Source organism: Mesorhizobium sp. AR07, from assembly GCF_024746815.1.
Lineage (GTDB): Bacteria > Pseudomonadota > Alphaproteobacteria > Rhizobiales > Rhizobiaceae > Mesorhizobium.
Map to the genome: position 1 here is coordinate 441,151 of NZ_CP080525.1, position 109,595 is coordinate 550,745.

Sequence of the window (109,595 nt, forward strand, 5' to 3'; positions counted from 1 at the left end):
ATGTTGCCGGGCTCGACGCCGTTGACGGTGATGCCGTAGCCGGAGAATTCGAGTGCCGCGGCACGGATGAAGCCGTTGATGCCGGCCTTGCTGGCCGAATAGTGGCCGTGGCCGGGGCTGGTGACATGCGGGCCGGTGATGGAGGAGGTGTAGAGCATGCGGCCAAAGCGCTGCGCCTTCATCGGCACCAGGGCCGCGCGGCTGGCATTGAACGTGCCGCGCAGATTGACGGCCATGACACGGTCCCAGTCGTCCGCGCTGGTGTTCTCGATCAGCTGCCAGGGATAGATGCCGGCATTCTGCACTATGATGTCCAAGTGCCCATGCCGGTCCAGTGCCAGCGCCACCGCGGCCTCAGCTTCGGTCATTTGCGAGATGTCGGTGCGGATGAAGGCAGCGCCAAGCTCGTTGGCGGTGACTTGCCCGGCCGCAACCTCCGTGTCGGCGAGCACAAGCCTTGCCCCTTCTTCAGCGAAGCGCAGCGCGATGCCCTTGCCGATGCCGCGGGCGCTACCGACGATCAGCGCCACCTTGCCTTGCAGTCGTCCGGTCATGCGAGCCCTCCTGTCATGCGAGTCTTTGGCGAATGGTTTGCTTGAAGGCGTCGAGCAGCACGGCGGCCAGCACCAGCAGGCCGTGGATCACCTGGGTGAAGTTGGCCGGCAGGCCCATCAGGTTGATCGCTGTGTTGATCGCCGAGAGCAGCAGCACGCCGGCATAGACGCCCGGCAGGGTGCCGACACCGCCCTTCAGGCTGACGCCGCCGATGACGACGGCGGCGAAGGCGTTGAACAGCAGGCCGACTCCGAGATTGGCGGTGGCGCCCGACGTGCGGATCGCCAGCAGCCATCCGGCGAGGCCGGCGATGGCGCCGGCCAGCACGAAGGCGATGATCAGATTGCGGTTGACGCGGATGCCGGCGCGGAAGGTCGCCGTCTCGTTGCCGCCGATCATCACGAGATGCCGGCCGAACGGCGTCTTGGCCATGATCAGCGAGAAGACCACGAAACAGGCGACCGCGATCCAGGCGGTGAGCGGCAGGCCGACGAGGCGCTGGATGCCGAACCAGCGGATGGCCGGCGCCAGGTCCTGCGCCGAGCGGCCGCCCGAGATTACCAGCACCAGGCCGCGCACCCAGATGTAGGAGGCCAGCGTGATGATGAAGGCGCTCATCTTCACCCGCACCACCAGATAGCCGTTGAAGGCGCCGATCAGGCCGCCGACGGCGATTGCCAGCAGCAGCGACACCGGCACCATCAGCCATTCCGGGTGCAACTGGACGCGAAGGCCGATACCCGACGAGCAGAACAGGATGCCGACCCCCATGGCGCTCAGCGCCGCCACGGATTCGACCGACAGGTCCATGTGGCCGGCGATGATGACCAGCGCCAGTCCGATCGACATGACGCCGAGCACGCTCGACGCCTCGATGATGTTGGCGAAAATGCCGAGCTGGAAATAATTCGGGATGAAGATGGAAAAGACTATCAGCACGAACAGCAGCATGAACCAGACGAGGTTGTCGAGGACGAACTCCAGGGCGTGACGCGTGCGGGGGTTCATGGGCTGATCCGGCTGGCGCATGCCTCCGAAATCAACTCGATTTCGGGAAGAGATCATGCGCGATTGGAATTGCGGAGGATTGGCTCCGGACCGTGACGGTCCGGAGCGTTTTGCGCGACGTGCCTATTCGGCTGACTTGACGGTGTCCGTCGGCGGCTTCTGGTTGCCCCAGAAGGCCGGGTTGTCGACATTTTCCTTGGTGATGGCGGCACCTGGGATCTTGATGTTCGGCCCCCAGGCTTCCTTGGTCACGGTCGACTTCAGGCCGAGCACGTCGTATTCGCCGGGCTTGATCTCCTCCTTCTTGACGACCTTGTCCATGAACATGGCGACAGCCGCGGCCTGCGCGTAGAGCGGTTGCTCGACTTCGACATTGAGCCAGCCCTTGCGGATCAGGTCGAGGCCGACCGGAGCACCGTTCGAGCTCATCAGCATGACGTCGCCCGGTTTTTTGCCGGCGGCCTCGAGCGAGGCGACGGCGGCGACCGAGAGGTGCGCGGCATGGCTGAAGATCAGGTCGATATCGGGGTTGGCCAGCATCTGGTCGGCAACGATGGTGCCGGCATTGCTGGCCTCCCACTGCATGGCCGGCAGCGAGATGATCTTGACGTCCGGGAACGCCTTCATCTTCTCCGCAAAACCCTTCTGGATATCGAGCGTGTAGGGGTCGCCGGGATCGCCCAGCACCTGCAGCACCTTGCCCTTCACAGAACCGTTCTTGGCCTTGAGCAGCTTCTCGGCCTGGTCCGCGGCGACGTAGCCGATCTCGATCGTTCCCGCGACCGAGGTGAAGTCGGACGGCGTCGACGTGATCTGGCGGTCGAACTCGACCACCGGGATGCCGGCGGCGCGTGCGGCCTCGATCGACGGTTTCAGGGCGTTGAAATCGACGGCGGCGAGGATGATGGCCGCCGGCTTCAGCGCGATGACGTCGTTCATCTGCGATTGCTGCGCGTCGGTCTTGTTGTCGGCGTTCAGCGTCTTCACCTCATAGCCGACCTGCTTCAGGAACAGCTCCAGCGCGCTCACCGAGCCGGTCTGGAACTCGTCGAGCAGTGTCGGCACCATGTAGTAGACGGTCCCCTTGGACTGGGCGAATGCCGGCGTGAGCGTGGCAAAGGCCAGTGCCAGGATACCGAATAGAGCAAGAAGTATTCGCTTCATGTCGTTCGCTCCTGTTGAGCCGGACCCCTCTTTTGTCCCTCAGCCCGCCGGTCCGGCACCGGCAAGCGTCTCACCGGTGATCATGTTGATCACCGCGTCGGGACTTGTTTTGTTGCGTGCGACGTCGCCCGCCACGACGCCTTGCCGGATCACCACGATCCGGTCGGCGACCTGGAAGGCCTGCTGCATGATGTGGGTGATGATGACGACGCCGATGCCCTGGCTCGCCACCTGGCGGATCATGTCGAGACCGCGCCGTGTCTGCTCGACGCCGAGGGCGGCGAACGGTTCGTCGAGCAGAACCAGCTTGCCGCCCCAATGCACGAACCGGTTGAGTTCGATCGCTTGCCGCTGGCCGCCCGAAAGATGCTCGACATTGGCGCGCAGCGAGGGGATGCGGGTACCGGCGCTGGCCAGCGCCTTTTCGACGACGGCCTCCATGGCGCGCTCGTCGAGCACGGGTATGCCAAGAACCTTCCTGGTGATCTCGCGGCCCATGAAGAAATTGGCGACCACGTCGACATTGGTGCACAGCGACAGGTCCTGGTAGACGGTTTCGATGCCCGCCGCCTTGGCTTCCGCTGGCGACCGGGCGAGGAACTCCTTGCCCTCGAACAGCATGCGGCCCGAAGTCGGCTCCAGCCCGCCGGCGATGATCTTGACCAGCGTCGATTTGCCGGCGCCATTGTCGCCCAGCAGCGCCACGACTTCGCCGCGGCCGATCGAGAAGCTGATGCCTTTCAGCGCTTCGATCGCGCCATAATTCTTGGTGACATTGTCGAGCACCAAAAGGGGTTCGCTCATGCCGCAATCCCTCCGCTTTTCAAGAGATCGCGCCCGCGTTCGCGTTCGGCGGTGAATATCTGCCCGAAGCGCGGCGACAGCACGCCGGAAACCGCAAGGGCGGCGGCGCCCCGCAACACCGAATGCTGTCCACCGTGCGCGACCATGATTCGTGGCGTCGTGCGGTCCTTGCGTGCGGAGACGGAGTTGTGCAGGCCTTCGGTTGAACCAGCCAGCCGTTCGAGCAGATCGGTGGACGCCAGTCCGCCGAGGATGATCGTCTCGGGGTCGAACAGGTTCTCGATGACGGCGACGGCATTGCGAAAGACCGGCGCGACTTGCGCCACCCAATCGGCCTCGCTGCCATTCCAGCGCCGGAGCGCTTCGAGCGAGAGGTACCTTTCGAGACAGCCCCGGTTGCCGCACGGGCAAATCTCGCCGCCGGGAACGACGGGAATGTGCCCGACTTCGCCGGCATTTCCCCAGGCGCCGCGCAACACGCTGCCGTCATGGACCATGACGCCGCCAAGGCCGACGCCGAAATAGAGATAATAATATTCGGAAAATTGAGCGCCGAGGCCGTAGAGACGCTCGCCCATGGCGGCCGCCGCCATGTCGGTTTCGAAGAAGGCCGGCAATCCGGTGGAAGTCGCCAGTCGCTCCCGCAACGCCACGTCCTTCCAGCCGGTCATGGTGGTCGGGCCGACAAAACTCATGGATTCGACCCCGAACGGGCCGGGCAGGGCAAGGCCGACGCCCAGAACCCGTCCTCCGGCCCGCAATCTGGTCAATTCAACCACCATCGCTCCGATCAGATCGAAGGCATGGTCGGGCGTCGCGTTCGGTGCCTCGCGATAGGTGCTTTCGATCACATCGCCGCTCAGATTGATCAAAGCGGCATTGATGCCGAGCGGGGTGATGTGAATGCCGACGGCATAGCCGCCTTCGGGATTGATGCGCAGGGTCGCCGGAGGCAGGCCGCGACCCTTCGGCTCTTCGCGCAGCGACAGGATGTAACCCTGTTCCTCCAACTCGCGGACGATGGTCGATACCGTCTGCACCGTGAGCCCGACGCGGCTGGCGATCTCGCCGCGGGCAATTGGTCCGTGCAGGCGGATGGACTCAAGCACGATGCGCCGGTTGTACGGCCGCCCGAACTCCTGATTGGTCCCCCGCAATGCCATGACATGCGCCCCTTAGGAGAGGGCAGCTTCGCACCGCTTATTTATTCAGTCAAATGGAATTCAAAAATAAGTCGAGGCAAAACCAAAATCGGACAAGCGCGTGAATCATGTCCGGTTTTAGGACCTGCCCACATGTTGTCCTTGGCCGATTGCCCAGCTGTCAAAACCTCTTCAATGGTGAGCGAACCCCGACTGTCGAGATAGCAAGCTTGGAGTAGAGATGATCGAATTGCCGTTTGCCCGCGACGAGTACCAGCAGCGGCTTCGCAAGATCCGCGCCGAAATGGCCAAGCGCGGTCTCGAACTCCTTGTCGTCAACGACGTTGCCAACCAGCATTACATCACCGGCTATGATGGCTGGTCATTCTACACGCCCCAGGTCGTGCTCGTTCCAATCGAAGAGGTCGAGCCGATCTGGATCGGGCGCGCCATGGATGCGGCCGGTGGGCTTCTGACAGCCTGGATGAAGCCCGAGAACGTGGTCGGCTTCCCGGAGGATCACGTTCAGCGTGCCGATCGCCACCCGATGGACTGGATCGCGAGTTGGATCGTCGCGAAAGGCTGGGGTATCAGGCACATCGGCATCGAGCTCGAAGCCTATTATTTCTCGGCGAAAGCCCATGCCCGGCTTGTCGCCGGACTCCCCAATGCCAAGTGGCATGACGCCGATCTCCTGGTGAACTGGATTCGCGCGGTCAAATCGGCGCCCGAGATCGCCTATTTGCGCAAGGCGTCGACCTTGGCCGAGGCGGCGGTCACGCGGGCCTTCGAGGTGATCGCGCCTGGCGTTCGCGAGTGTGACGCCCTTGCCTCCATCCAGGCGGCGCAGATTGCCGGCAGTCCGGACTTCGCTGGTGACATCACCGCTTTGCCGCCGACGATTCTCGGCGGCGAGAATGCGTCCGCGCCGCACATCATGTGGAGCGACAGGCGGTTCGGAGACAACGAGACGATTGCCCTGGAACTCGCCGGTGTCTGCCGCCGCTATGCTGCCGGCCTCGCAAGAACCCTGCAACTCGGCAAAACGCCGACAAACGTCTCGGATACAGCAAAAGCGGTGATCGAGGGCATGGACGCGGTGCTTGATGCGGTCAGACCAGGAACGACCGCCGAAGCTGTCGAAGCTGCCTGGCGCAAGGTCATTCACCGCTACGGACTGAAGAAGGAATCGCGCATCGGCTATTCGATCGGCGTCGCCTATCCGCCGGACTGGGGCGAGCACACGATCAGCCTCAGGCCGGGCGACAAGACAGTGCTTGTATCAGGCAACGTCGTTCATTCCATTCTTGGTATGTGGATGGACGGCTGGGGCATCGAGATCAGCGAGACCATCCTGATCACCGAAACCGGCAATGAGACCCTGACGAAGTTTCCGCGAGAGATCCATGTCAAATCCTGAGGGCGCTGCCATGGCAGGCGGGTTTGCAACTCCCGGCACAGTCGATATCGATGCCGGAATTCTCGATCGGATGATCGAGATCCGCCGCCACCTGCATCGCAATCCGGAGCTTTCGAACCGCGAAGCCAACACGCAGCGTTATCTGCGGCAGATGCTGGCCGGCGAGGGCATTGCCGACATTCGCGACGTCGCCGGCTTCGGCCTGGCTGTCGACATTGTCGGCACGGGCAAGCCGTCCAATCGCAAGGTGGCGATACGCGCCGACATCGATGCCTTGCCGATCGAGGAGGAGTCCGGTGTCGACTATGCGTCGCTAAATCCAGGTGTGATGCATGCGTGCGGTCACGACGCTCACGCGTCGATGGCCTTCGCGGTTGCCGCGCATCTTCACCAGTCGCGGAATGATTTTGGCGGAACCGTCCGTCTCATCTTCCAGCCGGCCGAGGAAGACGAGCCGTCGGGCGGCAGACGCGTGGTGGAGGAGGGGCTTCTCGACGACGTCGACGCCGCCATCTGCGTTCACGTCGATCCGTACACACAGTCCGGCAAGATCGCTGTGAATTCCGGTCCGTACACCCTGGCATGCGATACGTTCGATGCTGTTGTCACAGGCTCGGCCGCGCATGCGGCAAAGCCGTATGAGGGCATCGATGCGATTACTGTGGCCTGCTCCATGGTGAGCGAACTGCAGAAGATCGTCTCGCGCGAGATCGACCCCTATGATCCCCTGGTCATATCCGTGACCGGGATCAACGGCGGCAGCGCCTACAACGTGATCGCCGGCAAGGTCGCGTTGAAGGGGACCATCCGCAGCGGCAGCGACGCAACCCGTGAACGGGCCTGGCGCCGCGTTCGTGCCATACTGGAGGGAATTGCGACGAGCCACGGCGCCAGTGTGCGGCTCGATATCCACAAGGGCGAACCGGGGGTCGTCAACGATGTCGAGATGACGGAGCTGATCGTCGCCAGCGCTGGGGCCTGTGTCGGTGCCGACAATGTGCTCAGCACGCCTGGATGGACCATTGCGGACGACTTTGGCTACTACAGCGAGAAGCGTCCGTCGGTCTATTTCCGGCTCGGAATCCGCAATGAAGACGTCGGATCGGTGTTTCCGCTTCATCATCCCCGGTTTCGCGTCGATGAGGCCGCCTTGAAAGTCGGCGCGGCCACCCTGGTTTCGGCGGCGACGACGTTCCTGTCGATGTAAAGGGAAAATCCTGGCTGAAGCGGGACAAAGCTGATCCCGGAAGGCCCCGATCAGTTCAACGCCTGCGAAGCTCAGAGATACTGGGCGACTTTCTTGCCGACCGTGAGGAAGCGCAACGGATCGATCGCTTCGCCATTGTGGCGCACTTCGTAGTGCAGATGCGGGCCGGTCGAGCGGCCGCTGCTGCCGGTCTTGCCGATGACGGCGCCGGCGTCCAGTTTCTCGCCCACGGTCACGTCGATTTCGCTGAGATGCCCATAGCGCGTCGCAAAACCATTGCCGTGATCGACCTCCACCATGCGGCCATAGCCGCCGTTCCAGCCTGCCTTGGTGACGATGCCGGGCGCCGTGACCTTGGCCGGCATGCCGATGGGGGCCCTGAAATCCATGCCGGAATGGAGTGCTGCGGTGCCGAGGATGGGGTCGGTGCGCACGCCGAACGGGCTGGTGACGGAATGACCCGGAGCCGGATTGGTCAGCGGCAGCTGGCGCGCTTCCTTCTTGAGCTGGTCGAGCGTGTCCAGCGCCTCGTCCAGTTCCTTGACTTTGCTGTCGAAGATCATCGAACTGTTGAGCGGGATCAGCGGACCGCCGACATCGCTCTCGTTCTTGCCGAAATCGCTGTCGACCGGCAATCCGGCCGCCGCGAGCGCCTGCGTGATGGCATCGGCATTCTTGTAGGCATTGGTGGCAAGCGTGCTGATGCGGGTGAGTTGATCGCTTTCGATGGACTTCAGCGACTGGTTGATCGACACGAACAGTCTGTCGGCACGATCGGCGGCTGAATCGTTGGGCAGCGGGTCGGAGCGGGTCGACCACAACGAGAACGGCCTGGTGTCGCCGGCGCCGAGGTCGGCACCCAGGCTGGCGACCGCGTAGTTCCTCTGCGCGGGCAGGGTGATGCTGCCGGTCACCTCGGCGCGCTTGTCCGGTTTGCCGGCCGCCGCCGGATCTTCGGGCGCGGCACCGACGTCGTTTTCGGCGCGTTCGAGCAGCGGGCCGAGGCGGCCATGACGCTGGCTCAGCTGGCTCTGGCGTTCAAGCAGTTCGCTGACCTTGGTCTCCATCAGCTGCTGGTCGAGCAACTGGCGGCTGGTGATGCGGTCGACCTGGGCGCGAAGCGCCGAAATGCGATCTTCATAGGCCTGCTGCATACGCGCCTGCCGCGCCGTGGTGGCGCCGATCAGGTCGTCGCGCAGCACGAGGTAGGAGGTGGCCAGCAGGTAGCCGATGGCGATGGCGGCCAGCGCCGAACCGATAAAGGCCGCCAGCCAGGGGCGGATCGTGAAGTGCCTGATCTCGTTGCCCCGGGCGATGATGACCGTATGGGGCTCTTTACGCCTGCCGAAGACTGGTGACTGACCGGTTGCGTTCACGGGACCAAGCTTTCGTTTACGACACCACGACAGCTTGATTACACATCATTAAGGTTAACCGTCCGTTGATTTGGCACAACCCCTTGCATTCCATGGGTTGCAGCCTTGCCGCAATAAGAACATGAGGCGAACGTGAGGCGCGGAAAAGCGCGCCTCACGCCCCACGTGGGGCTTTTACGCCGCAGCCTTCAGTTCGCCCGCGCCTACAGCGCCTCGCAGCAGCTCCTCGTGGGTGACGGACTTGCGAGCTTCCGATCGGGCTTCACGGCTTGGCCGACGCCATGGTTCACGCTGGGGCTCGCACCAGCGTTGCGTTCACCGCGCTCAACGCCAAGGTCACACTTAATGACGCCAATGCCGTAAAAACCGGTCGCTCGGGGTTGATCGAGGGCATGTTCAACATTGCAGCAGGATCATTCGCGCGGTTAGACGTGTTCGCTCGGCTGCCCACCAACTACGCGCCCCGCAAATCAACGATGGCGGTTCTTTCAACGGGCGAGTTCGGTTCGGTCCCGGTGCGAATTACGACAGCGGGCGACATCATCCTGGAGGGAGCGCTGACCATCGGTGCGGCCACCTATGGCAACATCGTTTGCGTATGGATCATCGACACATAGAAAGGGACTGGAAGCATGTCGTTCGACAAGGAAGCCATTGACGCGACCACGGTTGCGGCGGAATTGTTGGGTATCGAGGCCGCCGCTCTTCTTGCTGTTGCCGAGGTCGAGTCTGCCTTGTGGGAGCTTGATCCCCCAAAGGCCTCACCGCGCATTGGAAAAATCTCGGGTATCCCAATGCTGCCGCGCTGGTGGCAGAGGCACTGTCGGCGCCAGGCGAACCCGCCCGCATCATCGCGTCATTCATCGACAGGGTTGGCCTGACCTTGAATGCGCACAGATGGGCCTCATCGCGCGCGGGTATTACGGCGCGTCCTATGCGCGTGACGGCTATCATGCGCTACTGGCGGCGGCTTACGAGAAACACAGGCCCGCCGGTAGCAGCCATCCCCCACATTCCATTCCTCGAATGCAGGAACGCCTTGTACAACACGGCTTTACGCTCGTAATTGATGGCGACCGCGGGCTGAAAACGCAGATGGCGCTGCGAAGCTTTCAGGAGTCGAAGGGCCGCGATGTGGACGGCGTCTGCGGCCCGTCACATGGGCGGCTCTTGAAGCGGGATAGTCGATCAATAGCAGGCATCAAGTAGGAGCGCTTCCACTACTGGGGAGTCGCCTTTACGGACCTTTTCGTAAAAGTCCTCCTTCAGGTCATCGCAGAAGTCGGCGGCATCCTCCTGAATGGTATTTCTGGATAGCCACGTCCACCCCACAAGCATGGCTAGAGTAAAAGCCACCCACCCCAAGCGCCCCACAGCGAAAACCCTCCCCAGTCGAAGACGTTGAATAGCTCGACTGCTTTGGGAACACAATACAACCTTTCTGCCTTATGCCTTTTAACATCGCTGGCGTATGGGCGGCGACCATAGCCACAATCCAAAACCGGAGCAATCCGCTACCGCCGTCCTAAAACGCAACACGTGCCGCTTAAGTCTACCTTTCCACGCGACCCAATCTCGCGGAGGTTTTGGCATGACAAAGGGCAAGGCGCAGGATCTGTTTCGTTCGAAGGCACCGTGGATCACGGCGCTGTTGATCCGCGATTTCAAACTCGACCTCGACAGCGCCGGCGCCATTCTCGGCAATCTCGGGCATAAATGCGACGGCTTCACCGCCATGCAGGAAATCAAGCCGACCGTGCCCAGCTCGCGCGGCGGCTATGGCTGGCCGATCTGGACCGGCCCGCGCCGGCGCAGCTTCGAAGCCTATTGCACGCGCTCGAGGCTTTCGGCCGCCAGCGACCAGGCCAATTACGGCTTCCTGTTTTCCGAGCTGAAGGGCGCCTATCGCGGCGCGATCGCCAAGCTGCAGGCGGCCAAAGGGCTGGCGAACAAGGTCAAGGCATTCGAACTGGCCTATAAACAGGCCGGCAAGAAGAACTACGCCAGCCGCAACCGGTGGGCATCGATCGCGCTCGACGCATGGCATACCAATAATGACTTGCCGACGCTGCCCGCATGGGCGCGGCCGGCCGCCGCGGAGCCCGCTGGCCCGGCGGTGAAGCCCGCTCCCGCGCCCCCGCCGGTGGTGTGGAAAAGCCTGTCGTGGCCGATCCCGGCGAGATGCACAAGCCGGTGACCAGGACCAAGACGTTTTGGACATGGTTGCTCACGGCGATCGGCGCGCCCTTCGCGGCGTTCGGCGGCATCGACTGGCGCGTGCAGCTTGCGATCGTCGTGGTGATCGTCGGCTTTGCCGTCTACGGCATCACGCGCCGCGCCCAGCTCGCCCAGGCAGTGCGGGAACTCCGCGCGGATATCGAAGGATGATCGCGGCGCTGCTCAAAATGGCGCTATCGCCGGCAGGGAAGGCGCTCGGCGCGCTTCTCCTTGCCGGCAGTCTATTGGGCGGCCGTACGCCTAGGCTTATTCCAGTGGCCGCGCAGCCGGCCGCATGGAGCAATTGCAGGACACCGTGGCAGCCTATGAAAAACGGACGGGGATCGACAGGGGAAGGCTCGTCGGTCTCGCCGGCAAAAAACCTCAAAGCGCGCGGACGGCTTCCAGCACCTCTTCGGCATGGCCCTTGACCCGGACCTTGCGCCAGATCCTGGCGATCCGGCCGTCAGCGCCGATCAGGAACGTCGCCCGCTCGACCCCCATGTACTTGCGGCCATACATCGATTTCTCGACCCACAGATGATAAGCCTCGATCACCTTGCGCTCCTCGTCGGCGGCGAGGTCGATTGTGAGATTGTATTTCGATTTGAACTTGTCGTGCTTTTTGACGTTATCAGGCGACAGGCCGATCACAACGGCGCCCGCCTTCTCGAATTCCGGCTTCAGTTGCGAAAAGCTGATCGCCTCTTGCGTGCAGCTTGTTGTGTCGTCCTGCGGATAGAAATAGAGGACAACGGGCTTGCCGGAGGATGCGGTCAGGCTGAGTGATCCGCCGCCGTCCCGCGGCAGGTCGAATTGCGGCGCAAGATCGCCTACGTCGAGGTCAGCCATATCGATGCCCTTGTTTGAGGTTACGCGCGAAGCCACTCCGATATAGTGTCGAGCGGGGATTCGTCCACGATCGAGTTCGTACAACGGAAAATTGCGTGGATCAGGAGCAACCGCAGCACGAGAAGATCCGGTTCAGGCGTGATGAGATCACCGACCTGGGGACCTTTCCGTCCGCGTGTCGTGTGCCGCCGCTCGGTCAGGCCCGGATCGGACGCGGCTTTCGCATCCTGGCAAGGGTGTTCGCCGGTTTCGCCAGCTTCGCCTTGTTGGCGGCGGTCGTTGTCTATCTGATCGGTGTCTCCGGCGTTGGCTCCGAGCGGCTGCGGACGGAAGCGGAAACCGCCCTGGCGAAACTCGCCGGCGTCGATGTCGGTGTTTCGGTCGGACCGGCGCGCATCACCCTCGATGGATCGAGCTTCATTGCGTTGCAGGTCAGCGACGTCAGCCTGAAGACCGCCGACGGCAAGCCGATGGCGGATGCGGGCCGCGTGCGCTTCGGCGTGCGCCTGATGCCGCTGCTGTGGGGGGATGTGCGGCTGACCAGCGCCAGGATCTCCGATGCGCGCATCGTCGTGGCGGCGCTGCCGTCCGGCGGCGACTGGGCAGCAAGCCTGCGCAACGAGGACGGCCTCATCGATCCGGAGAAACTATCCACCGCGGTGTTCGGCAACGTCAACCGCGCGCTCGACGCGGTGCGGGAAGATTCGCTGCGTCGGATCGATCTTCGTAATGTCGAATTCGTGCTGCCCGAAGCCGGAACGATCAAATTGGTCAAGATCGCCGACGCCAGTGTCGTACAGTCTGGGCCGGGCGGCATGCAGTTTTCGTCGCAGGCCGATGTCGATGGCAGGGGGGTTACCGTTGCTGCCTCCGCCACCCGCGATGTCGCGGCACACCGCGTGACGGCGCTGGACGCGAGCATCGATCTCGCGGATGCCAGTGTTCTCGCGGCCGCTGCTGACACCACGGCCACTGCCGGGAAGCTGGGCGCGGTCGCGCTGAAGCTGACGGGATCGGAAGGGTCCGGCACGAATGCATCACGGCTGACGGCCGCTCTGTCGTCGACGGGTTCCGTCCTCGATCTCGGCACACGTGGGCTGCTGCCCGCGGACGTCGACGTCAACGCCACGTTGGTTGCCGGCAGCAACAAGGTCCAGGTGGACAGACTGCTGCTGAAGACCGGCCGGTCGACATTCGATTTCGCCGGTTCGATCGGGCCGAAGCCGGCGACCGGAGCGGCGGGTGAGCAACCCTCCTATCGCTACGACCTGACCAGCGATGGTTCGTCGCTTGCGCCTTCGGAGTCGCCTGAGCCCGCACTCGGGTTCCTTGCTCGAATTGCCGGCGTCTACAATACAGTGAGCCACAAACTGGTGGCCGAGCAGATCGCTGTTCGTTCCGCCGCCGGCGGCGAGGTTCTGGGAACCGCCGCCGTGGAGTTCGTCGACGGCCAGGCGCCGGGGATCAATCTGGCGTTCAACGTCCATGACATGCCGGTCTCCCACGTCAAACAGCTTTGGCCGTGGTTTTCGGCGCGCAACGCCCGGCTCTGGGTGCTGGACAATTTGTTCGGCGGTCGCGTCGTCGATGCCAATCTTCAGTTCCAGGTCGTGCCTGGCCGCCTCGGCAATGGCGTGCCGCTGTCCGCCGAGGAGGTGTTCGGCCGCTTCCAGATCGAAGGATCGCGTTTCGATACCGCCGGCCGCATTCCGCCGATACGCGACGCTGTCGGCGTTGTTGGTTTCCATGGCAATGATGTCGACATCTCCCTGTCCTCGGGCACCGTCTTCATGCCCAGCGGCCGCACCGTGGCGGCCAGCAACGGCACGCTGACAGTCAAGGCCGCCAATCATCCGCCGGTCATCGGCGCGCTCGACATCGACGTCGCTGGCGATGCGGCCGCCGTCGCCGAACTCGCCTCCTACGAACCGATCAACGCCATGCGCCATGTAGGCTTCCTGCCGGAAGACCTGTCGGGCAGCGTCACCGGCCATGTCAGGGCCGACATTCCGTTGCAGTCCGGCGTCGACAGTTCGAAGCTCGATTGGCTGGTGTCGCTCGACTATAGCGGCATGTCATTGGCCAAGCCGTTCGAGGGCCAGACCGTGACGGGCGCCGACGGTTCGATCACCGTCGGCCCTGAAAAAGCGGTGATCTCCGCCAAGGCATCGCTGAACGGCATTCCGGCTGAACTCAACCTGATCGAGCCGCTCGGGGATGACGGACCGCCGCCCAGCCGCAAGGTGGCCTTGGTGCTCGACGACAAGATCCGCGCCGCCGCAATGCCCGGCTTGACGCCGCTGCTTGGCGGAACGGTGAAGGTCGCGATCGACAAGAGCGGCAGCGGCGACCAGAGCGTCTCTGCCGATCTGACCAGCGCCAGGCTGGACATTCCCTGGGCTGGCTGGAGCAAGGGTGCGGGGGTCCCCGCCAAGGTCACCTTCGTCATGACCAAGTCCGGCGACACCACGACGCTGTCCGACTTCAATCTCGACGGAAAGACCTTCTCCATCGACGGCAGCATCGTGCTGGTCAATGGCGCCTTGTCTTCCGCAAAGTTCAGCAAGGTCACCTTGAACAGGGGCGACGATGTCGCCGTGTCGGTGAAGCGGTCCGGTAAGGGCTATGCGGTCGACATATCAGGCAACGCGCTGGATGCCCGCTCGCTCATCAAGCAGTTCACCTCGGACGTCGACACCGCGACCAAGACCACCGGTTCCGATGCCATTTCCGTCAGCGCCGATGTCGCTCAACTGACCGGTTTCCATGACGAGCAATTGTCCAACCTGAAGCTCGACTATAGCGCGGCCGGGTCGAGGGTGAACGGGCTGAAGGTCAGCGCCACGGCCAGTTCGGGCGCCGCCATAACCATCAGCAACACGACCGGCGCCGGCCGGCGCGCGCTCAACATGCAGTCCGCGGACGCCGGCGCCATCCTTCGGTTCCTCAACATCTATGAGCACATGGAAGGCGGGGCGATCACGCTGGCGCTGGCGGGAGCAAGCGACGGGCCTATGACGGGCAAGGTGGATACGACGAATTTCGTCATCGTCAACGAGCCGAAACTGGCCTCCATCGTCTCGACCACGCCGGCCGGCGACAGCCGCAGCCTCAATCAGGCGGTCAAGGGCAAACTCGACACGTCACGGGTGAATTTCGAACGCGGTTACGCCGAGATAGACAAGGGCAGCGGCTATCTGAAGCTGGCCAATGGCGTGCTGCGCGGCCCGCGCATCGGCACGACGTTCCAGGGCACGCTCTATGATCAGAACAACAACATGGACATGACCGGCACGTTCATGCCGGTCTATGGCCTCAATCGCATCTTTGGTGAATTGCCGCTGGTCGGCGCGCTGCTCGGCAATGGCCGCGACCGCGGCCTGATCGGTGTCACCTACCGGCTCAAGGGCAATGCCAACAAGCCATTGCTCGACGTCAATCCGCTGTCGGTCATCGCGCCTGGGATATTCAGGTCGATCTTCGAATATCGGTGATCGACCTCAGACCGGCCGCACCAGAATGTGTTTTTTCCTGCCCAGAGACAGCTTTACGACGTTTTCCGGACTCAAATCCTGAAGGGTCACCAGCCGGCGCTCGTCGCTGACAGGCTGATCGTTCAGCCGCACCGCACCGCCCTGCACATGCCGCCGTGCCTCGCCGTTCGACGCCGCCAGTCCGGCGGTTACGAGCAGCGTTAGGACGCCAACTCCAGACTCAAGTGCTGCCTTGTCCACCTCGACGGTCGGCAGCGATTCGGCGAGCGCCCCTTCCTCGAATGTCTTGCGCGCCGTATCGCCGGCTTGTTCGGCGGCCGCGCGACCGTGCAGCAAGGCTGTGATCTCGGTGGCGAGGATCTTTTTGGCCTCATTGATCTCGGATCCGCCGAGCTGATCGAGTCGCGCGACCTCGTCCAAGGGCAGCGTCGTGTAGAGTTTCAGGAAGCGGCCGACATCCGCATCCTCGGTGTTGCGCCAGTACTGCCAGAAATCGTAGGCGCTCAGCATGTCCGCATCGAGCCAGACCGCACCCGAGGCTGATTTGCCCATCTTGGCGCCCGATGACGTCGTGAGCAGCGGCGTCGTCAGCGCATAGAGCTGCGCGTCCTCCATGCGGCGGCCGAGATCGATGCCGTTGATGATGTTGCCCCACTGGTCGGAACCGCCCATCTGCAAGCGGCAGCCGAGACGCTTGTGGAGCTCGACGAAATCATAGGCCTGCAGGATCATGTAGTTGAATTCGAGGAACGACAGCGATTGCTCGCGATCGAGCCGCAGTTTGACGGAATCGAAGGCGAGCATGCGGTTGACGGAAAAGTGACGGCCGACGTCGCGCAGGAAATTGACGTAGTTGATCTTCATCAGCCAGTCGGCGTTGTTGATCATGATCGCGTCATTCGGCCCGCTGCCGAATTTGAGGTACGGCATGAAGTTGCGGCGGATGCCGGCCAGGTTGTCGTCGATGTCCTGCGGCGTCAGCAGCTTGCGCGCCTCGTCCTTGAAGGACGGATCGCCGATCATCGAGGTGCCGCCGCCCATCAGCGCGATCGGCCGATGACCGGTCTGCTGCAGCCAGTGCAGCATCATGATCTGGATCAGCGATCCGGCATGCAGGCTCTTGGCGGTTGCGTCGAAGCCGATATAGGCCGTCACCGTCTCCGTAGCGAAGAGATTGTCGAGGCCGGCATCATCCGAAGTCTGGTGGATGAAACCGCGCTCGCTCATCGTGCGCAGGAAGTCGGATTTGAAGGCAGGCATTTTTTCTTTCCCGAAAGCGTCCGGCCAGTCTGGCCCGGCATGGCACGCATGAACGCGCGCGTTTAGCACCCAAGCGCGATCAGCAAAAGTGGAATCCGGTTTTGCGGCGCGCGCGGATGACGTCCGCCGCTATGCTTGCTTCATCGTTTCGGCTGGCGTAATGAGGCGCCGCGCCAAAAGGTTCTTGCAGCCCACGACCTCAAGGGGCACCGCACGGCATCCATAAATGCCATATCCGACGACAGAGCCCCGACGCGACATGCCGGACGCATTGATATCCATTGTCATTCCTTGCAGGAACGAGGCGGCAAATCTGCCATTGCTGATTGACGAGATCGAGGCCGCCATGGCCGGGCGCGACTTCGAACTGATCATCGTCAACGATGGTTCGACCGACGACACCGTTGCCGTGCTCGCGGCGCAGGCAGCGCTTCGCCCGTTTCCCGTGCGGGAATTGCGGCACCGGAAATCCGCCGGCCAGAGCCTTTCGGTGCGCTCGGGCGCCTGGGCGGCGCGTGGCAGCATCATCGCCACGATCGACGGGGATGGCCAGAACGACCCTCAATACATTCCGGTGCTGGTCGACGCCTTGCGGCAGGCCGGTCCCGATTTCGGCGCCGCACAAGGGCAACGCCTCAAGCGTCGCGACAGCAAGGTCAAGCAACTGGCGTCGCGTTTTGCCAACTGGCTGAGAGGCGCGATCCTGCATGATGACACGCGCGATACCGGCTGCGGCCTCAAGGCGGTCCATACCGAAATCCTGCGCAAATTGCCGTTCTTCGACGGCACCCATCGCTTTGTTCCGGCCCTGGTCATCCAGGAGGGCTATCGCGTCGTGCATTGCGATGTCGTCGATCGCTCGCGCCGCCACGGCAAGTCGAATTACGGGATTTTCGACCGCGGCCTGCAGGGCGCGGTCGATCTCGGCGGCGTCTGGTGGCTGCGCCGTCGGCGCCGCCGGATGCCCAAAGTAGAGGAAATCAGCCGTGGTTAACGTGCTTCAGGAATTGGGAACCTGGCTTCACCAGGTTTTCATCAAGCAGTTCGATGCGTGGATTCTGCTCGGCTTCATAGCCCAGTTCTTCTTCACCATGCGTTTCGTCGTGCAGTGGCTCGCGTCCGAAAAGGCCAAGCGCAGCGTGGTGCCGGTCGCCTTCTGGTTCTTTTCCCTGTTCGGCGGCGGCCTGCTGCTGATCTATGCGATCGTGCGCCAGGATCCGGTGTTCATAGCCGGCCAGGCCATGGGCATGTTCATCTATATCAGAAATCTCTGGCTGATCGCCAATGAGCGCAAGGCGGCTGCGATGACCAAGGTCGATTGAGCAGCTCTGCACATCAAGGGAACGGTTGGAGAGGCTGAGACATGGCGGTGAACAGGAATTATATCCTTCTTTTCCTGTTCAGCCTGGTGATGACGGTTTCGGGGCTGGCGTCGATGCCGCCGATCGACCGCGATGAGTCGCGCTTCGTCCAGGCCACCAAGCAGATGGTCGAGAGCGGCGATTATGTCGACATCCGCTTTCAGGAGGCCTCGCGCTACCAGAAGCCGATCGGCATCTACTGGCTGCAATCGGCGGCAGTGGCGCTGAGCGGCGAGGGCGCCGAGGCGCCGATCTGGGTTTATCGCACGGTCTCGGCGCTTGGCATTGCCATTGCCGTGCTGGCGATCGCCTGGACCGGCACCAATCTGTTCGGAGCCAATGCCGGCATCGCCGCCGGCCTGGTCATGGCGGCGATTTTCGCCACCGCTTTCGAAGGCCGCGACGCCAAGACCGATGCGATGCTGCTGGCCTGTTGCGTGGCGGCGCAAGGCGCGCTGGCGCAAATCTATCTGGCGTCGCGCCGCAACCAAGCTGTCGCCGGCCATCTCTGGTGGATTTTCTGGATCGCTCAAGGCGCGGCGATCCTCATCAAGGGGCCTATCGCGCCGCTGCTGTCGGCACTCACCATCGCCGTGCTGTTCGCCTTCGAGCGTGACGGGCGCTGGCTGTCGAAGCTCAAGGTGGGGCGCGGCCTGGCGCTCGTCGTGCTGATCGTGCTGCCCTGGATCGCGCTGATCACCTGGAAGAGCGGCGGCGCCTTCTTGCAGCAAGCCGTCGGCAAGGACATGCTCGGCAAGGTCGCGTCGGGCGAGGAATCGCATGGCCTGCCGCCCGGCTTCTACGTCCTGACCTATTCGCTGTTCATGTGGCCCTTCGGCCTGATCGCGGTCGGCGCTGGGCTCCAGGCCCTCAACCGGCTGCGCGACGACCCCCGGCTGCGCTTCTGCCTCGCCTGGTACATCCCGTTCTGGCTGCTGTTCGAGCTGATCCCGACCAAGCTGCCGCACTATGTCCTGCCGGCCTATCCCGGCATGGCGCTGCTGATTGGCTGGCTTTTGACTCTGTCGCCGCAGGACGCGAACGCGCCGCTCAGGCGCTGGCAGGACTGGTTGTGGTGGTCGACCGCCTTTGGCCTGGCCGTGGTCAGCCTCGGCTTGGCGGCGGTCTGCGTCGGCGCGCCGATCTACCTCACAGGCACCTTCTCCTGGTGGAGCATTCCGGCCGCCGCCGCAGCGCTCGGTGCGGGCTACTTTGCCTTTTCGCGGCAATTGCAGGTGCCGCTCAGCCGCATCGGCGCCGTCGCGGTCTGTGCCGGCGTCACCTATGCACTGCTGTTCGGCGTCATCGCGCCGTCGCTGAAGCCGATCTGGCTGAGCCCGGCGATCGAGGCGGCGGTGCGCGCCAACAAGCCTTGCGACACCACGGTGCTGGCTTCGTCGCAATATCAGGAACCGAGCCTGGTGTTCCTGGTGGGCACGAAAACGGTGCTGACCGACATCAACGGCGTCGCCAATCATCTGCTTGCCGAACCTGCCTGCGCGCTGGCACTGGCACCGATTGAGGACGAGCAGAAACTGAATGGATTGCTGGCGGCACAAGGCAAGTCTGCGAACCGGGTTGCCCGGATCGACGGGCTCAACTATTCGTCGGGAGACAAAATGTCGCTCGGCCTCTATCATGTGGTCCAATGACGGGTCGTCGATGACAGGGTCGAATTTCCTATGCTCGTGAAATCGCGCCCTTCCATTTCCAGCATGCTCCTTGGGGTTGGGCGCCGATCCCTCGACAATTCTCGCGACACGTTCCAGATCGTGAGAACGCGCTTTGCCGTCCGCCCCGCCTTCTATCCGCAAACGCTCTGGCCGGTCTGGACCCTGGCGTGGGTCTTGCTGACGGCGGCGGCCTTTGTTCGCCTCGACATCCCTGCTGGAATGCTTCACGGCCAATGGTCGCCAAGGTTCGTCAATTGGGCCGATTTTTTCACGCAGTTCGCCCTGGGCGGCTGGTATCTCGTTCCATCGGCGCTGTTGCTCGTCGCCGCCAACCTGACGGACTGGCGAAGCCTTTCAAGGCGCTCGCTGATGCTCGTCTACAACTGGACCTGCCTGGCTTTTCTGGTGCTTTGTGCTGTCGGCCTGTCGGGCCTCACCGTCAACCTGCTGAAATATGCCATCGGCCGGGCCCGCCCGCTCTATTTCGATGATTTTGGCGTGCTGGCCTTGCATCCTTTTGCCTTTGATGCGCGCTTCGCAGGCTTTCCCTCAGGCCATGCCACGACCATGGGTGCCGTGTTCGGGGTTGCCTTGCTGTTATTTCCGCGGCGCTGGTATATCGCCTTGGCGATCACCGCCTGCATCGCCTCGACGCGGGTCTTCGTCGGCGCGCACTATCCCAGCGACACCGTCGCCGGCTTCGGCCTCGGCTGCGCCTTCGCGCTGGTGTGCGGGCTTGTCTTCGCCCGGCTCGGCTTCATCTTTCGTCCGACACCGTCGGGGTTGCCGGTCCGCAAGAGGACGTTTCGGCTGATTGCGTCCTAGCGCAGCACCTCAAGTCCATGCTTCTCAATCACGGTCAGCAGCTTCATCGCCAAGCCGCTTGGTTTCTTGGCGCCACTCTCCCACTTCTGCACCGTCGATTCCGACGTGTTCAGATGACGTGCAAACACCGGCTGGCTAACGTGGTTGCGCTCACGCAGCGCCTTGATTTGCTTAGCGTTGAATAGTGACGGGGCGGACAGACAGGCGTCATCAAATGACCGAAGCGTCTGCTTATCGATCGTCCCGGCGCGAACCATACCGTCCACCGCGCTGTGAATTGCCTCAAAGGCGTCGCTCTTGAATTTCCGTTTAGTCGTCATGACCAATCTCCATCAATGCCCCTACACTCAACTCGACTTGCAGATCTTGCTCGGACTTACGGCGATAAATCGCTGCGAGTTCGCGAAAGGCTCGCAATTCATCATCCTCGATATTCGCCCTATCTTGCTTGGCAAATAAATAGACATAGACCCAGAACGCGCCCGTGTTCGCCAAAATGATCGAGCGAAAGCGATTGTCATCGAGGCGCTTTTTGAAAACACCGCCGCCGAGATCGTCGGCTCTTCCTTGAGCAGCTTCTCTCGCCGCTCTCAAAAGCACTGCATCGGTCAATCGCGCTTTACGCGCCGCTCTGGCGAACCATGCCGTTTTGAATATTCGCTCAGGCATTAGAAAAGGTAGCACTGAGTGCGCCTCTTTTCAAGGGCGCCAGCCCGATAGCGATATTGGATAATGATTGGAGCTACGGAGAATTGCACTTACGCTGCGTATGGATTGACCACATGACCGGCCTTGCAATGTCGTACCGGTTTGACGCAGCGCCGCAACGGACGCGCAAACTGTGTTTACATGTGTGACGACTATGCTCTCTACAAGCTAGAGTCCGCCACTCGTCTAATTGCCGTCCAGGCCACCGTAGGATCTCACCAGGCTGGCCATGTCGGGCGACCGGTGGTCCTCGCTTTCCAGCCCTTGCGCAACGCCGGCGCGGTCGGCGACCGGCCGGTTCTGGCTGACCTTCCACTTGCCGTGGATTTCGCTGATGTCGATTTCCAGTCCGATGATGCCCTTGATCTGCGACTGGATGAAGGGCGCCGGCGCGTCGGTCACCGCCCAGGGCGCGGCGCGAGCGCCTTCCTGGGACGCGGTCAGATCGGCGATCTGCCGCGCCAGCCAATCCTGGTCATCCATCACCGTGACGGTGCCGCGCACCTGCACGATGGCGTAGTTCCAGGTCGGCACCACCTTGCCGGTCTCGCGCTTGGTCTCGTACCAGGATGGCGTCACATAGGCATCGGTGCCCTGGAAGACGATCAGCACCGGCGATGCCGGATTGTCGGCCAGCAGGCGCCATTGCGGATTGGCCCGCGCCAGATGGGCGCGCAGCCTGCCATTCGGCGGCAGGTCTTCATTAAGCCCAGAGGGCGCATCGAGCAGGAACGGGATGGCGTTGGCGACCGGCCCCTCGGATCCGTTGCAAATCAACAGACCCAGCGGATGCGCCCGGATCAGCCCGTGCAGGATTTCCGGCCGTGTTTCCCTGAAATGAGGAGGCTCGTACATCGCTGCCCGCTTCCTTTGTCTATCTCAGCCGCTTCGGCCGTGGATCCGACAATTCGCCGGCCAGCCGGCGGTCGAGATAATCGGCGCATTCCTCAAGCAGCAGGTCGGCGTCGTTGGAGAAGAAATGGTTGGCACCGGGCAAGGTCTTCTGGGTGATGGTGATGCCCTTTTGCGTGTGCAGCTTGTCGACCAGACCTTGTACATCCTTTGGCGGCGCCACCTTGTCGGCATCGCCATGGATGATCAGGCCCGATGACGGGCAGGGCGCCAGGAACGAGAAATCATAGGTGTTGGGCTGCGGCGCAATCGAGATGAAGCCTTCGATCTCCGGCCGCCGCATCAGCAACTGCATGCCGATCCACGAGCCGAAGGAATAACCGGCGACCCAGCAGCTCTTGGAATCCGGATGTAGCGATTGCACCCAATCCAAAGCAGCGGCGGCGTCCGACAACTCGCCGGTGCCATGGTCGAACTCGCCCTGGCTGCGGCCGATGCCGCGGAAATTGAAGCGAAGCGTGGTGAAATCCCGCTTCTGGAACATGTAGAAGAGGTCGTAGACGATCTTGTTGTTCATCGTCCCTCCGAATTGCGGATGCGGGTGCAGGACGATGGCAATCGGCGCGCTCTTTTCCTTGGAAGGCTGGTAGCGTCCCTCCAGGCGGCCGGCAGGACCGGTGAAAATGACCTCAGGCATGAAATACTCCACTTGGGTATGCGAATGCGCGGCGTCCGGAACGAACCTTCCTCTGGCCTTGACGCAGGGCGAGCGTCTTCTTAGAAGCTAGTTTAGAATTGTTCAAAACTGAGTGGCCAGACATCGAGCCCGGCCACCCGCGCCGCAAGCCGCGTAAATAGGACGGCTCGCCTTGGAATTTCAAGGAAATAACGCGATACGTCTGCGGAATGGCTTCTAACGGGACTTGACGGACGAAAATGGCCGGAACACGCGCCTATCTCGACTACAATGCCAGTGCGCCGCTGCTTGCCGCGGCGCGCGAGGCTGTGGTCGCGGCACTTGATGTCGCCGCCAACCCGTCTTCGGTCCACGCCGAGGGGCGCGCCGCGCGGCGTCTGATCGAGACCGCAAGGCGTGATGTGGCAGCGCTGGTCAACGCCAGGCCCGAGCATGTCGTGTTCACCTCCGGCGCGACGGAAGCCGCCTCGACGCTGCTGACATCAGACTGGCGGATGGGGCGCGGCAGCGTGCGCATGAGCCGGCTTTATGTGTCCGAGGCAGATCATCCCTGCCTGTTGAATGGCGGGCGTTTTCCCGCAGCGCAGGTAACGCGGATCGGCGTCGATGCCGACGGCATTGCCGATCTCGATACGTTGACAGCTGCACTCGCCCAGCATGACAAGGCCGAGGGCCTGCCGCTGGTCGCCATCCATGCCGCCAACAACGAGACCGGCGTCATCCAGCCGATCGATCGTATCGCCGGGATCGTCAAGGCGGCGGGCGGCGTCCTTGTCGTCGACGCGGTGCAGGCGGCAGGCCGCGTTTCGATCGACCTGTCAGCGGGTTACGCCGATTACCTGATTCTGTCCTCGCACAAGATCGGCGGTCCCAAGGGCGTCGGCGCCATCGTTGCCGCCTCCGATCTGATGATGCCGAAGCCGCTGATCAACGGCGGCGGCCAGGAGAAGGGCCATCGCGGCGGCACGGAAAACCTCGCTGCCATTGCCGGCTTTGGCGCGGCCGCCCGTGTGGCTCTCGACGGATTGCAGACGATGGATGCGGTGCGGCATCGCCGCGACGAGATCGAGGCCATCGTGAAAATGCTGGTGCCGGACGCGGAAATCTTCGGAACCGGCGCGCCAAGGCTTGCCAACACGACATTCTTCGCTATTGCGGGCATCAAGGCCGAAACGGCGCAGATCGCCTTCGATCTGGCCGGCGTGGCGCTGTCGGCCGGATCCGCCTGTTCATCGGGTAAGGTGGGACCGAGCCATGTGCTGAAAGCCATGGGGTACGGTGACAGCCTTGGCGCTTTGCGTGTGTCGATCGGTGCAGCGACTAGCGGCGAGGATGTTGAACTGTTTCGAACCACACTCGCAGGGATTGCCGAACGGCAAGCCGCCAGGGAAAAGGCGGATACAGAAAAGGCCGCTTAGCGGTTGGACGAATTTGGGCCTTTCGGCCTGGTAGAGCTGTGCGTTTCAAGCTGGCCGGGTGAATTTCCGGTCGAAGCGCACTATATGGAACTTACGCTGCCGCGAGCGCTTCTTCGGCGTTCATTTCGGCGGTGCCATAGTTTGAAAACTGTCGGGCCTTGACCCCGGCGTGGATGGAGAACGCTGATGCCTGCTGTGCAGGACACGATCGATCGGGTCCGAAAGATCGACGTCGACCAATACAAATACGGATTCCAGACCGAAATCGCGATGGACAAGGCCCCCAAAGGCCTCAGCGAAGACATCATCCGTTTCATTTCGGCCAAGAAGGACGAACCGTCCTGGATGCTGGAATGGCGTCTGGAAGCGTATCGCCGCTGGTTGACGCTGGACGAGCCGACCTGGGCGCGCGTCCACTATCCGAAGATCGATTTCCAAGACATTTACTTCTACGCGGCGCCGAAGAGCACGCCTGGCCCGACGTCGCTCAGCGATGTCGATCCCGAACTGCTGAAGGTCTATGAAAAGCTCGGCATTCCGCTGCGGGAGCAGGAAATTCTCGCCGGCGTGCAGAAGACCGATGTCTCGGAGTTCGAGGAAGCCAGCGACAACGTCTACAAGTCCGGCCGTGTCGCTGTCGACGCGGTGTTCGATTCTGTCTCGGTCGTCACCACCTTCAAGAAGGAGCTGGCGCAGGCCGGCGTCATCTTCTGCTCGATCTCGGAAGCCATCCGCGAGCATCCGGAACTGGTGAAGAAATATCTCGGCTCGGTCGTGCCGACCTCCGACAACTACTATGCCACGCTGAATTCGGCTGTGTTCACCGACGGCTCCTTCGTCTTCGTGCCCAAGGGCGTGCGCTGCCCGATGGAACTGTCGACCTATTTCCGCATGAACGAGAAGAACACCGGGCAGTTCGAGCGCACGCTGATCATCGCCGAGGAGGGGGCTTACGTCTCCTATCTCGAGGGCTGCACGGCGCCGCAGCGCGACGAGAACCAGCTTCACGCCGCGGTTGTCGAACTGGTGGCGCTCGACGACGCCGAGATCAAATATTCGACAGTGCAGAACTGGTACCCCGGCGACGCCGAGGGAAAGGGCGGCATCTACAATTTCGTCACCAAGCGCGGCGACTGCCGTGGCGACCGCTCGAAGATTTCGTGGACGCAGGTCGAGACCGGCTCGGCGATCACCTGGAAGTACCCGAGCTGCATCCTGCGCGGCGACGATTCCTCTGGCGAGTTCTATTCGATCGCCGTGTCGAACGGCTATCAGCAGGTCGACAGCGGCACCAAGATGATCCATCTCGGCAAGAACACCTCGAGCCGCATCATCTCCAAGGGCATTGCCGCCGGCTTCTCGCAGAACACCTATCGCGGCCAGGTATCGGCGCACCGCAAGGCGACCAACGCCCGCAACTTCACCAATTGCGACAGTCTGCTGATCGGCGACCAGTGCGGCGCGCACACCGTGCCCTACATGGAAGCCAAGAACTCGACGGCGCAGTTCGAGCATGAAGCCACGACCTCGAAGATTTCCGAGGACCAGAAATTCTACGTCATGCAGCGCGGCATTCCCGAAGAGGAAGCGATCGCGCTGATCGTCAACGGCTTCGTCAAGGATGTCATCCAGCAACTGCCGATGGAGTTCGCCGTCGAAGCGCAGAAGCTGATCGGTATCTCGCTGGAAGGCTCGGTCGGCTGACCGGACAAATATTCAGGAAACAAAAGAATGCTTGAGATCAAGAATCTGCATGCCCGCATCGTCGATGATGGCACCGAAATCATCCGCGGCCTGAGCCTGACGGTGAAAGCCGGCGAGGTCGCCGCGATCATGGGACCGAACGGCTCGGGCAAATCGACGCTGTCCTATATCCTCGCGGGCCGCGAGGACTATGAGGTGACCGAGGGTGACATCCTCTACAACGGCCAGTCGATCCTCGAAATGGATCCGGCCGAACGCGCCACGTCAGGCATCTTCCTAGCCTTCCAGTATCCGATGGAGATACCGGGCGTGGCGACCATGGAATTCCTGAAGGTGGCGATGAACGAGCAGCGCAAGGCGCGCGGCGAGGAGCCTTTGAAGATACCGGAGTTCCTGAAGCGGGTGAAGGAAGCCGCCGCATCGCTCAGCATGGACATGGCGATGCTGAAGCGGCCGCTCAATGTCGGCTTCTCCGGCGGCGAGAAGAAGCGCGCCGAGATCCTGCAGATGAAGCTGCTGGAGCCAAAGCTCTGCGTGCTCGACGAGACCGATTCCGGCCTCGACATCGACGCGCTGAAGATCGTTTCCGACGGCGTCAACGCGCTACGCGCGCCAGACCGTGCGTTCCTGGTCATCACCCACTACCAGCGCCTGCTCGAACACATCGTGCCCGATACCGTGCACGTGCTCTACAAGGGCCAGGTCATCAAGTCCGGCGACAAGTCGCTGGCGCTCGACCTCGAGGCCAATGGCTATGCCGGCGTGATCGGCGAAGCCGCGTGAGATGCCAGAGGCGACACTGATGAACATGCACGCACAACCCCAGCGGACACCGGCCGAAACAGCGTTGATCGACGCGTTCGGCGACCGGCTGTCGCTGCTGCCGGGCGACGGCGCGGTGATGCTGAAGCGCGACGACGCCATCGAGGCCATCAAGCACGGCCTGCCGACGCGGCGCATCGAATCCTGGCACTACACCGATCTGCGTCGGCTGTTGAACACGGTGCCGGACTTCGATCCGGCCGCGGCGGTCAAAGCCATCGCACCAATTGTCGAAGGCTCCACGGTCCTGGCCGTGCTGAACGGCAAGTCCGGCACGAAGCTGCCAGCCGTCGAAGGCGTCACCGCGCAGCGCCTGTCGGAAAAGCTGACCGACGGCAGCATCGCGCCGGGGCTCGATCCCTATGGCAGCGATGACGCCATCGGCGCGCTGAACACGGCTTTCGTCGCCGACGGTTACTTCATCGACATCGCCGATGGCACTGAGCTGGCAAAGCCGATCGAACTGCAGAACCTGCAGGCCGGTGGCCAGGCCCATGTGCGCCTGCCGGTGCGTGTCGGCGCTGGCGTCAAGGCGACCATTGTCGAGCGTCAGGCAGGCGAGGGTGCTGCCCTGGTCAGCTCGGTCAGCCAGCTCGTGCTCGGCGAGGGCGCCGAGGTGACGTGGCTGATCGTCCAGGAGCAGCCGGAAACGGCAACGCATCTGGCGCAGTTCAAGGCGCATCTTGGCAAGAATTCGAAGCTGACATTGTTCGTCATGAACGCCGGCGGCAGGCTGGTGCGCCAGGAGATCATGGTCAGGACGACGGGTGAAGGCGCCGACTTCAAGCTACGCGGCATCAATCTCCTGGCCGGCGACACCCACACCGACGTGACGATGGTGCTCGACCACGCGGTGCCGCACACGACATCGACGGAGGTGATCCGCAACGTGGTGACGGGCAAGGCGCGCGGCGTCTTCCAGGGCCGCATCAACGTCCATCAATATGCGCAGAAGACCAACGCCAAGATGGCCTGCAACACGCTGCTGTTGTCGGACGATGGCGAGTTCTCGACCAAGCCCGAACTCGAAATCTTCGCCGACGACGTCGTCTGCGGCCATGGCGCGACGGTCACCGAAATCGACCATGACCATCTGTTCTACCTGATGGCGCGCGGCGTCGACGAGAAGACCGCGCGCGGCCTTCTGGTCAAGGCGTTCGTCGCCGAGGTGATCGAGGAACTGGACGACCAGACGATCGTCGAGGCGCTGGAAGCGAAGCTCGACGACTGGTTCGTGGCGCACGGGTAGCGCCAGACCTTCTCCCCTTGTGGGAGAAGGTGGATTGGCGCGAAGCGCCAAGACGGATGAGGGGTGCTGGAAGGAATGAGGCTTTGCCTCGAAAGAGCTTGTGATGGACCAGAAAGTCGAAAACATCCCCTACGACGTCGAGGCGATCCGCCGCGACTTCCCGATCCTGTCGCGCGAGGTCTATGGCAAGCCGCTGGTCTATCTCGACAACGGCGCCTCGGCGCAGAAGCCGCAGGTGGTGCTGGATACAATCCAGCACGCCTATTCCCAGGAATATGCCAACGTTCATCGCGGCCTGCATTTCCTCTCCAATGCCGCGACGGACGCCTATGAGAAGGCGCGCGAGGCGGTGCGCCGCTTCCTCAACGCGCCAAGCACCGACAATATCGTTTTCACCTCGAACACGACCTCGGCCATCAACACCGTCGCCTATGGCTATGGCATGCCCAACATCGGCGAAGGCGACGAGATCGTGCTGTCGATCATGGAGCACCACTCCAACATCGTGCCGTGGCATTTCATCCGCGAACGGCAGGGCGCCAAGCTGGTCTGGGTGCCGGTTGACGATCTCGGCGTCTTCCACATCGAGGAGTTCGAGAAGCGGCTGACCGACCGCACCAGGCTGGTTGCCATCACCCAGATGTCAAACGCGCTGGGCACGGTGACGCCGATCAAGGAGATCGTCCGCATTGCGCATTCGCGTGGAATTCCTGTCCTCGTCGACGGCAGCCAGAGCGCCGTGCATATGCCGATCGACGTGCAGGATCTCGACTGCGACTTCTTCGTCTTCACCGGCCACAAGGTCTACGGTCCGTCCGGCATCGGTGTGCTCTACGGCAAGAAGGACATTCTCTCGGACATGAGGCCCTTCATGGGCGGCGGCGAGATGATCGAGGAGGTGACGGAGGATATCGTCACCTACAACGAACCGCCGCATCGCTTCGAGGCCGGCACGCCGCCGATCGTGCAGGCGATCGGACTTGGCGCGGCACTCGATTATATGGAAAAGGTCGGGCGCGAGCGCATCGCGGCGCATGAGGCCGATCTGAAGGATTATGCGCATGAGCGGCTGCGCGCCATCAACTCGCTGCGCATCTTTGGCGACGCACCGGGCAAGGGCGCCATCATCTCCTTCGAGCTGCAAGGCATTCATGCCCATGACGTGTCGATGGTGATAGACAGGCAAGGCGTCGCGGTGCGCGCCGGCACCCATTGCGCCCAGCCGCTGTTGAAACGCTTTGGCGTAACCTCCACATGCAGGGCATCGTTCGGCATGTATAATACCAGGGCCGAAGTCGACGTTTTGGCCGATGCGCTTGAAAAAGCGCGCAAGTTTTTTGGATGACGACCATGGATGATGTGAGCATCGCTGCCGAAACCACTCCGGAAACCGCCAACAGCGTGGTTTCCGCCTCGACTATCCCCGCCGACGAACTGGCGCGGCTGACCGACGACATCGTCTCGGCGCTGAAGACGGTCTACGATCCGGAGATCCCAGCTGATATCTACGAGCTTGGCCTCATCTACAAGATAGACATCGAGGACAACCGCTCGGTCAAGATCGACATGACGCTGACCGCTCCCGGCTGCCCCGTCGCCGGCGAAATGCCCGGCTGGGTCGAAAATGCAGTCGGCGCCGTCGAAGGCGTCTCCGGCGTCGAGGTCAACATGACCTTCGATCCGCCCTGGTCGCCCGACCGCATGTCGGAAGAGGCGCAGGTGGCCGTTGGCTGGTACTAGCCCGACAAGGGTTGGCGCACTTGCGCCAGTCACAAAACTTCACCATTTTAGGTGAGGAATCGTTCGGCAGGCCTTGAACCTGCACGGAATGGAGAGAGAAAAGATGGGACGCTTCGCCGTCATCACGATGACCGAAAAGGCCGCGGACCGGGTGCGCGAGATCGTCGCCACCCGCGACAACGCGCATGGCATTCGCCTTGGCATCAAGAAGGGCGGCTGCGCCGGTATGGAATACACGGTCGATCTGGTGACCGAGCCCAACACCAAGGATGATCATATCGAACGCGACGGCGCCCATGTCTATGTGGCGCCGGAAGCCGCGTTGTTCCTGTTCGGCACCGAGATGGATTTCGAGCAGACGACGCTGCGCACCGGGTTCACCTTCCACAATCCGAACCAGAGTTCGGCCTGCGGCTGCGGCGAATCCGTCGAATTGAAGCCGGCCGATTTGAAGGCGCTGGCTGAGGCCCGCGCGTCGGCCTGATCGTTCCTTCGCCCCGTTTACGGGGAGAAGGTGGCCCAAAGGGCCGGATGAGGGGCAGCGCCAGCCTCTCAGAAGTCCGCGCCGCCCCTCATCTGCCTGCCGGCATCTTCTCCCCGTAAACGGGGCGAAGACAGTCACTCCACCCACATTCCCGTCCGCTTATGCCAGTCGGCGATTGATTCCTCCGGATAGACATCGAACGTCTTGTCGCCCTTGCCGATCTCAGGCTCGACCCAGTTGGCCTTGTATTTCAGCATCAGATGCACCCGGCTCGGCGGAATGGGCAGGTCGCTGTCGATCGCCGAGGCGAAGGGATGTACCAGTTCCGGCCAGGTCGGATCGTAGAGCCACAGTGCCGACCCGCATTTGCGCTCGCCGGACGATATCTCGCACTGCGGATGCTCATCGTCCTCGATCTCGGCCCGGTAGACGCCGAGGTTCCTTTTGCCCCTGATGTTCAGTGTCCGGCTGTCGGCGCCGAGATTGATGGCGAAGCCGCCACCGCCTTGCTGTTTCCGGCAGATCGAGCAGTAGCACAGCATGAACGGCGCCGGCGTGTGGCTCTCCACCTCGAAACGGGCGGCATTGCAGCGGCAGGACCCTTTCAGGAGAAGTGGCATGATGGGAAAACTCCGATGGACGAGTCTTTCAACCTGTCAGCATGATTTTGGTTGCGGCGCCAAATGCTGATGACATGATCGCGGCATGGACAATGAACGCATCGCCGAACTGTTCGAGGGCCTCGGCCCGGTCAGCATCCGCAAACTGTTCGGCGGCAAGGGTATCTATTTCGACGGTGTCATCGTCGCCATCGTGCTGCGCGGCGAATTGATGCTGAAGGCCGACGAGCAAAGCGCGCCCGACTTCGAAGCCGCCGGCTGCCGGCAGTGGACCTACACCGGCACGCGGCACGGCAAGCTGGTCTCCATGCCTTACTGGAGCACGCCCGACAGCGCTTTCGATGATCCCGACGAGATGACGGTCTGGGCACGGCGAGCTTATGAGGCAGGGCGGCGGGCGGGGAAGTGAGACGAGAACTTTCGAGGTTCTTCCCTGTCCCGCCGACGTTGGCGGCTACAGCGCCTTCGCTATCTTCGCTGCCAGCCGCGCATTGTTCTCGACCAGCGCGATATTGGTCTTCAGGCTCCGGCCACCCGTGAGCTCCAGGATTTTTCCCAGCAGGAACGGCGTCACCGCCTTGCCGGTCACGTTGAGCGCCTCGGCGGCCTTCTGCGCGGCTTCGATGTAACCCGCCATCTCTTCGGCCGGGATTTCGTGGTTTTCCGGCACCGGGTTGGCGATCAGCATGCCGCCGCCCAATCCCAGCGCCTGTCGCGTCTGGTAGAAATGCGCGATCTCTTCCGGTCTATGCAGGGTCAGCGGCGCGCGGAACGGCGAGTGCCGCGACCAGAAGGCTGGCATCGTTTCGCAGCCATAGCCGACCACGGGCACGCCGCGCGTCTCCAGCACTTCCAGCGTCTTTTCGATGTCGAGGATGGCCTTGGCGCCGGCCGAGACGACGATGACCGGGGTGCGCGCCAGCTCGTCGAGATCGGCCGAGATGTCGAAACTCTTTTCCGCGCCCTTGTGGACGCCGCCAATGCCGCCGGTGGCGAACACCTTGATGCCGACCATATGCGCCGCGATCATGGTGGCGGCGACGGTGGTGCCGCCGGTGCGCCCTTGCGCCACGGCAAAGCCGATATCGGCGCGCGACAGCTTCATGGCGTCGCCGGTCATGGCCAGCGACTCGCGCTCGCCGTCCGACAGGCCGATCTTGATGCGGCCGCCGACCACGGCGATCGTCGCCGGCACGGCGCCGCCGTCGGTGATGATCTTTTCGACATCGGCGGCCATGGTGCCGTTGTCGGGGTAGGGCATGCCATGGGTGATGATGGTGCTTTCCAGCGCCACCACCGGCCGGCCTTCGGCCAGGGCCTTGGCTACGGGCGGATGGATATCGACGAAGGGGCGGGCGGTTTCTGGGGTCATCTTGATCTCCAACGGAGTGCGGCGCATCCACTTGGGCACGCGAAAACACTCCGGCACTATGAACTGGCCGGTCTCATGCCACTACCTGCGCATCCGGCACAAGAGCCAGCGCCTCGGTGAAATCAGCCGCAGTGAAATCGGGAACGGCGTCGGCGCTTTCGATGGCCAGAGTCGCCGCGGCAATGCCTTCGCGCAGGGCCGCGCGCAAAGCCATGCCGCGCAGCAAGGCCGCTACCGTGGCGCCCGCCAGCGCATCGCCGGCGCCGGTGACGTCAGCGACCTTTCTCGGCGTCGGCGGCAGGATCGAGAAGGTGCCGGCTTCATCGAAGCCCAGCATGGGACTGCCGCCCGCCGTCACCACGCCGCTCTTGAGCCCTGCGCGTTTCAGTCCGTCGACGATGTCCTGCTGAGAAGCCGCATTGTCCAGGCCGGCAAGCGCCACCGCCTCGCGCTGGTTCATGAAGACGACGGCCAGGTGGCTGAGCACCGGCTTCAGGCGCACGATCTTGGCCGGCGAAATGGCAATGGCGAAGACCGGCTTGCCGGCGGCGAGCGCCACCAGCCGCTCCAGCGCCGCCGTCGGCAGATTGGCGTCGCAGAATACGGCATCGGCTGCAGCAATCACCTCGCGCACCTTGGAGCGCCTGACCTGCTTGGGAAATGCCAGCTCATAGAGCGCCATGTCGGCAAAGCCGACGATCAGCTCACCCTCGCGGTCGATCAGCGCCGTGTAGCTCGGCGTCGTGCGATCTAGGAACACGGCGGACAGGTCGGCAATGCCTGCCTCGGCGATGGCCCTTGAAACCGTGTCGGCGGCAGCGTCGCCGCCGCGCACCGACAGCAGCGAGGCCGAGACGCCGCGCCGCACCGCACTGCGCAGCGCGTTGAAGACGCCGCCGCCGACATCCTCGCGCATCGTGCCGGGATTGGACGCGGCCGGCACGTAGGGGCCGGACACCTGGCCTCGCCGGTCGATATGGGCGCCACCTATGGCCAGTATTGTTGCGGATTTCTGCATGCAGGCGATATGACCTTTGTTATTCCAGCCGCACAAGCGCTAGGCTGCGTGACGAAGCTTCGCATGCAAGGCAGCGATTCGGCAGATCGAAACAATCGAGCCGTCTGGCCCAATGCGAGGTACGTTCCTGATCGAATCCTTTGGACAAAAAAAGAACAAATCCGGATATTGATTGTTTTTCAGATATTTGACCCCTCTTGCCAAACGAGAACAAAAAAGGTACAAATTGGCAGGGATTACGGATTGTCCGGCCTTCATTGACGACCAAGGGGTGATGTATCATGGCTCAGAATTCTTTGCGGCTGGTAGAGGACAAAGCGGTGGACAAATCAAAGGCTCTGGATGCGGCGCTGTCGCAAATCGAGAGGGCTTTCGGCAAGGGCTCGATCATGCGGCTCGGCGCCAACGAGCAGGTCGTCGAGATCGAAACGGTGCCGACCGGCTCGCTTGGCCTTGACATCGCGCTTGGCGTCGGTGGCCTGCCGCGCGGCCGCATCGTCGAGATCTACGGGCCGGAAAGCTCGGGCAAGACGACGCTGGCGCTGCACACCGTGGCCGAAGCCCAGAAGAAGGGTGGCATCTGCGCCTTCGTCGATGCTGAGCATGCGCTTGATCCGGTCTATGCCCGCAAGCTTGGCGTCGATCTGGAAAACCTTCTGATCTCGCAGCCCGACACCGGTGAGCAGGCGCTGGAAATCTGCGACACGCTGGTGCGCTCCGGCGCCATCGACGTGCTGGTGGTTGATTCGGTCGCAGCGTTGACGCCGCGTGCCGAAATCGAAGGCGAGATGGGCGATTCGCTGCCCGGCCTGCAGGCCCGCCTGATGAGCCAGGCGCTGCGCAAGCTGACCGCTTCGATCTCGCGTTCCAACACCATGGTCATCTTCATCAACCAGATCCGCATGAAGATCGGCGTCATGTTCGGTTCGCCCGAGACCACGACCGGCGGCAACGCGCTGAAATTCTACGCCTCGGTTCGCCTCGATATCCGCCGCATCGGCTCGGTCAAGGACCGCGACGAGGTCGTCGGCAACCAGACCCGCGTCAAGGTGGTCAAGAACAAGTTGGCGCCGCCCTTCAAGGTGGTCGAGTTCGACATCATGTACGGCGAGGGCGTCTCCAAGACCGGCGAGCTGGTCGACCTCGGCGTCAAGGCCGGCGTGGTCGAGAAGTCGGGCGCATGGTTCTCCTACAATTCGCAGCGTCTCGGCCAGGGCCGCGAGAACGCCAAACTGTTCCTGCGCGACAATCCCGACACCGCGCGCGAGATCGAACTGGCGCTCAGGCAGAATGCCGGGCTGATCGCCGAGAAATTCCTCGAAAATGGTGGCGCCGAGAGCGGCGACGACGGTTTCGAGGAAGAATCCGGCGCGATGTAACGGCCTCGTGCGCATGATGCCGGCCGGAGTTCGGCCATAATCTTATTTCATTGCCTCAGGCTTATGTAATTGAGTTCTGTATTGTCGCGTTTCGAACCGCCGGCCTCGTGCCGGCGGTTTGCGTTTTGGCGGCAAAGCAGCCCTGTCCGAACGGCCGGCAAAGGCCGCGATTTGGACCAATTCCGTGTTTCTGGACAGGGTGCGGTGCGACCGCTAAAAGGCCAAGTCTATCTTCTAAAAACGTAAAGCCCATTTTCCGCCGGCTGGCCGGCGGCTCTCTCGAAAAGGCAGCATTCATGAGTGGCGTGAACGAGATCCGGTCGACATTTCTCGACTACTTCCGCAAGGAGGGTCACGAGATCGTCGCGTCGAGCCCGCTGGTGCCGCGCAACGATCCGACGCTGATGTTCACCAATGCCGGCATGGTGCAGTTCAAGAACGTCTTCACCGGTCTTGAGAAGCGGCCCTATTCGCGGGCCTCGACCGCCCAGAAGAGCGTTCGCGCCGGTGGCAAGCACAACGATCTCGACAATGTCGGCTACACCGCGCGCCATCTGACCTTCTTCGAGATGCTCGGCAATTTCTCCTTTGGCGACTATTTCAAGGAGCGCGCCATCGAGCTTGCCTGGAACCTGATCACCAAGGAATTCGGGCTGAACAAGGACAAGCTGCTGGTCACCGTCTATCACACGGACGATGAGGCGGCCGGCTTCTGGAAGAAGATCGCCGGGTTTTCCGACGACCGGATCATTCGCATCGCGACATCGGACAATTTCTGGGCGATGGGCGACACCGGCCCTTGCGGGCCGTGCTCCGAGATTTTCATCGACCGCGGCGAACACATCTGGGGCGGCCCTCCCGGCAGCCCTGAGGAGGACGGCGATCGCTTCCTCGAATTCTGGAACCTGGTGTTCATGCAATATGAGCAGGTGACGAAGGAGGAACGCATCGACCTGCCGCGCCCGTCGATCGACACCGGCATGGGCCTGGAACGCATGGCGTCGATCCTGCAAGGGGTGGAGAGCGTCTTCGAGACCGATCTGTTCCGTCATCTCATCGAGGCGGCGTCGTCCGCACTCGGACACGGCCCCGACAAGGAGACGGTCGCGTCCTTCCGCGTCATTGCCGATCATCTGCGCTCGTCCTCGTTCCTGGTCGCCGATGGCGTGCTGCCGTCGAACGAAGGCCGTGGCTATGTCCTGCGCCGCATCATGCGCCGCGCCATGCGGCATGCGCAGTTGCTTGGCGCGCGCGATCCGCTGATGTGGCGCCTGGTGCCGGCGCTGGTGCGTGAGATGGGCCAGGCCTATCCGGAACTGGTGCGCGGCGAACAGCTGATCACCGAGACGCTGAGGCTCGAGGAGACTAGGTTTCGCAAGACTTTGGTGCGCGGCCTTGGCCTGCTTTCGGAGGCGACGGAAACGCTCGGTGCCGGCGACATGCTGGATGGCGAGACCGCCTTCAAGCTCTACGACACTTACGGCTTCCCGCTCGATCTGACGCAGGACGCGCTGCGCCAGCGCAGCATCTCGGTAGATCTTGCCGGCTTCACCAATGCCATGGAGCGGCAGAAGACCGAGGCGCGCGCTCATTGGGCAGGCTCCGGTGACGCGGCCACCGAAACTATCTGGTTCCCGGTGCGCGAGAAGGCCGGCGCCACCGAGTTCCTCGGCTACGAGACCGAGCAGGCGGAAGGTCTCATCCAGGCGCTTGTCCGGGACGGCAAGACCGTCGACAGCGCAAGCAAGGGCGAGGCGGTTTCCGTGGTCGTCAACCAGACGCCGTTCTATGCCGAGTCCGGCGGGCAGATGGGCGACACCGGCATCATTTCAGGCGAGGGCTTCTCGATCGAGATTTCCGACACGCAGAAGAAGGCCGACGGGCTGTTCGTCCATATCGGCAAGGTGGCCAGCGGCACGGTCAAGACCGGCGCTGCCGTCGAACTGAAGGTGGACCATGCGCGCCGCTCCAGGCTGCGCGCGAACCATTCCGCCACGCATCTGATCCACGAGGCGCTGCGCGAGGTGCTGGGCAGCCATGTCGCGCAGAAGGGTTCGCTGGTCGCGCCGGAGCGTCTGCGCTTCGACATCTCGCACAACAAGCCGATTTCATCGGAGGATCTCGAAGAGGTCGAGCGCATGGCCAACGAGATCGTCGTCCAGAACGGCCCGGTGACCACGCGCCTGATGTCGGTCGACGACGCCATTGCCGAAGGCGCCATGGCGCTGTTTGGCGAGAAATATGGCGACGAAGTGCGCGTCGTGTCGATGGGCACCGGCCTGCATGGCGCCAAGGCCAACCGGCCCTATTCGGTCGAGCTCTGCGGTGGCACGCATGTCAGGGCGACCGGCGATATCGGTCTGGTGCGTGTCGTGTCGGACAGCGCGGTCGCCGCCGGCGTGCGCCGCATCGAGGCGTTGACCGGCGAGGCCGCGCGCAAATATCTCGACGAGCAGGATCGGCGTCTGAAGACGGTCGCCGCCACGCTGAAGATCTCGCCGGCCGATGTGCCGGCGCGCGTCGAGGCGCTGCTCGACGAGCGCAAGAAGCTCGAGAAGGAACTGACCGAGGCGCGCAAGAAACTGGCGCTGGGCGGCGGTGCCGCGGCCGGCGCACCGGCTGAAAACGAGACGGTCGCTGGCGTCGGCTTCCTCGGCAAGGCGGTTTCCGGCGTGTCGCCGAAGGACCTGAAGCCGCTGGCGGATGCCGGCAAGAGTTCGCTCGGTTCCGGCGTCGTCGTCTTCGTCGGCACGGCTGAGGACAACAAGGCGAGCGTCGTGGTCGCCGTCACCGACGACCTCGTCGGCCGCTTCAGCGCCGTCGATCTGGTCCGCCTGGCCTCCGCGGCACTCGGCGGGCAGGGCGGCGGCGGCCGCCCCGACATGGCCCAGGCCGGCGGCCCGGATGCCTCGAAGGCCAACGATGCGATCGCCGCGGTCAGGGCTGCGATCAGCAAGGCGGCGTAAACCAGCGCCGGTGAGACGAAGCCGGCCTGACGGCCGGCCCGGCGGACATCTTGGGGGATGATGTGCCCACGCTGACCATGTATCAGGTCGACGCTTTTGCCGAGTGCGCCTTTCAGGGCAATCCCGCTGCCGTTCTCATTTTGCAGGACTGGCTGGCGGACGATGTGATGCAGGCCATCGCCAACGAGAACAATCTTGCCGAAACCGCGTTCGCGCGGCCAAATGGCAAGGGGTGGGATTTGCGCTGGTTCACACCCGTTTATGAAGTCGACTTCTGTGGCCACGCCACCCTGGCGACCGCCCATGTGCTCGCCTCGCAACACGACGTGGCCGATGAGATGGCCTTTGCCACGCGCGTGGGCGAGTTGCGGGTCTCCCCGCGGCAAGGCGCCTATCAGCTCGATCTGCCCTGTTTTCCGCCGCAGCCTGTCGACGGCGAAACCATGTCGGCGCTAGAAGACATGTTCTCGCAGCGTCTGGTTGCGGGCTTCCGCAATTTCGAGAACCTCTTCGTGGAGCTTGGCGACGAGCATTCCGTGCGCTCGTTCGTTCCCGACCTGCTCAGGATCGGGGCTTTCCATCCGCTCGGCGTGGTCATTACCGCGCGCGGGCAAACCCATGATTTCGTCTCCCGCTATTTCGTTCCTGGAGCCGGCATCCCAGAGGATCCAGTGACCGGCTCCATTCACGCGACGCTGGTGCCGTACTGGTCTGAAAAACTCGGCAAGACCAATCTGTCGGCGTTCCAGTGTTCTCAGCGCGGCGGACATCTGCTGTGCGATCTGGCCGGTGGTCGCGTGCTGATCCTCGGCCGCGCCAAGACCTTCATGAAGGCGGAAATCTATCTTCCGGAATGATTTGAAGGCTCGGTTCCTCGCCCCCACGGAAGTGGGGGAGAGGTGGCCGCGAAGCGGCCGGAGAGGGGGCCTCGCGGTCAGGCGAAAGAAAGAACCCAGCCGATTCTGTCGAACCTATGAAAAGATGATCGAGGACGGGCTGGCGATTTCCCCTCTCCGTCTCGGCTTCGCCGAGCCACTTCTCCCTGCGAGCGGGGCGAGGAACCGAAGTCCTGCCAGGTTGCCGTGCTCATCCAGCCTTTTCGGTCTTGGCAAAGCTTGGACGGGCCGCGATCCGATCCCACCACGCCTGGATCCCGGGAAACTCCGCCAACAGCTTTTGCCCCTCGGTGACCTTGACGAAATAGCCGATGATCGGCGCCGCATGAAGATCGGCCAGCGTCAGCTGGTCGCCCAAAAACCACGGTCCCGACGCTTTCAGGGAGGCGAGCGTCTGAAGCGTTTTGCTCGCCTGCGAAAGCCCGCTGGCGATCAGCGTCTCGTCGGGCGCCTCCTTCTCCAGCCGCTCGACGGCGACGTCCCAGACCATCGACCTGTAGGCGTAGGCGTCGAGCATGCCGATGATCTGGTTCATCCGCGCGCGATCGCGCGGATCCTTCGGCTGCAGCGCCGGCCCGTCGAAGGCTTCGTCGACATAGCGCGCAATGGCGCTCGCCTCGAAAAGGCGGAACCCGTCATGCTCGAAGGCTGGGATGCTGCCGAACGGGTGATGTTCAAGATACCAGGCGGGAATACCTTCGGCGGCAAAGACATCGACCGGCACGAGTTCGTAATCGATGCCTTTTTCCGCGAGCGCGAGGCGGACGATGCGCACATAGACGCTGTAGTCCGCGCCGTAGACGACCGGCTTGCCCATCGCAGCTCTCCCAAGCGCGGCCGGTTACGCCATCGCCTTCTGCAGGTTCTCGTCGATCTTGTCGAGGAAGCCAGTGGTCGAGAGCCAGGGCTGGTCTGGGCCGATCAGCAGCGACAGGTCCTTGGTCATGAAGCCAGACTCGACCGTCTGGATGCAGACCTTTTCCAGCGTCTCGGCAAAGCGTTTCAGCTCGGCATTGTCGTCAAGCTTGGCGCGGTGGGCGAGGCCACGCGTCCAGGCGAAGATCGAGGCGATCGAATTGGTCGAGGTTTCCTCGCCCTTCTGGTGCTGGCGGTAGTGGCGGGTGACGGTGCCGTGCGCGGCTTCAGCCTCCACCGTCTTGCCGTCCGGCGTCATCAGTACCGAGGTCATCAGGCCGAGCGATCCAAATCCCTGCGCCACCGTGTCGGACTGGACGTCGCCGTCATAGTTCTTGCAGGCCCAGACGTAGCCGCCCGACCATTTCAGGCTGGACGCCACCATGTCGTCGATCAGCCGGTGCTCGTACCACAGCTTCTTCGACTTGAACTCGGCCTCGAATTCCGCCTCGTAGACTTCCTGGAAGATATCCTTGAAGCGGCCGTCATAGGCCTTGAGGATGGTGTTCTTGGTCGACAGATAAACCGGATAGTTGCGCAGCAGGCCGTAGTTCAGCGAAGCGCGGGCGAACTCGCGGATCGAATCGTCGAGATTGTACATGGCCATGGCGACGCCGGCGCCGGGCGTATCGTAGACATCGTGCTCGATCACGGTGCCGTCCTCGCCGACGAACTTGATCGTCAGCTTGCCCTTGCCGGGAAAGCGGAAATCGGTAGCGCGGTACTGGTCGCCGAAGGCGTGACGGCCGACGATGATCGGCTTGGTCCAGCCGGGCACCAGGCGCGGCACGTTCTTCATGATGATTGGCTCGCGGAAGATGGTGCCGCCAAGGATGTTGCGGATGGTGCCGTTCGGCGACTTCCACATCTTCTTCAGCTTGAATTCCTCGACGCGCTGCTCGTCGGGCGTAATCGTCGCGCATTTCACGCCGACGCCGTATTTCTTGATGGCGTTGGCCGAATCTATGGTCACCTGGTCGTTGGTGGCGTCACGGTGCTCGATGCCGAGGTCGTAATATTCGAGCTTGAGGTCGAGATAAGGGTGGATCAGCTTGTCCTTGATGAACTGCCAGATGATGCGGGTCATCTCGTCGCCGTCGAGTTCGACGACCGGGTTCGCCACCTTGATCTTCGCCATGGAAAGAATGCCTCGTTCAACAGTTGGGTGATGGCGGGACCGGCCTCGCCAGGGTAGGAACTTCGCCTATAGCAAAGCGATCCGGGTGGTGCAAACCGGCGGCAGCGGAAGACGCGGCCTTCTTCTGCAGCAATTGGCAAAAAAGGCGATGCCCACCACCCCTTGAGAGGCAGCCGGCATCGCCTTTGTTTGATGCTGCCGCGAAGGCGCGGCAGGCGCTTATTGCAATGGCGTACCATGTTGTCCTTGAACGACTGGACGGCGCCGCTAGCGCGAGGCTCGTCTGCTTGTACACGCGTGGCGGCCTGCGCGAGCCGCCGGTGAAGCGCCATCTGGGTTTTTCGCGCGAACCAGGGGCGCGGCATAAGGGTATTTGTCGGTCAAGTGGCCGATAACTCTTCAAAAAGCCGTATCGATATGTCAGGACGCGCAGACTTCGTAGCGCAATCACCTGGATCACATGGCAGGAACGGACTTTCAGCGCGGCGTCATGACCGCTGGCCCGGCGATCATCCTGGTCGAGCCGCAACTTGGCGAGAACATCGGCATGGTCGCTCGTGCCATGGCCAATTTCGGCCTGTCGGAATTGCGCCTGGTCAACCCTCGCGATGGCTGGCCAAGTGAGAAAGCGCGCGCTGCCGCCAGCCGCGCCGACCATGTCATCGATGCCGTGAAGGTGTTCGACGATCTTGCCTCGGCGCTCGCCGACCTGAACTTTGTTTTCGCCACCACCGCCAGGCAGCGTGACGGTTTCAAATCCGTGCGCGGCCCGGTGGAGGCGGGCAGGGTGCTCCGGGCCCGTCACGCATTGGATCAGCGCACCGGGATCCTGTTCGGCCGCGAACGTTTTGGCCTCTACAATGACGAGGTGGGCCTTGCCGACGAGATCGTCACCTTTCCGGTCGATCCTGATTTCTCCTCGCTCAACATCGCCCAGGCAGCGCTGCTGATGTCCTACGAGTGGATGAAGTCCGGCCTGGAAGACGAGACGAAGACCAATTTTTCCGGTCCGGACATGAAGCCGGCAAGCAAGGAAGAGCTGCACGGCCTGTTCGCCTATCTCGAAGGCGCATTGGAAGCGCGCGGCTATTTCCGGCCGGCGCCGAAGAAGCCGAAGATGGTCGACAATCTGCGCGCCGTGCTGACGCGCGCTGGCTTCGCCGAGCCGGAGCTCAAGGTGCTGCGCGGCATCATTTCGTCGCTGGACAGGTTTTCGCCGGCGATGCCGCGTGGCGATGGTTCTCCCGGCGACGATCCGAGACGATTGCCCGCGGCAGCCGCGCGCGCCCGCAAGGCGGAAGGCAATCGTCTGCCCGACACTGCTACCGGCAAAGAGACGGCCGCCGGCAAGGACGATGACACACCACCGCTCGGCGGCAAGGGAACAGACAATGACTGAGCGGCCGATCCTGATGTTCGATTCCGGCATCGGCGGGCTCACCGTGCTGCGTGAGGCACGTGTGCTGATGCCCGATCGTCGCTTCGTCTATGTCGCCGATGATGCCGCCTTTCCCTATGGCGCCTGGGAGGAACCGGCCCTCAACGCTCATATCCTCGGCCTGTTCGGCGCGCTGCTGGAAAAATTCCAGCCCGAGATATCGGTCATTCCCTGCAACACCGCCTCGACGCTGGTGATCGACGCGTTGCGCGAGAGATTCCCCGGCCATCCCTTTGTCGGCACGGTGCCGGCGATCAAGCCGGCGGCGGAGCGCACGCGCTCCGGGCTGGTTTCGGTGCTGGCGACTCCGGGCACGGTCAAGCGCCAATACACGCGCGATCTGATCAGCAAATGGGCGCAGAAATGCCACGTGCGGCTGGTCGGTTCGGACCGGCTGGCGCCGCTGGCCGAAATCTACATGCGCGAGGGATTCGTCGACGAGGAGATCGTCCGCCAGGAGATCGCGCCCTGTTTTGTCGAGAAGGACGGCGCCCGCACCGATATTGTCGTGCTCGGCTGCACGCATTATCCGTTCCTGGCCAATCGCATGCGCAAGACCGCGCCCTGGCCGGTCGACTGGATCGACCCCGCCGAGGCAATTGCCCGCCGCGCCATGTCGCTGCTGGCGCCGGTCGACGGGCCAGTGCCGGTGGGCGAGCCTGACATTGCGGTCTTTACCTCCGGCAAGGCGGACTTCGCCACCAGCCGGCTGATGCAAGGGTTCGGACTGGTCGTGAGCTAATGCATGTCGCCCAAAAGTGGCCCCGGTTTTTGGGGGAGCGACATGCAAAAAAAAAGACCTAAAGCGCGTCGCATGAATCCGTTCAATCGCGACGCGCTTTAGACGGCAGCGGAAACGTCTGCCACTCAAACAGGCTCGAAGACGATGCTGCGTTGATCCGGATCGGCCAAGACCAGCCTTAGCGTCAGATCGTCGCCCTGTCTGAGCCCAGAGGCCTTAACGTTGGCAACGACAGGCATGTCGGCAAGCTGGACGCGCACGCCATGATCGACCAAGTCGGTCACAACGGCCTTGAACGTCTCACCCTGGCGTCCCTTCAGCATTACCGCCTCGGCAAGGTCGATAGCCGCGTGGTTGATCTGCGAAGCGCGACTATCCGCACGTCCCATCACCTTCGGCAATCTGGCGAACGCATCGGTGACAGCCTGGGGCACGGGCTGGCCATTGGCGATAGCCAGTGCGCAGCGCACGACGTAGCGGTCTGCCAGCCGCCTCAGCGGCGCGGTGGCGTGGGCATAAGTCGCAGCCATCGCCTCGTGCCACGGGACAACGCCTTCCTCATAGGGCTGGTAGGACGCACCGGAGCCGGCATGGCGGATTTCCAGCATCAGCGCTGCCTGTTGCTTATTGGCCGGATCGAGGGTTCGCTGATAGTCGCGCAAGCTGGTCGACGCCGGCCAAGACAGTCCTAGAGCCTGTGCCGCGTTGCGCAGTCTTTGCACCTTGAAGGCATCTGGCTCCGACATCACACGGAACAACCCGGTATGGTGCTCAAGCATGGCGTCGGCAATCGCCATGTTGGCAGCCAGCGAAAGCGCGGCGTTGTCTTGCTCGGATTGCAACAATGGTCTGAACGAAAGCCGGAATGTGCCATCGGCGAGCCTTTCAACCTCCTGCTCGGGTGGGTCGACGCGGGAAGCGCCACGACGCTTTTCGTTCATTGCCATGCGTCGCGCCATTTCGGCGAAGCCGGCCGGAACGTCTGAGGCCTTCACACTGTCATAAGCGAGCTTCGCGCGGCTTTGAATGATCGCCCGCTCCGCGCCATCCAATTTCGTTGCACCGTCCTGTGCAACCCGAACCGTGAAGACAACCGCTGGACGTGGTCCATCGGGCAACAGGCTCGCTGCAGCCTCGGCAAGTACCGGTGGGTAGAGCCCAGCCTTGCCATCCGGCAAGTAAAGCGTCTCGCCCCGCGTCCAGGCTTCGAGATCAACCGGGTCGCCGTCCGCGACGAACCAGGCCACGTCGGCAATGGCATAATGCAGCAGAAGATCGCCGCCGCTCGCCTCGATCGAGAACGCCTGATCAAGATCGGTGGAGCTCGCCGGGTCGAGCGTGACGAAGGGCATAGTCGTTCGATCGGCATGCTGGTCGGGCGCACGTTTGGCCGCAGCCTCCGACGCGGCCATCACGTCAGCCGGGAATGCATCCGGCACGTGGAATTCGGTGCGGATTTTCGCCAGACCGGTGGAGAGAGCTTGTGAGGGATCGGTCAGAGATTTCATTCAGCCGTCCTACACTGGCACTCCGGACACGGGAAGGTCGCCAACGAAAATCGCCGAAGCCGGCCGCCTGATGGGCTGGCACCAAGCGGCCTTGGAACTGAGCTGCTGGCGACGGAACTGCCGCCGAAGCGCGGCGTTTCTACTGACAGCAAAGGAGAAACAGCCATGCCAGCCACCTCGAAAGCCCAGCAGAAAGCAGCCGGCGCCGCTCTGTCGGCGAAGCGCGGCGACACCAAGAAGAGCGAGCTCAAAGGCGCTTCGAAGGGAATGTATGAATCGATGAGCGAAAAGCAGCTCGAGGAATTCGCCGAAACGAAGCGCAAGGGGCTGCCGGAAAAGAAATCGTAGCACCAGGCTTCATAATACAAGCCGGAATCAAAAGCCCGCGGCCGAAAACCGCGGGCTTTGTCGACCTCACGAGGCCGAAATAGACCTTACCAGCAGCGCCGCACCTTGTGGCGAATGACGTGTCTGTGGCCGTTCCGCCAGACCACCTTCTTCTTCACCACGATACGGCAATGTTGATGATGCCTGTGTCCCTGCCAATGCCTGGCCTCGGCGGGAGCAGGTGCGACCGCTACCGAGCCGGCCAACACCGCGACACCTGCCAATGTAAGGAAAAATTTCTTCACGTAATCGTGCTCCTCTGGCTCCAATCCCTTCACGGTGCCGTTGGCGCAAAAAACATCCCGCCAAAATCCGGCACCGCTCAACGTTGAAAATGCTATATGGTTGCCTTCCGCCGCGCCATTCAAAAGCTTGACAGCGGTTAAATCTCGGTTTAACCAGCCGCCACCACCGGGCAGCGATGTCCGGTGTTTGTTTTGTATGCGCAAGATCAGTGAGCCTAGTCGTTTCTGATCTTGTTTGAAATGACGTGTCCCGTGGGTTTTCCGCCGCGTTGCGTGGGAAAACCCTGTCAGGTCTCGAAAACGGAGGCCAGAGGAGGGCGCGTTTCCTTCACCCGGACCATGAGGTTCCGGGTGTGTTGTTTTGAAAAGGGAATGCGATGAGCAAGCGCGAATCCGCGAAGTACAAGATCGACCGCCGTCTTGGCGAGAATATCTGGGGCCGCCCGAAGTCCCCGGTCAACAAGCGTGAATACGGCCCCGGCCAGCACGGCCAGCGCCGCAAGGGCAAGCTTTCCGACTTCGGCCTGCAGCTGCGCGCCAAGCAGAAGCTGAAGGGTCACTACGGCGACGTTTCGGAAAAGCAGTTCCGCAAGGTCTATGAAGAGGCTGACCGCCGCAAGGGCGACACCTCGGAGAACCTGATCGGCCTGCTCGAATCGCGTCTCGACGCGGTCGTCTACCGCGCCAAGTTCGTACCGACCATTTTCGCCGCCCGCCAGTTCGTCAACCACGGCCACGTCAACGTCAACGGCAAGCGCGTCAACATCGGCTCGTACCGCTGCAAGCCGGGCGATGTCGTCGAAGTGCGCGAAAAGTCGAAGCAGCTGGTCATCGTGCTGGAATCGGTCGGTCTCGCCGAACGTGACGTGCCGGACTATATCGAAGCCGATCACAACAAGATGGTCGCCACCTTCTCGCGCATCCCCGGCCTGGCGGACGTTCCGTTCGCCGTGCAGATGGAACCGAACCTGGTCGTCGAATTCTATTCGCGCTGATCGGCTTCGCTGATCGGCTTCATTGTCCGAAAGACATCGTCGAAGGCCGCCCATCGAGGCGGCCTTTTTCTTTGCCCAGCTTTTCTTTGCCGCCCATGTCCGCTAATCCGGGCGCTCTTCCGTGCATGTCGTTGTCCCAAACCGGGGCCACTTTTGGGCGACATGCATCAGCACCGAAAGCGACATGCCATGAACATGCTGCCAGACATCGAAACGCTTGAACCGATTGCCGACAGCGAAGGCGGCTTCCATCCGCTGTTTGCCGATGTGCCGTCCTCGGTCGAGTTCAACAAATTGCGCAAGCGGCTGCTGCGGCTGACCCGCCAGGCGATCGAGGATTTCTCGATGGTCAAGTCCGGCCAGCGCTGGCTGGTTGCGCTGTCGGGCGGCAAGGATTCCTACGGGCTGCTCGCCGTGCTGCTGGACCTCAAATGGCGCGGGCTGTTGCCTGTCGATTTGCTGGCCTGCAATCTTGACCAAGGCCAGCCAAATTTCCCCAAACACATCCTGCCCGACTATCTCGATCGATACGCCATACCGCATCGCATCGAATATCAGGACACCTATTCGGTCGTCACCGACAAGCTGCCTCAGGGCAGCACCTATTGCTCGCTGTGTTCGCGGCTCAGGCGTGGTCATCTCTACCGCATCGCGCGGGAGGAGGGGTGCTCGGCGCTGGTGCTCGGCCACCATCGCGAGGACATTCTCGAAACCTTCTTCATGAACCTGTTTCATGGCGGCCGTCTCGCCGCCATGCCGCCAAAACTGCTCAACGACGAGGGCGACGTCATGGTGCTGCGGCCGCTGAGCTACTGCGCCGAGACCGACCTGGAGAAATTTGCCGCGGCGATGCGGTTCCCGATCATTCCCTGCGATCTCTGCGGCAGCCAGGAGGGTCTCCAGCGCAACGCCATGAAGGCCATGCTCGAGGACATCGAAAAGCGTATGCCCGGCCGCAAAGACACCATGCTGCGTGCGCTGTCCAACAGCAGGCCATCGCACCTGCTTGATCGGAACCTGTTCGACTTCGCCGCCCTCAACGAGACCCTCACCACCAGGCAAGCCGATGACATTTGACGACACCGCGATCGACTGGCTGGCCGGCATTCTTGCCGAGGCAGCCCAGGCCGAGATCATGCCGCGCTTTCGCCGGCTGGGCGAGGGCGACATCCGGCAGAAGACCTCGGTCGCCGATCTGGTGACCGAGGCCGACGTCAATGCAGAGCGGCTGATCACCGCCAGGCTGCTTGAGCGTTATCCCCGAGCAATGGTCGTCGGCGAGGAAGCCTGTTCCGACAATCCCGCGCTGCTCGATGGCTTGGGCGATGCAGATCTGGCTTTCGTCATCGACCCGGTGGACGGCACCTTCAACTTCGCGTCCGGCGTGCCCTTGTTCGGCGTCATGCTGGCTGTGGTGGTCAAGGGCGAGACGGTTGCCGGCATCATCCACGATCCAGTCGGCAAGGACTGGTTGATCGGCGCCAAGGGCGCCGGCAGCCACATCAGGCATGCGCATGGCAGCCTGGAGAAAGTGCATGTCGCGGCATCCGCACCGATCGCGGAAATGACCGGGTCGGTCTCCTGGCAATATATGCCGGAGCCGGAGCGGTCGCGGCTGGCGCGCAACCAGACGAAGATCCTGTCGCAATTCGCCTATCGCTGCGCGGCCCATGAATATCGCCTGCTGGCCAGCGGCCATGCCCACTTCGTCGTCTACAACAAGCTGATGCCATGGGATCATCTGGCCGGTGCGCTGATCCATGCCGAGGCCGGCGGCCACGCCGCGCGTTTCGATGGCAGCGCCTATCTGCCATTGCATCTGGACGGTGGCTTGCTTGTCGCGCCCGACCGGGAAAGCTGGCACGAGTTGCGCTGCGAACTCTGGGCGCAATAGGATCAATTCCCGCGGCCTGCGTTTGAACCGGCCGGCTGAAAGATCGATGCAATCTCGCGCAAATCCGGAGGCACTCGAATGAAACCTCGGTCCGTCTTTGTCGCAGCGGCTCTTGCCGTCGCCTTGTTTGCAAGCCCCAACGAAGCAAGCGCGCAGGAACGCACCTGTCGCAGTCCCGATCCCGTCGACACAATAAAGGAAATGTCCGACGCGATCTTTGCTTGCTGGAAGCCGCCAGCGGGAACCGCGGGCATGTCCCTGACACTGCAGTTCTCGCTTCGCCGCAACGGCACACTGATAGGCAAGCCTCGCGCCACCTATTCCGATCTGGGGACCGATACCCAACTCAGCCGCGCCTTCGTGGCTTCCATCCTCAAGGCTCTCGATGACGCTCTGCCCCTGCCTTTTTCGGACAGCATGGGTGGAGCAATCGCGGGGCGTATGCTTGTCCCTCGCTTCACGGCCGCCCTTGAGGGTGCATCCTAAGGTGTATTGATATTCAGGTGATGCCGGCCTGACCTGAATCTCAACACACCTTTGAGCATGCAGCAGCTTTGGGACAAACGACACGAGCAAAAACAACGATTTAATGCAAGTCGGCAATGTGTCCTGAGACGGGTGCGTTGTGCGGCTGGAACATCTTGCCGCGCTCGGCGATGAAAATCATCAGCAGCGCTGCGACCGAGACGCTGCAGAAGCCGGCGGCCAATGGCGTTACCGTGCCGTTGAAGGCTTGGCCGATCAGCGTGCCGAGAATGCCACCGAGAAAGGTCTGCATGAAGCCCAGGATGGACGACGCCGTGCCGGCCAGTTGACCGAGCGGCTCCATGGCCAACGCGTTGAAATTGGCGCCGAGCGCACCGAATGGAAGCATGGCGCTGGCAAAGAAGGTGATGAACAGCCAGAGTGGCATCTTCATTTCCAGCGACACGACCAGCCAGGCCAGGCTGATGACCAGAAACAACAGCAGCGCGCTCTGCGACAGGCGGCGCATGCCGATACGGCCGACTAGGCGCGAGTTCAGATAGTTGGAGAAAGCAAGCACGCCGGCGACACCGGCGAAGATGACCGGGAACATCTCGCCGACGTTGAATATGTCGACATAAATCTGCTGCGCCGAGGCGATGAAGCCGAACATGGCGCCGAAAATGAAGGTGCTGGCGAAGGCGTAGCAGATCGCAATGCGGTTGGTGAGCACGATGCGGAAACCGCCGACGATGGAGTTGACTGTCAGCGGCCGGCGATATTCGGGATGCAGCGTTTCAGGCAGGCGCAGCAGCGACCATGCCGACACGATCAGAGCCCCGATAGCCATGGTGACGAAGATCCAATGCCAGGTTGCAAACAGCATGATGAACTGGCCGATCCCCGGCGCGATGACCGGAATGGCCATGAACACCATGAAGATCAGCGACATCACCTCGGCCATGCGCCGGCCGTCGAACGTGTCACGCACGATCGAGACGGCGATGACGCGTGTGGCCGCCGCACCAATGCCTTGCACGGCTCGGCACAAGAGAAGCGTTTCAAAACTTGGCGCGACAGCGGCCGCCGCGGCCGCGGCGACATAGATCACCAGCCCGGCAACCAGTGGCGCGCGACGTCCGAAACGATCCGAGATCGGACCGAAGAAAAGCTGGCCGCCGCCGAAACCCAGAATGTAGGCGGTGACAACATACTGCCGATGGTTTTCGTTCTCGACGCCGAGCGACGCGCCGATCTGCTGCAGGGCCGGCAGCATGATGTCGATGGCCAGCGAGTTCAGCGCCATCAGTGCGGCGCATAGCGCAATGAACTCCCAGCGCGGAATGGGCAGTTTGCTTGCCGATTGCGGCGCTGCTGTTGGCTGGTCCACGGCAAGTCCAATCTCTCAAACGAAAATGCGCCGGCGGGCCGGCGCATTGGCTCGTCCTGGTCCCCGAAATCAGGGACATGAAAATTGCCGAGGTGGGGTGGCCCCGACGCCTTGGTGCATGTCATCCGGAAACGCGCTGCGGTTCCGGGATGGCGACATACGCCAATCAGAAATCAGGCGGCGCCTTTGACGCTGACGCCCTTCTCGACGAGGAACGTCTGCAACTCGCCTGCCTGGAACATCTCGCGGATGATGTCGCAGCCGCCGACGAATTCACCCTTGACGTAGAGCTGCGGGATCGTTGGCCAGTTGGAATATTCCTTGATGCCCTGGCGCAGCTCAGCCGAGTCCAGCACGTTCACGCCCTTGTAGTCGGCGCCGATATAATCGAGGATCTGGACGACCTGACCGGAAAATCCGCACTGCGGAAAACCGGGCGTGCCCTTCATGAAAAGCACGACGTCGTTGCCCTTCACCTCGTTGTCGATGTAGTCGTTGATACCGCTCATGGAATATCCTTTCCCGCCTGTGGGAGTCAGGCTCGAAACATATCTCATCAAATAAACCCAACGATTGCCCGAAACAAGACTTTAGCCGTGCCGCGGCCGAAATGGCGCAAGGGATGAGTCGAGCTGGGCCAAGCGGGTGGAAATGTCTCAGTCAGGAACGCTGGTCTGCAGGGCCAGAGCGTGCAGCACGCCGCCCATATTGCCCTTCAGCGCGTCATAGACCATCTGGTGCTGCTGAACGCGGCTCTTGCCGCGAAAGCTCTCGGCCACCACCTCGGCCGCATAGTGGTCGCCGTCACCCGCCAGGTCGCGGATCGTCACCTTGGCGTCCGGGATGCCGTCCTTGATCAGTTTTTCGATGTCGTGGGCATCCATTGCCATGGCAAAATCCTGTTTCGAGCGGCCGGTAGCCGGCCATATGTGAGAGTCGGACGACCCTAAAGCGTTTCCGGTCCAGATTGAAGCCGTTCTGTCCCGGCAGGATCTAAGGTGGTGGGATCGCCCCGTCCTCCGTGACATCCTCGCGCGTCGAAAAAGCGCGGCCAAGGCTGATGGCCAGGACATAGAGCGGAACGTTGATCACCAGGCTCACGATGGGGAGATAGCTCGTCATCCGCCAGAACGGCGAGAAGAAGGCTCGGCCGTAGCCATCGCAGACAAGCGAGGAGCCGTATTCCCACAACGCTCCAACGACCACCGCAGCCGCGAAAAGCTTGACGCAGGTGATGACATGCCTTGCCCGCGCCGGTTCGGGCAAAAGTCGATCCCACAGCACCAGGCACAGGATCGGAACGGCATAGATCAGGTTCTGCACGGCAAGCATCGGCAGGGTGCCGTTGGCCGCGGCAAGAAACTCCGCGCGCGTTTCCAGCCGGGCACAAACCTCGCTCGAGGTCGTCGACAGCAGGAAAAAGACGAACGGCCCGAGAAACCAGAAGAAGAACAGCGACGGCCAGAAGACGACTGCAAGCAGCGCCCGGGCAGCCAGTTTGCTCAACTGGACTGATCCATGAAGCGCGGGAACCAGCCTTCATGCGCGGCGGTCAGTTCGCTGACCGGGATCGCCCGCGCTTCGCCGAGCTTCAGCGTGCTGCCGCCGGTCGAGCCGATCCACGGCGCGAAAACGCCGAGTTCGCTCTGCTGCTTGCGGATGGTATCCCATTCATCACTATCCGGATCGATCGACAGCGTCAGGAGATAGCGGCCCTGATCCTCGCCGAACCAGACCGGGATCGGATCGGTGCCGACAAGCCCTGGAATGGTGGCGCCGATACCGTACGCCATCGCCATCTCGGCCAGAGCCACCGCGATGCCCCCGTCGGAAACGTCATGCGCCGCGGTGACGATACCGGACGCGATCAAGGCGCGCACATGGTCGCCGACGCGCTTTTCGTGATCGAGATCGACCGGCGGCGGCGGGCCATCGGTTCGGCCATGGATATCGCGCATATAGACCGACTGGCCAAGATGTGTTCCCCAGGAGGCAGGCGCGCCGACCAGCAGGATCATCTGGCCCTCCGCCGCAAAACCGGTGCGCACCATCTTCGACCAGTCGGCGATCAGCCCGACACCGCCGATTGTCGGCGTCGGCAGGATGCCCTGGCCGTTGGTCTCGTTGTAGAGCGAGACATTACCGGAGACGATCGGGAAGCCGAGCGCGCGGCAGGCATCGCCGATGCCCTTCACCGCGCCGACCAGCTGACCCATGATCTCCGGCCGTTCGGGATTGCCGAAATTGAGGTTGTCGGTGGCGGCCAGCGGCAAGGCACCGGTGGCGGTCAGGTTGCGCCAGCATTCGGCCACCGCCTGCTTGCCCCCCTCATAGGGATCGGCCTCGCAATAGCGCGGCGTCACGTCGGAGGAGAAGGCGAGCGCCTTGGTCGCATGACCGTCGACGCGCACCACGCCGGCATCGCCGCCCGGAAGCTGCAGTGAATTGCCCTGGATCAGCGTGTCGTACTGTTCCCAGACCCAGCGCCGCGACGAAAGATCCGGTCCGCCGAGCAGCTTCAGCAGCGCCTCGGCGACATCGGCCTGCGGAACGTCATTGGCAGCAAGCGGTGCCGGCTTTTTGGCTTCGATCCAGGGCCGGTCGTATTCGGGTGCCTTGTCGCCAAGATCCTTGATCGGCAGATTGGCGACCTCGTCGCCCTGGTGCAGCACGCGAAAACGCAGATCGTCGGTGGTCTTGCCGACGATGGCGAAGTCGAGCCCCCATTTGTGGAAGATCGCCTCGGCTTCCTTTTCCTTTTCGGGGCGCAGCACCATCAGCATGCGCTCCTGGCTCTCCGACAGCATCATCTCGTAGGCGCTCATGCGCTCTTCGCGCACCGGCACCTTGTCGAGATCGAGCTCGATGCCGAGGTCGCCCTTGGCGCCCATCTCGACCGCCGAACAGGTGAGGCCCGCCGCACCCATGTCCTGGATGGCGATGACGGCGCCCGACGCCATCAGTTCGAGGCAGGCTTCCAGCAGGCACTTTTCGGTGAAGGGATCGCCGACCTGCACGGTCGGGCGCTTCTCGTCGATCTTGTCGTCGAATTCGGCCGAGGCCATGGTGGCGCCGCCGACGCCGTCGCGGCCGGTCTTGGCGCCGAGATAGACGACCGGCAGGCCAACGCCCTTGGCTTCCGACAGGAAGATGGCGTCGGTCTTGGCTATGCCGGCCGCAAAAGCGTTGACCAGGATGTTGCCGTTGTAGCGGGCGTCGAAATTGACCTCGCCTCCCACCGTCGGCACGCCGAAGGCGTTGCCATAGCCGCCGACGCCGGAAACCACGCCCGAGACGAGGTGCCTGGTCTTGGGATGATCCGGCGCGCCGAAGCGCAGCGCGTTCATCGCCGCGATCGGCCGCGCGCCCATGGTGAAGACATCGCGCAGGATGCCGCCGACGCCGGTCGCGGCACCCTGGTAGGGCTCGATGAAGGAGGGGTGGTTGTGGCTCTCCATCTTGAAGACGACGCAGTCGCCATCACCAATGTCGACCACGCCGGCATTTTCGCCCGGCCCCTGGATGACCTGCGGGCCGGTGGTGGGCAGCGTGCGCAGCCATTTCTTCGAGGATTTGTACGAACAATGTTCGTTCCACATCGCCGAGAAGATGCCCAGTTCGGTGAAGCTCGGCTCGCGGCCGACGAGGTCGAGGATGCGCTGGTACTCGTCGGGCTTCAGCCCATGCGCGGCGATGAGCTCGGGGGTGATCGGCACGGAATTGGAAATGGTCATGGGCGGTGATTTATGTCCATGGAACGGGGATTTTGAGTCCCCTCTTATCGCAAGCTTTGCGGCCGATACACCCATCGGATGCTGAAAAACAATGGAAAGCCACAAGGTGACGACGGGAGCGGGGAGATCACGGCTTTGGTGCAGTCATCGATCCACGCGTAACGGCGGTCGGTGGGGAACGCTATGACACTCCGGCCGTTAGGTCTCCAACCAATCAGGAGATTTGGATATGGCCACCAAGCAAGGCAAGAAAGATAATCGCCTCTCGGACAAGGAAGCTATGCATATTGCGGAGACCACTGACGCTTCGCCTCAGCAGGCCAAAGACCTGGCTGAGAAGCATGGGAAAGACAAGGCCGAGAAGGAAGCCAAGAACTTCAAGGCAGAGGGTTGACCCAGGAGCCAAGTTTCATAGGGCCTGCTCGGCGCCAACCGATGCATTAGGAGACAATGGGTCTGTCAGTTGGCTCAGGAGAAGCTGTCGTAGCCGGCGCGGCCTTCATCCAGCAAGCGCCTGATGACGGCGACGCCCTCGGCGATGTCCTTGCGCTGTCTCGGCTGCGAAACGCCGAAGCGGACGCCGTGGAAAACCTGCTCGGAGCGGCCGGCCTTGAACTCATCCTCGTCGTCGATCAGCACGCCGTGCTCGAGGCAGGCATTCTTGAAGGTGCCGGAAAGCCACGGGTCGGGAAGGGTCAGCCAGACAAAGGGCACCTTGTCGTGCGACTTGAACGCGAAGCCTGCCAGTGTCTCGCGCACGATCGCGACGCGGGCGCCGATTTCGGCGATACAGCGCTTGCGGATATCGCCGGCCTGGCCGGACAGAACCAGCCGGGTATTCACCTCCGCCAGCAGGAAAGGCATGCCGCCGGTCATCATCTTGTGGGCAACGCGGATGCGATGGCGATAGGCGGGCGGGCAGGAAAGCCAGCCGCCGCGCACACCGGCCGCAACCGATTTCGACAGGCCGCCGGCGACAATGGTGCGTTCAGGGGCATATTCGGCCAGCAACGGCGTCGGATCATCGGTCAGATTACCGTAGAGATCGTCTTCGACAAGAACGACATTGTATTCGCGCGCGACCCGCGCGATCGCCTCGCGGCGCGCCGCCGACAAGGTCACCAAGGTCGGATTCTGCGCCGTTGGCATCAGGAAGATCATCCTGGGATGCTTTTGCGCGCAGACGCGCTCGAAATCCTGGGGATCGATGCCCTCGTCGTCCGACGCCACCAGCGCGGTGCGCCGGCCGATCAGCCCGGCGCTGCGCGAAATCTGCGAGTAGGTGAGGTGCTCGAAAGCAACATAATCACCGGGCGTGGTCAGGGCGGCGATTGCCGCCATCACCGCTGCATGGGTGCCGAGCGTCGGAACGATGGTATCGGCATTCGGGCGGAAGGAATTGCGCGACAGCCAGCGGGCGCCGGCTTCGTGCCAGCGGTCCGGAAAGTCCCGTGTGTAGCTTGATATCTCATGCGGATGGTCCTGCGCGGTCCGCGACAGGACATCCGCGACAAGGGCGCCCTGGCCGATGTCGGGCGCGGCCGTGCTGTCGAAACGCAGCTTGCCGCGCGGCGCATCGATGGTGCGCGTGCCTTCGCCGCTGACGTCGGGAGCCAGGAAATCCGGCTTCGCGCCATCGGCGCGCTGGCCGAGCACGTAGGTTCCGCGCCCGACTTCGCCGCTCACAAGCCCGCGCTCGCGCAGCAATTGATAAGCCCGACCAACCGTACCGACCGTGGTGCCGATGTCGTAGGCGAGGTCGCGTTGCGGCGGCAGCTTTGCTCCGGCGTCGATCACGCCCCGGTCGATATCGGTTTCGATGGAATCCGCCAGCCGCTGATACAGCGGCCCGGAGCCGGCAGTGAGATCTGGAAGCCAATTTGTCATGGTGACAATTTTCTATATTGCACCGAATTGTGAGTCAATACATATCAACGCTGCGCCAAAAAGGGTGCAATTTGGAATTCTGGTAGAAAGAAGATGAATACAATCGCGACAATCAATCATTCGAGAGCCGAGTTGTCAGGCCAATCGACACGCCCATCGGGCCGGCGCGGCTTTGTCAGCCGTCTGGTGCGCGTGGCCAGGTCGCTGGCGACATGGATCGACTATCTGCTGGAGCGTCGGCGCAGCCGGCTGGCGCTGCTGGAAATGACCGACGACCAGCTCAAGGATATCGGTATCTCGCGCTGCGATGCCCACCGCGAGGGGATCAGGCCTTTCTGGGACTGACCGTGATCCCAAAAATGAGACGCCTTAGCGGACGCTCGATACCCTGACGCGTGAAACGCCGTGGTCCGCAAGGACGGCGACCACGCACAGCACGAGAAAAAGTCCTGTGATGGCCGCCGCTGAGAGGGCAACGCTGGCCACGCCGTTCTTGGCGACATCGAGAAAGGGGTAGGGCACTTCGCCGGCGAGCGGTGCCCGCGCCAGCGCATAGACCAGATAGGCCACGGGATAGAGCACCCACCAGGAGATGTCGTTCCACCGGGTCCTGCCGTCTGCGCCCGATATCAGCCACCACAGCACGAACAGCACCGGCGTCACATAATGCAGCAGAACATCGCAGAGCAGGAACAGGCCCTGCGGGTGCCATAGCCGTGACAGCACCGTCGCATAGACGATGAAGACCAGGGTGATAGAGACGGCGACGCCCGCGCGCATCCGGAATCCGGCGAAGGCAGGCAGCCACGCATAGCCGGTGGGCGACAGCAGCGACGTGTACACCAGCACCGCGCCGATGTTGGTCAGGATGGTGAAGAAGCTGAGAAGGAAGATGATCGAGCCGAGCAGGCTGCGGCCTGCTTCCATCGACGCTGGAATGCTGATGCAGAACTGCAGGACAAGCCCGGCCAGACCTATGGTCAGACCGGCGATCTGCAGGAACCGGCCCATTGCCCTATGCGGCCGCCGTGCAGGAGGGATTGCCCGCCTGCCAGCGGGCGATGTCCGAGCCGATACGCGCGCCGAGCGGGTCGTTCATGAGCGGTCCAAACGCGTCGACGCGGCTCGAATTGCCTTGTGCCTGCACGACCAGCAGCGGTTTGCCGCCATAGTGCTTGGCCGGCACGAGCAGGAAGCGCGGCGTGCCGCTGAACGAATTCAGTTCGTTGGCCATCTGGTATTGCTTGAAGGCGGGGTCCTTGCTGGCGATCCAGCATTTGTGGGCTGATATCGCCACTTGTTCCATGGCCAGCAGCGAGGCACTTTTACCAGAGGGCACAGGTGTGCTCTTCGGGCTCGACTGGCAGGATGCCAACGCAAAGCCCGCCGCGGCAACCAGGGCGATCGTCCTGCTCTTGATCAAGCGGCACCCATCTCGAGTTCGGACAGAAAAATCTTCAGGCCATCGGTCATCTCGCCCCACACCCGCGACAATGCCGGATGCTGCGAGGCGATCTGTTCGTAGGCATCGAATTTGGGATAGGCGTCGAGCAGGTCGTGACTTCCTGTCATGGCCCGGAACTGGTTGAAGATGAACCGCGTCGGCGTCAGCCAGGCGTCGGCGAAACTGATGTCGTCGCCGAGCGCGAAGGGGCCTTGCGCCATGCGCGCCTCGATCGCCGCCAGTCCGTGGTGCAGGCGGGCGAATTGGGCGTCGATCTCGGCATTGTTTCGCTTCGGCACGAAATGCAGCTCGAAAAGCTTCATCGTAGGGGTCAGCACGTCGAGATCGGTGATGCGGGCGAACATGCGCACCAGGGCGCGGTCCTTGGAATCGGACGGCAGCAGCGCCGGTTCGGGAAAACGCTCTTCCAGATATTCGGCGATGACCACCGATTCGACGATCGTCTCGCCCGAGCCGGTGATCAGCACCGGTATCCGGTTGAGCGGCGAAATGGCGCGAAACTCTTCGGGGATGGGAAAACCCGGCGGCGGCGCGATGATCTTGAGCGGCACGTCCTTGATGTAGGCCAGCGCCCGCACGATCGACGAGTAGGGCGACAACGGTCGCGAATAGAGTTTCATGACCGTCTCTCTCCCCCACAAAGCGGACTTGCCCCGACAAGGAGACAGGAATGTCCGGCTGTTTTCAAGGCGTCCGCCTCGATGATGTCAGGCTGCAATGCCAAGCGCGCTCTCGAACAGTGCCCGGCCGTCGCTGCCGCCATGGGCGGCTTCGATCAGGTTTTCCGGGTGCGGCATCAGGCCGAGCACATTGCCGCGCTCGTTGATGATGCCGGCAATGTCGTTGATCGAGCCGTTGGGATTGGTGCCGTCGGCATAACGGAACACCACCTGGCCTTCGCCTTCGAGGCGGGCAAGGGTCTCGGCATCGGCGAAATAGTTGCCGTCATGATGCGCCACCGGCGAGCGGATGATCTGGCCCGGCTGATAGCGGCGGGTGAACATGGTGTTGGCGTTGGTGATCTGCAGCTTGACCTGCCGGCAGACGAATTTCAGCGAGGTGTTGCGCATCAGCGCCCCCGGCAGCAGGCCGGCCTCGACCAGGATCTGGAAGCCGTTGCAGACGCCGATGACCGTCACGCCCTTGGCCGCCTTCTCGGCGACCGCCCGCATGACCGGCATGCGCGCGGCGATCGCGCCGCAGCGCAGATAGTCGCCGAAGGAGAAACCGCCTGGGATGGCGATCAGGTCGACATCGGGGATTTCGGTGTCGGTCTGCCAGACGGTGACCGGCGGTTTTCCGGAAATCTTGGTCAGCGCCGCGATCATGTCGCGGTCGCGATTGAGGCCAGGCAAAAGGACGACGGCTGATTTCATTCGGTTCGTAAGGCCTCTGAGCTTCGGCAAGTTCGCGCAGGTCGAGACGTCTGTCTATGCGTTCAAGACGCTCGTCCTGTCGGGCAAGAATGCCATAGATATTATGGATATCGCTTTGCGTCGCCACCATGTGGCCCCGCATCACGTTCAGTTCCCGTTTCGTCTCGGAAACGTCCTGACGAAGCTCACCGATTTCGTGATGCACGCGCTTCAGAAGCTCGAACATCAATTCATTCGTGACTTCCGACATCCCGCCTCCGGTACAACCTCAGGTAAGCGTCACACTATAATTCTCAATCACGGTATTCGCCAGCAGCTTGTCGCACATGGCTTTCAGATCGGCTTCGGCCTTGGCCTTGTCGCTTTCCGCCAATTCGACGTCGAACACCTTGCCCTGCCGCACCGCGCCGACGCCGCCGAAACCCAGGCCGGACAGGGCGTGTTCGATTGCCTTGCCTTGCGGGTCGAGCACGCCGTTCTTGAGGGTGACGGTAATGCGGGCCTTGATCACGCTGGACATGCTCCTGTTCTGAATGTCGGATCGCAAGCCGCTATCAGTGCGGCTTGCCTTTGACGCCATCGGTCGAGGCGACAAGCACCGGGCCGGTGGGGCGCGGCGGCTCGTTCTCGTTCATGATGCCGAGGCGGCGGGCAACTTCCTGATAGGCTTCGACGAGGCCACCCATGTCGCGGCGGAAACGGTCCTTGTCGAGCTTGTCATGCGTCGCCACGTCCCACAGACGGCAGGAGTCCGGCGAAATCTCGTCGGCGACGACGATGCGCATCATGTCGCCCTCGAACAGGCGGCCGCATTCGATCTTGAAGTCGACGAGCTGGATGCCGACGCCCATGAACAGACCGGAGAGGAAGTCGTTGACGCGGATGGCAAGCGCCATGACATCGTCGATTTCCTGCGGGCTTGCCCAGCCGAACGCCGTGATGTGCTCTTCCGACACCATCGGATCATCGAGCGCGTCGGCCTTGTAATAGAATTCGATGATCGAGCGCGGCAAGACGGTGCCTTCCTCGATGCCGAGGCGCTTGGACAGCGAACCGGCGGCGACATTGCGCACCACCACTTCGAGCGGAATGATCTCCACTTCCTTGATCAGCTGCTCGCGCATGTTGAGCCGGCGGATGAAATGGGTCGGGATGCCCATGCGGTTGAGGTGGTTGAAGATGTGCTCGGAAATACGGTTGTTGAGCACGCCCTTGCCGTCGACGACTTCGTGTTTCTTCTTGTTGAACGCGGTTGCGTCGTCCTTGAAGAACTGGATGAGCGTACCCGGCTCGGGTCCCTCATAGAGGATCTTGGCCTTGCCTTCATAAATGCGGCGGCGATTTTTCATCTGATTTTTTCTCTGGAGTTCCGGACAGGCGGCAAGCGACCATTTCCTGTCCGTCTGCCTGAAATAGTGCGGCTACGGTAGGGTTCAATGCCGGGTCTATCCCAATCACATCGTTTGCTCAATCGGCAAATCCTTCCAATCAACCGCTTTCGGGACTGAAATGCCGCAGCGCAGCATGCAACGAAGCGTATTGACCGGCTCACGACCTTTTGGTTTGTGCTTCGTCAACACATATACGTCATCACCAGCGAATCGATTTCCATCGGAGGGATGCCATGAGCAGCATGAAGGATCGCGAAGAGGGCTTTGAACGCAAATTCGCATTCGACGAGGAGCTTCGGTTCAAGGCCTCGGCGCGCCGCAACAAGGCGCTCGGTCTGTGGGCCGCCGAAAAGCTTGGAAAGTCGGGCACTGACGCCGAAGCTTATGCCAAACAGGTCGTCATCTCCGACATCGAGGAAGCCGGCGATCACGATGTGTTCCGCAAGATCCGCAAGGATTTCGATGCCGCCGGTATCGACCAGTCGGACCACCAGATCCGCCGCACCATGGACGAGATGATGGCGCAGGCGATCGAGCAGATCAAGAACACCTGATCCGATCGCGCATCCTGGACCAATCGACCGCCCGGCCTATCCGGGCGGTTTTTCTTTGCCTTTGCAGCGGTTTCCGGCTGAAACTGCCGACGTTAACAAGGAAAGCCTAGATGTCCCTGAAGTCCCGCCTTGCCGCCGATGAAACGCTGTTCACCGCATGGTCCGGTGTGCCGGATGCCTTGACTGTCGAGATTGTCGCCAAGCAGGATTTCGATGCCGTCACGCTCGACATGCAGCATGGCGGCCATCATGAGGAGAGCGTGTTGCGGGGTCTGGTGCCGGTGCTGGCCGCAGGCAAGCCGGCGCTGGTGCGCATCCCGGTCGGCCGCTTCGACATGGCAAGCCGCGCGCTCGATTTCGGCGCCGAGGCTGTCATTGCGCCGATGGTGAATTCCGTGGCCGATGCAAAACTGTTCGCCGCCGCCATGAAATACCCGCCGCTCGGCGAGCGCTCCTGGGGGCCGACCTATGCGTTTCCGCGCCACGGCAAGGGCGACCAGGCTGAGTGGCTGCGCGACACCAATCAGCGCACCATGGCCTTCGCTATGGTCGAGACGCGCGCGGCTCTCGATGCGCTCGACGGCATCCTCGACACGCCGGGCATCGACGGCATCTTCCTCGGCCCATCGGATTTTTCGATCGCCTGGAGCAACGGTGCGACCGTCAGTTCGACGCTGGAAAGCATGATGGAAACCGTGGCATCGGTCGCCGAACGCACCCGCAAGGCCGGAAAACATGCGGCGATCTATGTCGTCGAGCCGGCGATTGCCTGCCGCGTCGTATCGATGGGCTACCGTCTGCTGGCCATGGGCTCGGAACATGCGCTGATCGGGCTCGGCGCAAAAACCCTGATCAAGAGCGTCAGGGATTCGATCGGCTCCTGAGCTAGCTCAGGGCTTTAGATCCGTCAGGAATTTGGCGAAGGTCATTGAGCCTTCCGGCCATGGACCAAAGCCCGAATCCGCGTTGAGGTGACCGGTCTCGCCGGCGTCGATGAACAGCGAGCCCCAGGCGCCGGCAATGTCTTCGGCGACATCGAAGGCGCAGAACGGGTCGTTGCGGCTGGCGATCACGAGCGAAGGGAAAGGCAGCGGTTCGCGCGGATAAGGACCGAACGTCATCAGGTGCCTGGGCTTGATCTTGGGGTTGGCGACATCGGGCGGGGCGACGAAGAAGGCACCGGCGACGGGCTTGCGGAACTGCGGCATGGCCTGCACTGCCGCGGCGACACCCAGTGAGTGCGCAACGATGACGACCGGCCGCTCGGCCTCGTTGACCGCCTTGGCCACGCTCGCCGTCCAGTCCTCGCGCACCGGTTTGGACCACTCCGCCTGCTCGACGCGGCGCGCCGTCGACAGCTTCGACTGCCAGCGGCTCTGCCAATGGTCGGGGCCGGAATTGGTGTAGCCCGGCACGATGAGAATATCTGCTTCCTTGACCTTCATGGTGCTGAAATAGCGAGCGGCGTCGCTTCGTGCAACGGTCGTGAACGGCGCTCTTGATCACAATGGTGAACACGATGTTCGCTTCTTCAAGTCTTGTGTGAACGATGCCGATGGACGATTTGTGGTGGGAAAAGAAACAGCCGTGTGCGAAACCCTTTGGAACTGACACGACAGACGATGATTGGCGGCGCGGGGCTCCTTGCTTTGGGAGTTTCGACGCAGGCCGGTCGAACGGAGCATTTGATGAGTGAATTGCCTTTTGCCGCCACCACCCCGGTCAGCGTTGCCCGCGTCGGGCTGAAGGCGCGTGACGCCGAAAATCTCGCCGAATACTATCGCAAGATCGTTGGGCTGCAGGAGTTGAGCCGTGCCGACGGCGCGATCACGCTTGGTGCCGCCAACCGTCCGTTGCTGGTCATCGAGGCGGATGCCGCGGCAAAGCCGGATGATCCGCAAAGCGCCGGCCTGTTCCACACCGCTTTCCTGTTGCCGAGCCGCGCCGATCTCGGCCGCTGGATCAACCACGCCATCGCCAACAAGATCGCCATCGAGGGAGCTTCGGACCATCTGGTCAGCGAAGCGCTGTACCTGACCGATCCCGAAGGCAACGGCATCGAGATCTATGCCGACCGTCGTCCGCAGGACTGGAAGTGGAACGGTGACAAGATCGCCATGGCGACCGAGCGGCTGAACATTCCGTCCGTGGTTGCCGAAGTGCCGGCGGGTGACGCCGGCTGGCAGGGCGCGCCGGAAAACAGCATTGTCGGCCATGTCCATCTGCGCGTCGGCAGGCCGGAAGATGCCGAGGCCTGGTGGCACCAGGAATTCGGCTTCGACACGGTGGCGAAATATGGCGGCCAGGCGGTGTTCCTGTCGTCCGGTGGCTATCATCACCACATCGGCGCCAATGCCTGGCGCAGCCCCGGCGCCGGCCGCCGCGACCCGGGCCGATCCGGTCTGGCCTGGATCGAGATGCGCTCGGACAATGTCACCAGCCCAGTAACCCGCGAAGACCCCTGGGGCACGGTGATCAAGACCGTTCCCGGCAAGGCTTGATTGCCACCTGGCGACAGCGTCTTTCTCCCCGTCACTATACGGGGAGAAATGCCCGGCAGGGCAATGAGGGGCAGCGCCAAAGTCGTGAAATTGTCAAAGCGTGAATGGGTGCGGTCGTCGCCGAGGTCGGCGCTGCCCCTCATCAGCCTGCCGGCACCTTCCCCGTATAGTGACGGGGAGAAGGAAAGCTAGCCTCAGGCTTCCCCGAACACCCGCTTGAAGATCGTGTCGACGTGCTTGGTATGATAGCCCAGGTCGAATTTCTCGCGGATTTCGGCTTCGGGCAGCGCAGCCGTCACTTCCTTGTCGGCCAACAATTCCTCAAGAAAATCAGTGCCTTGCTCCCACACTTTCATGGCGTTGCGCTGCACCAGCCGGTAGGAGTCTTCGCGCGACAGGCCGGCCTGCGTCAGCGCCAGCATGACGCGCTGCGAATGCACGAGACCGCGGAACTTGTTCATGTTCTTCAGCATGTTGTCGGGGTAGACGAGCAGCTTGTCGATGACGCCGGTCAGCCGCGACAAAGCGAAATCGAGCGTCACCGTGGCGTCCGGACCGATCATGCGCTCAACCGAGGAGTGCGAGATGTCGCGCTCATGCCAGAGCGCCACATTCTCCATCGCCGGCAGCGCCATGGACCGCACCATGCGGGCAAGGCCGGTGAGGTTTTCGGTCAGCACCGGGTTGCGCTTGTGCGGCATCGCCGACGAGCCTTTTTGTCCCGGCGAGAAATACTCTTCGGCTTCCAGCACTTCGGTGCGCTGCAGATGCCGGATCTCGATCGACAGCCGTTCGACCGACGAGGCGATGACGCCGAGCGTGGCGAAGAACATGGCATGGCGGTCGCGCGGGATCACTTGCGTCGACACCGGCTCCGGCTTCAGGCCCAGCTTTGCCGCCACGTGCTCCTCGACATAGGGGTCGATGTTGGCGAAGGTGCCGACCGCGCCTGAAATGGCACAGGTGGCAATGTCTTCCCTTGCATGAACCAGCCGCTCGCGGCAGCGCGAGAATTCGGCATAGGCCTGCGCCAGCTTGATGCCGAAGGTCGTCGGCTCGGCATGGATGCCGTGGCTGCGGCCGATGGTGACGGTGTCCTTGTGCTCGAAAGCCCGGCGCTTGAGTGCTGCCAGCAGGCCGTCGATGTCGGCGAGCAGGATGTCGCTGGCCCGGGTAAGCTGCACGGCAAAACAGGTGTCGAGAACATCGGAAGATGTCATGCCCTGATGGATGAAGCGGGCGTCGGGCCCGACGAATTCGCCAAGATGGGTGAGGAAGGCGATGACGTCGTGCTTGGTGACGCGCTCGATCTCGTCGATCGCCTCGACGTCGAATTTCGCCGCCCTGCCCTTCTCCCAGATGGTTTTGGCGGCCTCCTTGGGGATGACGCCGAGTTCGGCCAGCGCGTCGCAGGCATAGGCCTCGATCTCGAACCAGATGCGGAACCGGGTTTCGGGCGACCAGATGGCGACCATTTCCGGCCGGGAATAGCGAGGGATCATCGGTCAGTCCTGATTTGTCGAAGCGTTTGCCCGCGTCCTAACAGAGGCGGGCAAAATGCTCAACGCTGCTGCCGTGCAAACCAGACACTCGCGGCAAACAAGGCGACGAAACCGAGCGGAAAATAGAGCCGGATGCCCAGCACAACGAACTGGTAGAGCGCCACCTGCGTCGTGAAGACGAGCTGAAAGCCCCAGGTGAGGGTGAAAGCCGGGGCATGCCACTCGGCATAGTAGGAGCGGTATTGCAGCGCAAACAGTCCACTGGTCAGGCCGACGGTCGCGCCGAGCAGGCAAACGAACGCGGCCGCGAACGCGACCTCCCAGCGCCTTCCGAGCGAGACCAGCCGCGCCGCGAACAGGCCAACCGGAAAGGCGAGTGCTCCGCCACAGGCATAGAGCAGCGATACGGTGCGGATTTTTTCAGGTGTCTCCCAGTCGTACAATAACAGGTTGACGAGCGCGCTGGCGCCCATCGTCCCGGCCCACAGCAAGGCGCCGAAAAGAGCCGTACGCGGCGCCGGCATGGCGCGGCGAACGCGGCTCTGCGCGCGATTGCGCCTGGCGGGTTGAACGAGCGGTGTCACAGGCGGCCAGTCACCGCGATCCAACGAAAGTTCGGCCCTTCGAAGCCATATTGGCGCACGGTGATCAGCACCGCATAGGCGCTGAGACTGTCCATGGAAAACGTCTGCACGGCGCCGATGCGGTAGCCGTTCGGGCAACCCCGGCTCTTGGGGATCGACTTGTCTTCGTGCAGCAGCTTGGTCGTGCCGCCATCTTGCGCCTCGACGCGCAGCAGCCGAAAGCCATTGATCTCGCCCTGGCTCTCGCAGCCTTCGGTATTGTTCATGCCGACCTCGTCGAGCCGGAACTCGAGCGGCTGGTCGACCGGTGAGAAGATCGGGCGCGGGTTGACCACTATGCGGTGCGGATCGGCCGAAAGCTCGGTCACCGGGTTGAAGCCAGCGGTGATGCCCTTGTTGGCGGTCAACTCGGCCTGTTTGACGATTGCCTCGCCTTTCTGCCGGGCCTCGAGACGGGCCGCTTCGAGCGTGGCATTCTCGTCCTCAATCCGGACCCGGACCGGCGTCCCCTTGAGAAAACTGTCATCGTTCGTGTCGATGTAATAGCGGTTGGCATAGGGGAAGCCGGACCCATCCTGGACGCCATATTCCTCGAAGGCGAACACGCCACCATCCCTGGTGAAGCCGAGGATTTCAAGCTCGGCGACATCGCCGGCATGGGCCGTGATCGACGTCGCAAACTGAGCAGACAGGGCAACGGCAAACAGAAAGAGCAAGCGCATCGGTTCACTCCGGCAGCCGTGATCATTTCAATCCCCTAGCATGACAAAATCAAAACGTCGTGCGGTCAAAAAGCCGATGCATCCAATCGGCCCGTCATTTGTTATTGTCGGCAGTCCCAACGGAGAACCACCATGACCGACACCAGCAAAATTCGCGAGCATATGGAAGTCGTCGGCGCCGATGGCGTGCATGTCGGCATCGTCGACAAGGTCGAGGGTGAGCGGATCAAGCTGACCAAGGCCGACAGCGGCGAGGGCGCTCACAAGGGCCATCACCATTACATTTCCCTGGCTCTGGTTGCCGAGGTCGATGGCAAGAAGGTGTGGCTGTCGGCGAATTCCGATGTCGCGGTGACCTTCGAGGAAGAAAAATCCGATCCGGTCTGATCGGCTGCTTCACTCCCGGCGCGACCACCACACCGGAAACAAGTCATCATCGGCAGGCGTCGCGGCAAACACGCCGCGGCTGATGGCGCGCGCCATCGTGGCGCCGGCCGCGGCGTAGAGGTCGATCGCCGCGTCGGCCGCAAGCTCTACACCACTCGTACCCGTCGCCAGCGCAAACACCAGGTCGCCATCGGCCGGCGTATGCGTTGGCCAGATGGCGCGCACGAATCCGTCATGCGCCGATATCGCCAGGCGCTTTGCGGCAGCCTTGGTGAGAACCGCGTCCGTGGCAATGATGGCGATCGTCGTGTTGCCGCCGGTTTCCATCTGTCCGCCAACACGCTTGTCTCGATATTTCAAGAGAATCCGTTTCGCGTCGTCCGGCATCGGCGAGGGGTAGCCAAACCCACCAAATTCATCGCCGATTTCGAACGGTGCTGCCCAGAAATGGCAGGTTCGGCTGATGGTCACGGAGCCGGTCGGGTTGACGGCGGCCAGTGCGCCGACGGTGATGCCATTGTCCAGCAGGGTCGAAGCCGAGCCGAGGCCGCCCTTCAACCCCGAGGTCAGCGCACCGGTGCCGGCGCCGATCGTGCCGAGCTGGAAATCGGCGGTGGCGGCTTGCGCGGCTTCATAACCGAGGTCGCGATAGGGTGGATAGCGGCCCCAGTCCTTGTCGCCGCCATTGCGCAGGTCGAACAGGATCGCCGCCGGCACGATCGGTACGCGAAAGCCGCCGACCTCGAAACCGATGCCGCGCTCACGCAATGCCGCCTGGACGCCGGATGCCGCGTCGAGGCCGAAAGCCGAGCCGCCCGAAAGCACCACGGCGTGGACCGCCTCGACCGAATTGTGCGGTTCGAGCAGATCGGTCTCGCGGGTGCCCGGCGCACCGCCCAGAATCTGCACGCCGGCCACCGCCGGCCCCTCGCAAAGCACGGCCGTGACGCCGGACTTCAGCCTGGCGTCGGAAGCATTGCCGACGCGCAGGCCGGCAACGTCGGTGATCAGATTGCGCGGGCCGGTGCGAAACATCAGTTGCTTTCCAAGGGCGTAAAACGTGTGCCGTCGAAGCGGAAGACGCGGTAGGGGCTCTGGCTGAGGTCGCCTTTCGCATCGAAGCGGACCGGCCCGATCGCCGTGGTGAAATCATGCCCGGTCAGTGCGTCGGCTAGAGGCTTGCCCGAACTCTCGGACAGGTCTGACGCTGCCTTGGCGATCTCGATCGCCGCGTAGGCCGGCAGCGTATAACCGTCAGGCACGACCTTCTGCGTGGCAAAGGCCGCTAGGACTTTGGGGTCGGCGACCTCGGCCCATTCCGGCGGCGCGATCATCAGCGTGCCCATGGCATAAGGCACGTCGCCGGGCGGTGTGCGCAGATTCTCGCCGCCGGCAAAGGCAATGCCCGTTTCGAGCTGTGCGGCGTCGCGGCCCATGATGGCGATATCATCGCCGTCGCCGCCTGCGAAGACATGCGTGGCACCGGCCTTCTTCAGCCTGCCGACCAGCCCGATCTGGTTGTCGAGCTGCGGCCGGAACGTGTCGACGAATACCGGCTTCAGCGCCGCCTGCTCGGCCGCCGCCCGGAACGTCTCGGCGATCTCGCGGCCATAGATGGTGCCGTCGTCGATGATGGCGAACAGCTCGTTCTGCCATAGATGCGTGAGGCTGGAGGCGACGGCATTGCGCTCGTCGTCGCCGCGTGGTCCGAGGCGATAGACCGGCCAGCCGGTCTTGGCGCGGCGATCGGTCAGGCTTTCGGTTCGCACGCCAACGGTGATGACCGGAATGTTGGCGTCTTTCAGGATCGGCATCGCGGCCTCGATCGCGTCGGTGCAGAGAAAACCGATCACGACATTGACCTTGGCCGCCGCGAATTCCCTGGCCGCGGCAGCGCCGTCATCGGCGGTGCAGGCGTCATCCAGGGTCTTGAGTTCGATGCCATTCGCGCCGGCTGCGAGACCGGCGCCGGCCTCGATCTGCTTGCCGAGGATGGCCGATGGTCCCGACAAGGGTGCTGCGACGCCGACCAGCAGCGTCCCGGCATTCGTACCGCCGGCCAGAAACAGCCAGAACAGCGCCGCTATTGTTCTTGTCCCGGGTCGCATTCGAGCGATGGAAGCCTCCGTGCCGGTCCTATGCTCTTGGCACTATTTGCCGCCAAGACCTAAAGGCTGCCCGGCCTTGGTGCAACACGCGAATTTAAGGATATGGGCCAAGCACTTCGCTTGTGACGCGTCATGTCTGGCCATATATGTCGGTGGGATACAGGCTATGGAAAATCATCAGTGCTGAAGAAGAACGACATTGGGCCGCAGGCCTATCGCGACGCGATGAGCCATTTTGCCGGCCACGTTCATGTGGTTACCACCGATGGGCCGGCGGGCAAGCGCGGCGCGACGGTGATCGCCGCCTGTTCAGTGTCGGACACGCCGCCGACCATTCTGGTCTGCCTTAACCGCGAAAATCCCAAGAATGAGCCGTTCGTGAAAAACGGCAGGTTTGCCCTGAACACGCTAGCTTCGCATCAGGAGCCACTGTCGATCGGCTTTTCCGGCGTTACCGGCCTGCCGGTCGAGGAGCGTTTCGCGCTCGGTGAATGGGACGTGATCTCGACCGGCGTGCCGACGCTGAAGGGTGCACTCGCCGTGTTCGACTGCGAACTGATCGACACCAAGGACCTGGCAACGCATCGTGTGCTTTTTGGCAAGGTGACAGGCCTGCGCATCGGCGATAATTTGCGGCCGCTGATCTACCACGCCCGCGGTTACCACGTTCTGGAAAGCGGAGCGGCGGCGTTCATGGAGAAGGAATGACCGAGCTGAAACCGCGCGCCGCGCCGCGGACGATCGATGAGACGCTCGATCTCCTGACCGGTGCGGACTATGTGGCGGACCGGTCGCTGGCGACCGTGCTGTTCCTGTCGCTGCGCATGAAACGGCCGCTGTTCCTCGAGGGCGAGGCCGGCGTCGGCAAGACCGAGATCGCCAAGGTGCTGGCGCAGGCGCTGGGCCGCCGGCTGATCCGCTTGCAGTGCTATGAAGGCCTCGACGTCTCGTCCGCCGTCTACGAGTGGAACTATGCCGCGCAGATGATCGAGATCCGCATGGAGGAGGCGGCCGGCAAGGTCGACCGCTCCGCCATGGAGCGCAATGTCTTTTCCGAAAAGTATCTGATCCGCCGCCCGGTGCTTGATGCACTGACCGGCAAGACAGGTGCCGCCCCGGTCTTCCTGATAGATGAACTCGACCGCACCGACGAGGCCTTCGAGGCCTTCCTGCTAGAAATCCTCTCGGATTTCCAGGTGACGGTGCCCGAACTCGGCACCATCAAGGCGGAAGAGCCGCCGATCGTCATCATCACCACCAACCGCACCCGCGAGATTCACGACGCGCTGAAGCGGCGCTGCCTCTATCACTGGGTCGACTATCCCAATGCCGAGCGCGAGCTGGAGATCGTGCGCCGAAAGGTGCCGCTGGCCAACCAGCGGCTTTCGGCCGAGGTGGTCTCCTTCATCCAGAAGCTGCGCCAGATCGAACTGTTCAAGGTGCCGGGCGTCGCCGAAACCATCGACTGGGCCGGCGCGCTGACGGAACTCGACAAGGTGGCGCTCGATCCGGAAACCGTGTCCGACACGATCGGCGTGCTGCTGAAATACCAGGACGACATTGCCCGCATCGAACAGGGCGAAGGCCGGCGCATCCTCAACGAGGTGAAGGCCGAGCTTTCGGCGGCGGAGTAGACGATGCCTCGCCCCGAGCCGAAAGAGGCGACAGCGGACGGACGGATCGCCGCCAACATCGTCTATTTCGCCCGCACTTTGCGCAAGGCCGGCATGCGGGTCGGGCCGGCCTCGGTCAAGGATGCCATCGAGGCGGTGCTGGTCGCCGGCATCGGTTCGCGCGACGATTTCTATTGGACGCTGCATGCCGTGCTGGTGTCGCGGCACGAGGACCACGCCACCTTCGACGAAGCCTTCCGGCTGTTCTGGAAGTCGCGTGAGCTGATCGAAAAGATGCTGGCGATGTTTTCGCCGGTGGCGCCCGACACCAGGGAGAAGCAGAAGCCGCGCGCTGCCGAGAACCGAGTCAGCCAGGCGATGTTCGAGGGCCACCAGAAGAACCAGCCGGCCCAGGAAATCCCCGAAATCGAGGTCGACGCCCGCTTTACCTTTTCCGGCAACGAGGTGCTGCGCGGCAAGGACTTTGCCCAGATGAACGCCGCCGAGATGGCGGACGCAAGGAAGGCGATCGCGCAGCTGCGATTGCCTGTCGACATGGTGCGGACGCGGCGCTTCAAGGCCGATGCGCATGGCCGCCGCATCGACCCGCGCGCCATGATGCGTTCGGCGGCGCGCACCGGCGGCGAATTGATCCTGCCGAAATTCCGTTCGCCGCGCGAGGTCCATCCGCCGCTGGTGGTGCTGGCCGACATCTCCGGCTCGATGAGCCAGTACACCCGCATCTTCCTGCATTTCCTGCATGCGCTGACCGAAAAGCGCCGCCGCGTGCACACCTTCGTCTTCGGCACCAGGTTAACCAACCTGACCCGGCAGATGCGCCATCGCGATCCCGATGCCGCACTGGCCGACTGCTCGGCGGCGGTCAAGGACTGGTCGGGCGGCACCCGCATCGGCGACACCTTGGCCGAGTTCAACAGGCTCTGGTCGCGGCGCGTGCTGGGGCAGGGGGCGGTGGTGCTTTTGATCACCGACGGGTTGGAGCGCGACGATGTCGCCGGCCTGTCGGAGGAAATGGAGCGGCTGCAGAAATCCTGCCGTCGGCTGGTCTGGCTCAACCCGTTGCTGCGTTTCGACGGCTTCCAGGCTCGTGCCCGAGGCGTCAGGGCGATGCTGCCGCATGTCGACGAGTTCCGCTCGGTGCACAATCTCGATGCACTCACCGATCTCTGCGCCTCGCTGGATAAGAAATCGGCGCGGTCCGTCGACCCGCGCCGCTGGATCGAAGCTGGCACGAGGCACGCCGCGTAGCCATATGATGTCCTGGTTCCCTTGGAAAAACAGACCCTGAGAGAAGCAACGATGAGCGACAGCATTTATCTCGATGAGGCACGCGATCCACTGATTATCGCGGAAGGTTGGATGAAGGACGGCAAGGATGTCGCTATCGCGACCGTGGTCGAGACCTGGGGCTCTGCACCACGCCCGGTCGGCAGCCACCTTGTCATCGACGCGGACGGCAATTTCCACGGCTCCGTTTCGGGCGGCTGCGTCGAGGGAGCGGTGGTGACGGAAGCAATCGACGTGATCGACAGCGGCAAGGCCAGGATGCTGGAGTTCGGTGTCGCCGACGAAACAGCCTGGCAGGTCGGCCTGTCCTGCGGCGGCCGCATCAAGGTCTATGTTGAAAGATTGGGCTGACCTTTTATGGACCCGTATGCGCTGAAAACGCTCAACACGGAACGCCGTGCCCGCCGCGCGGCGATCCTGGTCACCGACCTCGGTGACGGCCGCGATCGCATCGTGCGCGAGGGCGATCAGGTCGCCGGCGATCTCGGCGCTGCGATCGCCAAAGCGTTCCGCACAGGCAATTCCGGTTCGGTCGAGGCCGAGGGACGGACCTTCTTTCTTAATGCGCATCTGCCGCAACCACGCCTGGTGGTGATCGGCGCCGTCCATATCAGCCAGGCGCTGGCGCCGATGGCCAGGATCGCCGGCTATCCCCTGGAGATCATCGATCCGCGCACCGCCTTCGCCACACCGGACCGCTTTCCCGATGTCGCCTTGCATGCCGAATGGCCCGAGGATGTGCTGAAGCGCCAGCCGCTCGACAGCTACACCGCACTCGCCGCCGTCACCCATGATCCGAAGGTCGATGATTTTGCGCTAAAGGCGGCGCTCGATGCCAGATGCTTCTATGTTGGAGCGCTCGGCAGCCGCAAAACCCACGCCAAGCGCGTCGAACGCCTGCTGGCGCTGGGCGCGAGCGCCGAGCAGATCGCCCGCATTCACGCGCCGATCGGGCTCGACATTGGTGCCGCAAGCCCTGCCGAGATCGCTGTCGCGGTGTTGGCGCAGGTCGTCCACGCCTTTCGTTCACGCGGCTTAGAGTCCAAGGGTGCTGCGGCGTGAAATTCGGCCCGATCCCGATCGAAGCGGCCGAAGGCGCAGTGCTGGCGCATGCCACCACCGCCGGAGAGCGGCGTTTTCGCAAGGCGCACAGGTTGAGCGCCGAAGACGTCTCCGTGCTTAAGGTGGCGGGTGTCACGCAGGTCGTTGCGGCCGTACTGGCCCCGGACGATCTCGGCGAGGACGTCGCCGCGCAGGAAATAGCCGAGAGCATGGCCTTTCGCGGTGTCGAGGCCAGGCCGGCCGCCACCGGACGGGTCAATCTCCATGCCGGGTCAGCAGGCATCTTCACGGTCAATGCCGCGATGATCGACGCCATCAACGCCATCGATCCGACCATCACCATTGCCACGCTGGCGCAGCATGCCCCGGTCGAGAAGGGGCAGATGGTCGCGACCGTGAAGATCATTCCTTTCGCGGTCGCCTCCGCGCTGGTCGACAAGGTCACGAAAATCTGCGCCGGCGGCGAGATCTTTGCCGTCAACGCCTATCAGCCGGTGCGTGTCGGCGTCATCCAGACGGTTCTGCCGGGTATCAAGCCGAGCGTGCTCGACAAGACATTGCGCGTCACCGAAGCGCGGCTGGCGCGCTCGGGGGGCAGGCTGACGGCGGAGCGCCGCACGCCGCACGAGATCGCACCGGTGGCGGAGGCCGCGGCTTCGCTGGCGCGCGACAATGATCTGGTGGTGATCTTCGGCGCCTCGGCGATGAGCGATTTCGCCGATGTCGTTCCGGCCGCGATCGAGAGAGCTGGAGGTACCGTCATCCGCGCCGGCATGCCGGTCGATCCCGGCAATCTGCTGGTGCTCGGCACGCTCCACGGCAAGCGCGTCATCGGCGCGCCCGGTTGCGCCCGCAGCCCCAAGGAGAACGGCTTCGACTGGGTGCTCGACCGGTTGATTGCTGGCCTTGACGTGACCGCCAAGGATATCGCCGGCATGGGCGTCGGCGGGCTGTTGATGGAAATCCCGACGCGGCCGCAGCCCCGCGAACCGCTACCGGCCAAAAGTCAGCTCAAGGTCGGGATCGTGCTGCTGGCGGCTGGCCGATCGAGCCGCATGGGCGGGCCAAACAAGCTTCTGGCGCTGTTCGACGGCAAGCCTTTGGTGCGCCGCACCGCCGAACGTGCACTCGGCTCGAAGGCCTCGGGCACGATTGTCGTCACCGGCCACCAGCGCGAGCGGGTACGCGCGGCGTTGGCAGGGCTGGACGTGACTTTCGCCGACAATCCCGACTTTGCCGAAGGCCTGTCCACCTCGCTGAAGGCCGGCATTGCCTATCTGCCCCAAGACTCCGCCGGCGTGATGATCGTTCTCGGCGACATGCCGGGTGTCGCGTCGGACGATCTCGACAGGTTGATCGATGCGTTCCGCAACGCCGGCGGCAATTCGGTGGTGCGCGCCTCGCATGACGGCAAGCGCGGCAACCCGGTGCTCTTGCCGCGTTCGCTGTTTCCAGCGATCGCCCATCTGGAAGGCGACACCGGCGCGCGCCACCTGGTCGAAACCGAAGGGCTCGATGTCATCGATGTCGAGATCGGCGAGGGCGCCTCCGTCGATGTCGACACTCGAGAAGCGCTGGAAGGCGCCGGCGGCGTGCTGCAGGATTGACAAAGCGAAGTAGAAAAACGCATGCCTTGGGCATGGCTATTCGTACCGTTGCACCCCCCTCTGGCCTGCCGGCCATCTCCCCCTCAAGGGGGGAGATCGGCGGCTTCCATGGCGGCGTCCATCTTGCAACTTTAGAGATTGGCGAAAGCCAAAGGCGCATCCAATCTCCCCCCTTGAGGGGGAGATGGCCGGCAGGCCAGAGGGGGGCGGTCACGCTCCATGCCTTTCTGATTTCGATATTTTTCCTGTTTTCCGCCGCCCAAGCCAAGGCTCTCGAACTAAAACCCTTCAAGGATGACCTCTTCGCCTATCCGGCCACGCTGTCGTCCGACGCCAACGGCGCCTATACGGTCTTCGATTACCGCGAGATGCGCGACATCAACCAGCGTGACGAGGTGCCGGAGCGTCGGGTGCATGCCCAATACACCGACACCAGCGTGCGCAAGGTGCAGCAGGATCTGCTGCTGAAGACCGATGCCGGCGACGTCAGGCATGTTGCCGTCGGCAAGACCGACGGTGCAGGCATCATCGTGCTTTACCTGCACGGGCAGGGCGGCAGCCGCAAGCAAGGCGTCGACGACTTCACCTTCGGCGGCAATTTCAACCGGCTGAAGAACTTGATGGCAGGCAATGGTGGCCTCTATCTGTCGCCTGACTTTCCCGATTTCGGCGACAAGGGCGCGGCGCAGGTCGCTGCCCTGATCGATCACTACGCCCAACAGTCACCCGGCGCGAAGATTTTCGTCGCTTGCGGCTCGATGGGTGGCGCCCTGTGCTGGAAGCTTGCCGCGCGCAAGGACACGGGCGGCCGCATCAACGGCCTGCTGCTGCTCGGCTCGCTGTGGGATGAGAGCTTTTTCGCCAGCCCCGCCTTCAAGCGCCGCGTGCCGGTCTTCTTCGGCCAGGGCAGCCATGACGTGGTCTTTCCCGTGGCAAACCAGGAGGCCTTCTTCCGCTCCATCCTGGCCAAATCGAAGACCTATCCGACCCGCTTCGTCCGTTTCGAGACCGGCACCCACGGCACGCCGATCCGCATGACCGACTGGCGCGGCACGCTCGACTGGATGCTGTCGAAAGCGCCCTGATCGCTGTTGTGCCCGTCCAACGCTCAGGGCGCGGTGTTGTAGTCGACAACCGTCTGCGGATTTTCCTGGCCGTCATAGGACGCATCGACGTCGAACTGGACCAGCGAGAAATTGCCATTGCGGAACAGATACGTCCCTGAGTCGGATGCATCGCCGACGCCGCGCCACTTGTTGAAAGTGGTGATCGTGTGGGCAGCCTCGTCATAGTCGGAATTGACCGCCCAGCCTGTCGTCTGGAAGCCGACGATGCTCATGCCTAGCAATTTGCCGTCGCTGTTGTTGTTCTCATAGCGGATGTCCATCTTGGGTTCGGCGAACTGCAATTGCTGCACGCCCGACGCTTCGTCGGTCATGTAGTAGACTGAGCTTTCATTGTACGCAGCAGCCGAGCAGGAGAAATGGAACAGGCGGGTTTCCTTGTCGGGATCGCCGGCGGCGGCGTCCTTGTCCTTGTATTTGATCGAAAAAACGGTCGGCTCATTGGCCAGAAGCTGCTTGTCGCACTGGTCGCCATAGGTCGCCAGGAAGGCCTTCTTGGCCTGTTCCAGCGCCGCATCCTTCTTCGGCGGCGGCGGGCCGTCGCCGCAGCTTGGCGGCAGTGCCTCCTCGAAGTTGGCCGTGGACGGCTTCAGCGCACCCTTTTCGATGTGGATAGGATCGAAAGGCGGCGCCGCCTGGATCTGGGCATTCACCTGGCGCAGCGTGTAGCAGCCTGCAAAGACTTTTTCACCGCCGCTCTTGTCGGTGGCGCGGATGGCGACAGGGACGTTGTAGAAAATGCTGCCGGCGGCACCTTCGTCTGAAACGGCACCGGTATCGACCTCGACCTTGTCGGTGCCGTCATAGCCCTTGACGAAACTGTCGAAATCCTTTGCCGGCTTCGTATCGCCGAAATAACCCCAGGCGCGGGCGAATTCATGCCGGTTGATGGCGCTGTAGAGCGAGCGGATGACAGCTTCGGCGCTTGATCGATCGTCGACATAGGGTGCTTGGGGGGCATCGTCGGCGGCCAGTGCCGTCTGGCCTGTCGTGGCAAGGGAGAGAAAGGCAGTCGCTGCGAAAAGGGCGCGTCTCATCGGGAATCTCCGCTCGGTGGGCAGAGTCTACTATGGCGATTGCGGCAACGTGGTGACGCAGCGTCTGTGGTGCTTGAAAAATCGTGCGCGAAGGCGCTACGTCCCGTGCGCCGGCGTTTAGGCCGAACAGGAGATTTGACGTGACGATATCGATGTACGAGGCATCCGTGCCTGTGTTTTCGGCAAGGCTGAAAGCACTTTCCACTGTACTGGCGGCAGCCGAACAGAATGCGCTTGACCGCAAGATCGATCCGCAGGTGTTTTTGACGTCGCGGCTGGCGCCCGACATGTATGCGCTGACCCGGCAGGTGCAGATCGCGACCGACCACGCCAAGGGCGCGCCGTCACGGCTCGCCGGTCGCGACGTGCCGAGATATGAGGACAATGAGGCCAGTTTCGCCGATCTGGAAGCAAGGATCGCCAAGACGCTCGCGCTTCTGGAGACCTTTTCGGCCGCCGAGTTCGACGGCTCCGACGACAAGACGATCGAGTTGAAGCTGGGAAGCCGTGAAATCTCGATGGGCGGCATGCAGTATCTGCTGCATCTAGCCATGCCCAACTTCTACTTCCACCTCACCACCGCTTACGACATCCTTCGCCACAATGGCGTGCCGCTGGGCAAGGCGACGTTCCTGGGAGCGCGTTAAGCCACCGAGGTTTTCGAGATGTCCCGGATGATCCGGGACATCTCGCGACCGGGTTACCGAATCGACATTTCGCGGGCGATGCGCGGAAAGTCGGCGGGTTTGATACCGATGTCGGCGCGGTCGGCGTTGCTCATCGAATGAAGCAGTGCGAGCGCCGAGCGGTATCTCAGATGTTCCTGCGGGCGCGGCCGGGCGAACATTTCAGTGAAGAAACCCATGTTCAGGCTCCTGGTTGGTCCTCCACGGCTCCCAATATAGGTGAATCGTGACAATTGTGCAGTGCAGCATTTGCATGCCTGCCATGTGCTGGTGATTTTTTTGGCCATATTTCTGCAGCAGGGCGAAACTTCTACCCCGCGCCAACCGTAAGCTTGAACGCTGGCACACGGCCGGCTTTTCCTCGCCACTCCTGGCGAATTCCGGACTGCATGAAAGTGCAGTCCGGCTTTTTGTTTTGGGATTGCGGATGCCCGTTGTTCTGGGATTTCGGACGCTCGAGCAGCGATCCAGGCAGCGGCTAAATTCGTTGAGATCGGTGGCATGCATTTTTAACGAGCCGGTTCTATGCTCCGAAGCGTGCATAGGGGGAGGCTGACATCGCTACTGGCGCCAAGCGGGATTTCGCTTCGTTGCTCGACGACCTTTTCGTCGCCTCCGATAAGGGCGACGGGATCGAGGGCGACGAGACCGGTGCACGCCCGTCCATCCCGTTCGATTACCTCTCGGTGGCCGATGAACTCCATTCCGGTCGCATCAAGGTAGCGGGCAGCAGCTTTGCCACCGAATATCGCGAGGCGGGTGCCGATCTGGCGACCGAATTCGCCGCATTACTCGATCATGCCAAACTGGCTCTCGCCGGCGAAGAGCAAAAGCCCGAGGAAAAGCTGCCGCCGATCGACCCTGAAGCCATTGCTGTCGAGCTTGGTCTGAACAAGCCCAAGCAGGTCGCCGATTTTAGCCGCATGCGCCGCAGCTTTGCCTTCGCCAACCATCCGGACCGTGTCGCTCCGCATCTGCGCCAGCGCGCCATGATCCGCATGCAGGTGGCCAACATGCTGATCGACGAGGCCAAGCGCCGCGCGGTGGCCGGAGTGCGCCGCTAACTTCAGGTTCACGCAAAAGTCGGTCTGACGCTTGGAGAGCGCCTCTGTTGTCCTGTAGGATGCGGTTTCCTCCCCGCGCCGCCGCGGAACCCTTTCCCTCCGGAGCAGATTTCCATGCACAAACGCCGTCTCGGTCGGACCGATCTTCTTGTTACCCAGATCTGCCTGGGCACCATGACCTGGGGCCAGCAAAACACCGAGGCCGATGGGCATGCCCAGATGGACCTCGCCTTTTCGCGCGGCGTCAATTTCATCGACACCGCCGAACTCTACCCGATCCCGCCCAAGGCGGAGACGCAAGGGCGGACCGAAAAGATCATCGGCAGCTGGATGAAGGCCAACGGCAACCGCGACAAGGTGATCCTCGCCTCCAAGGTCGTCGGCCGAACGGCCAACAGCTGGTTTCGCGGCGACAGGCCGTCGCAACTGGTGCGCGCCGATATATTTGACGCCATCGACAAATCGCTGGCCAAGCTCGGCACCGACTATCTCGACCTCTATCAGATCCACTGGCCGGAACGGGACATCCCCTGGGGCGCCAATCCGACGCGCGTCGGTGCCGTACCGCGCCGTGCCGATGCCGCCGGCGCGCCGACTGACGAGACACCGATCGCCGAGACGCTTGCCGTGTTCGACGACCTAGTGAAGGCCGGAAAGATCCGCCATTTCGGCCTGTCGAACGAGAGTTCCTGGGGCGTGATGCGGTTTCTCGCCGAGGCCGACAAAGGGGTTGGTCCCCGCGTCGCGTCGATCCAGAACGCCTACAATCTCGTCAATCGCACCTTCGAGGTGAACCTCGCCGAAGTCTGTGAGCGCGAGCAGGTGTCGTTGCTTTCCTATTCTCCACTTGCACAGGGCTATTTGACCGGCAAATACGACCATGGCGCGCGGCCGCAAGGCTCGCGCTCGCAGCTGTTCAATCGCGGCCAGCGCTACGAGACGCCCAACGCCGCCGAAGCGCAACTCGAATACAATGAACTGGCGCGCTCCTTCGGCCTGGAGCCGGCGCTGTTCGCCAATGCCTATGTCTCGAGCCGGCCCTTCGTGACTTCGAACATCGTCGGCGCCACCACCATCGCGCAGCTCGACATGGCGCTGTCTTCGGTGGAGGTCGTCTGGACCGAAGAGATGCAGAAGGCGGTGGATGCGATCCATCAACGCGTCGGCAATCCCTGTCCTTGATTGGCTTCGGGGTGGAATTATCCAGGAATGACGGAGGGGTGGAGACAATGGTGGATTTTGCGATCGAGGCCGTGCGTGGACGGTTCCCGGCTCTATCGCTGACCGACAAGGGGCGGCGGCGCATCTACCTCGACAACCCCGCCGGCACGCAGGTGCCACAGGCCGTCGCCGACGCCGTGTCGCGCTGCCTTTTGACCACCAACGCCAACCTTGGCGGCTATTTCGAAACGACGGTCGCCGCGCAGGCCGTCGTCGACGAGGCACATCGGGCAATGGTCGATTTCCTCGGCGCGGCAAGCCCCGAGGAAATTATCATCGGTGCCAACATGACGACGCTGACCTATCACATGTCGCGCACGCTCGGGCGCATGCTGAAGCCGGGCGACGAGATCATCCTCACCCGCATGGACCATGAGGGCAACGTCTCGCCCTGGCTGCAACTGGCTGAGGATCTCGGCCTTGTCGTGCGCTGGCTGCCGTTCGACGAAAAGAGCTGGCAGGTCGAAGAGGCGACGCTGGCCGCGCTACTCACCGAAAAGACCCGGCTGGTGGCGTTGAATTACGCAAGCAACCTGACCGGTTCTATCAACCGGGTGAAGGCGCTGACTGCCATCGCCAAAAATGCCGGCGCGCTGGTCTATGTCGACGCCGTGCAGTTCGCGCCGCATGGCCTGATCGACGTGCAAGACCTCGGCTGCGACTTCCTGATCTGCTCGGCCTACAAATTCTTCGGACCGCATATGGGCATATTGTGGGGCCGGCGCGACGTCATCGATGGCCTGAAACCCTACAAATGCCGCTGTTCCTCGAATGGCCTGCCGGAGCGGTTCGAGCTTGGCACGCCGCAGATCGAATTGATGGCGGGCCTCACCGCGGCGGTCGACTATTTCGCCGAACTGGGGTTGGTTGCGGGCGAGGGTGGGTCGCGGAGGCAGAAGATCGCCAGGGCGTTCGAAGTCTCGATCGCCTACGAAAACCCGCTGGCGCAGAGGCTGATCGATGGCCTGTCCGACATTCCGGGCCTGACCATTCACGGCGTCACCGATCCGAAGCGGGTTGGCGAACGCGTGCCGACTGTCTCTTTTACCGTCGACGGCATCGCGCCGGAGACGATCGTGCGGCAGATGAACGCCGAAAACATCTTCCTGTGGTCCGGCCACAACTACGCCTGGGAGATCGTTCACCAGCTCGGCATTCCGGCCGAGCATGGCGTCGTGCGCATCGGCATCGCCCACTACAACACGGCTGCCGAAATCGACGAAACGCTGGAGAGTGTGCACCGGGTCATCGCCATGCTCAGGCAGCAGCGCTCCTGACGCCAGCCTGAATCTTCACCGGCTCTTGCCACCGAATCCGGTGAGGAAGGCGGTAAGGTTGTCGCCGAGTTCGTCGCAGAGGTAGCCGCCTTCCTGGACGATGACCGTCGGCAGGCCGAGCCTGGCGATGGCCTCGCCGATGCGCGAGAAGCCCGGCGTCGTCACCGAAAGCCCGCCGAACGGATCGCCCTCGAACGCGTCGAGGCCGAGCGCCACGACCAGCGCGTCAGGCGAAAAGGCACGAATGCGCTGGAATGCCACCGCAAGCGCTTCGAGAAACGCCGCGTCGGCGGATTTGCGTGGCAGCGGCAGGTTGTAATTGTAGCCGAGACCCGGCCCTTCGCCGCGTTCGTCGGCATGGCCCCAGAAGAACGGATAAAAGCGTACCGGATCGGCATGCAGCGAAACGGTCAGCACGTCCGGCCGGGCGTAGAAGACGCCTTGCGTGCCGTTGCCGTGATGCAGGTCGACATCGAGGATCGCCACCCGCGCTGCCGTCTTGCGCAGAACCTGCGCCGCAACGGCCGAATTGTTGATGAAACAGAAGCCGCCGGCGACATCGGCAAAAGCATGGTGGCCGGGCGGGCGGCACAGCGCATAGGCGGCCGGCGCGCCAGCCATCACGGCTTCAGCGGCTTCAACCGCGCTCCAGGCACTCCAAAGCGCGCTCTGCCATGTCTCGCCGGAGATCGGGCAGGCGGTATCGGCCATGTGATAGCCCGCCTGACCGACCGCCGAGGCCGGATAGGAACCATTGCGCGCGATCGGGTGGATGTTTGGGATCACTTCAGCCGAAGCGCCGTCGATGCGCTGCCAGCGTGCGTAGATGTGCTCGAGGAAATCGAGATATTCCGGCGTGTGCACCGCCGCGACCGGGCCGAGCCCATGATTGCGCGGCCGTTCGACGGTGCAGCCGGCAGATTTTGCGCCGGCTAACAATCGTTCAACGCGTTCCGGTTTTTCCGGATTGGGCTGTGCCGCACCGCTCGAGAGGAAGGCCTTGGGGTCATGGCGTTTCTGTTCCTTGGCATAGAAGGCTTTCATTCCTGCTCCCCACTCTCCGGCGCGTCAGCAAAGGCAAAAAAGGCCTCACCGATGATCTTCTGCGTCTGCTCGTAGCTCGACCAGGCGATGCCCAGCCTTTCATAAAACGCCTTGGCGCCCTCATTGTCGGTATCGACGGACAATCGGAGATACACGCCGCCTTCCCTCCGGCATTCCCGTGCCACTTGGCGCAACAGGCGCTCGCCGATCTTGCGGCCGCGAAACCGGTCCTCGATATAGAGGTCCTGCACATAGACCCCAGGCCGCCCCATCCAGGTCGAAAAGATCGGGAAATGCAGGCAGAGGCCGGCAAATTCGCCGCCGACTTCGGCGATCAGGGTCGAGAAAGCGGGTTTTTCGCCAAAGCCCCAGGTTCTGAGATCGTCTGCCGTCGAGATGATCTCCTCCGGCGCGCCGATATGGGTCCCAAGTTTCAGGATCGCCGCGTGGATGGTGTCGACATCGTCGATCCGGCCGGGGCGGAGGCGTACTTCCGATGCCTCGCTCACGATAGGCAGGGCGCCCAGGCACCCCCCTCTGGCCTGCCGGCCATCTCCCCCTCAAGGGGGGAGATCAGATACCGCCGCGGCTTTCGCCAATTATCTGCGTTGTAGGATGGACGGTGAGACAGAAGCTGCCAATCTCCCCCCTGGAGGGGGAGATGTCCGGCAGGACAGAGGGGGGCGTGACGGATCGCAAACATCTCAAGCTATCATCATCTCAGAACGCCACCCGGTCGCCGCCCTTGAGCGCCAGCATGTCGCGCGCTTCGGTCGGTGTGGCAACCTCCAGCGACAGCCCATCGAGAATGCCACGGATACGGCGCACCTGGTCGGCATTGGATTTCGCCAGCTGGCGTCCGTCATAGAGGCTGTCTTCCAGCCCGACGCGGACATTGCCGCCCATCGCCGCGGCGATCGAGATCAGCGGCATCTGGTTGCGGCCGGCGGCCAGCACCGAGAACTGGTAGCTGTCGCCGAACAGCTTGTCGGCGATCCGCTTCATATGGACGAGATTGTCCGGGTCGGCGCCAATGCCGCCCAATATGCCCAGCACGAACTGGATGAACAGCGGTCCCGACACCAGCCCGCGGTCGCGGAAATGCGCCAGCGAATAGAGATGGCCGACATCATAGCATTCAAATTCGAAGCGCGTGCCGCAACCCTTGCCCAGCCTCTCAAGTACGCTCTCCATGTCGGCGAAGGTGTTCTTGAAGATGGTGTCGCGCGTGGCTTCGAGCAGCTTCGGCTCCCACTCGTGCTGCCATTCCCGTGGCTTGTCGAGCATGGGAAACAGCGCAAAATTCATCGAGCCCATGTTGAGCGAGCACATTTCGGGCTCCGCCCGCAGCGGCGCTGCCAGCCGCTGGTCCAAGGTCATCAGCGACGAGCCGCCGGTGGTGATGTTGATCACCGCGTCCGTCGCCTGCTTGATGCGCGGCAGGAACTGCATGAACACGTCCGGATCGGCGGTCGGGCGGCCATCCCTGGGGTCGCGGGCATGCAGATGCAGGATCGAGGCGCCGGCTTCGGCGGCGGCGATCGCGTCGGTTGCGATCTGGTCCGGCGTCACCGGCAGATAGGGCGACATCGATGGCGTATGCACCGAACCGGTGACGGCGCAGGTGATGATGACTTTTCGCGGCGCCATTTATTACCCCTGGCCTTCGACCGGCAGGTCGAGCTCGGCGGCCAGAACCTCCAGCGAGTCGCCGATGATGGCGACGATCTCGCCAACTTGTTCCCTGGTGACGATCATCGGCGGCGCGACCATGAAATTGTCGCCGTCAACGCCGCCCTTGACCCTGCGGCCATAGATGATGAGGCCGCGCTCATAGGCGAGGTCGAGCAGTCGCTGCGTGGCTTTCTTGTTCTGGTCGATCGGTCGTAGCGTCGCGGGATCGGCAACCATCTCGGCGCCAGTGAGCAGTCCCTTGCCGCGCACATCGGCGATGAACGGAAACCGTTTGGCCAGCCCCTTAAGCCCCTCCATCAGCACATCGCCCATCGCGGCCGCATTGGCGATCAGGTCGAGCCTGTCCATTTCGCCGAGCACGGCAAGGCCGGCCGCGCAAGCCAGGGGATTGCCGGCATAGGTGTGGCCGTGCTGGAAGCCGCCGGAGGCAAGCAGCGGCTGTACCAGCCGCATCGGTGCGGCCAGCGCGCCAAGCGGCGCGTAGCCCGAGCCCAGCCCCTTGGACAGGGCGACGATGTCGGGCTTGCAGTTCCAATGGTCGCCGCCGAGGAATTTGCCGGTGCGGCCGGCGCCGCTCATCACTTCGTCATGGATGAGCAGGATGCCGTAGCGGTCGCAGACCTCGCGGATGCGCGCATAGTAGCTGTCCGGCGCCACCAGGGCAGCGGTCGCCGCACCGCCGATCGGCTCCATGATGAAGGCAACCACGCTCTCCGGACCCTCGGCCAGGATCTTCTCTTCCAGCATGTCGGCATAGCGGACACCACGCTGTTCCATCGACAGGTTGTCGCGGTCGCGCCAGGCTGTTGGCGCCGGCACGGTGGGCATCACCCGCATCATCGGCTCAAACGTTTCGGCCAGCGCGTCGTCGCCGGTGATCGAGAGCGAACCCAGCGTACCGCCATGATAGGAGGGGAAGCGCGTGATCACCTTCCAGCGGCTGGCCTGGCCGGTGGCGACCGCCCATTGCCGCGCCAGCTTGATGCAGGATTCCGTTGCTTCCGAGCCGCCCGAGACGAAGAAGATGCGGTCCATGCCTTCCGGCAGTTTTCCGGCCAGCTCACGCGCCAGCTCCTCTGCCGGCTCGTTCTCGAAATGCAGCCGGTAGGCGAAGGTGGCGCGATCCATCTGCCGCTTCATCGCGTCTAGCACATTGCGGTTGGAATGGCCGATATTGGCGACCATCGGTCCGCTCGAGCCGTCGATGAAGCGGCGGCCATCCTGCGTCCACATATAAATGCCTTCGGCGCGGTCAATCAGCGGCCGGCGCAGGCTGGACAGATAGAACAGATGCGATTGCCGCCGGGCGTCAGTGTCTTGAGCGGCGGTCTGGGTTTTCGGCATGTCAGGACTTTCTGAGGTAGCGATCGAGGACATTTTGGGTGACGCGTTCGACCATCGGGTCTTGTCTTAGCAGGCCGGCGACCCATTCGCAGCTTCCCGCGTGGAACACCTCGCCCTTGCCGCGCGGGAAATTGACGATCATGCCGTTGCCGCGTTTGACTTTGTCCAGATTGGCGTCGCTCGCCTCGCCGAACAGCGTTTCGGCAGTAAAGCGGCCATCCTCGTCGGTGAGGAACTGGTCCTCGATCAGAATATCGGCGCTTTCCTCGACCTGGCTCGCCATGCCGACGGCGAGAACCTGCAAGCCATCCGGCGCGCCGCTGGTGGCGGTTGGGTAGGGCAGGCCGCCGCGTATCTCGAAATCGAGCCCGTCAACCTCATAGCCATAGACATGGCTGTCGGCGCCGAGCAGGTCGCCATAGTAGATGCCGGTGCCGGCGAAGGCCCAGTGTTCGGGCCGGTAGACTGGAAAGCCGCGCACGCCGCGTGGCGCGCACCCACCCCAGCCGGCATAGACGCCCCTGGTGGCGTTGAGCCCAAAGGTTGCGCAACCTGGCCGACCGATTTCCGGTGCCTCCCAGGAATTGGTGGCGCGGGTGACGTCGCCGCCACGGAGATAGGCGGGATCTTCGGTGCGAGCGCGGTATTTATAGCAGACCTGCCGGCGGCCCTCGTCCTCCAGCCGGGTTTGCCACATGAAATTGCCGGCAAAGCGCGCCGCATGACCACCGCGCTCGACATAGGCGTCGACCGAATCGCGCATCTCCCACGTCCAGTATTCGTCATGGCCAACGAAGACGGCGCAGTCGTAGCCGTCGAGAATCTCGGGCGAGAAGTGCAGATCGTGCTGGCTGGCGAGATCGACGGCATAGCCGGCCCGCTCAGCGAAGCGGAAGAAATGGCTGTCGTAGCTCGCCCAGCCGGACGAGGCGTATTTCTTCGAATGGCCGGTGGCGAGCGCCCATTCCATATGCGGATAGCGCGGTATCGTCTTCGGCGGCACGGCCACTTCCAGCGGCACGCGCGGCGCACCTTCCGGCAGCACGACGAAGCCGCGGCACCAGGGGCGCTGTGTCGACACGATGGGCGAATACTGGTTGCGGTTTGGCCCGGTGATGCCCTGGTAGTGGTTGGAGCCGCCAAAAGTGTTGTAGGCGAGCCAGGTTCCCGTCGCCGCCACCTGCAGCACACGGCCGGGCTTCTTGCCGGGCTGCGGGCTGATGATGAAGAGATGATGGCAATGGATCGGCTTGCCATCACGCCCGTCGGCGGTCAGCGTCACCCGATAGGCGCCCGACGGCCAGTCCGCCCCAATCCGGAATTCGAAGGAGGCTTCCCAGCCGCAGCCCTCGGCCGAGCACTGGTCGGGCGTGTCCTGCCAGCGCGCCGCGATGCCCGATTTCTCGAACACTTTTGTCTCCGTTCCGCCATCGCGGATGATCGCCATGTGAAATGCGGAAGCGGTCGAGCTGACATGCAGCGCCACCGTCTCGCCGGCGCGATAGGAGAAGCGGTCGCTGTAGCACCATATCTCGCCGCGCTCGCCATCCATGCCCGGCCACTCGTAATAGTGGCCGCGCACCGCGTGACGGCGCTGCTCCGGCGTCAGTCCGAAATCGGGGAATTCTGTCGGCAGTTGGGTCATCATTCTACTCAAGCGGAAAGGTATTTCTTGAGGAAGGTGCGGGTACGTTCCTTCTGCGGCGCGCGGAAGATGTCGCCCGGCGGGCCTTCTTCCACCACCACGCCACCATCCATGAACAGCACCCTGTCCGCCACCTCGCCGGCAAAGCGCATCTCATGCGTTACGATCAGCATGGTCATGTGTTCGGCGGCAAGCTGTTTCATCACCGCGTTGACCTCATCGACCAGTTCCGGGTCAAGCGCCGACGTGGCCTCGTCGAACAACATCACCTTGGGCTGCATCGCCAGTGCACGCGCAATCGCCACGCGCTGCTTCTGGCCGCCCGAAAGTCTCGACGGATAGGCGTCGATCTTGTCGGCGAGCCCGACCTTGGACAACAGGCCATGGGCAAGCGCATGCGCTTCACTCTTCGTCATGCCCTTGAGGATGATCGGTCCCATGGAAATGTTCTCGATCACGGTCAGATGCGGGAACAGGTTGAAGTGCTGAAACACCATGCCCATCTGCTGGCGCACCTTGTTGATGTGCCGCTCGAAAGCCTGGCCGTGCAGCGGCTGGTTGACCTGCACGCCGTCGAGCCAGACTTCGCCCCCGTTCAACGCCTCAAGATGGTTGATCGAGCGCAGCAGCGTGCTCTTGCCGGAGCCGCTCGGCCCGATGATCGCGACGATTTGCCCACGCTCGACCGACAGGTCGATGCCTTTGAGGACTTCGACGGCGCCGAAGGATTTGCGCGCCCCGCGAACCTCGACCATTGGCCTCTGCGTGCTCATCGGGAAACCTCCACATGTCTTTCAAACCGACGCAGACCCGCTTCGAGCACGAGATTGAGAATATAGTAGAGCGCCGCCGCCGTGATGTAGAATTCGAACGGTCGGAACGTCTCGCTGATCGCCAGCTGGGCCGAATGAACCAGCTCGGCGATGCCGATGACCGAGACGATGGAGGATTCCTTCAGCAGCGCGATCAGGTTGCTGCCGATCGGCGGAGCCGTGTTGCGGATAGCCTGCGGGATGACGACATAGCGCAGCGTCTGCCACTTGCCGAAGCCGATGCTGCGTGCGCCTTCCGTCTGCCCGACATCGACGGCGATGATGCCGGCGTGGATGACATCGGCATTGTAGACGGCAAAGTGCAAGCCAAGCCCGACGATGCCCGCGATAAGGGCGGGGATGTCAATGCCGATCTGCACCAGGCCGAAATAGATCAGGAAGAGCTGCAACAGCAGCGGCGTGCCCATGAACACCCACATGAAGGCGCGTACGGGATAGGCGACGATTGCCGGCGCATAGAGCACGACGACCGCAAACAGGATGCCACCGACGAAGCTGAGCGCTCCGGCCGAAAGCGTCAGTACGGTGGTCCACCAGGCACCTATCAACAGAAGGTCCCAGTAGGGCGCGACGACGGTGAAATCCAGACCTTGCATCCTGCTCTCCGGTCAGGCGATTGCGTAACGCTTGTCGAGCATGTCGACGACACGGGAAACGGCATAGACTATGATCATGTAGAGCAGCGCCGCGACCCCGAAGATCTCGAATGGCTTGTAGGTGGAGCCGATGAAGCGCTGGGCCGTATAAGTCAGCTCCACGACTGAGATGGTCGATACCAGGGCGGATCCCTTCAACAAAGCGACCGTGTTGACGCCGAGCGGGCGGATCATCAGCCGCCCGGCCTGCGGCAGCACGACTTTTCGCAAGGTCTGCAAACGGCTGAATCCAATCGTGCGGGCAGCTTCGGTCTGGCCCCGGTCGACCGCGACCAGCGCACCACGGATCGATTCCGCCATATAGGCGCCGATGTTGAGGCCGAGGCCGATGACGCCCGCCGCGAACGGGTCCAGATTGATACCGATTTGCGGACCGCCGAAATAGAGCACGAAGAGCTGGATCAGGCACGGCGTGCCGCGAAACAGGCTGACATAGACAGTGCCGATGGTCCGCAGGATTGCGGACTTCGACATCTTGGCGGCCGCGGCCAGTGCCGCAGCCGCAAGGCCAAGGATCAGGGCCAGCGCCGTAATCTCGATCGTCACCAAGGCGGCTTCCACGAAGAACGGGAAGACGCGCAGCATCAAGGAAAAATCCATGAAATAGCCCGGCAAGAGTGGCGCGCGGCTTCAGACGGCTTTCGCCGTCAGCAAGCCGGCAGGGGTCAGCGGATGTCGCTGCCGACCCACTGCATGGAAATCTTCTTGTAGGTGCCGTCCGCCATCATGTCGTCCAGCGCCTTCTGCATGGCGGCCTTCAGCTGCGGATTGTCCTTGCGGATGGCGATGCCGATGGCGACGGCGCCGCCTTCGATATCGGGCGTGTCGAGCTGACGGACCTTCTCGCCCGTCTCCTTGACGGCGATCTTGACCGGAATGTTGTCGACGACGATGGCGTCTACGCGACCGGCCTTCAACTCCAGCAGCAGTTCCGGCAGGCCCTTGTAGGTACGGATGTCCCAGCCGCCCTGTTCGCGCGCCCATTTCTCATGCGTTTCGCCGAGCGTCACGCCAAGGGTCTTGCCCTTGAGATCGGCAAGGCTTTGCACCTTGGAATCCTCGTTCACGAAAACGGCGCGGCCGGCGTGGTAGTACGGGCCGACGAAATCGACCACCTTCTCGCGTTCTGGCGTGATGGTCATCGAGCCAACGACGGTGTCGTATTTGTTGGCGAGCAGCCCGGCGATGATGCCATCCCACGCCGTGGTGATGATGGTGCCCTTAACGCCGATGCGCTCGGCGATGGCCTTGCCGATGTCGGCGTCGAAGCCGACGACTTCGTTCTGGTCGTTGACGAAGTTGAAGGGCGGGTACTGCCCACTCGTGGAAATCTTCAGTTCGCCCGCCGACTTGATTTTTTCGAGGTCATCGGCCCTCGCCGAAACGGTCGTGAAGCTCGACGCGAGCAGCAGGGCCGCAACCGCGATGCCGGAAAATACTCTGTTCATCTGATTTCGTGTCCTCTGGATGGAGCGCAAAGTCTTGTTCCTGGGAACGTCAGGACGCTTTCCTGTCTTGGATGATTGCCTTTGCGGTAGCATTGCGCAAATAGACAATGGGAATAGGGAGCATAGATATCAGGAATGGCATTGCCTCGCCCCGAACGGCTGGTCTGGGATCTGGACTGGAACCTGCTGCGGACGTTCGTCGTCATCGCCGAGGTCAAGAGCATCACGCGCGCCGCCGAACGGCTGAACCTCAAGCAGCCCAGCGTCAGCAACGCGCTGCGGCGGCTGGAAGACCGGGTTGGCCGACGGCTGGTCGAGCGCGATGCGACACGCTTCGAGCTCACCGAGGTCGGACGGCTTCTCTACGAACAGAGCGTCGAGGTGTTCGGCACCATATCGCAGCTGCCGCTGCTGATGCGCGGCATCAGCGACGATGTCACCGGCCACGTCATGATCGCGATGGCCAGCCATGTCGTCTCGCCGCTGTTCGATCAGGCATTGTCGGAGTTTCACCGCAACTATCCGCGCGCCAGCATCACCATCTCGGTCGCGGCGAGCACCGAAGTGGCCAAGCAGGTGAGGGAGCGGCGCGCCTCCTTCGGCATCTGCCTGGTCAGCCAGCGCGATCCGGCGCTGGAATATGCGATGGTTTATCGCGAGTTCTTCGGTTTCTTTTGTGGTCCGCAGCATAGGCTTTTTGGGCAAACCGGGCTGACGCTGGCGGATCTCAGGGGCGAACCCTCGGTATCGTTCCAGACCGACCATATTTCAGACGCCTTGCGGCCGGTTGCGCTGCTGCGCAGCGAGGCTCGGCTGAACGCCGACGTTGTCGGCGTGTCCTCGAGCTTGGAGGAGGTGCGGCGCATGATCGTCGCCGGGCTCGGCATCGGTCCGCTGCCGCTGCATGTTGCGCGGCGCGACGTGGCGGATGGGATGCTGTGGCGGTTGCCGCCCTACGATGCACCGCCGGCTATCGACATCTTTCTGCTCGTCAATCCGGACAAGGCGATGAACCGCGCCGAGAAGGCGCTGCTGTCGGGGCTGCAGGCACTGATCGCCGAGACACCGCTCGAGGATCGCATCTACAAAGGCTGACCGGCCGAAAAATCTTGGCTCATTCAATCAGGAAGGCAGACGCGCGGCTGCGCATTGGCTCGTCCAGAGCCACCGAGGCGCGCGCGGCAAGGTCGAAGCGCACGCTGGTCGTCCGGCTCGACGCATGGACGACCCCGCCGAGCGATCCCGACATCACCTGTTCGAAGGTGACGGAGGTGCGGCCGATCTTCACGACATGCGAACGGATGGTGATGAGCGCGCCGGCCCTGGTTTCATGCCGATAGTCGATCTCGGTGCGCACATCGGCCCATCCGATCTCCGACGTCTGGCTGCCGTCCTGCCCGGCGATATGGCCAAGAATCTGGAAGGAGGCATCGTCGAACATCGCCGCATAGTGGCGAACGTTCATGTGTCCCATTACGTCGCACATCCAGGGATGAGCGACGCCGACAAAGGTGACGAGAGATTTGTCCATGCAGATTGTTCCGCAGCCATCATAGCCGATCGCGGACACGCAATATCGAAATGCGCGGTGACAGGCAAACCGGCGGGCAAGCCCAGCGCTTCAAATTGAGAACGGACTCCAAGGTCGTATTCGTTAGCCGCGCCCTTGGTGCTTTTGAACAAACCGACTATCTCAAGGGGAGGGCGGCGTTTTCCGCCACGGGAGCTGACATGCTGAGGGTGCAAAAAGTCAAGGTGGACGACATCTACGTGCCGACGGCACGCAAGAAGACGCTGCATCCCGAGACCGTCCGGCATCTGGCCGAGGACATTCTGGAAAATGGCATGAAGACGCCCATCCAGGTCCGCCATGACGGCAAGCGCCATGTCCTGGTAGAAGGCCTGCACCGGTTGGAGGCGGCCAAGTGGCTCGGCGAGGCCGAGATCGACGCCTATCTGGTGCAAGCCAAGCGCCACTGACGCTTCCTCCGTTCGTAGTCCTGCCCAGCCACGCATCCTCCAGAATTTTTCGCTGGCGATGTCGGCTTGCGTCCTATCCGTTCGTCCTTGGGACGGAAGCCAGATCAAACCAAGGACACCATTATGACCACCAAGCTCGACATCGCTCCCGCCAACGACCGCGAACTGGTTCTCGCCCGCATCATCGATGCGCCGCGCGAGAGCGTCTATCGCTGCTGGACCGATCCGAAACTGGTGACGCAGTGGTTTGCGCCAAAGCCCTGGACGACACCGCGGGCCGAGATGGACGTGCGCACCGGCGGCTCGAGCCTTGTCGTCATGGCCGGCCCCGACGGCAACGAATTCCCCAATCCTGGCGTCTTCCTCGAAGTCATTCCCGGCAAGAAGATCGTCTTCACCGACGCCTACACCCAGGCATGGGAGCCATCGGAAAGCCGTTCATGACCGGCGTGCTGACCTTCGAGGACGAGGGCGAGGGCAAGACCCGCTACATCGCGCGGGTCAGGCACTGGAGTGTCGCCGACCGCGAGCAGCACGAGAAGATGGGTTTTCACGTGGGCTGGGGCCAGTGCACCGACCAGCTCGAAGAGCTCGCCAAGACGCTTTGATATCGGCAGGACGAGGGGAGATCGACAAGTCCAAAACCCTGCTTTTCGCCATTCTTGCTTCGGCTGCGGCGCTTGGCTGCCCAGGCACCACCAATGCAGAGGAGACAAAACCTGCCATGACCACCGAAACCAAGACACTGCCGAGGCCGGAGAAATCCGGCCTGCTGCCGATCAACGGCCTGAACTACTATTACGCCGTCTACGGCAAGGGCGAGCCGCTGCTTCTGTTGCATGGCGGTCTTGGGACCACGGACATGTTCGCGCCGATCCTGCCCAAGCTTGCCGAGAATCGCACCGTCATTGGCGTCGACCTGCAGGGGCATGGTCGCACGGCACTCGGCGACCGGCCGTTCACACTGGAGGCGGTGGGCGACGACATGGCCGATATCGTCAAGGCGCTCGGCCATGACAAGGTTGATGTCATGGGCTATTCGCTGGGCGGCGGCGTCGCCTTCCGGATGGCGGTGCAACATCCCGAGGCCGTGCGGCGGCTGGTGTTGGTGTCGACGGGCTATGCGCAGGACGGCTTCTATTCCGAAATGCGCGCCATGCAGAAACAGATGAGCCCTGGCATGGCCGACATGATGAAGGGCACGCCGATGTATAAGTCCTACATGGCCGTCGCACCGCGTCCGCAAGATTTCCCAAAGCTGCTCGACGCGCTCGGCAATCATATGCGCAGGGACTACGACTACTCCGCCGACGTCGCCAAGCTGAAGATGCCGGTCATGCTGGCCTATGGCGACAGCGACATGTACCGGCCCGAGCATGAGATCATGTTCTACCAGATGCTCGGTGGCGGGCTGAAGGACGCCGGCTGGATGCGCGAGAACATGTCGCAAAACCGCCTGGCGATCCTGCCCAACCGCACCCACTACGACGTTTTCTTCGCCCCGGAGCTGACGGCCGCGGCACTGCCCTTCCTCAACGGCGAGACCAGGGTGAAGACCTGGGACGAGGTCGTCAGCGAAACGGAATAATTGCTTCTGCCTGCCGGCCGTCTCGGAGATGGCCGGCAGCTCTCCTGCACCTGTCAGCCGCCTTCAGGAAGCCTTGGCGCGGCGTGGCTGCCTGAGATGCCTGATGCCGCTCATCTCGACGAAATTCGTCGCCGCTTCCCAGAGGTAGTCGCCATAGAGGAACGGCTCGAAGGGCTCGGCCCCGCGCAACGGCAATGGCGCGATCTCCGCGTCGACACGCGGTTCATAGAAGAACGGGATCGAGAACCGCGCCGTCTTCGGCGCAATCACCCGGTGCCGCGTCGCCCGGACGCGTCCGCCGGTCCAGCGCTCCAGCAATTGGCCGAAATTGACCGCCAGAGTGCCGTTGGCCGGCGGCACGTCGATCCATTCGCCGGCGAGATTCTTTGCTTGCAGGCCCTCGACGCCGTCCTGCGCCAGCAAAGTGACGAAGCCGGAATCGGCGTGCTCGCGGCCGATGATGGTGCGCGTCTCGCCCTTGTGGACGACCGAGAACTCCGGCCCGCTGGTGTCGATTCCGGCATTGGCGTCACGCAGTGGGTAACGGATCAGGCGCAGCGTCGAGATGCCATGATCGAAATAGGCATCGAAGATCGTTTCCGGCAGGCCAAGGCCGCGGGCGATCGAGCGCATCAGCGCGTTGCCGACCGTCTCCATCGCACGATAATAATCCGCTGCCGCCGCGCGCCAGCCGGGCAGGGCATCTTCGGCCGGCAAGGGCGTCGGCTCTAACAACGGATCGTCGGAAGCCGACATATCAGTCGCGTCGACAAGACCCGGATTGGCAAGGTCCGGTCCCATGTCGATGCCTTCCTTGTAGGAAACGGCTGCCGGCTGCAGCGGGAACCAGCCGCGATAGACGTTCTTCTTGCTGCGGTCGAAATTCCAGCGCAGCAATTTCTGCTTCTCGGCGTCGGCAAGCCTGAAGATGCGCAGCATCCGTGCTCGCTTGTCCGGCGTCAGCCAGTCATCGCCGGGAAAATCCCGAACCGCCATGAAGCCAATCCCGGAGGCGGCGGCCATGATCCTAGCGTCGGTGCGGTCACGAGCGGGCGAGGGCGGCCCGAACAGGGCTGCGATCCCTATGGTTTCAATGTCCGGCATCATGGCTTCAGGTCCATCGCATCACGATAATCGATGGCGTTGTATCAAAGCTTTTCAATTGACCCAATCGGTCCCGCCATTACGGTGCCCGTTATTCTCTCCACCAATGGGTCAGGGCGATGGCAAGATATGAGGGCGGATGCCTTTGCAAGGCGGTGCGCTATCGCGTCGACGCGATGCCCATCAACGAACGCATCTGCCATTGCCGGCTGTGCCAGAAGGTGATTGGCGCCGCCTTCAACGCACGCGTGCTGTTTCGCATCGACGATGTGACGATCGAGGGGCCGCTGGCGACGGTGAACACCTCGCCCGACCTCAAGCGCGGCTTTTGTCCAAGCTGCGGCACGACGATGTTTTCCCGGCGCGATTCCGCCGGCATCATCGGCATCACCACCGGTTCGCTCGACGATCCCACGGTTTTCAAGCCGCAAATGCATATCTTCACGGCCTCGAAGCAGCCCTGGGTCGTGCTCGATGACGGCCTGCCGCAGTACGAAGGCGCACCGCCGCCGGGCTAGACTTTTTTCCTTCTCCCCTTGTGGGGCCCGAAGGGTGGGCGAGGCCCGTGACTCGCCCAGGGCGGTGGATCGGCGCGCAGCGCCGAGACGGTTGAGGGGTGTTGGACGGAGTGTCGTAGGCACCAAGCTGGAACACCCCTCATCCGACCTCGCTTCGCTCGGCCACCTTCTCCCACAAACGGGAAAGGGAATTGCGCAAGCATGACCAAAATTTGATCGAAATCGACACGAGATAGCCGGCAAAGCGTCATTGGCGGGCCATCATTGTCTCCCTATTTAAGGGTCGCGGGCACGGCATTCGAGGAGACGACGGATGAACGACAGCATCAGCACCCTGGACGAGCTTTTGAGCGATCCGATGGTCCTGCTTGTGATGGAGCGCGATCGTGTGCGCCCCGAACAGGTGCGCATGCTGCTCGAGCGGGTTCGCCGACCTTCCACCGATGAGCCGGTTGTGCCTCCGGCCCATGTGATCGCCAGGGCATGCCAGAAACTCTGGCTGTGCCCGTAATCGCGTTGCGATTTCCCGTATGAACACTCTAAGCCGGCCCAGGGCGGGCCGGTTTTGAACGGTGCGCATTTTTTGGCGCACCTGTCGCGGTCTGCTTGGTGCCTGTCCACAGTCTCGCTTGAAACAGGCTATATCCGTACCGGAGACTGAACTTCGATTCCGGTACGCGCATGGATTTCTTGACTCTTCTGCAATCGCTGCCACTGCTGCTGGCGCTGGCCAAGGGCGCGCTACCGTCGGTGGCGGCACTCGGCATGGGATTTGGCCAATGGGTCGCTTCGCTGCCGCCATGCCGTGACTTCGCGTTCGAGGCGACCAGCTATCTCGTTTGCGAGGTCGACCCGAAACGATATCAGGTCGAACTGTTCTGGAAGGATCCGGCCGGCAAACCGTTTCAGTCGCTGCACAATCTCCATGCTTCGCAGCAGGCGGCAGGACGCACCATGCTGTTTGCCATCAATGCCGGCATGTATCACCCCAACCTCCATCCGGTCGGTCTCTATGTCGAGCATGGCCGGGAAATGGCGTCGGTGAAGACGGGATCGGGAAGCGGCAATTTTTCCCTGCAGCCGAACGGCATTTTTTACATGAGCAACGGCAAGGCGGCGGTCCGCTCCACCAGGGACTTTCTGAAAAGACGGCCGCCGCTCGACTATGCGACGCAATCCGGGCCGATGCTGGTGATCGACGGCCAGCTGCATCCGAAATTCCAGGCCGACGGCACCTCGCGCAAGACCCGCGACGGTGTCGGCGTGCGAAAGGATGGCGTTGCCGTCTTCGCCATTTCGAACGGCACGGTGACCTTCCATGCCTTCGCCCGCCTTTTTCGTGATGCGCTCGGCTGCGACAACGCGCTGTTCCTCGACGGCACGATATCAAGCCTGTTCGCGCCGGCCATCGGCCGCAACGACGACTACTGGAATCTGGGGCCGATGATCGGCGTTTTCAGGAAGTCCTAATTGGCTTTTCCAACCCGCTTGCAGGCGCGACGGAGAATCTTGACGGCGACGATGGCCGCCACAACGGCCGCGTCCGAACGACCGTGCCTACGGCGTGCGGCTTCTCAGCTGCCGCCGCCGAGCAAAGCCCTGAGCTCGTCCAGTTTGTCGTTGACGAGCCAGCCATAGTAATTTTCGACCGGCAGCTTAGCCTGCTTGCCGCTTGCGACGGCCGCGCGCAGTTCGGCCGCTCTGCGCCGCGGCTGGCCGACATTGTAGAGCGTCGCCGTGACGCCCGGATTGCCGGAGATGTCGAAACCCTGTTCCTTGTAGGCGTCGATGGCGTCCCGCACGATGGCGGCGATGTAGACGATGCTGCGGTCGGGATCCATGACGTCGCGATAGATCGCCTGCGGGTGATCGGGCGTCAGCCGGTCATAGCCGCTCACCTTGTTGACGAGATCGGTGACCTCAAGCGCGGTCAGCGGGCTGATCTGCCCGAGCCCGAAGGTCTGGCCGGCGAAGAAGGGCTGGAAGAACGCCTGCTGGAAGGTCATCGCTGGATAAGCGACGCCATCGACCGTCTTGCCGCGAAAGTGCTGGATCCAGACATCGTCGCGGCAGCTCCACAAGGCAGCACTTCCCTTGGCTTGCGCGCAGGCCGCGAATTCCGGCCGCTCGACGAAGCTCTGCACCGGCACGCCTTTGTAACGGAAGGCAAAGTCGAGCCCGGAGTAGGACAGCGCCTTGACATAGTAGGTCTGCACCGAGCCGACCGCGGTCACATTGTAAGTGTGTTCGCCGACCAGCGCGCCGACGATGTGAACGGGATCGATATCATAGGCCGCCGCCACTTCCTTGATATGCGCCACCAGCTTCTTTTCGCGCTTCAGCAGCGCGATGATCTTCTCGTATTTCTCCTCATATGTGGTCTTGAACGCGCGCGTTCGCGTTGCCGACGCATCCGGAACGGTCGGCTGCGTCTCCGAACGGTTTCCCGGGGGAACGACGGCCATCGCGCCGGCCTGCATCGCCTGGCTCGCAAGTGCCTCGCCAAATGGGATTGCGGCGAGCAGGAGAATCCAAAACAGTCGCTGCAATGCAATCATCGGATGCCCTCAGGGGAGAATTGGCGGCAAGCGCCAGGGTGTTCACACCGTCTCAACAGCGACATCGTGGCGCTGTCAAGGCTGGTTTGACCGTTGGCGCCGGAAGGCTGCGTTGCGCTTCCCGGCGAGCGCGAGAAAATTTGATTCAAACTTTATTGGTAATTTCTCGTTCATAACTCGATCTGGTTTGTCCGTCGGCTGTCGTTTTGCCCTCGGTCTGTTGTGTTTTGAGTACAGGTCCAGATGCGGATACCGGGCGTCATCAGTTTCTTGATCGCATCGCTATGCCTTGCCGGCTGCAGCTCGACGGCCGGCGTCGACGCGCTGGATTTGCAGAAACCGTCCAACGAGACGACCAGTTCCGTCATACGGCCGCCCGCACCGTTGGCGGCTGCTCCGGCGGCAAAGGCCAACAGGGCGCCGAGAGCCGACGTGGCGTCCATGCCGGACAATGGTTCGGCGGAAAAAACGCGGCCGTTCGGACTGGCGGAGGAGGAGACGGTGGCGTTATCGGCGCCTGAAGTGCCTGACGTCGGCGGGCTGCCGGTCGAGCCGGCCGCGCTGGTATCGAAGCCAAGGCTGTTGAGCCGCGCCGTACCCGCGATGCTTGCCGGGCCGCTCACCCGCTACGGCTTTCGCGACGCCAAGCCGATCAATTTCGGCAAGGCTTCGCCCCGCCACCTTGCCGTGCACGGCGTCGACGTCTCGCGCTGGCAGGGCGACGTCAATTGGGAAAAGCTGCGCGCCCAGGGCGCCAACTTCGCCTACATCAAGGCGACCGATGGCGGCGACCATCTCGATCCGATGTTCATGAAGAACTGGCGCAATGCCGATGCCGCCGGCCTGAAGCGCGGCGCCTATCACTTCTTCTACTGGTGCCGCACCGCGGGCGAGCAGGCCGACTGGTTCATCCGCAACGTGCCGAAGATGGACGGCGCGCTGCCGCCGGTGATCGACGTCGAGTGGAACGGCGAATCCAGCTGCAAGCGGCGGCCGTCGCGCGAAAAGGTGCTGGAGAAGATGCAGGTGTTCATGGACAAGCTGGAGCGCCATTACGGCCAGCGCCCCATCATCTACACCGCGCCCGATTTCTACCGCGACAATCTCAGGGGCGAATTCCTGGATTATCCGTTCTGGGTGCGCGCGGTGGCCCAGCACCCGTCAAAGGTCTATCCCGACCGCAAATGGCTGTTCTGGCAATATTCCGGCTCCGGCCTGTCGCATGGCGTCACCGGCCGCATCGACCTCAACGTCTTCCACGGCGACGAACGGCAGTGGCGCGCCTTTGCCGGCGGACGGATTTCCGTCGCCGACGCCGACTGACGCAGGTCGCGTGTAGGGTCGCTATGCTGCTGCACGCATATTGCCTTCACGCGGGCGGAAGAGGATTTTGGAGCGCGCGGCTCTCACGGCGCTTTGGAATCATGCCTCGGAGGCGAAATGCAGATCGGGCACCCCAGTCGCAAACGCGTTGTCCTCAGTGGAGCGCTGGTTTGTCTGTTGGCGATGGCATTGCCCGGGACCTTGGCGGCCGCGGCACTGAAGGATCCCACCGCCGACGTGCTCGACCGCTGCCTGAACGACGCGGCCAATGCCTCTACATCAGGTCAAACCGAATGTGAGGCCGCGGCATCGAGCGACTACGATCGCCGGATGAATGCCGCCTATGCGACGCTTATGCGCAAATTGCCGCGCCAGGCTGCTCAACAGCTCCGCCTGTCGCAGCGCGCATGGTTGAGCTTCCGCGACAGTGACGCGAAGGCACGCGACGCATTGTACGAAACCCGGCAAGGTACGCTGTACGTGCCGATGCAGGCTTCCGATACGACTGACGCCATTCGGGACCGTGCTCTCCAATTGGAAGGCTATGTTCGGGTCATGGCGATCGAGGATCCCGAATAGCGCTTGACTATCGCTTCAATAACCGCGCGGCGCCATTGAGACTTGCCGGGCCGTCGTGCCACAACTTTGCGAATAGAAAACAAGACATTGCCGTCGCCATGCTGTCTATGTACAGGCTCCTGCACTCCTGGGGGGCTCGGAGCAAGTTGGAACTCAAATTTCTGTTGGTTGGCTTTGCCTGCGCGGTCGCCGGCGGGCTGTCGATCGTCACTTTCCTGAAATGGCGAGAGGTGAAGGCGGTCAGCCGCTGGTTGCCGACGCCGGGAAAGATCATTTCCTCGCGCGTCGAGGCGCGAGAGGTCCAAAGCTTGGGCACCGGCTCGAAGAGCAGCGATGCCACCGAGATCCGCAACTTTCCGGCGATCACCTTCGAGTACAAGGTCGGCGGCAAAACTTTTCAAAGTTCGCGCTACAGCGTTCAGGAGAACCTCGGGAATTTCGAAGTACCCGAAACGCTTGCACGGTTTCCGCGCGGCGCGGCCGTGACCGTCTTCTAAGACCCGTCCGATCCGGCCAAGGCCGTGATCGAGCGCACCATGCCGGAAGGCGCCTTCAAATTCATGGTCCAGCTTTCGGCCGGACTGGTGATCGGCGCGCTGGTGCTGGTGTTCTCGGTTGGCGGTGTGCTGGAGGCGATCGGCCCGCATTTGCCCAAGCCGCAAAACCTCGCTGCGGCGGCGCTGCTGCTGTTCATGGGCCTGTTTGTCCTGCGCATGGGCTTCGTCCAGAAGTCGATGGCCGAGCAGGCGGCAAAATGGCCGGTCGCCGCCGGCCGCATCGATGCCTCAGGCCTGCAGGCGATCCGAACCCGCGAATTGGGCTATCAACGCTGGCGCACTGTCTTCAGGTCTCGCATCGTCTACAGCTATGGCGTCGCTGGCCAGCGCTACAGCGCCGACCGCGTCGCCTTCGGTGCCAGCGTGATGGCGTCGCTGCCCGGCCTCGTCGGCGGCCAGGCGCGGCGCTATGCCGAGGGCAGCAAGGTCGACGTGCACTATGACCCCGCCAACCCCGCCTCGGCCGTGCTCGAATGCAGGGTGCGTGGGCTCTGGGTGCTGTGGGTCTGTTCGCTTGGCTTTCTGGGTGGCGCCGCCTTCCTGGTCGGGCTGGTCTGAGGCGCCGAATGCCTTCAGCAGCGCACGAGAGGTCCGCTGTCGAAGCCAGGCCACGTGAAGCGCACCGTCTCGCCATGTCTCTCGATATGGATGATACGGGAGAACGGCTCCTCCAGTGACGGGTCCGACCCGTAGCACTGGCTCGCATGCACCACCCAGCCGGTCAGGCTTTTGCGAAATGTCGCGTGCTCGCAGCCGAGTTCGGGAAACGACAGCGCCGACCGATCGACGGTGAACACAGTCTGGCGCCGGACGTCGGCGGCCGCTTGGCAGTTCAGCTTGTCCTTGGACCATGTCCCGATATAGGGCGACACCGCTAACGCAGGGCCAACCGCGACTGCGGATACTGCCATCGTCATTGCCAAACGCCGCATCACCAGGCTGTCTCCTTCGGCCAGTTTGCTTGACCATACAGTCTGTCGGGATTGGTACAGGATAAGTTTTCGTGCGGGTGCGGATAGGCGCCGCCGTACGGAATTTCGCTTATGATTTTGCGCGGATGATGCGACTGTGCGGCTCCGTCCGCACCCAGGCAACGCTTTCCCAGAGATATCCGATGATCACCCGCACACTGGCCTTCGTGTTCCTGGGACTGCTCGGCCCGATGCAGGCGGCGAACGCGAAAGAATGCCTGCTGAGCCATGCCACCTATCGCGAGCCGCGCTCGGGCGCGGTCATGCAATTTCGGCCACTCGCCAACGAACCGGAGGCGCTGACGGCGCAGGTGTTTTCGCTGGCCGTGCCCAACACCGACACAAGCCTGCCGGCCGACATCACCTGGACCAACGGCAAGAATTCGTTTCCGCTCGGCACCATCCGTCACCCTTGCACCGACGACGAGCGCGAAGGGGGCCTGCAGGATGGTAGCGGCCTGTGCAGGATATGGGACGGCCAGGTCTATGCCTTGACCGGAGGCGGCGCCGAGCAGTTGAATTCCCGCGAAGCGACGCCGGCGCCGAAAGGGCTGTTGTTGCCTGATTTCGGCGCGGCTTTCACCGAATGGGCCGATTTCGCCAATGCCAATCCCAACGGCTCGGCGTGGGATGCGTTTACTTTGACAGGATGCAGCGATGAGTAGCGCCATGAGATCGACTATCTGGGCCTGCGCCCTGTTTGCATCCGCGACGATATCCGCCGTGGCGCGCGCGGACGAGCCGGTGCCGTCGCGTCCGCCGATCGACAAATGCGCCTGGGAAAGACTGTCCGACAAGACTGTCGGGCTTGCCGCCTGGGTGCAGCGCTGCGACTTCGGCTTTCGCCAGATCCATTTCGAATTCGCTGGCAAGGCGCTTGCCATCAAATACAGCGACGGCGGCGCGGCCGATCCTCTTGTCGAGGTGTTCGATATCAACCCCGGCGAAACCGCCGAGGCCGCATTGCAGCGCCTCTTCCTGGAAAAGACCGACAAGGCCGTCAGCGCTCGCTGCGTGCTGGCGCCTTACATCGAGGGAAGCGTACCCGCCGGTGTCAAACGCTACACATTCAGCCCCGACGCGGCCTACGCTAAAGAGCTGAAAGCGCTAGCCGATCCCAATGAGGTGCCCGACCCGCCCTGCGGCGACTGGGGCGAAATGCCGGATGGGATCCAGTATTTCCAGCTGCCAGGAGGTGAGGCGCGGAAGGTGCTGTTCGTCCGCATCGGCCAGGATGAGCCGTTGTTTGACGAGCAGACGTTGCAGGTGTTGCCGCAGGGGTAGGGCCAGGAGCGGGATCGAGTGGATCGCTGCCTTCTATGCCTCTACGTGCTCCGCGAGGCTGACACCCTTCAGCAAGGCCCGGCAGCGCTTGGCTTCCTTGGTAATTGAGGGCCTTGGCGACCGATCGCTGAACGAGCTTGGGCGGTATGCTGCTCAGTAGCGGAGCGGCGCCTCATGAGAAAATTGTCTGTCGACGCATTACCGCATCGCTGAGCGAGGGAGCAACTTGTCGATCCTGGTAAGCAGGAGTAAAGTAGAGCAGTCCAATCGCCAAATGTCGCAACGTATCGACAAAGACGATTTTAGGCGATTTTGACAGGATAGACGTCCACTTGGTGGCAGGCAACCGAGCCGGATCTGTTGCCGGGAACACAAGGACATGGAGGTCTGCGATGGCGAACGCGGCCAACGACAAGCCGGGAGCCAGCCAACCCGTTTCCGATCAGCCGTTCTTCGACGCGACTGCCTACGGGGCCGGCCCTGATGACTCAATTTCGGACGCAACCGAAAACGCTGCGATCACCCATCATGTGGCAACGCTGAACGGAATTTCCATCCCTTACACCGCAACAGCAGGCCACCTCGTCGCGGTTGATCCTTTGAGCTCGAAATCAGCCGCGAAGGTCTTCTATGTCGCCTTTACCGCGAACGGCATGGACCCGACGACCCGCCCCGTGACCTTTTTCTACAATGGCGGGCCTGGATCGTCGGCGGTCTTCCTGATGCTCGGTTCCTTCGCGCCCCGACGTATCAAGACCAACATGCCAGGGTTCACGCCGCCTCCGCCCTACGCCATGGAGGATAATCCCGATAGCCTGATCGACCGCAGCGATCTGGTCTACATAAATCCAGTCGGCACCGGCTACTCCGCGGCGATCGCGCCCTACAAGAACCGCGACTTCTGGGGCGTCGACCAGGATGCCATTTCGATCAAGCAGTTCATCAAGCGCTATCTGAGCGCCTTCAATCGCTGGAACTCACCGAGATTCCTGTTTGGTGAATCCTACGGCACGGCTCGCAGCTGTGTGCTGGCCTGGATGCTGCACGAAGACGGCCTCGACCTCAACGGGATCACGCTTCAATCCAGCGTGCTCGACTATCCCGCCAACTTTTCCAATGCGGTCGGCCTGATGCCTACCTTCGCCGCCGACGCATGGTATCACAACAAGATCGGCGCCGAGCCGCCGCCGGCGGATCTGGTCTCCTTCATGGATACCGTGACGCAATTCGCGCAGGGACCGTACGCTGGCGCGCTGCAATCGTTTCCGAAGGCGGAGCCGTCGACGGTGGAAACGCTGAGCAAGTATCTCGGGCTGTCGGAAGGCGTCCTCAATGCTTGGCATTTGAATGTCGAGGCTGCCGACCGCCTTGGCCATTCCGCGTTCCTCATCGACCTGTTGCAGGATCAGGGACTGGCGTTGGGCGCTTATGACGGGAGGGTAACGGGCATCGACACGGGCATCGCCGCCATCGTCTCTCCCGACGGCGGCATGAACGACCCCACCATGGCAGCCGTCGGCGGCGTCTACACCACAATGTGGAACGCCTACCTCAACAACGACCTCGAATTCACCGCGACCTCGAATTTCGTTGATCTCAATGACCAGGCATTTCAGTTTTGGGATTTCCGGCACAAGGATCCGGCAGGGACGGTGCAGGCGCCGGATGGACAGGGCAATCCTACGCTCTATACGGCCGGCGACCTGGCAGCCACGATGGCCGCCAACCCTGACCTGCTGGTGCTCTCCGCCAATGGCTATTACGATTCAGTGACGCCCTTCTTTCAGACCAGGCTTACGCTGGACGCAATGCCTCTCGAGGATGCCAGTGTCCGGCGCAATCTGACGATCAGGAACTATCCCTCGGGACACATGATCTATCTTGACGGCAAATCGCGAACGGCGATGAAAGCCGACCTCGCGGCCATGTACGATCAGGCCGTCGCAGCGAAGATCGCGCGCGTGCGCGTCAGGGCGACGCTGTCTCGCAAGATCCCAAATATCAATCGGCCGTATTTCAAGTTGCCTGCTGCGGGCGAAGGCGCTCTGCGCCCTGCTGTGGCCGGCGCGACGCCCTGGAGCATGGCGGATCTGTGCAAGGCGTATTCCTGGCCCACCGATCTTGTTGGCGGCGGTGTGATTGCGATCATCGAGTTCAGCGGCGGTTGGGTTCGCAGCGACATCGACGCCTATGTTCGAGCAACGGGCTTGCCGATGCCGAGCATCGTCGACATTTCAGTTGGAGCAGGACAGAACGATCCGAACCGGCATTCCGGAGACCCAGCGGGCGACCCCGACCGCGAGGTGGCGCTCGATATCGAGGTCGCCGCCGCAGCCTATTCTCTGGCAACCGGCGGTGTGGCAAACATCCGTGTCTATTGGGCCGATGCCTCCGACTGGGGAGCGATGGCGTCAGCCATCACCGCGGCAGCCGCCGACGGTTGCGACGTCTGTTCGATCTCCTGGGGCTCCGACGAGGCCAATTGGCAGGCCGCGGCGAAGGCGGTGGGGATAGATTATCCTGGCAAATTGAACGTCGCCGCTGAAGCCGCTGCACAGTCGGGGATGATCATATTTGCCGCTTCGGGTGACAACGATTCATCCGATGGAGGCCCGAACCCAGCCAATGTTGATCTGCCCTCATCCAGTCCTTTCATCATTGGATGCGGTGGCACGATGAAACCGCACGGAGCAGGCGAGCAGGAGACCGTCTGGAACGACAGTCCCGGAAACCCGAATGGGAATGGGACCGGCGGCGGGTTCTCCAGGCTGTTTCGACCTATGCCCGCTTGGCAGGCGGGTGCGCCTCACGGGCCGGGTCGCATGGTTCCAGACGTTTCCGCCAATGCAGATCCCTACACCGGATACGATGTATTTGTTCATGGCGCCCAGGAAGTGATCGGAGGGACCAGCGCCGTCGCACCGCTTTATGCGGGGCTCTTCGCTGCATTCGGGCGCAAACTTGGTTTTGTGACGCCGAAGCTCTGGCTGAATCACACCTGTTTCAACGATATCGTTACTGGCGACAACGGATATTTCCGCGCCCGCCTGGGTCCTGATCCATGCACGGGCATCGGGACACCGATCGCGGATAAGTTGAGCGCGCTATTCAAGGCACCGAGCAAGTTGCCATCGGGAACGGAAAGGGTGGCGCGCAGTCGAAGGTGAGACGCGAACAACGCAAACGTCCCGCGGGCAGAATAACTTGCGTCCAGAGATAATTACCACCAGTGCCACCAACAACCTGGGAAATCGCTTCCCTTCTTTATTCATGCACTGGGTTCGAGATTCTGGAAGCTGTTAGCGAGAGAAGGAGCAGTTCAGCAAGTCGCGCGGTGCAGTCTTGCAGTATTTGGCAGCCGCCGCCGCACCCAACACTTCGAACAAACGTCTGTCTGGCGACCCGTTATGAAGGTGGGAGCCGTCGTGGAGTTGTGGTTGGGCGAGATGCCCTTCTTAATTCTCTGTTTGTTCAGTGGGGATATTTCCGGACGCTCTTGTTGTCGGGCAGTGCAATTGTGTCAGCCTGTTTGATCATTGCCGATCTCGTTTTGCTCCTCAATCCATTTCCCGGATATATCCCCGTGAAACATGTAAATATTTTGCTAGGAAAAGACGCCTATCGCCCTCACCGAATCGGAGGGTGCGCTAGTGCGGTCGCTAGCGCTAGTGGCTTCGATCCTAGGTGTAGCTATTGCCGGTGTCGTGCGCCTTGAACACACCAAGTTTGTAGCCCTGCTCCCCGATGCTTCGCATGCAGAACTTAGTGGCTCTACGTTTATTGAAGGCGTCTACGTAGTCAATTTCACCGTAAACGTAGATTGCCAGTTCGCATCGTTTGATCCCAGTCTTTTCCCATTCTTCCAACGATCGGCCAAAAGTCGGAATCGACATAGTGATGGCTGTCGGTCCGAGAACCGCCTCCGTAGGGAAGTCGGTGAGCGTGTATGGCTCCAAAGGACGTCGCAATGGATATTCTCTCAGGGCAACCAGAGTCCACTGCGTGAGTTTGGTCGCCGGAGTCGGACCCATGTTTTTAGCTTCGACAACTACACTGAACCCTCCGGGTGCGTCGAAGCCAGCCGGGGTAATGGCCCCCATATTGCAGACATAGGCCCGCAGTTGCGCCCTTGTGGTGCGAGTGCTGACAATGGCCGTCAAGAGGCTGACGATAAGAGCTATGACAGCAATGAACGTGCTGGCGGCTCCAATAATAATCTGCGCCAGTGCCGGTACTTCCTGCCGTTCAGCGATTGCAGCGCTGCGCTCGGCGGCGTCAGCGGCCCTTATCTGAGCGTCCAAATCCTTTGCATCGTGATTGTCGGCGTCTTTTGCGCGCTTTTCGGCGTTGGAGGCTTGTTCTGGGGTTTCAGCAATAGTGACTGGAAAACCCGCGCCGCTGCCATCTGCGCGGCTGGCATCGGGTTTTGTGGTCTTCTGTTCTTCTACGGCTGGGCTTTTACCGGCCACCCCTTGGGCTTCCTGCGCGCTTACGTGGGTGGCTAGCACCATGAACGCCAACAACACTAAGACTCGCATAACCGCCCCTCCCTCGGCTTTTCATATGATAGTGCGGTTACTGGTCACTCTCTCTGCGCCTGTCCATTTCAGCTCTGGATTCGGCAATGTCTCTGGTCCCGAACAGGATCGAGGAAACCTTCAACTCGCCAGAGCGCCTTCTTGCGTCAACGACAGAGCGCTTTGCCCCGGTGGAGTCGAGAAAGAAGTAAAATTCCTGCTTCTTGTCAAAAACATCCATCCATTCAATCTTGCATCCGATATCAAAAAAAGGTCGTGCGCGAGAAAATAGTCGTACCGTTCCGTATCTGGCGTGATTTCATTCCACAACCAAAGAACGAAAACCGAATCGGACTTAGACACGGGTATGACGCCACATTCCCCGACCTTGTTCGGGGCGTTTATGTAACGAGAATTTCCGGCCGAACTTTTCGGATCATACATTCGAAAACCGGCCGTGACCCTGCATCTTTGACTTGGGGATTGTCCGACATTCTTAATAAAAATGGTGCAACCGAAACTGAGCCCGTCCGCCAAAAAAGTCGCTTTCTCGACTGTCAGATAAGCTCTTACTTGCGCCTCACCTATGCGGCGAGTTTCTTTGACAGCAGATTCGGCAGCAGCCGTGGCTCGCCGGTTAACGTCAAGTGTGTTGCGAACCAGCCAGACAGCCCAAACGCTTATAGCGCAACTGCCGAGGGCGGCAGCGGCTGCGATCCATTGTGCGTACGTATCCGAAGGAGAAGTATAGGTTTCCCAGATACTGGGCCTTACAACTGGGTTGTCGTGCCCAGTATTGTCGTTCTTGGCACGGGAATATGGTTCTTGCTGATAGGTGGGATTACGAAACCCAGGAAAGGACCACACGAGAAAAATAGCTGATAGGCCAACCCCTAAGACTAATCCTTTGGCGAGCGCCGATCCACGTATGAGTACTCTTGTCCGGAATCGCCCCATTGCCCGCCACCAATTTCCCCTAGCAGCGTTTATCACCTACAATGGGAAGAGGGGCAACAAATGACCACCACACCCAACCACTGCTTCGATCGTCTTCTGCAAGCGATGGCCACTAAGCCACCGCTTACTTCCCAACAGGGCGCGGGAACGATTGCAGCAAGAGATCAATCATCAAGTGCGGCTCCCGACGAAGGTTCTGGCGGAACTCGAACTCCCAAAGGTAGGTCTGCAACCACTTCTTCGAAACCGAAACGTAAGTCCCGTTCATCGAACGCCTAATGTGCGACCAGAAAGCTTCGATGTTGTTGGTATGGACCTGCCCGTTAACGTACTCGCCAGCGCTATGGTTGACGGTGCCGTGCATATAGCCGTGTTCCATCAATTCGCCATATGAAAGCAGCTCGTCGGTCGCAACGCGCGAACCCTGCTTAACCCACCTCAATATGGCAGGCATGATATGGCGAGCCTTGCGGCTCGGAATGACCTAAGTAACCACATCGCCACCGCGTTCGATGGCACCAAAAAATGATGGCCTTGTTGTCTTCGCCGCGCTTATCGACGCCGCCAAAGTACATTTCGTCAGCCTCGACAATGCCGCCATCCTTGCCGCCCGGAACGTTGTCGCCATCGACGTAACCCATGTACTGGCGAATGAGATTGCACATGCGCCAAGCGGTCTTGTAGGTCACGCCAATCGTGCGCCGAACTTCCTTAGCGGACACGCCACTGCGGGAGGTCGTGAACATGAACATGACGGTAAACCAGTCGCGCAATGAGGTGCGCGTGGCTTCGAACGGCGTGCCAGCGGTCGGATAGACCTGCGCACCGCAGAAGTCGCACTCATAGCAGCGGCGAACCTTGACGCGGTGGAACTTAGCCACGCGATGGCACTTGGCGCAGGAATGACGTTCGCCGTACCGCGTCACCATAAGGTGTTCGAGGCAGGCGTCTTCGGTCGTGAAGCGCTCTTGAAACTGACGAAGAGTAGGAAGTTTCGTTACCCTTTACATGTTTCAAGGGGATACATCCCATTTTCCCGGGCACAAAAGGCCCGGGAAAATGTCGCTCGAATGAGGACTCAGCTTAAGTCGCCGGATGGCTCAAGGATGCTCAGGACATTCCTTAAGTTTCACCTCACGGGGTGAGCCAACTTCGTGTGTCGAACGAGCCATCCATCTTGACGTTGAGCCAGATACGGTGACGCCTCAGGCGAGGCGGCATCAGTTCTCAACTGCACCCGCTCGTCGCGCCGCACGTATCGCACTTCTCGCAAGTCCCGTTCCGCACCATCGTAAAATTCTGGCATTCGGAGCAGGAATTACCGGTGTAGCCTTGCAGCAGTGACCTGGCGCGGCGGTCGTTGGCGAGTTTCTTCGCCTCGGCCGCTTCGTTGGCGGCGGCATCGGTGAACAGCGCCGCCGTTGCGTCCGAGGCTACTGAAGCAGCACCCGCCGCCTCTTCGAAGGCGATGTCCTCGGCCGGTTCCTTGGCCCGCTCCTCATAGTCGCGCTTGTAGGCGACCGCTTCGTCGCTGGCCGGTTTCAGCGCCAGCACGTTGGAGCCGGAGAAGGCGGTCGGCACTGAGCGGGCAGGGGCGCCGGAGGGGGCCGCAAAGCCTTTCGGATCGTTGCCGCTCACCCGCGACACCAGCTTCACCGGCGAAGCGCCACGGGTCAGGCCCTTGGAGACCGCATCGGTCTTGCCTTCGCTGATGCCACGGCCAAGTGCGGTGTTGGAGAAATCCGACTGGTCGACATGAGCGAGGTCGTTGCGGCCGAGATAGGAAATCGCCAGTTCGCGGAACACGTAGTCGAGGATCGACGTGGCGCTCTTGATCGCGTCGTTGCCTTGCACCATGCCGGCCGGCTCGAATTTGGTGAAGGTGAAGGCGTGCACATATTCGTCGAGCGGCACGCCATATTGCAGGCCGAGCGAAATGGCGATGGCGAAGTTGTTGAGAAGGCCACGCAGCGTCGCGCCTTCCTTGTTCATGTCGATGAAGATCTCGCCGAGACGGCCATCGTCATATTCGCCGGTGCGCAGGAAGATGGTGTTGCCACCGATCTTGGCCTTCTGGGTGTAGCCCTTGCGGCGGCCGGGCAGCTTTTCCTGCTCGCGCGACACGCGCTCGATGATGCGCTCGACGATCCGCTCGGTGATCTGCGCCGCACGCGCCGCCGCAGGTGCCGCGATCAGCTGCTCGAGGGCTTCGTCCTCGTCGTCCTCGCCATCGGCGAGCAGCGACGAGTTGAGCGGCTGCGACAGCTTCGAACCGTCGCGATAGAGCGCATTGGCCTTCAGCGCCAGCTTCCACGACAGCATATAGGCGCCCTTGGCGTCTTCCACCGTCGCATCGTTGGGCATGTTGATGGTCTTGGAGATGGCGCCGGAGATGAAGGGCTGCGCTGCCGCCATCATCTGGATGTGGCTGTTGATCGACAGCGAGCGCTTGCCGATCTTGCCGCAAGGGCTGGCGCAGTCGAACACCGCAAGGTGCTCGGCCTTGAGGAACGGCGCGCCTTCCAGCGTCATCGCACCGCAGACATGGATGTTGGCGGCTTCGATGTCCTTCCTGGAGAAACCGATCGCCGGCAGGATCTCGAACGAGAAGTCGTTGAGCTGCTCGTCGGTGAAGCCAAACGTCTCCTTCACCCAGTCGGCGCCGAGCGTCCACTGGTTGAAGACGAACTTGATGTCGAAGGCCGACTTCAGCGCCGCATTGAGCGCGGCGATCTTGTCGTCGCTAAAACCCTTCGCCTTGAGCGAGCCGGGGTTGATCGCGGGCGCTTGGTTGAGATTGCCGTGGCCGACCGCATAGGCCTCCATCTCGCCGATCTGGGCTTCGGAGTAGCCGAGCGTGCGCAGTGCTTCCGGCACGGCGCGGTTGATGATCTTGAAATAGCCGCCGCCGGCGAGCTTCTTGAACTTCACCAGCGCGAAGTCGGGCTCGATGCCGGTGGTGTCGCAATCCATGACCAGGCCGATGGTGCCGGTCGGCGCGATGACGGTTGCCTGCGCATTGCGGTAGCCATGCTCCTCGCCGAGCTCGATGGCACGGTCCCAGGCGGCCTTGGCGTGCACCGCAAGGTCCTGCTGCTTCAGGTCGGAGGCGACCAGCGGCACCGGGTTGACGGCCAGCTTCTCATAGCCCTGCTTCTCGCCATAGGCGGCACGGCGATGGTTGCGCATGACGCGCAGCATGTTCTGCGCGTTGCGGTCGTAATCGGCGAAGGCGCCGAGTTCGGCGGCCATCTCGGCCGAGGTGGCATAGGCCATGCCGGTCATGATCGCGGTGAGCGCTGCGCAAATGGCGCGGCCCTCGTCGGAATCGTAGGGAATGCCCGACGTCATCAGCAGGCCGCCGATATTGGCGTAGCCGAGGCC

The 109,595-nt window shown here is 62.4% G+C and carries 114 protein-coding genes and 3 pseudogenes (2 of these 117 only partly in view); 62 read left to right on the forward strand and 55 right to left on the reverse strand.

All coding sequences use genetic code 11. The features are described 5' to 3' along the window. The 5 genes from BPNPMPFG_RS02290 to BPNPMPFG_RS02310 form a co-directional block, all read right to left on the reverse strand. Window positions 1-554, reverse strand: partial view of an SDR family oxidoreductase gene (locus tag BPNPMPFG_RS02290; RefSeq protein WP_258593063.1) — the 5' portion only. 217 nt of this gene lie to the left of the window's left edge; the window shows 554 of its 771 coding nt (coding positions 1-554); its start codon is at window positions 552-554; the stop codon falls past the left edge of the window. A 13-nt stretch (window positions 555-567) separates the two neighbouring features. Beyond that, the gene (locus BPNPMPFG_RS02295; RefSeq protein ID WP_258593064.1) at window positions 568-1,563 is read right to left on the reverse strand and encodes an ABC transporter permease; all 996 of its coding nucleotides are present in this window, start codon (window positions 1,561-1,563) and stop codon (window positions 568-570) included. A gap of 123 nt (window positions 1,564-1,686) precedes the next feature. Further along, complete coding sequence (locus BPNPMPFG_RS02300; protein ID WP_258593065.1) at window positions 1,687-2,727, reverse strand: sugar ABC transporter substrate-binding protein; 1,041 nt, start codon at window positions 2,725-2,727, stop codon at window positions 1,687-1,689. A 39-nt stretch (window positions 2,728-2,766) separates the two neighbouring features. Continuing rightward, entirely contained in the window at window positions 2,767-3,531 is a 765-nt protein-coding gene (locus BPNPMPFG_RS02305) for an ATP-binding cassette domain-containing protein (RefSeq protein ID WP_258593066.1), read from the reverse strand. Further along, window positions 3,528-4,694 carry an ROK family transcriptional regulator gene (locus BPNPMPFG_RS02310; RefSeq protein ID WP_258593067.1) on the reverse strand — a complete coding sequence of 389 codons (1,167 nt, stop codon included), beginning with the start codon at window positions 4,692-4,694 and terminating at the stop codon, window positions 3,528-3,530. The genes BPNPMPFG_RS02305 and BPNPMPFG_RS02310 overlap by 4 nt, the downstream gene beginning before the upstream one ends. A 220-nt stretch (window positions 4,695-4,914) precedes the next feature. On the opposite strand from BPNPMPFG_RS02310, the gene BPNPMPFG_RS02315 reads away from it, so the two are divergent. After that, on the forward strand, window positions 4,915-6,093 hold the full coding sequence (locus tag BPNPMPFG_RS02315; protein ID WP_258593068.1) for a M24 family metallopeptidase: 1,179 nt from the start codon (window positions 4,915-4,917) through the stop codon (window positions 6,091-6,093). After that, complete coding sequence (locus BPNPMPFG_RS02320; protein WP_258593069.1) at window positions 6,080-7,300, forward strand: M20 metallopeptidase family protein; 1,221 nt, start codon at window positions 6,080-6,082, stop codon at window positions 7,298-7,300. The genes BPNPMPFG_RS02315 and BPNPMPFG_RS02320 overlap by 14 nt, the downstream gene beginning before the upstream one ends. A 71-nt stretch (window positions 7,301-7,371) precedes the next feature. Here the strand turns inward: BPNPMPFG_RS02320 and BPNPMPFG_RS02325 are convergent, their stop codons facing one another. Then, complete coding sequence (locus tag BPNPMPFG_RS02325) at window positions 7,372-8,676, reverse strand: M23 family metallopeptidase (protein WP_258593070.1); 1,305 nt, start codon at window positions 8,674-8,676, stop codon at window positions 7,372-7,374. A 269-nt stretch (window positions 8,677-8,945) separates the two neighbouring features. Between BPNPMPFG_RS02325 and BPNPMPFG_RS02330 the strand changes: the two genes are divergently transcribed. The 5 genes from BPNPMPFG_RS02330 (at window position 8,946) to BPNPMPFG_RS02350 (ending at window position 11,064) form a co-directional block, all read left to right on the forward strand. Next, a complete protein-coding gene (locus BPNPMPFG_RS02330) occupies window positions 8,946-9,293 on the forward strand; it encodes a hypothetical protein (protein ID WP_258593071.1) in 348 nt (115 codons plus the stop codon). A 15-nt stretch (window positions 9,294-9,308) separates the two neighbouring features. Continuing rightward, window positions 9,309-9,557 (forward strand): hypothetical protein, encoded by a 249-nt coding sequence (locus tag BPNPMPFG_RS02335; protein ID WP_258593072.1) that lies wholly within the window; start codon window positions 9,309-9,311, stop codon window positions 9,555-9,557. 16 nt (window positions 9,558-9,573) lie between these two features. Further along, complete coding sequence (locus BPNPMPFG_RS02340; protein WP_258593073.1) at window positions 9,574-9,885, forward strand: peptidoglycan-binding domain-containing protein; 312 nt, start codon at window positions 9,574-9,576, stop codon at window positions 9,883-9,885. 382 nt (window positions 9,886-10,267) lie between these two features. Next, window positions 10,268-10,873, forward strand: a complete 606-nt coding sequence (locus BPNPMPFG_RS02345; RefSeq protein WP_258593074.1) for a phage tail tip lysozyme — start codon at window positions 10,268-10,270, stop codon at window positions 10,871-10,873. Beyond that, entirely contained in the window at window positions 10,840-11,064 is a 225-nt protein-coding gene (locus tag BPNPMPFG_RS02350; protein ID WP_258593075.1) for a hypothetical protein, read from the forward strand. The genes BPNPMPFG_RS02345 and BPNPMPFG_RS02350 overlap by 34 nt, the downstream gene beginning before the upstream one ends. A 213-nt stretch (window positions 11,065-11,277) precedes the next feature. Here BPNPMPFG_RS02350 and BPNPMPFG_RS02355 read toward each other — a convergent pair whose 3' ends face one another. Next, complete coding sequence (locus BPNPMPFG_RS02355) at window positions 11,278-11,745, reverse strand: peroxiredoxin (protein WP_258593076.1); 468 nt, start codon at window positions 11,743-11,745, stop codon at window positions 11,278-11,280. A 95-nt stretch (window positions 11,746-11,840) separates the two neighbouring features. Between BPNPMPFG_RS02355 and BPNPMPFG_RS02360 the strand changes: the two genes are divergently transcribed. Further along, a complete protein-coding gene (locus BPNPMPFG_RS02360; protein ID WP_258593077.1) occupies window positions 11,841-15,239 on the forward strand; it encodes a DUF3971 domain-containing protein in 3,399 nt (1,132 codons plus the stop codon). Between the two features lie 6 nt (window positions 15,240-15,245). Here the strand turns inward: BPNPMPFG_RS02360 and tyrS are convergent, their stop codons facing one another. Further along, the gene (gene tyrS, locus BPNPMPFG_RS02365) at window positions 15,246-16,499 is read right to left on the reverse strand and encodes a tyrosine--tRNA ligase (RefSeq protein ID WP_258593078.1); all 1,254 of its coding nucleotides are present in this window, start codon (window positions 16,497-16,499) and stop codon (window positions 15,246-15,248) included. Window positions 16,500-16,758: 259 nt separating this feature from the next. On the opposite strand from tyrS, the gene BPNPMPFG_RS02370 reads away from it, so the two are divergent. From BPNPMPFG_RS02370 to BPNPMPFG_RS02385, 4 genes are all read left to right on the forward strand, one after another. Next, window positions 16,759-17,493: a glycosyltransferase family 2 protein gene (locus BPNPMPFG_RS02370; RefSeq protein ID WP_258593079.1), complete on the forward strand. Its 735-nt coding sequence runs from the start codon at window positions 16,759-16,761 to the stop codon at window positions 17,491-17,493. Then, the gene (locus BPNPMPFG_RS02375) at window positions 17,486-17,821 is read left to right on the forward strand and encodes a lipid-A-disaccharide synthase N-terminal domain-containing protein (RefSeq protein ID WP_258593080.1); all 336 of its coding nucleotides are present in this window, start codon (window positions 17,486-17,488) and stop codon (window positions 17,819-17,821) included. The genes BPNPMPFG_RS02370 and BPNPMPFG_RS02375 overlap by 8 nt, the downstream gene beginning before the upstream one ends. Before the next feature lie 41 nt (window positions 17,822-17,862). Next, the gene (locus BPNPMPFG_RS02380; RefSeq protein WP_258593081.1) at window positions 17,863-19,512 is read left to right on the forward strand and encodes an ArnT family glycosyltransferase; all 1,650 of its coding nucleotides are present in this window, start codon (window positions 17,863-17,865) and stop codon (window positions 19,510-19,512) included. Window positions 19,513-19,632: 120 nt separating this feature from the next. Continuing rightward, on the forward strand, window positions 19,633-20,358 hold the full coding sequence (locus tag BPNPMPFG_RS02385) for a phosphatase PAP2 family protein (RefSeq protein WP_258593082.1): 726 nt from the start codon (window positions 19,633-19,635) through the stop codon (window positions 20,356-20,358). Here BPNPMPFG_RS02385 and BPNPMPFG_RS02390 read toward each other — a convergent pair. The 4 genes from BPNPMPFG_RS02390 to BPNPMPFG_RS02405 form a co-directional block, all read right to left on the reverse strand. Next, window positions 20,355-20,678, reverse strand: a complete 324-nt coding sequence (locus BPNPMPFG_RS02390; RefSeq protein ID WP_258593083.1) for a helix-turn-helix domain-containing protein — start codon at window positions 20,676-20,678, stop codon at window positions 20,355-20,357. The two genes, BPNPMPFG_RS02385 and BPNPMPFG_RS02390, sit on opposite strands and share 4 nt — an antisense overlap. After that, window positions 20,668-21,027: a type II toxin-antitoxin system RelE/ParE family toxin gene (locus tag BPNPMPFG_RS02395; RefSeq protein WP_258597037.1), complete on the reverse strand. Its 360-nt coding sequence runs from the start codon at window positions 21,025-21,027 to the stop codon at window positions 20,668-20,670. The genes BPNPMPFG_RS02390 and BPNPMPFG_RS02395 overlap by 11 nt, the downstream gene beginning before the upstream one ends. Window positions 21,028-21,252: 225 nt before the next feature. Then, window positions 21,253-21,921: an FMN-binding negative transcriptional regulator gene (locus BPNPMPFG_RS02400; RefSeq protein ID WP_258593084.1), complete on the reverse strand. Its 669-nt coding sequence runs from the start codon at window positions 21,919-21,921 to the stop codon at window positions 21,253-21,255. Window positions 21,922-21,940: 19 nt separating this feature from the next. Further along, entirely contained in the window at window positions 21,941-22,615 is a 675-nt protein-coding gene (locus BPNPMPFG_RS02405; protein ID WP_013532163.1) for an alpha/beta hydrolase, read from the reverse strand. A gap of 239 nt (window positions 22,616-22,854) precedes the next feature. On the opposite strand from BPNPMPFG_RS02405, the gene BPNPMPFG_RS02410 reads away from it, so the two are divergent. The 7 genes from BPNPMPFG_RS02410 (at window position 22,855) to sufA (ending at window position 30,032) form a co-directional block, all read left to right on the forward strand. Then, window positions 22,855-24,033: a cysteine desulfurase family protein gene (locus BPNPMPFG_RS02410; protein WP_258593085.1), complete on the forward strand. Its 1,179-nt coding sequence runs from the start codon at window positions 22,855-22,857 to the stop codon at window positions 24,031-24,033. Window positions 24,034-24,219: 186 nt separating this feature from the next. Next, window positions 24,220-25,737 (forward strand): Fe-S cluster assembly protein SufB, encoded by a 1,518-nt coding sequence (gene sufB / locus BPNPMPFG_RS02415; RefSeq protein WP_258593086.1) that lies wholly within the window; start codon window positions 24,220-24,222, stop codon window positions 25,735-25,737. A 27-nt stretch (window positions 25,738-25,764) separates the two neighbouring features. Continuing rightward, the gene (sufC, locus tag BPNPMPFG_RS02420; protein WP_258593087.1) at window positions 25,765-26,520 is read left to right on the forward strand and encodes a Fe-S cluster assembly ATPase SufC; all 756 of its coding nucleotides are present in this window, start codon (window positions 25,765-25,767) and stop codon (window positions 26,518-26,520) included. A 19-nt stretch (window positions 26,521-26,539) separates the two neighbouring features. Next, window positions 26,540-27,808, forward strand: coding sequence for a Fe-S cluster assembly protein SufD (sufD, locus tag BPNPMPFG_RS02425; RefSeq protein WP_258593088.1), 1,269 nt, complete (start codon window positions 26,540-26,542; stop codon window positions 27,806-27,808). A 103-nt stretch (window positions 27,809-27,911) separates the two neighbouring features. Further along, window positions 27,912-29,153 (forward strand): cysteine desulfurase, encoded by a 1,242-nt coding sequence (locus BPNPMPFG_RS02430; protein ID WP_258593089.1) that lies wholly within the window; start codon window positions 27,912-27,914, stop codon window positions 29,151-29,153. A gap of 5 nt (window positions 29,154-29,158) precedes the next feature. Next, window positions 29,159-29,548, forward strand: coding sequence for an SUF system Fe-S cluster assembly protein (locus BPNPMPFG_RS02435; RefSeq protein ID WP_258593090.1), 390 nt, complete (start codon window positions 29,159-29,161; stop codon window positions 29,546-29,548). Window positions 29,549-29,651: 103 nt separating this feature from the next. Further along, window positions 29,652-30,032: a Fe-S cluster assembly scaffold SufA gene (gene sufA, locus BPNPMPFG_RS02440; RefSeq protein WP_013532156.1), complete on the forward strand. Its 381-nt coding sequence runs from the start codon at window positions 29,652-29,654 to the stop codon at window positions 30,030-30,032. A 134-nt stretch (window positions 30,033-30,166) separates the two neighbouring features. On the opposite strand, the gene BPNPMPFG_RS02445 is transcribed toward sufA, so the two are convergent. After that, on the reverse strand, window positions 30,167-30,652 hold the full coding sequence (locus BPNPMPFG_RS02445) for a GFA family protein (RefSeq protein ID WP_258593091.1): 486 nt from the start codon (window positions 30,650-30,652) through the stop codon (window positions 30,167-30,169). A gap of 85 nt (window positions 30,653-30,737) precedes the next feature. Between BPNPMPFG_RS02445 and BPNPMPFG_RS02450 the strand changes: the two genes are divergently transcribed. Next, entirely contained in the window at window positions 30,738-31,061 is a 324-nt protein-coding gene (locus BPNPMPFG_RS02450) for a TfoX/Sxy family protein (protein ID WP_258593092.1), read from the forward strand. Between the two features lie 45 nt (window positions 31,062-31,106). Here BPNPMPFG_RS02450 and BPNPMPFG_RS02455 read toward each other — a convergent pair whose 3' ends face one another. Both BPNPMPFG_RS02455 and BPNPMPFG_RS02460 read right to left on the reverse strand, forming a co-directional pair. Continuing rightward, window positions 31,107-32,024, reverse strand: coding sequence for a pseudouridine-5'-phosphate glycosidase (locus BPNPMPFG_RS02455; protein ID WP_258593093.1), 918 nt, complete (start codon window positions 32,022-32,024; stop codon window positions 31,107-31,109). A 73-nt stretch (window positions 32,025-32,097) separates the two neighbouring features. Beyond that, on the reverse strand, window positions 32,098-33,042 hold the full coding sequence (locus BPNPMPFG_RS02460) for a carbohydrate kinase family protein (protein ID WP_258593094.1): 945 nt from the start codon (window positions 33,040-33,042) through the stop codon (window positions 32,098-32,100). Between the two features lie 281 nt (window positions 33,043-33,323). Between BPNPMPFG_RS02460 and recA the strand changes: the two genes are divergently transcribed. The 3 genes from recA to BPNPMPFG_RS02475 all read left to right on the forward strand — a co-directional run bounded on the left by recA (window position 33,324) and on the right by BPNPMPFG_RS02475 (window position 38,244). Next, on the forward strand, window positions 33,324-34,421 hold the full coding sequence (gene recA, locus BPNPMPFG_RS02465) for a recombinase RecA (protein WP_111542534.1): 1,098 nt from the start codon (window positions 33,324-33,326) through the stop codon (window positions 34,419-34,421). 296 nt (window positions 34,422-34,717) lie between these two features. Continuing rightward, window positions 34,718-37,387, forward strand: coding sequence for an alanine--tRNA ligase (gene alaS / locus BPNPMPFG_RS02470; protein ID WP_258593095.1), 2,670 nt, complete (start codon window positions 34,718-34,720; stop codon window positions 37,385-37,387). A 62-nt stretch (window positions 37,388-37,449) separates the two neighbouring features. Then, on the forward strand, window positions 37,450-38,244 hold the full coding sequence (locus BPNPMPFG_RS02475) for a PhzF family phenazine biosynthesis protein (RefSeq protein ID WP_258593096.1): 795 nt from the start codon (window positions 37,450-37,452) through the stop codon (window positions 38,242-38,244). A gap of 229 nt (window positions 38,245-38,473) precedes the next feature. On the opposite strand, the gene BPNPMPFG_RS02480 is transcribed toward BPNPMPFG_RS02475, so the two are convergent. Then, entirely contained in the window at window positions 38,474-39,100 is a 627-nt protein-coding gene (locus BPNPMPFG_RS02480; RefSeq protein WP_258593097.1) for a glutathione S-transferase family protein, read from the reverse strand. A 24-nt stretch (window positions 39,101-39,124) separates the two neighbouring features. Continuing rightward, complete coding sequence (locus tag BPNPMPFG_RS02485; RefSeq protein ID WP_258593098.1) at window positions 39,125-40,336, reverse strand: NADP-dependent isocitrate dehydrogenase; 1,212 nt, start codon at window positions 40,334-40,336, stop codon at window positions 39,125-39,127. 460 nt (window positions 40,337-40,796) lie between these two features. Between BPNPMPFG_RS02485 and BPNPMPFG_RS02490 the strand changes: the two genes are divergently transcribed. After that, complete coding sequence (locus BPNPMPFG_RS02490) at window positions 40,797-41,735, forward strand: RNA methyltransferase (RefSeq protein WP_258593099.1); 939 nt, start codon at window positions 40,797-40,799, stop codon at window positions 41,733-41,735. Continuing rightward, entirely contained in the window at window positions 41,728-42,516 is a 789-nt protein-coding gene (gene murI / locus BPNPMPFG_RS02495) for a glutamate racemase (protein WP_258593100.1), read from the forward strand. The genes BPNPMPFG_RS02490 and murI overlap by 8 nt, the downstream gene beginning before the upstream one ends. Before the next feature lie 125 nt (window positions 42,517-42,641). Here the strand turns inward: murI and BPNPMPFG_RS02500 are convergent, their stop codons facing one another. Next, window positions 42,642-44,024, reverse strand: coding sequence for an RNB domain-containing ribonuclease (locus BPNPMPFG_RS02500; protein ID WP_258593101.1), 1,383 nt, complete (start codon window positions 44,022-44,024; stop codon window positions 42,642-42,644). A 165-nt stretch (window positions 44,025-44,189) separates the two neighbouring features. On the opposite strand from BPNPMPFG_RS02500, the gene BPNPMPFG_RS02505 reads away from it, so the two are divergent. Next, window positions 44,190-44,372 (forward strand): DUF3008 family protein, encoded by a 183-nt coding sequence (locus BPNPMPFG_RS02505; RefSeq protein WP_258593102.1) that lies wholly within the window; start codon window positions 44,190-44,192, stop codon window positions 44,370-44,372. A gap of 86 nt (window positions 44,373-44,458) precedes the next feature. Here the strand turns inward: BPNPMPFG_RS02505 and BPNPMPFG_RS02510 are convergent, their stop codons facing one another. Further along, a complete protein-coding gene (locus BPNPMPFG_RS02510; protein ID WP_258593103.1) occupies window positions 44,459-44,860 on the reverse strand; it encodes a hypothetical protein in 402 nt (133 codons plus the stop codon). Between the two features lie 173 nt (window positions 44,861-45,033). Here BPNPMPFG_RS02510 and rpsD point away from each other — a divergent pair, with 173 nt between their 5' ends. The 4 genes from rpsD to BPNPMPFG_RS42860 all read left to right on the forward strand — a co-directional run bounded on the left by rpsD (window position 45,034) and on the right by BPNPMPFG_RS42860 (window position 48,031). Next, entirely contained in the window at window positions 45,034-45,651 is a 618-nt protein-coding gene (rpsD, locus tag BPNPMPFG_RS02515; RefSeq protein WP_013895883.1) for a 30S ribosomal protein S4, read from the forward strand. Window positions 45,652-45,840: 189 nt separating this feature from the next. Further along, a complete protein-coding gene (gene ttcA, locus BPNPMPFG_RS02520) occupies window positions 45,841-46,728 on the forward strand; it encodes a tRNA 2-thiocytidine(32) synthetase TtcA (RefSeq protein WP_413776826.1) in 888 nt (295 codons plus the stop codon). After that, window positions 46,718-47,545: an inositol monophosphatase family protein gene (locus tag BPNPMPFG_RS02525; protein ID WP_258593104.1), complete on the forward strand. Its 828-nt coding sequence runs from the start codon at window positions 46,718-46,720 to the stop codon at window positions 47,543-47,545. The genes ttcA and BPNPMPFG_RS02525 overlap by 11 nt, the downstream gene beginning before the upstream one ends. 201 nt (window positions 47,546-47,746) lie before the next feature. Next, the gene (locus tag BPNPMPFG_RS42860; RefSeq protein ID WP_495885008.1) at window positions 47,747-48,031 is read left to right on the forward strand and encodes a UCP034077 family protein; all 285 of its coding nucleotides are present in this window, start codon (window positions 47,747-47,749) and stop codon (window positions 48,029-48,031) included. A 100-nt stretch (window positions 48,032-48,131) separates the two neighbouring features. On the opposite strand, the gene BPNPMPFG_RS02535 is transcribed toward BPNPMPFG_RS42860, so the two are convergent. From BPNPMPFG_RS02535 to purL, 5 genes are all read right to left on the reverse strand, one after another. Next, the gene (locus BPNPMPFG_RS02535) at window positions 48,132-49,400 is read right to left on the reverse strand and encodes a multidrug effflux MFS transporter (protein WP_413776827.1); all 1,269 of its coding nucleotides are present in this window, start codon (window positions 49,398-49,400) and stop codon (window positions 48,132-48,134) included. A 173-nt stretch (window positions 49,401-49,573) separates the two neighbouring features. Then, window positions 49,574-49,909: a Grx4 family monothiol glutaredoxin gene (gene grxD / locus BPNPMPFG_RS02540; RefSeq protein WP_006332883.1), complete on the reverse strand. Its 336-nt coding sequence runs from the start codon at window positions 49,907-49,909 to the stop codon at window positions 49,574-49,576. 147 nt (window positions 49,910-50,056) lie between these two features. Beyond that, complete coding sequence (locus BPNPMPFG_RS02545; RefSeq protein ID WP_010909092.1) at window positions 50,057-50,290, reverse strand: BolA/IbaG family iron-sulfur metabolism protein; 234 nt, start codon at window positions 50,288-50,290, stop codon at window positions 50,057-50,059. 103 nt (window positions 50,291-50,393) lie between these two features. After that, window positions 50,394-50,906, reverse strand: coding sequence for a hypothetical protein (locus BPNPMPFG_RS02550; protein WP_258593106.1), 513 nt, complete (start codon window positions 50,904-50,906; stop codon window positions 50,394-50,396). Next, window positions 50,903-53,134, reverse strand: coding sequence for a phosphoribosylformylglycinamidine synthase subunit PurL (gene purL, locus BPNPMPFG_RS02555; RefSeq protein WP_258593107.1), 2,232 nt, complete (start codon window positions 53,132-53,134; stop codon window positions 50,903-50,905). The genes BPNPMPFG_RS02550 and purL overlap by 4 nt, the downstream gene beginning before the upstream one ends. A 229-nt stretch (window positions 53,135-53,363) precedes the next feature. On the opposite strand from purL, the gene BPNPMPFG_RS02560 reads away from it, so the two are divergent. Then, the gene (locus tag BPNPMPFG_RS02560; RefSeq protein WP_258593108.1) at window positions 53,364-53,528 is read left to right on the forward strand and encodes a hypothetical protein; all 165 of its coding nucleotides are present in this window, start codon (window positions 53,364-53,366) and stop codon (window positions 53,526-53,528) included. 74 nt (window positions 53,529-53,602) lie between these two features. Here the strand turns inward: BPNPMPFG_RS02560 and BPNPMPFG_RS02565 are convergent, their stop codons facing one another. Further along, a complete protein-coding gene (locus BPNPMPFG_RS02565; RefSeq protein WP_258593109.1) occupies window positions 53,603-55,021 on the reverse strand; it encodes an aminotransferase-like domain-containing protein in 1,419 nt (472 codons plus the stop codon). 93 nt (window positions 55,022-55,114) lie between these two features. Here BPNPMPFG_RS02565 and BPNPMPFG_RS02570 point away from each other — a divergent pair, with 93 nt between their 5' ends. Then, the gene (locus BPNPMPFG_RS02570) at window positions 55,115-55,366 is read left to right on the forward strand and encodes a DUF1127 domain-containing protein (RefSeq protein WP_258593110.1); all 252 of its coding nucleotides are present in this window, start codon (window positions 55,115-55,117) and stop codon (window positions 55,364-55,366) included. A gap of 24 nt (window positions 55,367-55,390) precedes the next feature. On the opposite strand, the gene BPNPMPFG_RS02575 is transcribed toward BPNPMPFG_RS02570, so the two are convergent. The 6 genes from BPNPMPFG_RS02575 to purC form a co-directional block, all read right to left on the reverse strand. Continuing rightward, complete coding sequence (locus tag BPNPMPFG_RS02575) at window positions 55,391-56,032, reverse strand: Pr6Pr family membrane protein (RefSeq protein ID WP_258593111.1); 642 nt, start codon at window positions 56,030-56,032, stop codon at window positions 55,391-55,393. A 4-nt stretch (window positions 56,033-56,036) separates the two neighbouring features. Further along, window positions 56,037-56,444 carry a hypothetical protein gene (locus tag BPNPMPFG_RS02580; RefSeq protein ID WP_258593112.1) on the reverse strand — a complete coding sequence of 136 codons (408 nt, stop codon included), beginning with the start codon at window positions 56,442-56,444 and terminating at the stop codon, window positions 56,037-56,039. Continuing rightward, window positions 56,441-57,106, reverse strand: coding sequence for a glutathione S-transferase family protein (locus tag BPNPMPFG_RS02585; protein WP_258593113.1), 666 nt, complete (start codon window positions 57,104-57,106; stop codon window positions 56,441-56,443). The genes BPNPMPFG_RS02580 and BPNPMPFG_RS02585 overlap by 4 nt, the downstream gene beginning before the upstream one ends. A gap of 87 nt (window positions 57,107-57,193) precedes the next feature. After that, complete coding sequence (gene purQ, locus BPNPMPFG_RS02590; RefSeq protein WP_258593114.1) at window positions 57,194-57,862, reverse strand: phosphoribosylformylglycinamidine synthase subunit PurQ; 669 nt, start codon at window positions 57,860-57,862, stop codon at window positions 57,194-57,196. Window positions 57,863-58,130: 268 nt separating this feature from the next. Continuing rightward, on the reverse strand, window positions 58,131-58,373 hold the full coding sequence (purS, locus tag BPNPMPFG_RS02600; RefSeq protein WP_027028126.1) for a phosphoribosylformylglycinamidine synthase subunit PurS: 243 nt from the start codon (window positions 58,371-58,373) through the stop codon (window positions 58,131-58,133). A gap of 43 nt (window positions 58,374-58,416) precedes the next feature. Beyond that, window positions 58,417-59,211 (reverse strand): phosphoribosylaminoimidazolesuccinocarboxamide synthase, encoded by a 795-nt coding sequence (purC, locus tag BPNPMPFG_RS02605; RefSeq protein WP_258593115.1) that lies wholly within the window; start codon window positions 59,209-59,211, stop codon window positions 58,417-58,419. 275 nt (window positions 59,212-59,486) lie between these two features. On the opposite strand from purC, the gene BPNPMPFG_RS02610 reads away from it, so the two are divergent. Next, on the forward strand, window positions 59,487-59,807 hold the full coding sequence (locus tag BPNPMPFG_RS02610; RefSeq protein WP_258593116.1) for a DUF1476 domain-containing protein: 321 nt from the start codon (window positions 59,487-59,489) through the stop codon (window positions 59,805-59,807). A gap of 110 nt (window positions 59,808-59,917) precedes the next feature. Further along, the gene (locus BPNPMPFG_RS02615) at window positions 59,918-60,691 is read left to right on the forward strand and encodes an HpcH/HpaI aldolase family protein (RefSeq protein WP_258593117.1); all 774 of its coding nucleotides are present in this window, start codon (window positions 59,918-59,920) and stop codon (window positions 60,689-60,691) included. Between the two features lie 6 nt (window positions 60,692-60,697). Here the strand turns inward: BPNPMPFG_RS02615 and BPNPMPFG_RS02620 are convergent, their stop codons facing one another. Continuing rightward, window positions 60,698-61,252 carry an RBBP9/YdeN family alpha/beta hydrolase gene (locus tag BPNPMPFG_RS02620; protein ID WP_258593118.1) on the reverse strand — a complete coding sequence of 185 codons (555 nt, stop codon included), beginning with the start codon at window positions 61,250-61,252 and terminating at the stop codon, window positions 60,698-60,700. A gap of 243 nt (window positions 61,253-61,495) precedes the next feature. Between BPNPMPFG_RS02620 and BPNPMPFG_RS02625 the strand changes: the two genes are divergently transcribed. Beyond that, window positions 61,496-62,308, forward strand: a complete 813-nt coding sequence (locus BPNPMPFG_RS02625; protein ID WP_258593119.1) for a VOC family protein — start codon at window positions 61,496-61,498, stop codon at window positions 62,306-62,308. Window positions 62,309-62,502: 194 nt separating this feature from the next. Here the strand turns inward: BPNPMPFG_RS02625 and purB are convergent, their stop codons facing one another. From purB to BPNPMPFG_RS02640, 3 genes are read right to left on the reverse strand one after another with little or no spacing between them, the layout of a single operon-like run. Further along, on the reverse strand, window positions 62,503-63,810 hold the full coding sequence (purB, locus tag BPNPMPFG_RS02630) for an adenylosuccinate lyase (protein WP_258593120.1): 1,308 nt from the start codon (window positions 63,808-63,810) through the stop codon (window positions 62,503-62,505). Between the two features lie 59 nt (window positions 63,811-63,869). Beyond that, window positions 63,870-64,334: a hypothetical protein gene (locus BPNPMPFG_RS02635; protein ID WP_258597042.1), complete on the reverse strand. Its 465-nt coding sequence runs from the start codon at window positions 64,332-64,334 to the stop codon at window positions 63,870-63,872. A gap of 56 nt (window positions 64,335-64,390) precedes the next feature. Further along, a complete protein-coding gene (locus BPNPMPFG_RS02640; protein ID WP_258593121.1) occupies window positions 64,391-65,116 on the reverse strand; it encodes a DUF2259 domain-containing protein in 726 nt (241 codons plus the stop codon). Between the two features lie 132 nt (window positions 65,117-65,248). Between BPNPMPFG_RS02640 and BPNPMPFG_RS02645 the strand changes: the two genes are divergently transcribed. Continuing rightward, window positions 65,249-65,503, forward strand: coding sequence for a DUF2171 domain-containing protein (locus tag BPNPMPFG_RS02645; RefSeq protein ID WP_258593122.1), 255 nt, complete (start codon window positions 65,249-65,251; stop codon window positions 65,501-65,503). A gap of 9 nt (window positions 65,504-65,512) precedes the next feature. On the opposite strand, the gene BPNPMPFG_RS02650 is transcribed toward BPNPMPFG_RS02645, so the two are convergent. Together BPNPMPFG_RS02650 and BPNPMPFG_RS02655 are read right to left on the reverse strand one after the other, a co-directional pair. Then, a complete protein-coding gene (locus BPNPMPFG_RS02650; RefSeq protein ID WP_258593123.1) occupies window positions 65,513-66,538 on the reverse strand; it encodes a P1 family peptidase in 1,026 nt (341 codons plus the stop codon). Beyond that, window positions 66,538-67,611: a branched-chain amino acid ABC transporter substrate-binding protein gene (locus tag BPNPMPFG_RS02655; protein ID WP_258593124.1), complete on the reverse strand. Its 1,074-nt coding sequence runs from the start codon at window positions 67,609-67,611 to the stop codon at window positions 66,538-66,540. The genes BPNPMPFG_RS02650 and BPNPMPFG_RS02655 overlap by 1 nt, the downstream gene beginning before the upstream one ends. Window positions 67,612-67,791: 180 nt before the next feature. On the opposite strand from BPNPMPFG_RS02655, the gene BPNPMPFG_RS02660 reads away from it, so the two are divergent. The 7 genes from BPNPMPFG_RS02660 to BPNPMPFG_RS02690 all read left to right on the forward strand — a co-directional run bounded on the left by BPNPMPFG_RS02660 (window position 67,792) and on the right by BPNPMPFG_RS02690 (window position 74,286). Further along, the gene (locus BPNPMPFG_RS02660) at window positions 67,792-68,319 is read left to right on the forward strand and encodes a flavin reductase (protein WP_258593125.1); all 528 of its coding nucleotides are present in this window, start codon (window positions 67,792-67,794) and stop codon (window positions 68,317-68,319) included. Further along, window positions 68,316-69,245 carry an AAA family ATPase gene (locus BPNPMPFG_RS02665; protein WP_258593126.1) on the forward strand — a complete coding sequence of 310 codons (930 nt, stop codon included), beginning with the start codon at window positions 68,316-68,318 and terminating at the stop codon, window positions 69,243-69,245. The genes BPNPMPFG_RS02660 and BPNPMPFG_RS02665 overlap by 4 nt, the downstream gene beginning before the upstream one ends. Before the next feature lie 3 nt (window positions 69,246-69,248). Then, complete coding sequence (locus BPNPMPFG_RS02670) at window positions 69,249-70,493, forward strand: vWA domain-containing protein (protein WP_258593127.1); 1,245 nt, start codon at window positions 69,249-69,251, stop codon at window positions 70,491-70,493. A 51-nt stretch (window positions 70,494-70,544) separates the two neighbouring features. After that, window positions 70,545-70,883 (forward strand): XdhC family protein, encoded by a 339-nt coding sequence (locus BPNPMPFG_RS02675; RefSeq protein WP_258593128.1) that lies wholly within the window; start codon window positions 70,545-70,547, stop codon window positions 70,881-70,883. Between the two features lie 6 nt (window positions 70,884-70,889). After that, entirely contained in the window at window positions 70,890-71,594 is a 705-nt protein-coding gene (locus tag BPNPMPFG_RS02680; protein WP_258593129.1) for an XdhC family protein, read from the forward strand. Next, window positions 71,591-73,201: an NTP transferase domain-containing protein gene (locus BPNPMPFG_RS02685; RefSeq protein WP_258593130.1), complete on the forward strand. Its 1,611-nt coding sequence runs from the start codon at window positions 71,591-71,593 to the stop codon at window positions 73,199-73,201. The genes BPNPMPFG_RS02680 and BPNPMPFG_RS02685 overlap by 4 nt, the downstream gene beginning before the upstream one ends. Before the next feature lie 236 nt (window positions 73,202-73,437). Further along, window positions 73,438-74,286: an alpha/beta hydrolase family protein gene (locus BPNPMPFG_RS02690; RefSeq protein WP_258597043.1), complete on the forward strand. Its 849-nt coding sequence runs from the start codon at window positions 73,438-73,440 to the stop codon at window positions 74,284-74,286. Between the two features lie 23 nt (window positions 74,287-74,309). Here the strand turns inward: BPNPMPFG_RS02690 and BPNPMPFG_RS02695 are convergent, their stop codons facing one another. After that, the gene (locus BPNPMPFG_RS02695) at window positions 74,310-75,362 is read right to left on the reverse strand and encodes a DUF1176 domain-containing protein (protein ID WP_258593131.1); all 1,053 of its coding nucleotides are present in this window, start codon (window positions 75,360-75,362) and stop codon (window positions 74,310-74,312) included. A 140-nt stretch (window positions 75,363-75,502) separates the two neighbouring features. Here BPNPMPFG_RS02695 and BPNPMPFG_RS02700 point away from each other — a divergent pair, with 140 nt between their 5' ends. Beyond that, a complete protein-coding gene (locus BPNPMPFG_RS02700; RefSeq protein ID WP_258593132.1) occupies window positions 75,503-76,009 on the forward strand; it encodes a DUF1993 domain-containing protein in 507 nt (168 codons plus the stop codon). A gap of 53 nt (window positions 76,010-76,062) precedes the next feature. Here the strand turns inward: BPNPMPFG_RS02700 and BPNPMPFG_RS02705 are convergent, their stop codons facing one another. Next, entirely contained in the window at window positions 76,063-76,227 is a 165-nt protein-coding gene (locus tag BPNPMPFG_RS02705; RefSeq protein WP_023810361.1) for a hypothetical protein, read from the reverse strand. Between the two features lie 411 nt (window positions 76,228-76,638). Here BPNPMPFG_RS02705 and BPNPMPFG_RS02710 point away from each other — a divergent pair, with 411 nt between their 5' ends. The 3 genes from BPNPMPFG_RS02710 (at window position 76,639) to BPNPMPFG_RS02720 (ending at window position 79,610) form a co-directional block, all read left to right on the forward strand. Then, window positions 76,639-77,112, forward strand: coding sequence for a hypothetical protein (locus BPNPMPFG_RS02710; RefSeq protein ID WP_258593133.1), 474 nt, complete (start codon window positions 76,639-76,641; stop codon window positions 77,110-77,112). Between the two features lie 114 nt (window positions 77,113-77,226). Beyond that, complete coding sequence (locus BPNPMPFG_RS02715) at window positions 77,227-78,294, forward strand: aldo/keto reductase (protein WP_258593134.1); 1,068 nt, start codon at window positions 77,227-77,229, stop codon at window positions 78,292-78,294. 47 nt (window positions 78,295-78,341) lie between these two features. Beyond that, a complete protein-coding gene (locus tag BPNPMPFG_RS02720) occupies window positions 78,342-79,610 on the forward strand; it encodes a cysteine desulfurase-like protein (protein WP_258593135.1) in 1,269 nt (422 codons plus the stop codon). A 15-nt stretch (window positions 79,611-79,625) separates the two neighbouring features. On the opposite strand, the gene BPNPMPFG_RS02725 is transcribed toward BPNPMPFG_RS02720, so the two are convergent. The 9 genes from BPNPMPFG_RS02725 to BPNPMPFG_RS02765 form a co-directional block, all read right to left on the reverse strand. Continuing rightward, complete coding sequence (locus BPNPMPFG_RS02725; protein ID WP_258593136.1) at window positions 79,626-80,654, reverse strand: histone deacetylase family protein; 1,029 nt, start codon at window positions 80,652-80,654, stop codon at window positions 79,626-79,628. Next, a complete protein-coding gene (locus tag BPNPMPFG_RS02730) occupies window positions 80,651-81,163 on the reverse strand; it encodes a GNAT family N-acetyltransferase (RefSeq protein ID WP_258593137.1) in 513 nt (170 codons plus the stop codon). Before BPNPMPFG_RS02730 ends, BPNPMPFG_RS02725 begins: the two co-directional genes overlap by 4 nt. A gap of 211 nt (window positions 81,164-81,374) precedes the next feature. Then, window positions 81,375-82,304: a 3,5-dioxohexanoate:acetyl-CoA acetone transferase gene (gene kce / locus BPNPMPFG_RS02735; protein ID WP_258593138.1), complete on the reverse strand. Its 930-nt coding sequence runs from the start codon at window positions 82,302-82,304 to the stop codon at window positions 81,375-81,377. A 3-nt stretch (window positions 82,305-82,307) separates the two neighbouring features. Continuing rightward, on the reverse strand, window positions 82,308-83,693 hold the full coding sequence (locus BPNPMPFG_RS02740) for an aminotransferase family protein (RefSeq protein ID WP_258593139.1): 1,386 nt from the start codon (window positions 83,691-83,693) through the stop codon (window positions 82,308-82,310). A gap of 1 nt (window position 83,694) precedes the next feature. Further along, window positions 83,695-85,338, reverse strand: coding sequence for a N,N-dimethylformamidase beta subunit family domain-containing protein (locus tag BPNPMPFG_RS02745; RefSeq protein ID WP_258597044.1), 1,644 nt, complete (start codon window positions 85,336-85,338; stop codon window positions 83,695-83,697). Window positions 85,339-85,346: 8 nt separating this feature from the next. Continuing rightward, window positions 85,347-86,111 (reverse strand): amino acid ABC transporter ATP-binding protein, encoded by a 765-nt coding sequence (locus tag BPNPMPFG_RS02750; protein WP_319945972.1) that lies wholly within the window; start codon window positions 86,109-86,111, stop codon window positions 85,347-85,349. Further along, the gene (locus BPNPMPFG_RS02755; protein WP_258593140.1) at window positions 86,108-86,767 is read right to left on the reverse strand and encodes an amino acid ABC transporter permease; all 660 of its coding nucleotides are present in this window, start codon (window positions 86,765-86,767) and stop codon (window positions 86,108-86,110) included. The genes BPNPMPFG_RS02750 and BPNPMPFG_RS02755 overlap by 4 nt, the downstream gene beginning before the upstream one ends. A gap of 12 nt (window positions 86,768-86,779) precedes the next feature. Beyond that, window positions 86,780-87,427, reverse strand: coding sequence for an amino acid ABC transporter permease (locus tag BPNPMPFG_RS02760; RefSeq protein ID WP_258593141.1), 648 nt, complete (start codon window positions 87,425-87,427; stop codon window positions 86,780-86,782). Window positions 87,428-87,492: 65 nt separating this feature from the next. After that, window positions 87,493-88,275, reverse strand: a complete 783-nt coding sequence (locus tag BPNPMPFG_RS02765; protein ID WP_258593142.1) for an ABC transporter substrate-binding protein — start codon at window positions 88,273-88,275, stop codon at window positions 87,493-87,495. Window positions 88,276-88,410: 135 nt separating this feature from the next. Here BPNPMPFG_RS02765 and BPNPMPFG_RS02770 point away from each other — a divergent pair, with 135 nt between their 5' ends. Beyond that, entirely contained in the window at window positions 88,411-89,370 is a 960-nt protein-coding gene (locus tag BPNPMPFG_RS02770; protein ID WP_258593143.1) for a LysR family transcriptional regulator, read from the forward strand. A 19-nt stretch (window positions 89,371-89,389) separates the two neighbouring features. Here BPNPMPFG_RS02770 and BPNPMPFG_RS02775 read toward each other — a convergent pair whose 3' ends face one another. Next, window positions 89,390-89,806 (reverse strand): acyl-CoA thioesterase, encoded by a 417-nt coding sequence (locus tag BPNPMPFG_RS02775; protein WP_258593144.1) that lies wholly within the window; start codon window positions 89,804-89,806, stop codon window positions 89,390-89,392. Window positions 89,807-90,006: 200 nt separating this feature from the next. Here BPNPMPFG_RS02775 and BPNPMPFG_RS02780 point away from each other — a divergent pair, with 200 nt between their 5' ends. The 3 genes and pseudogenes from BPNPMPFG_RS02780 to BPNPMPFG_RS02790 all read left to right on the forward strand — a co-directional run bounded on the left by BPNPMPFG_RS02780 (window position 90,007) and on the right by BPNPMPFG_RS02790 (window position 91,843). Continuing rightward, on the forward strand, window positions 90,007-90,255 hold the full coding sequence (locus BPNPMPFG_RS02780) for a ParB N-terminal domain-containing protein (RefSeq protein ID WP_258593145.1): 249 nt from the start codon (window positions 90,007-90,009) through the stop codon (window positions 90,253-90,255). A gap of 123 nt (window positions 90,256-90,378) precedes the next feature. Next, window positions 90,379-90,863: pseudogene (locus tag BPNPMPFG_RS02785) on the forward strand (SRPBCC domain-containing protein). A 116-nt stretch (window positions 90,864-90,979) separates the two neighbouring features. Then, window positions 90,980-91,843, forward strand: coding sequence for an alpha/beta fold hydrolase (locus BPNPMPFG_RS02790; protein ID WP_258593146.1), 864 nt, complete (start codon window positions 90,980-90,982; stop codon window positions 91,841-91,843). A 63-nt stretch (window positions 91,844-91,906) separates the two neighbouring features. Here the strand turns inward: BPNPMPFG_RS02790 and BPNPMPFG_RS02795 are convergent, their stop codons facing one another. Continuing rightward, entirely contained in the window at window positions 91,907-92,950 is a 1,044-nt protein-coding gene (locus BPNPMPFG_RS02795; protein ID WP_258593147.1) for an isopenicillin N synthase family dioxygenase, read from the reverse strand. Between the two features lie 116 nt (window positions 92,951-93,066). On the opposite strand from BPNPMPFG_RS02795, the gene BPNPMPFG_RS02800 reads away from it, so the two are divergent. The 3 genes from BPNPMPFG_RS02800 (at window position 93,067) to BPNPMPFG_RS02810 (ending at window position 94,935) form a co-directional block, all read left to right on the forward strand. Continuing rightward, on the forward strand, window positions 93,067-93,465 hold the full coding sequence (locus BPNPMPFG_RS02800) for a GFA family protein (RefSeq protein WP_258593148.1): 399 nt from the start codon (window positions 93,067-93,069) through the stop codon (window positions 93,463-93,465). Window positions 93,466-93,778: 313 nt separating this feature from the next. Continuing rightward, window positions 93,779-93,976 (forward strand): hypothetical protein, encoded by a 198-nt coding sequence (locus tag BPNPMPFG_RS02805; RefSeq protein WP_258593149.1) that lies wholly within the window; start codon window positions 93,779-93,781, stop codon window positions 93,974-93,976. A gap of 170 nt (window positions 93,977-94,146) precedes the next feature. Further along, complete coding sequence (locus tag BPNPMPFG_RS02810; RefSeq protein WP_258593150.1) at window positions 94,147-94,935, forward strand: phosphodiester glycosidase family protein; 789 nt, start codon at window positions 94,147-94,149, stop codon at window positions 94,933-94,935. Between the two features lie 104 nt (window positions 94,936-95,039). Here BPNPMPFG_RS02810 and BPNPMPFG_RS02815 read toward each other — a convergent pair whose 3' ends face one another. Further along, complete coding sequence (locus BPNPMPFG_RS02815) at window positions 95,040-96,023, reverse strand: DUF1402 family protein (protein ID WP_413776828.1); 984 nt, start codon at window positions 96,021-96,023, stop codon at window positions 95,040-95,042. A gap of 243 nt (window positions 96,024-96,266) precedes the next feature. Here BPNPMPFG_RS02815 and BPNPMPFG_RS02825 point away from each other — a divergent pair, with 243 nt between their 5' ends. The 4 genes from BPNPMPFG_RS02825 to BPNPMPFG_RS02840 all read left to right on the forward strand — a co-directional run bounded on the left by BPNPMPFG_RS02825 (window position 96,267) and on the right by BPNPMPFG_RS02840 (window position 99,040). Continuing rightward, a complete protein-coding gene (locus BPNPMPFG_RS02825) occupies window positions 96,267-97,346 on the forward strand; it encodes a glycoside hydrolase family 25 protein (RefSeq protein ID WP_413776829.1) in 1,080 nt (359 codons plus the stop codon). Between the two features lie 117 nt (window positions 97,347-97,463). Then, the gene (locus BPNPMPFG_RS02830; RefSeq protein ID WP_258593153.1) at window positions 97,464-97,925 is read left to right on the forward strand and encodes a lysozyme inhibitor LprI family protein; all 462 of its coding nucleotides are present in this window, start codon (window positions 97,464-97,466) and stop codon (window positions 97,923-97,925) included. Between the two features lie 146 nt (window positions 97,926-98,071). Next, complete coding sequence (locus BPNPMPFG_RS02835; protein WP_258593154.1) at window positions 98,072-98,422, forward strand: DUF3592 domain-containing protein; 351 nt, start codon at window positions 98,072-98,074, stop codon at window positions 98,420-98,422. Between the two features lie 24 nt (window positions 98,423-98,446). After that, window positions 98,447-99,040, forward strand: a complete 594-nt coding sequence (locus BPNPMPFG_RS02840; RefSeq protein WP_258593155.1) for a DUF3592 domain-containing protein — start codon at window positions 98,447-98,449, stop codon at window positions 99,038-99,040. 14 nt (window positions 99,041-99,054) lie between these two features. On the opposite strand, the gene BPNPMPFG_RS02845 is transcribed toward BPNPMPFG_RS02840, so the two are convergent. Further along, a complete protein-coding gene (locus BPNPMPFG_RS02845) occupies window positions 99,055-99,393 on the reverse strand; it encodes a hypothetical protein (RefSeq protein ID WP_258593156.1) in 339 nt (112 codons plus the stop codon). Between the two features lie 203 nt (window positions 99,394-99,596). On the opposite strand from BPNPMPFG_RS02845, the gene BPNPMPFG_RS02850 reads away from it, so the two are divergent. From BPNPMPFG_RS02850 to BPNPMPFG_RS02860, 4 genes and pseudogenes are all read left to right on the forward strand, one after another. After that, entirely contained in the window at window positions 99,597-100,118 is a 522-nt protein-coding gene (locus BPNPMPFG_RS02850) for a hypothetical protein (RefSeq protein WP_258593157.1), read from the forward strand. 4 nt (window positions 100,119-100,122) lie between these two features. Continuing rightward, on the forward strand, window positions 100,123-100,737 hold the full coding sequence (locus BPNPMPFG_RS02855) for a hypothetical protein (protein WP_258593158.1): 615 nt from the start codon (window positions 100,123-100,125) through the stop codon (window positions 100,735-100,737). Window positions 100,738-101,390: 653 nt separating this feature from the next. Further along, window positions 101,391-101,687 (forward strand): annotated as a pseudogene (locus BPNPMPFG_RS43095) (S10 family serine carboxypeptidase-like protein); the annotation flags it as partial. A 75-nt stretch (window positions 101,688-101,762) separates the two neighbouring features. Continuing rightward, window positions 101,763-103,904 (forward strand): S8 family serine peptidase, encoded by a 2,142-nt coding sequence (locus BPNPMPFG_RS02860; protein WP_258593159.1) that lies wholly within the window; start codon window positions 101,763-101,765, stop codon window positions 103,902-103,904. 513 nt (window positions 103,905-104,417) lie between these two features. On the opposite strand, the gene BPNPMPFG_RS02865 is transcribed toward BPNPMPFG_RS02860, so the two are convergent. The 3 genes and pseudogenes from BPNPMPFG_RS02865 to BPNPMPFG_RS02875 all read right to left on the reverse strand — a co-directional run. Next, window positions 104,418-105,248, reverse strand: coding sequence for a hypothetical protein (locus tag BPNPMPFG_RS02865; protein WP_258593160.1), 831 nt, complete (start codon window positions 105,246-105,248; stop codon window positions 104,418-104,420). A gap of 1,087 nt (window positions 105,249-106,335) precedes the next feature. Further along, window positions 106,336-107,194: pseudogene (locus BPNPMPFG_RS02870) on the reverse strand (IS1595 family transposase); the annotation flags it as partial. Between the two features lie 244 nt (window positions 107,195-107,438). Beyond that, window positions 107,439-109,595 carry the 3' portion of a vitamin B12-dependent ribonucleotide reductase gene (locus tag BPNPMPFG_RS02875; protein ID WP_258593161.1) on the reverse strand. It continues 1,635 nt past the right edge of the window, so the window shows 2,157 of its 3,792 coding nt (coding positions 1,636-3,792); its start codon lies beyond the right edge, outside the window; the stop codon is at window positions 107,439-107,441.

What these genes read in the sequence shown, in the direction of transcription:
- BPNPMPFG_RS02430 (WP_258593089.1), top strand. Translation starts at nt 27,912, where the DNA reads ATGGACCAGAAAGTCGAAAACATCCCCTACGACGTCGAGGCGATCCGC.
- BPNPMPFG_RS02800 (WP_258593148.1), top strand. Translation starts at nt 93,067, where the DNA reads ATGGCAAGATATGAGGGCGGATGCCTTTGCAAGGCGGTGCGCTATCGC.
- rpsD (WP_013895883.1), top strand. Translation starts at nt 45,034, where the DNA reads ATGAGCAAGCGCGAATCCGCGAAGTACAAGATCGACCGCCGTCTTGGC.
- BPNPMPFG_RS02775 (WP_258593144.1), bottom strand. Translation starts at nt 89,806, where the DNA reads ATGGACAAATCTCTCGTCACCTTTGTCGGCGTCGCTCATCCCTGGATG.
- BPNPMPFG_RS02635 (WP_258597042.1), bottom strand. Translation starts at nt 64,334, where the DNA reads ATGCCGGCGCCGCGTACGGCTCTTTTCGGCGCCTTGCTGTGGGCCGGG.
- BPNPMPFG_RS02620 (WP_258593118.1), bottom strand. Translation starts at nt 61,252, where the DNA reads ATGAAGGTCAAGGAAGCAGATATTCTCATCGTGCCGGGCTACACCAAT.
- BPNPMPFG_RS02455 (WP_258593093.1), bottom strand. Translation starts at nt 32,024, where the DNA reads ATGACCCCAGAAACCGCCCGCCCCTTCGTCGATATCCATCCGCCCGTA.
- BPNPMPFG_RS02575 (WP_258593111.1), bottom strand. Translation starts at nt 56,032, where the DNA reads ATGGGCCGGTTCCTGCAGATCGCCGGTCTGACCATAGGTCTGGCCGGG.
- BPNPMPFG_RS02745 (WP_258597044.1), bottom strand. Translation starts at nt 85,338, where the DNA reads ATGACCCAACTGCCGACAGAATTCCCCGATTTCGGACTGACGCCGGAG.
- BPNPMPFG_RS02655 (WP_258593124.1), bottom strand. Translation starts at nt 67,611, where the DNA reads ATGCGACCCGGGACAAGAACAATAGCGGCGCTGTTCTGGCTGTTTCTG.
- BPNPMPFG_RS02315 (WP_258593068.1), top strand. Translation starts at nt 4,915, where the DNA reads ATGATCGAATTGCCGTTTGCCCGCGACGAGTACCAGCAGCGGCTTCGC.
- BPNPMPFG_RS02400 (WP_258593084.1), bottom strand. Translation starts at nt 21,921, where the DNA reads ATGTACGAGCCTCCTCATTTCAGGGAAACACGGCCGGAAATCCTGCAC.
- BPNPMPFG_RS02695 (WP_258593131.1), bottom strand. Translation starts at nt 75,362, where the DNA reads ATGAGACGCGCCCTTTTCGCAGCGACTGCCTTTCTCTCCCTTGCCACG.
- purQ (WP_258593114.1), bottom strand. Translation starts at nt 57,862, where the DNA reads ATGAAATCAGCCGTCGTCCTTTTGCCTGGCCTCAATCGCGACCGCGAC.
- BPNPMPFG_RS02780 (WP_258593145.1), top strand. Translation starts at nt 90,007, where the DNA reads ATGCTGAGGGTGCAAAAAGTCAAGGTGGACGACATCTACGTGCCGACG.
- BPNPMPFG_RS02770 (WP_258593143.1), top strand. Translation starts at nt 88,411, where the DNA reads ATGGCATTGCCTCGCCCCGAACGGCTGGTCTGGGATCTGGACTGGAAC.
- BPNPMPFG_RS02855 (WP_258593158.1), top strand. Translation starts at nt 100,123, where the DNA reads ATGAGATCGACTATCTGGGCCTGCGCCCTGTTTGCATCCGCGACGATA.
- BPNPMPFG_RS02340 (WP_258593073.1), top strand. Translation starts at nt 9,574, where the DNA reads ATGGGCCTCATCGCGCGCGGGTATTACGGCGCGTCCTATGCGCGTGAC.
- BPNPMPFG_RS02755 (WP_258593140.1), bottom strand. Translation starts at nt 86,767, where the DNA reads ATGCAAGGTCTGGATTTCACCGTCGTCGCGCCCTACTGGGACCTTCTG.
- BPNPMPFG_RS02545 (WP_010909092.1), bottom strand. Translation starts at nt 50,290, where the DNA reads ATGGCAATGGATGCCCACGACATCGAAAAACTGATCAAGGACGGCATC.
- BPNPMPFG_RS02380 (WP_258593081.1), top strand. Translation starts at nt 17,863, where the DNA reads ATGGCGGTGAACAGGAATTATATCCTTCTTTTCCTGTTCAGCCTGGTG.
- BPNPMPFG_RS02640 (WP_258593121.1), bottom strand. Translation starts at nt 65,116, where the DNA reads ATGCGCTTGCTCTTTCTGTTTGCCGTTGCCCTGTCTGCTCAGTTTGCG.
- BPNPMPFG_RS02765 (WP_258593142.1), bottom strand. Translation starts at nt 88,275, where the DNA reads ATGAACAGAGTATTTTCCGGCATCGCGGTTGCGGCCCTGCTGCTCGCG.
- BPNPMPFG_RS02825 (WP_413776829.1), top strand. Translation starts at nt 96,267, where the DNA reads ATGCGGATACCGGGCGTCATCAGTTTCTTGATCGCATCGCTATGCCTT.
- BPNPMPFG_RS02405 (WP_013532163.1), bottom strand. Translation starts at nt 22,615, where the DNA reads ATGCCTGAGGTCATTTTCACCGGTCCTGCCGGCCGCCTGGAGGGACGC.
- BPNPMPFG_RS02865 (WP_258593160.1), bottom strand. Translation starts at nt 105,248, where the DNA reads ATGGTGCTAGCCACCCACGTAAGCGCGCAGGAAGCCCAAGGGGTGGCC.
- purC (WP_258593115.1), bottom strand. Translation starts at nt 59,211, where the DNA reads ATGAAAAATCGCCGCCGCATTTATGAAGGCAAGGCCAAGATCCTCTAT.
- BPNPMPFG_RS02625 (WP_258593119.1), top strand. Translation starts at nt 61,496, where the DNA reads ATGAGTGAATTGCCTTTTGCCGCCACCACCCCGGTCAGCGTTGCCCGC.
- BPNPMPFG_RS02460 (WP_258593094.1), bottom strand. Translation starts at nt 33,042, where the DNA reads ATGCAGAAATCCGCAACAATACTGGCCATAGGTGGCGCCCATATCGAC.
- BPNPMPFG_RS02670 (WP_258593127.1), top strand. Translation starts at nt 69,249, where the DNA reads ATGCCTCGCCCCGAGCCGAAAGAGGCGACAGCGGACGGACGGATCGCC.
- BPNPMPFG_RS02305 (WP_258593066.1), bottom strand. Translation starts at nt 3,531, where the DNA reads ATGAGCGAACCCCTTTTGGTGCTCGACAATGTCACCAAGAATTATGGC.
- murI (WP_258593100.1), top strand. Translation starts at nt 41,728, where the DNA reads ATGACTGAGCGGCCGATCCTGATGTTCGATTCCGGCATCGGCGGGCTC.
- BPNPMPFG_RS02295 (WP_258593064.1), bottom strand. Translation starts at nt 1,563, where the DNA reads ATGAACCCCCGCACGCGTCACGCCCTGGAGTTCGTCCTCGACAACCTC.
- BPNPMPFG_RS02570 (WP_258593110.1), top strand. Translation starts at nt 55,115, where the DNA reads ATGAATACAATCGCGACAATCAATCATTCGAGAGCCGAGTTGTCAGGC.
- BPNPMPFG_RS02565 (WP_258593109.1), bottom strand. Translation starts at nt 55,021, where the DNA reads ATGACAAATTGGCTTCCAGATCTCACTGCCGGCTCCGGGCCGCTGTAT.
- BPNPMPFG_RS02370 (WP_258593079.1), top strand. Translation starts at nt 16,759, where the DNA reads ATGCCGGACGCATTGATATCCATTGTCATTCCTTGCAGGAACGAGGCG.
- sufB (WP_258593086.1), top strand. Translation starts at nt 24,220, where the DNA reads ATGCCTGCTGTGCAGGACACGATCGATCGGGTCCGAAAGATCGACGTC.
- BPNPMPFG_RS02410 (WP_258593085.1), top strand. Translation starts at nt 22,855, where the DNA reads ATGGCCGGAACACGCGCCTATCTCGACTACAATGCCAGTGCGCCGCTG.
- BPNPMPFG_RS02390 (WP_258593083.1), bottom strand. Translation starts at nt 20,678, where the DNA reads ATGACGACTAAACGGAAATTCAAGAGCGACGCCTTTGAGGCAATTCAC.
- BPNPMPFG_RS02725 (WP_258593136.1), bottom strand. Translation starts at nt 80,654, where the DNA reads ATGAAAGCCTTCTATGCCAAGGAACAGAAACGCCATGACCCCAAGGCC.
- BPNPMPFG_RS02485 (WP_258593098.1), bottom strand. Translation starts at nt 40,336, where the DNA reads ATGGCGAAGATCAAGGTGGCGAACCCGGTCGTCGAACTCGACGGCGAC.
- BPNPMPFG_RS02505 (WP_258593102.1), top strand. Translation starts at nt 44,190, where the DNA reads ATGCCAGCCACCTCGAAAGCCCAGCAGAAAGCAGCCGGCGCCGCTCTG.
- BPNPMPFG_RS02300 (WP_258593065.1), bottom strand. Translation starts at nt 2,727, where the DNA reads ATGAAGCGAATACTTCTTGCTCTATTCGGTATCCTGGCACTGGCCTTT.
- BPNPMPFG_RS02445 (WP_258593091.1), bottom strand. Translation starts at nt 30,652, where the DNA reads ATGCCACTTCTCCTGAAAGGGTCCTGCCGCTGCAATGCCGCCCGTTTC.
- BPNPMPFG_RS02500 (WP_258593101.1), bottom strand. Translation starts at nt 44,024, where the DNA reads ATGAAATCTCTGACCGATCCCTCACAAGCTCTCTCCACCGGTCTGGCG.
- BPNPMPFG_RS02310 (WP_258593067.1), bottom strand. Translation starts at nt 4,694, where the DNA reads ATGGCATTGCGGGGGACCAATCAGGAGTTCGGGCGGCCGTACAACCGG.
- BPNPMPFG_RS02680 (WP_258593129.1), top strand. Translation starts at nt 70,890, where the DNA reads ATGGACCCGTATGCGCTGAAAACGCTCAACACGGAACGCCGTGCCCGC.
- alaS (WP_258593095.1), top strand. Translation starts at nt 34,718, where the DNA reads ATGAGTGGCGTGAACGAGATCCGGTCGACATTTCTCGACTACTTCCGC.
- BPNPMPFG_RS02355 (WP_258593076.1), bottom strand. Translation starts at nt 11,745, where the DNA reads ATGGCTGACCTCGACGTAGGCGATCTTGCGCCGCAATTCGACCTGCCG.
- BPNPMPFG_RS02815 (WP_413776828.1), bottom strand. Translation starts at nt 96,023, where the DNA reads ATGATTGCATTGCAGCGACTGTTTTGGATTCTCCTGCTCGCCGCAATC.
- sufA (WP_013532156.1), top strand. Translation starts at nt 29,652, where the DNA reads ATGGGACGCTTCGCCGTCATCACGATGACCGAAAAGGCCGCGGACCGG.
- kce (WP_258593138.1), bottom strand. Translation starts at nt 82,304, where the DNA reads ATGGCGCCGCGAAAAGTCATCATCACCTGCGCCGTCACCGGTTCGGTG.
- tyrS (WP_258593078.1), bottom strand. Translation starts at nt 16,499, where the DNA reads ATGCCTGCCTTCAAATCCGACTTCCTGCGCACGATGAGCGAGCGCGGT.
- BPNPMPFG_RS02480 (WP_258593097.1), bottom strand. Translation starts at nt 39,100, where the DNA reads ATGGGCAAGCCGGTCGTCTACGGCGCGGACTACAGCGTCTATGTGCGC.
- sufC (WP_258593087.1), top strand. Translation starts at nt 25,765, where the DNA reads ATGCTTGAGATCAAGAATCTGCATGCCCGCATCGTCGATGATGGCACC.
- grxD (WP_006332883.1), bottom strand. Translation starts at nt 49,909, where the DNA reads ATGAGCGGTATCAACGACTACATCGACAACGAGGTGAAGGGCAACGAC.
- BPNPMPFG_RS02705 (WP_023810361.1), bottom strand. Translation starts at nt 76,227, where the DNA reads ATGGGTTTCTTCACTGAAATGTTCGCCCGGCCGCGCCCGCAGGAACAT.
- BPNPMPFG_RS02830 (WP_258593153.1), top strand. Translation starts at nt 97,464, where the DNA reads ATGCAGATCGGGCACCCCAGTCGCAAACGCGTTGTCCTCAGTGGAGCG.
- BPNPMPFG_RS02845 (WP_258593156.1), bottom strand. Translation starts at nt 99,393, where the DNA reads ATGGCAGTATCCGCAGTCGCGGTTGGCCCTGCGTTAGCGGTGTCGCCC.
- BPNPMPFG_RS02760 (WP_258593141.1), bottom strand. Translation starts at nt 87,427, where the DNA reads ATGGATTTTTCCTTGATGCTGCGCGTCTTCCCGTTCTTCGTGGAAGCC.
- BPNPMPFG_RS02720 (WP_258593135.1), top strand. Translation starts at nt 78,342, where the DNA reads ATGGTGGATTTTGCGATCGAGGCCGTGCGTGGACGGTTCCCGGCTCTA.
- BPNPMPFG_RS02320 (WP_258593069.1), top strand. Translation starts at nt 6,080, where the DNA reads ATGTCAAATCCTGAGGGCGCTGCCATGGCAGGCGGGTTTGCAACTCCC.
- BPNPMPFG_RS02675 (WP_258593128.1), top strand. Translation starts at nt 70,545, where the DNA reads ATGAGCGACAGCATTTATCTCGATGAGGCACGCGATCCACTGATTATC.
- BPNPMPFG_RS02345 (WP_258593074.1), top strand. Translation starts at nt 10,268, where the DNA reads ATGACAAAGGGCAAGGCGCAGGATCTGTTTCGTTCGAAGGCACCGTGG.
- BPNPMPFG_RS02740 (WP_258593139.1), bottom strand. Translation starts at nt 83,693, where the DNA reads ATGCCGAAAACCCAGACCGCCGCTCAAGACACTGACGCCCGGCGGCAA.
- BPNPMPFG_RS02335 (WP_258593072.1), top strand. Translation starts at nt 9,309, where the DNA reads ATGTCGTTCGACAAGGAAGCCATTGACGCGACCACGGTTGCGGCGGAA.
- BPNPMPFG_RS02795 (WP_258593147.1), bottom strand. Translation starts at nt 92,950, where the DNA reads ATGATGCCGGACATTGAAACCATAGGGATCGCAGCCCTGTTCGGGCCG.
- purL (WP_258593107.1), bottom strand. Translation starts at nt 53,134, where the DNA reads ATGACCATTTCCAATTCCGTGCCGATCACCCCCGAGCTCATCGCCGCG.
- BPNPMPFG_RS02790 (WP_258593146.1), top strand. Translation starts at nt 90,980, where the DNA reads ATGACCACCGAAACCAAGACACTGCCGAGGCCGGAGAAATCCGGCCTG.
- recA (WP_111542534.1), top strand. Translation starts at nt 33,324, where the DNA reads ATGGCTCAGAATTCTTTGCGGCTGGTAGAGGACAAAGCGGTGGACAAA.
- BPNPMPFG_RS02645 (WP_258593122.1), top strand. Translation starts at nt 65,249, where the DNA reads ATGACCGACACCAGCAAAATTCGCGAGCATATGGAAGTCGTCGGCGCC.
- BPNPMPFG_RS02750 (WP_319945972.1), bottom strand. Translation starts at nt 86,111, where the DNA reads ATGAGCACGCAGAGGCCAATGGTCGAGGTTCGCGGGGCGCGCAAATCC.
- BPNPMPFG_RS02850 (WP_258593157.1), top strand. Translation starts at nt 99,597, where the DNA reads ATGATCACCCGCACACTGGCCTTCGTGTTCCTGGGACTGCTCGGCCCG.
- BPNPMPFG_RS02490 (WP_258593099.1), top strand. Translation starts at nt 40,797, where the DNA reads ATGGCAGGAACGGACTTTCAGCGCGGCGTCATGACCGCTGGCCCGGCG.
- BPNPMPFG_RS02450 (WP_258593092.1), top strand. Translation starts at nt 30,738, where the DNA reads ATGGACAATGAACGCATCGCCGAACTGTTCGAGGGCCTCGGCCCGGTC.
- BPNPMPFG_RS02665 (WP_258593126.1), top strand. Translation starts at nt 68,316, where the DNA reads ATGACCGAGCTGAAACCGCGCGCCGCGCCGCGGACGATCGATGAGACG.
- BPNPMPFG_RS02805 (WP_258593149.1), top strand. Translation starts at nt 93,779, where the DNA reads ATGAACGACAGCATCAGCACCCTGGACGAGCTTTTGAGCGATCCGATG.
- BPNPMPFG_RS02435 (WP_258593090.1), top strand. Translation starts at nt 29,159, where the DNA reads ATGGATGATGTGAGCATCGCTGCCGAAACCACTCCGGAAACCGCCAAC.
- sufD (WP_258593088.1), top strand. Translation starts at nt 26,540, where the DNA reads ATGAACATGCACGCACAACCCCAGCGGACACCGGCCGAAACAGCGTTG.
- ttcA (WP_413776826.1), top strand. Translation starts at nt 45,841, where the DNA reads ATGAACATGCTGCCAGACATCGAAACGCTTGAACCGATTGCCGACAGC.
- BPNPMPFG_RS42860 (WP_495885008.1), top strand. Translation starts at nt 47,747, where the DNA reads ATGTCCGACGCGATCTTTGCTTGCTGGAAGCCGCCAGCGGGAACCGCG.
- BPNPMPFG_RS02395 (WP_258597037.1), bottom strand. Translation starts at nt 21,027, where the DNA reads ATGCCTGAGCGAATATTCAAAACGGCATGGTTCGCCAGAGCGGCGCGT.
- BPNPMPFG_RS02810 (WP_258593150.1), top strand. Translation starts at nt 94,147, where the DNA reads ATGGATTTCTTGACTCTTCTGCAATCGCTGCCACTGCTGCTGGCGCTG.
- BPNPMPFG_RS02585 (WP_258593113.1), bottom strand. Translation starts at nt 57,106, where the DNA reads ATGAAACTCTATTCGCGACCGTTGTCGCCCTACTCGTCGATCGTGCGG.
- BPNPMPFG_RS02560 (WP_258593108.1), top strand. Translation starts at nt 53,364, where the DNA reads ATGGCCACCAAGCAAGGCAAGAAAGATAATCGCCTCTCGGACAAGGAA.
- BPNPMPFG_RS02610 (WP_258593116.1), top strand. Translation starts at nt 59,487, where the DNA reads ATGAGCAGCATGAAGGATCGCGAAGAGGGCTTTGAACGCAAATTCGCA.
- BPNPMPFG_RS02525 (WP_258593104.1), top strand. Translation starts at nt 46,718, where the DNA reads ATGACATTTGACGACACCGCGATCGACTGGCTGGCCGGCATTCTTGCC.
- BPNPMPFG_RS02650 (WP_258593123.1), bottom strand. Translation starts at nt 66,538, where the DNA reads ATGTTTCGCACCGGCCCGCGCAATCTGATCACCGACGTTGCCGGCCTG.
- BPNPMPFG_RS02615 (WP_258593117.1), top strand. Translation starts at nt 59,918, where the DNA reads ATGTCCCTGAAGTCCCGCCTTGCCGCCGATGAAACGCTGTTCACCGCA.
- BPNPMPFG_RS02715 (WP_258593134.1), top strand. Translation starts at nt 77,227, where the DNA reads ATGCACAAACGCCGTCTCGGTCGGACCGATCTTCTTGTTACCCAGATC.
- purB (WP_258593120.1), bottom strand. Translation starts at nt 63,810, where the DNA reads ATGATCCCTCGCTATTCCCGGCCGGAAATGGTCGCCATCTGGTCGCCC.